The sequence below is a fragment of the Pelagerythrobacter rhizovicinus genome (genome assembly GCF_004135625.1).
GTDB classification, from domain to species: Bacteria; Pseudomonadota; Alphaproteobacteria; order Sphingomonadales; family Sphingomonadaceae; genus Pelagerythrobacter; species Pelagerythrobacter rhizovicinus.
The window spans coordinates 219,642-329,695 of sequence record NZ_SDPV01000001.1; the positions used below are offsets into that span (position 1 = coordinate 219,642).

Annotated in this window: 115 protein-coding genes, 2 tRNA genes and 1 pseudogene (2 of these 118 cut by a window edge); 58 read left to right on the top strand and 60 right to left on the bottom strand. The window is 65.7% G+C overall.

Annotation, left to right across the window (positions count from 1 at the left end; all coding sequences use genetic code 11):
- The 8 genes from ETX26_RS01155 to ETX26_RS01190 all read left to right on the top strand — a co-directional run.
- On the top strand, positions 1–1,029 hold the 3' portion of the coding sequence (locus ETX26_RS01155) for an amidohydrolase family protein (RefSeq protein WP_129522885.1). It extends 165 nt beyond the left edge of the window; the window shows 1,029 of its 1,194 coding nt (coding positions 166–1,194); its start codon lies beyond the left edge, outside the window; the stop codon is at positions 1,027–1,029.
- 75 nt (positions 1,030–1,104) lie between these two features.
- Positions 1,105–2,010 (top strand): LysR family transcriptional regulator, encoded by a 906-nt coding sequence (locus tag ETX26_RS01160; protein ID WP_129522886.1) that lies wholly within the window; start codon positions 1,105–1,107, stop codon positions 2,008–2,010.
- A 177-nt stretch (positions 2,011–2,187) separates the two neighbouring features.
- Positions 2,188–3,174, top strand: a complete 987-nt coding sequence (locus ETX26_RS01165) for a Rieske 2Fe-2S domain-containing protein (RefSeq protein ID WP_129522887.1) — start codon at positions 2,188–2,190, stop codon at positions 3,172–3,174.
- A gap of 61 nt (positions 3,175–3,235) precedes the next feature.
- Positions 3,236–4,036, top strand: coding sequence for an acetoacetate decarboxylase family protein (locus ETX26_RS01170; protein WP_129522888.1), 801 nt, complete (start codon positions 3,236–3,238; stop codon positions 4,034–4,036).
- Positions 4,036–4,905 (top strand): SDR family NAD(P)-dependent oxidoreductase, encoded by an 870-nt coding sequence (locus tag ETX26_RS01175; protein WP_129522889.1) that lies wholly within the window; start codon positions 4,036–4,038, stop codon positions 4,903–4,905. Before ETX26_RS01170 ends, ETX26_RS01175 begins: the two co-directional genes overlap by 1 nt.
- Positions 4,899–6,248, top strand: coding sequence for an MFS transporter (locus tag ETX26_RS01180; RefSeq protein WP_129522890.1), 1,350 nt, complete (start codon positions 4,899–4,901; stop codon positions 6,246–6,248). The genes ETX26_RS01175 and ETX26_RS01180 overlap by 7 nt, the downstream gene beginning before the upstream one ends.
- 108 nt (positions 6,249–6,356) lie before the next feature.
- Positions 6,357–7,106 carry a cytochrome c oxidase assembly protein gene (locus ETX26_RS01185; protein WP_129522891.1) on the top strand — a complete coding sequence of 250 codons (750 nt, stop codon included), beginning with the start codon at positions 6,357–6,359 and terminating at the stop codon, positions 7,104–7,106.
- The gene (locus tag ETX26_RS01190) at positions 7,103–7,774 is read left to right on the top strand and encodes a cytochrome b (RefSeq protein ID WP_129522892.1); all 672 of its coding nucleotides are present in this window, start codon (positions 7,103–7,105) and stop codon (positions 7,772–7,774) included. The genes ETX26_RS01185 and ETX26_RS01190 overlap by 4 nt, the downstream gene beginning before the upstream one ends.
- A gap of 22 nt (positions 7,775–7,796) precedes the next feature.
- On the opposite strand, the pseudogene ETX26_RS14570 reads toward ETX26_RS01190, so the two are convergent.
- Positions 7,797–8,363, bottom strand: a pseudogene (locus ETX26_RS14570) (c-type cytochrome); the annotation flags it as partial.
- Between the two features lie 95 nt (positions 8,364–8,458).
- On the opposite strand from ETX26_RS14570, the gene ETX26_RS01200 reads away from it, so the two are divergent.
- From ETX26_RS01200 to ETX26_RS01215, 4 genes are read left to right on the top strand one after another with little or no spacing between them, the layout of a single operon-like run.
- On the top strand, positions 8,459–8,809 hold the full coding sequence (locus ETX26_RS01200) for a c-type cytochrome (protein WP_225425447.1): 351 nt from the start codon (positions 8,459–8,461) through the stop codon (positions 8,807–8,809).
- The gene (locus tag ETX26_RS01205) at positions 8,802–9,836 is read left to right on the top strand and encodes a cytochrome c oxidase subunit II (protein WP_129522895.1); all 1,035 of its coding nucleotides are present in this window, start codon (positions 8,802–8,804) and stop codon (positions 9,834–9,836) included. Before ETX26_RS01200 ends, ETX26_RS01205 begins: the two co-directional genes overlap by 8 nt.
- The gene (locus tag ETX26_RS01210) at positions 9,833–12,379 is read left to right on the top strand and encodes a cbb3-type cytochrome c oxidase subunit I (protein ID WP_129522896.1); all 2,547 of its coding nucleotides are present in this window, start codon (positions 9,833–9,835) and stop codon (positions 12,377–12,379) included. Before ETX26_RS01205 ends, ETX26_RS01210 begins: the two co-directional genes overlap by 4 nt.
- Complete coding sequence (locus ETX26_RS01215) at positions 12,376–12,654, top strand: hypothetical protein (RefSeq protein WP_129522897.1); 279 nt, start codon at positions 12,376–12,378, stop codon at positions 12,652–12,654. Before ETX26_RS01210 ends, ETX26_RS01215 begins: the two co-directional genes overlap by 4 nt.
- Positions 12,655–12,705: 51 nt before the next feature.
- Here ETX26_RS01215 and ETX26_RS01220 read toward each other — a convergent pair whose 3' ends face one another.
- From ETX26_RS01220 to ETX26_RS01255, 8 genes are all read right to left on the bottom strand, one after another.
- Positions 12,706–13,575 carry a glucose 1-dehydrogenase gene (locus ETX26_RS01220; RefSeq protein ID WP_129522898.1) on the bottom strand — a complete coding sequence of 290 codons (870 nt, stop codon included), beginning with the start codon at positions 13,573–13,575 and terminating at the stop codon, positions 12,706–12,708.
- 201 nt (positions 13,576–13,776) lie between these two features.
- Positions 13,777–14,226, bottom strand: a complete 450-nt coding sequence (locus tag ETX26_RS01225) for a DUF421 domain-containing protein (protein ID WP_129522899.1) — start codon at positions 14,224–14,226, stop codon at positions 13,777–13,779.
- A gap of 9 nt (positions 14,227–14,235) precedes the next feature.
- A complete protein-coding gene (locus ETX26_RS01230) occupies positions 14,236–14,736 on the bottom strand; it encodes a hypothetical protein (protein ID WP_129522900.1) in 501 nt (166 codons plus the stop codon).
- Between the two features lie 26 nt (positions 14,737–14,762).
- A complete protein-coding gene (locus ETX26_RS01235) occupies positions 14,763–15,260 on the bottom strand; it encodes a hemerythrin domain-containing protein (protein WP_129524087.1) in 498 nt (165 codons plus the stop codon).
- A gap of 162 nt (positions 15,261–15,422) precedes the next feature.
- Positions 15,423–16,310: a DMT family transporter gene (locus tag ETX26_RS01240; protein ID WP_129522901.1), complete on the bottom strand. Its 888-nt coding sequence runs from the start codon at positions 16,308–16,310 to the stop codon at positions 15,423–15,425.
- Positions 16,310–17,959, bottom strand: a complete 1,650-nt coding sequence (locus tag ETX26_RS01245) for an alpha-amylase family protein (RefSeq protein ID WP_129522902.1) — start codon at positions 17,957–17,959, stop codon at positions 16,310–16,312. The genes ETX26_RS01240 and ETX26_RS01245 overlap by 1 nt, the downstream gene beginning before the upstream one ends.
- Positions 17,952–18,956 (bottom strand): TIGR03885 family FMN-dependent LLM class oxidoreductase, encoded by a 1,005-nt coding sequence (locus ETX26_RS01250; RefSeq protein ID WP_129522903.1) that lies wholly within the window; start codon positions 18,954–18,956, stop codon positions 17,952–17,954. The genes ETX26_RS01245 and ETX26_RS01250 overlap by 8 nt, the downstream gene beginning before the upstream one ends.
- 8 nt (positions 18,957–18,964) lie before the next feature.
- Positions 18,965–21,376, bottom strand: a complete 2,412-nt coding sequence (locus ETX26_RS01255) for a membrane-bound PQQ-dependent dehydrogenase, glucose/quinate/shikimate family (protein WP_129522904.1) — start codon at positions 21,374–21,376, stop codon at positions 18,965–18,967.
- 245 nt (positions 21,377–21,621) lie between these two features.
- Here ETX26_RS01255 and ETX26_RS01260 point away from each other — a divergent pair, with 245 nt between their 5' ends.
- Positions 21,622–22,140, top strand: coding sequence for a copper chaperone PCu(A)C (locus ETX26_RS01260; RefSeq protein WP_129522905.1), 519 nt, complete (start codon positions 21,622–21,624; stop codon positions 22,138–22,140).
- Here ETX26_RS01260 and ETX26_RS01265 read toward each other — a convergent pair.
- A complete protein-coding gene (locus tag ETX26_RS01265; protein ID WP_129522906.1) occupies positions 22,137–22,880 on the bottom strand; it encodes a Crp/Fnr family transcriptional regulator in 744 nt (247 codons plus the stop codon). The genes ETX26_RS01260 and ETX26_RS01265 overlap by 4 nt on opposite strands.
- 300 nt (positions 22,881–23,180) lie before the next feature.
- On the opposite strand from ETX26_RS01265, the gene ETX26_RS01270 reads away from it, so the two are divergent.
- Both ETX26_RS01270 and ETX26_RS01275 read left to right on the top strand, forming a co-directional pair.
- Positions 23,181–23,753, top strand: coding sequence for a hemerythrin domain-containing protein (locus ETX26_RS01270; protein WP_129522907.1), 573 nt, complete (start codon positions 23,181–23,183; stop codon positions 23,751–23,753).
- Positions 23,754–23,766: 13 nt separating this feature from the next.
- Positions 23,767–24,069 carry a hypothetical protein gene (locus tag ETX26_RS01275; protein ID WP_129522908.1) on the top strand — a complete coding sequence of 101 codons (303 nt, stop codon included), beginning with the start codon at positions 23,767–23,769 and terminating at the stop codon, positions 24,067–24,069.
- A 56-nt stretch (positions 24,070–24,125) separates the two neighbouring features.
- Here ETX26_RS01275 and ETX26_RS01280 read toward each other — a convergent pair whose 3' ends face one another.
- The 7 genes from ETX26_RS01280 to ETX26_RS01310 are packed head-to-tail and all read right to left on the bottom strand — an operon-like array spanning position 24,126 to position 31,730.
- Positions 24,126–25,166: a UDP-glucuronic acid decarboxylase family protein gene (locus tag ETX26_RS01280; protein ID WP_129522909.1), complete on the bottom strand. Its 1,041-nt coding sequence runs from the start codon at positions 25,164–25,166 to the stop codon at positions 24,126–24,128.
- Positions 25,163–26,248 carry a CgeB family protein gene (locus tag ETX26_RS01285; protein ID WP_129522910.1) on the bottom strand — a complete coding sequence of 362 codons (1,086 nt, stop codon included), beginning with the start codon at positions 26,246–26,248 and terminating at the stop codon, positions 25,163–25,165. The genes ETX26_RS01280 and ETX26_RS01285 overlap by 4 nt, the downstream gene beginning before the upstream one ends.
- Positions 26,245–27,336: a CgeB family protein gene (locus ETX26_RS01290; RefSeq protein ID WP_129522911.1), complete on the bottom strand. Its 1,092-nt coding sequence runs from the start codon at positions 27,334–27,336 to the stop codon at positions 26,245–26,247. Before ETX26_RS01290 ends, ETX26_RS01285 begins: the two co-directional genes overlap by 4 nt.
- A complete protein-coding gene (locus ETX26_RS01295; protein WP_129522912.1) occupies positions 27,333–28,445 on the bottom strand; it encodes a CgeB family protein in 1,113 nt (370 codons plus the stop codon). The genes ETX26_RS01290 and ETX26_RS01295 overlap by 4 nt, the downstream gene beginning before the upstream one ends.
- Positions 28,442–29,548: a glycosyltransferase family 4 protein gene (locus tag ETX26_RS01300; protein WP_225425448.1), complete on the bottom strand. Its 1,107-nt coding sequence runs from the start codon at positions 29,546–29,548 to the stop codon at positions 28,442–28,444. Before ETX26_RS01300 ends, ETX26_RS01295 begins: the two co-directional genes overlap by 4 nt.
- Positions 29,545–30,627 (bottom strand): SDR family NAD(P)-dependent oxidoreductase, encoded by a 1,083-nt coding sequence (locus tag ETX26_RS01305; protein WP_129522913.1) that lies wholly within the window; start codon positions 30,625–30,627, stop codon positions 29,545–29,547. Before ETX26_RS01305 ends, ETX26_RS01300 begins: the two co-directional genes overlap by 4 nt.
- Entirely contained in the window at positions 30,624–31,730 is a 1,107-nt protein-coding gene (locus ETX26_RS01310) for an SDR family NAD(P)-dependent oxidoreductase (RefSeq protein ID WP_129522914.1), read from the bottom strand. Before ETX26_RS01310 ends, ETX26_RS01305 begins: the two co-directional genes overlap by 4 nt.
- Positions 31,731–31,948: 218 nt before the next feature.
- Here ETX26_RS01310 and ETX26_RS01315 point away from each other — a divergent pair, with 218 nt between their 5' ends.
- The 6 genes from ETX26_RS01315 to ETX26_RS01340 are packed head-to-tail and all read left to right on the top strand — an operon-like array spanning position 31,949 to position 37,383.
- Complete coding sequence (locus tag ETX26_RS01315) at positions 31,949–32,554, top strand: histidine phosphatase family protein (protein WP_129522915.1); 606 nt, start codon at positions 31,949–31,951, stop codon at positions 32,552–32,554.
- A 53-nt stretch (positions 32,555–32,607) separates the two neighbouring features.
- Entirely contained in the window at positions 32,608–33,369 is a 762-nt protein-coding gene (locus ETX26_RS01320) for a TIGR04290 family methyltransferase (RefSeq protein WP_263853348.1), read from the top strand.
- A complete protein-coding gene (locus ETX26_RS01325) occupies positions 33,362–34,321 on the top strand; it encodes a beta-xylosidase (RefSeq protein ID WP_165271673.1) in 960 nt (319 codons plus the stop codon). Before ETX26_RS01320 ends, ETX26_RS01325 begins: the two co-directional genes overlap by 8 nt.
- Positions 34,308–35,426 (top strand): inositol-3-phosphate synthase, encoded by a 1,119-nt coding sequence (locus tag ETX26_RS01330; protein ID WP_129522918.1) that lies wholly within the window; start codon positions 34,308–34,310, stop codon positions 35,424–35,426. The genes ETX26_RS01325 and ETX26_RS01330 overlap by 14 nt, the downstream gene beginning before the upstream one ends.
- A complete protein-coding gene (locus ETX26_RS01335) occupies positions 35,423–36,394 on the top strand; it encodes an MDR/zinc-dependent alcohol dehydrogenase-like family protein (protein ID WP_129522919.1) in 972 nt (323 codons plus the stop codon). The genes ETX26_RS01330 and ETX26_RS01335 overlap by 4 nt, the downstream gene beginning before the upstream one ends.
- A gap of 2 nt (positions 36,395–36,396) precedes the next feature.
- Positions 36,397–37,383, top strand: a complete 987-nt coding sequence (locus tag ETX26_RS01340; protein WP_129522920.1) for a Gfo/Idh/MocA family protein — start codon at positions 36,397–36,399, stop codon at positions 37,381–37,383.
- 131 nt (positions 37,384–37,514) lie between these two features.
- Here ETX26_RS01340 and ETX26_RS01345 read toward each other — a convergent pair whose 3' ends face one another.
- The 7 genes from ETX26_RS01345 to ETX26_RS01375 all read right to left on the bottom strand — a co-directional run bounded on the left by ETX26_RS01345 (position 37,515) and on the right by ETX26_RS01375 (position 42,685).
- On the bottom strand, positions 37,515–37,778 hold the full coding sequence (locus tag ETX26_RS01345; RefSeq protein WP_129522921.1) for a hypothetical protein: 264 nt from the start codon (positions 37,776–37,778) through the stop codon (positions 37,515–37,517).
- Positions 37,779–37,796: 18 nt separating this feature from the next.
- Positions 37,797–38,213, bottom strand: coding sequence for a CBS domain-containing protein (locus tag ETX26_RS01350; protein ID WP_129522922.1), 417 nt, complete (start codon positions 38,211–38,213; stop codon positions 37,797–37,799).
- 147 nt (positions 38,214–38,360) lie between these two features.
- Complete coding sequence (locus ETX26_RS01355) at positions 38,361–39,548, bottom strand: zinc-dependent alcohol dehydrogenase (RefSeq protein WP_129522923.1); 1,188 nt, start codon at positions 39,546–39,548, stop codon at positions 38,361–38,363.
- Entirely contained in the window at positions 39,548–40,204 is a 657-nt protein-coding gene (locus ETX26_RS01360; protein ID WP_129522924.1) for an SRPBCC family protein, read from the bottom strand. The genes ETX26_RS01355 and ETX26_RS01360 overlap by 1 nt, the downstream gene beginning before the upstream one ends.
- A 180-nt stretch (positions 40,205–40,384) precedes the next feature.
- On the bottom strand, positions 40,385–41,095 hold the full coding sequence (locus ETX26_RS01365) for a Crp/Fnr family transcriptional regulator (protein WP_129522925.1): 711 nt from the start codon (positions 41,093–41,095) through the stop codon (positions 40,385–40,387).
- Positions 41,089–41,463 (bottom strand): response regulator, encoded by a 375-nt coding sequence (locus ETX26_RS01370; RefSeq protein WP_129522926.1) that lies wholly within the window; start codon positions 41,461–41,463, stop codon positions 41,089–41,091. Before ETX26_RS01370 ends, ETX26_RS01365 begins: the two co-directional genes overlap by 7 nt.
- On the bottom strand, positions 41,456–42,685 hold the full coding sequence (locus tag ETX26_RS01375; RefSeq protein ID WP_165271674.1) for a sensor histidine kinase: 1,230 nt from the start codon (positions 42,683–42,685) through the stop codon (positions 41,456–41,458). Before ETX26_RS01375 ends, ETX26_RS01370 begins: the two co-directional genes overlap by 8 nt.
- Before the next feature lie 227 nt (positions 42,686–42,912).
- On the opposite strand from ETX26_RS01375, the gene ETX26_RS01380 reads away from it, so the two are divergent.
- Positions 42,913–43,530 carry a response regulator transcription factor gene (locus tag ETX26_RS01380; RefSeq protein WP_129522928.1) on the top strand — a complete coding sequence of 206 codons (618 nt, stop codon included), beginning with the start codon at positions 42,913–42,915 and terminating at the stop codon, positions 43,528–43,530.
- 75 nt (positions 43,531–43,605) lie between these two features.
- Here ETX26_RS01380 and ETX26_RS01385 read toward each other — a convergent pair whose 3' ends face one another.
- The 3 genes from ETX26_RS01385 to ETX26_RS01395 are packed head-to-tail and all read right to left on the bottom strand — an operon-like array spanning position 43,606 to position 46,937.
- On the bottom strand, positions 43,606–44,775 hold the full coding sequence (locus ETX26_RS01385) for an acyl-CoA dehydrogenase family protein (protein WP_129522929.1): 1,170 nt from the start codon (positions 44,773–44,775) through the stop codon (positions 43,606–43,608).
- A gap of 13 nt (positions 44,776–44,788) precedes the next feature.
- Positions 44,789–45,658, bottom strand: a complete 870-nt coding sequence (locus tag ETX26_RS01390; RefSeq protein ID WP_129522930.1) for an alpha/beta fold hydrolase — start codon at positions 45,656–45,658, stop codon at positions 44,789–44,791.
- A 10-nt stretch (positions 45,659–45,668) separates the two neighbouring features.
- The gene (locus ETX26_RS01395; protein ID WP_129522931.1) at positions 45,669–46,937 is read right to left on the bottom strand and encodes an acetyl-CoA C-acetyltransferase; all 1,269 of its coding nucleotides are present in this window, start codon (positions 46,935–46,937) and stop codon (positions 45,669–45,671) included.
- A gap of 104 nt (positions 46,938–47,041) precedes the next feature.
- Between ETX26_RS01395 and ETX26_RS01400 the strand changes: the two genes are divergently transcribed.
- The 3 genes from ETX26_RS01400 to ETX26_RS01410 are packed head-to-tail and all read left to right on the top strand — an operon-like array spanning position 47,042 to position 50,144.
- The gene (locus ETX26_RS01400) at positions 47,042–47,803 is read left to right on the top strand and encodes a crotonase/enoyl-CoA hydratase family protein (RefSeq protein ID WP_129522932.1); all 762 of its coding nucleotides are present in this window, start codon (positions 47,042–47,044) and stop codon (positions 47,801–47,803) included.
- Positions 47,803–48,954, top strand: coding sequence for a CaiB/BaiF CoA transferase family protein (locus tag ETX26_RS01405; protein ID WP_129522933.1), 1,152 nt, complete (start codon positions 47,803–47,805; stop codon positions 48,952–48,954). The genes ETX26_RS01400 and ETX26_RS01405 overlap by 1 nt, the downstream gene beginning before the upstream one ends.
- Positions 48,955–48,980: 26 nt before the next feature.
- Positions 48,981–50,144, top strand: a complete 1,164-nt coding sequence (locus tag ETX26_RS01410) for an acyl-CoA dehydrogenase family protein (protein WP_129522934.1) — start codon at positions 48,981–48,983, stop codon at positions 50,142–50,144.
- 13 nt (positions 50,145–50,157) lie between these two features.
- Here ETX26_RS01410 and ribB read toward each other — a convergent pair whose 3' ends face one another.
- Positions 50,158–51,453: a 3,4-dihydroxy-2-butanone-4-phosphate synthase gene (ribB, locus tag ETX26_RS01415; protein WP_129522935.1), complete on the bottom strand. Its 1,296-nt coding sequence runs from the start codon at positions 51,451–51,453 to the stop codon at positions 50,158–50,160.
- 66 nt (positions 51,454–51,519) lie between these two features.
- The gene (locus ETX26_RS01420; protein ID WP_129522936.1) at positions 51,520–52,281 is read right to left on the bottom strand and encodes a Crp/Fnr family transcriptional regulator; all 762 of its coding nucleotides are present in this window, start codon (positions 52,279–52,281) and stop codon (positions 51,520–51,522) included.
- A 96-nt stretch (positions 52,282–52,377) separates the two neighbouring features.
- Here ETX26_RS01420 and ETX26_RS01425 point away from each other — a divergent pair, with 96 nt between their 5' ends.
- Positions 52,378–53,073, top strand: a complete 696-nt coding sequence (locus ETX26_RS01425; RefSeq protein WP_129522937.1) for a response regulator transcription factor — start codon at positions 52,378–52,380, stop codon at positions 53,071–53,073.
- A gap of 53 nt (positions 53,074–53,126) precedes the next feature.
- Here ETX26_RS01425 and ETX26_RS01430 read toward each other — a convergent pair whose 3' ends face one another.
- Together ETX26_RS01430 and ETX26_RS01435 are read right to left on the bottom strand one after the other, a co-directional pair.
- Entirely contained in the window at positions 53,127–55,802 is a 2,676-nt protein-coding gene (locus tag ETX26_RS01430; RefSeq protein ID WP_129522938.1) for a TonB-dependent receptor domain-containing protein, read from the bottom strand.
- A gap of 104 nt (positions 55,803–55,906) precedes the next feature.
- Positions 55,907–57,478 (bottom strand): hypothetical protein, encoded by a 1,572-nt coding sequence (locus tag ETX26_RS01435; protein ID WP_129522939.1) that lies wholly within the window; start codon positions 57,476–57,478, stop codon positions 55,907–55,909.
- A gap of 274 nt (positions 57,479–57,752) precedes the next feature.
- Between ETX26_RS01435 and ETX26_RS01440 the strand changes: the two genes are divergently transcribed.
- The 10 genes from ETX26_RS01440 to ETX26_RS01485 all read left to right on the top strand — a co-directional run bounded on the left by ETX26_RS01440 (position 57,753) and on the right by ETX26_RS01485 (position 69,208).
- Complete coding sequence (locus tag ETX26_RS01440) at positions 57,753–58,112, top strand: hypothetical protein (RefSeq protein ID WP_129522940.1); 360 nt, start codon at positions 57,753–57,755, stop codon at positions 58,110–58,112.
- A gap of 160 nt (positions 58,113–58,272) precedes the next feature.
- Positions 58,273–58,896, top strand: coding sequence for a lytic transglycosylase domain-containing protein (locus ETX26_RS01445; RefSeq protein ID WP_225425449.1), 624 nt, complete (start codon positions 58,273–58,275; stop codon positions 58,894–58,896).
- 4 nt (positions 58,897–58,900) lie between these two features.
- Entirely contained in the window at positions 58,901–59,203 is a 303-nt protein-coding gene (locus tag ETX26_RS01450; protein ID WP_129522941.1) for a TrbC/VirB2 family protein, read from the top strand.
- A gap of 1 nt (position 59,204) precedes the next feature.
- A complete protein-coding gene (locus tag ETX26_RS01455) occupies positions 59,205–59,489 on the top strand; it encodes a type IV secretion system protein VirB3 (RefSeq protein ID WP_119514376.1) in 285 nt (94 codons plus the stop codon).
- Positions 59,490–59,514: 25 nt separating this feature from the next.
- Positions 59,515–61,944 (top strand): VirB4 family type IV secretion/conjugal transfer ATPase, encoded by a 2,430-nt coding sequence (locus ETX26_RS01460; RefSeq protein WP_129522942.1) that lies wholly within the window; start codon positions 59,515–59,517, stop codon positions 61,942–61,944.
- Complete coding sequence (locus tag ETX26_RS01465) at positions 61,941–63,110, top strand: type IV secretion system protein (RefSeq protein ID WP_129522943.1); 1,170 nt, start codon at positions 61,941–61,943, stop codon at positions 63,108–63,110. Before ETX26_RS01460 ends, ETX26_RS01465 begins: the two co-directional genes overlap by 4 nt.
- Entirely contained in the window at positions 63,107–63,880 is a 774-nt protein-coding gene (locus ETX26_RS01470; RefSeq protein ID WP_129522944.1) for a TrbG/VirB9 family P-type conjugative transfer protein, read from the top strand. The genes ETX26_RS01465 and ETX26_RS01470 overlap by 4 nt, the downstream gene beginning before the upstream one ends.
- Entirely contained in the window at positions 63,880–65,010 is a 1,131-nt protein-coding gene (locus tag ETX26_RS01475; protein WP_225425571.1) for a TrbI/VirB10 family protein, read from the top strand. The genes ETX26_RS01470 and ETX26_RS01475 overlap by 1 nt, the downstream gene beginning before the upstream one ends.
- A gap of 11 nt (positions 65,011–65,021) precedes the next feature.
- Complete coding sequence (gene virB11 / locus ETX26_RS01480; RefSeq protein ID WP_129522945.1) at positions 65,022–66,026, top strand: P-type DNA transfer ATPase VirB11; 1,005 nt, start codon at positions 65,022–65,024, stop codon at positions 66,024–66,026.
- A gap of 260 nt (positions 66,027–66,286) precedes the next feature.
- Complete coding sequence (locus ETX26_RS01485) at positions 66,287–69,208, top strand: TonB-dependent receptor (RefSeq protein ID WP_129522946.1); 2,922 nt, start codon at positions 66,287–66,289, stop codon at positions 69,206–69,208.
- 57 nt (positions 69,209–69,265) lie between these two features.
- Here ETX26_RS01485 and ETX26_RS01490 read toward each other — a convergent pair whose 3' ends face one another.
- Positions 69,266–70,012 (bottom strand): queuosine precursor transporter, encoded by a 747-nt coding sequence (locus ETX26_RS01490; protein WP_129522947.1) that lies wholly within the window; start codon positions 70,010–70,012, stop codon positions 69,266–69,268.
- A 57-nt stretch (positions 70,013–70,069) separates the two neighbouring features.
- Between ETX26_RS01490 and ETX26_RS01495 the strand changes: the two genes are divergently transcribed.
- Both ETX26_RS01495 and ETX26_RS01500 read left to right on the top strand, forming a co-directional pair.
- Positions 70,070–70,146 (top strand) — tRNA-Arg (locus tag ETX26_RS01495).
- 265 nt (positions 70,147–70,411) lie between these two features.
- Entirely contained in the window at positions 70,412–72,154 is a 1,743-nt protein-coding gene (locus ETX26_RS01500; RefSeq protein WP_129522948.1) for a DEAD/DEAH box helicase, read from the top strand.
- Positions 72,155–72,175: 21 nt separating this feature from the next.
- On the opposite strand, the gene ETX26_RS01505 is transcribed toward ETX26_RS01500, so the two are convergent.
- From ETX26_RS01505 to leuC, 11 genes are all read right to left on the bottom strand, one after another.
- On the bottom strand, positions 72,176–72,949 hold the full coding sequence (locus ETX26_RS01505; protein WP_404825251.1) for an NUDIX hydrolase: 774 nt from the start codon (positions 72,947–72,949) through the stop codon (positions 72,176–72,178).
- 278 nt (positions 72,950–73,227) lie between these two features.
- Positions 73,228–73,554 (bottom strand): Grx4 family monothiol glutaredoxin, encoded by a 327-nt coding sequence (grxD, locus tag ETX26_RS01510; protein WP_129522950.1) that lies wholly within the window; start codon positions 73,552–73,554, stop codon positions 73,228–73,230.
- 38 nt (positions 73,555–73,592) lie between these two features.
- Positions 73,593–73,826, bottom strand: coding sequence for a BolA family protein (locus ETX26_RS01515; RefSeq protein WP_119514366.1), 234 nt, complete (start codon positions 73,824–73,826; stop codon positions 73,593–73,595).
- 22 nt (positions 73,827–73,848) lie between these two features.
- Positions 73,849–74,172, bottom strand: a complete 324-nt coding sequence (locus tag ETX26_RS01520) for a DUF1476 domain-containing protein (RefSeq protein ID WP_129522951.1) — start codon at positions 74,170–74,172, stop codon at positions 73,849–73,851.
- 86 nt (positions 74,173–74,258) lie between these two features.
- Positions 74,259–75,257 (bottom strand): NADPH:quinone oxidoreductase family protein, encoded by a 999-nt coding sequence (locus ETX26_RS01525; RefSeq protein ID WP_129522952.1) that lies wholly within the window; start codon positions 75,255–75,257, stop codon positions 74,259–74,261.
- The gene (leuD, locus tag ETX26_RS01530) at positions 75,254–75,856 is read right to left on the bottom strand and encodes a 3-isopropylmalate dehydratase small subunit (protein WP_129522953.1); all 603 of its coding nucleotides are present in this window, start codon (positions 75,854–75,856) and stop codon (positions 75,254–75,256) included. The genes ETX26_RS01525 and leuD overlap by 4 nt, the downstream gene beginning before the upstream one ends.
- Complete coding sequence (locus tag ETX26_RS01535; RefSeq protein ID WP_129522954.1) at positions 75,856–76,026, bottom strand: isopropylmalate isomerase; 171 nt, start codon at positions 76,024–76,026, stop codon at positions 75,856–75,858. The genes leuD and ETX26_RS01535 overlap by 1 nt, the downstream gene beginning before the upstream one ends.
- Before the next feature lie 39 nt (positions 76,027–76,065).
- Entirely contained in the window at positions 76,066–76,554 is a 489-nt protein-coding gene (locus ETX26_RS01540; RefSeq protein WP_225425450.1) for a DNA-deoxyinosine glycosylase, read from the bottom strand.
- A 2-nt stretch (positions 76,555–76,556) separates the two neighbouring features.
- Entirely contained in the window at positions 76,557–77,378 is an 822-nt protein-coding gene (locus ETX26_RS01545) for an N-acyl homoserine lactonase family protein (protein ID WP_129522956.1), read from the bottom strand.
- Positions 77,379–77,432: 54 nt separating this feature from the next.
- Positions 77,433–77,837: a GFA family protein gene (locus ETX26_RS01550; RefSeq protein WP_191984674.1), complete on the bottom strand. Its 405-nt coding sequence runs from the start codon at positions 77,835–77,837 to the stop codon at positions 77,433–77,435.
- Positions 77,834–79,264 (bottom strand): 3-isopropylmalate dehydratase large subunit, encoded by a 1,431-nt coding sequence (gene leuC / locus ETX26_RS01555; protein ID WP_129522957.1) that lies wholly within the window; start codon positions 79,262–79,264, stop codon positions 77,834–77,836. The genes ETX26_RS01550 and leuC overlap by 4 nt, the downstream gene beginning before the upstream one ends.
- Before the next feature lie 138 nt (positions 79,265–79,402).
- Between leuC and ETX26_RS01560 the strand changes: the two genes are divergently transcribed.
- Together ETX26_RS01560 and ETX26_RS01565 are read left to right on the top strand one after the other, a co-directional pair.
- Entirely contained in the window at positions 79,403–79,804 is a 402-nt protein-coding gene (locus tag ETX26_RS01560; RefSeq protein WP_129522958.1) for an acyl-CoA thioesterase, read from the top strand.
- 18 nt (positions 79,805–79,822) lie between these two features.
- Positions 79,823–80,356 (top strand): sterol desaturase family protein, encoded by a 534-nt coding sequence (locus ETX26_RS01565; protein WP_129522959.1) that lies wholly within the window; start codon positions 79,823–79,825, stop codon positions 80,354–80,356.
- A gap of 3 nt (positions 80,357–80,359) precedes the next feature.
- Here the strand turns inward: ETX26_RS01565 and ETX26_RS01570 are convergent, their stop codons facing one another.
- The 12 genes from ETX26_RS01570 to ETX26_RS14225 all read right to left on the bottom strand — a co-directional run bounded on the left by ETX26_RS01570 (position 80,360) and on the right by ETX26_RS14225 (position 85,547).
- On the bottom strand, positions 80,360–81,145 hold the full coding sequence (locus ETX26_RS01570; RefSeq protein ID WP_129522960.1) for a hypothetical protein: 786 nt from the start codon (positions 81,143–81,145) through the stop codon (positions 80,360–80,362).
- 126 nt (positions 81,146–81,271) lie between these two features.
- Entirely contained in the window at positions 81,272–81,619 is a 348-nt protein-coding gene (locus tag ETX26_RS01575; RefSeq protein WP_129522961.1) for a YbaN family protein, read from the bottom strand.
- Position 81,620: 1 nt separating this feature from the next.
- A complete protein-coding gene (locus ETX26_RS01580; protein ID WP_129522962.1) occupies positions 81,621–82,028 on the bottom strand; it encodes a SufE family protein in 408 nt (135 codons plus the stop codon).
- Positions 82,029–82,233: 205 nt separating this feature from the next.
- Complete coding sequence (locus tag ETX26_RS01585; RefSeq protein WP_129522963.1) at positions 82,234–82,476, bottom strand: hypothetical protein; 243 nt, start codon at positions 82,474–82,476, stop codon at positions 82,234–82,236.
- Positions 82,477–82,518: 42 nt separating this feature from the next.
- Positions 82,519–82,779: a hypothetical protein gene (locus ETX26_RS01590; RefSeq protein WP_129522964.1), complete on the bottom strand. Its 261-nt coding sequence runs from the start codon at positions 82,777–82,779 to the stop codon at positions 82,519–82,521.
- The gene (locus ETX26_RS01595) at positions 82,776–83,114 is read right to left on the bottom strand and encodes a hypothetical protein (RefSeq protein WP_129522965.1); all 339 of its coding nucleotides are present in this window, start codon (positions 83,112–83,114) and stop codon (positions 82,776–82,778) included. Before ETX26_RS01595 ends, ETX26_RS01590 begins: the two co-directional genes overlap by 4 nt.
- On the bottom strand, positions 83,114–83,455 hold the full coding sequence (locus ETX26_RS01600; protein ID WP_129522966.1) for a hypothetical protein: 342 nt from the start codon (positions 83,453–83,455) through the stop codon (positions 83,114–83,116). Before ETX26_RS01600 ends, ETX26_RS01595 begins: the two co-directional genes overlap by 1 nt.
- Positions 83,455–83,769, bottom strand: coding sequence for a hypothetical protein (locus tag ETX26_RS01605; protein ID WP_129522967.1), 315 nt, complete (start codon positions 83,767–83,769; stop codon positions 83,455–83,457). The genes ETX26_RS01600 and ETX26_RS01605 overlap by 1 nt, the downstream gene beginning before the upstream one ends.
- Before the next feature lie 22 nt (positions 83,770–83,791).
- Complete coding sequence (gene pspC, locus ETX26_RS01610) at positions 83,792–84,169, bottom strand: envelope stress response membrane protein PspC (protein WP_129522968.1); 378 nt, start codon at positions 84,167–84,169, stop codon at positions 83,792–83,794.
- Positions 84,166–84,462 carry an envelope stress response membrane protein PspB gene (pspB, locus tag ETX26_RS01615; protein ID WP_129522969.1) on the bottom strand — a complete coding sequence of 99 codons (297 nt, stop codon included), beginning with the start codon at positions 84,460–84,462 and terminating at the stop codon, positions 84,166–84,168. Before pspB ends, pspC begins: the two co-directional genes overlap by 4 nt.
- A gap of 3 nt (positions 84,463–84,465) precedes the next feature.
- The gene (gene pspA / locus ETX26_RS01620; protein WP_404825252.1) at positions 84,466–85,398 is read right to left on the bottom strand and encodes a phage shock protein PspA; all 933 of its coding nucleotides are present in this window, start codon (positions 85,396–85,398) and stop codon (positions 84,466–84,468) included.
- Entirely contained in the window at positions 85,395–85,547 is a 153-nt protein-coding gene (locus ETX26_RS14225; protein WP_165271675.1) for a hypothetical protein, read from the bottom strand. Before ETX26_RS14225 ends, pspA begins: the two co-directional genes overlap by 4 nt.
- Positions 85,548–85,702: 155 nt before the next feature.
- On the opposite strand from ETX26_RS14225, the gene pspF reads away from it, so the two are divergent.
- Positions 85,703–86,743 (top strand): phage shock protein operon transcriptional activator, encoded by a 1,041-nt coding sequence (gene pspF, locus ETX26_RS01625; protein WP_129522970.1) that lies wholly within the window; start codon positions 85,703–85,705, stop codon positions 86,741–86,743.
- Between the two features lie 22 nt (positions 86,744–86,765).
- Here pspF and rnk read toward each other — a convergent pair whose 3' ends face one another.
- Positions 86,766–87,170 (bottom strand): nucleoside diphosphate kinase regulator, encoded by a 405-nt coding sequence (rnk, locus tag ETX26_RS01630; protein ID WP_129522971.1) that lies wholly within the window; start codon positions 87,168–87,170, stop codon positions 86,766–86,768.
- A 372-nt stretch (positions 87,171–87,542) separates the two neighbouring features.
- On the opposite strand from rnk, the gene rimP reads away from it, so the two are divergent.
- The 5 genes from rimP (at position 87,543) to rbfA (ending at position 93,558) form a co-directional block, all read left to right on the top strand.
- Entirely contained in the window at positions 87,543–88,130 is a 588-nt protein-coding gene (gene rimP, locus ETX26_RS01635) for a ribosome maturation protein RimP (RefSeq protein ID WP_129522972.1), read from the top strand.
- The gene (gene nusA / locus ETX26_RS01640) at positions 88,130–89,794 is read left to right on the top strand and encodes a transcription termination factor NusA (RefSeq protein ID WP_129522973.1); all 1,665 of its coding nucleotides are present in this window, start codon (positions 88,130–88,132) and stop codon (positions 89,792–89,794) included. The genes rimP and nusA overlap by 1 nt, the downstream gene beginning before the upstream one ends.
- Complete coding sequence (locus tag ETX26_RS01645) at positions 89,775–90,530, top strand: DUF448 domain-containing protein (RefSeq protein WP_129522974.1); 756 nt, start codon at positions 89,775–89,777, stop codon at positions 90,528–90,530. Before nusA ends, ETX26_RS01645 begins: the two co-directional genes overlap by 20 nt.
- Positions 90,531–90,538: 8 nt before the next feature.
- Positions 90,539–93,064, top strand: a complete 2,526-nt coding sequence (gene infB, locus ETX26_RS01650; protein ID WP_129522975.1) for a translation initiation factor IF-2 — start codon at positions 90,539–90,541, stop codon at positions 93,062–93,064.
- A 98-nt stretch (positions 93,065–93,162) separates the two neighbouring features.
- Complete coding sequence (gene rbfA, locus ETX26_RS01655; RefSeq protein WP_129524092.1) at positions 93,163–93,558, top strand: 30S ribosome-binding factor RbfA; 396 nt, start codon at positions 93,163–93,165, stop codon at positions 93,556–93,558.
- Positions 93,559–93,568: 10 nt separating this feature from the next.
- Here the strand turns inward: rbfA and ETX26_RS01660 are convergent, their stop codons facing one another.
- Complete coding sequence (locus ETX26_RS01660; protein ID WP_129522976.1) at positions 93,569–95,176, bottom strand: AbgT family transporter; 1,608 nt, start codon at positions 95,174–95,176, stop codon at positions 93,569–93,571.
- Between the two features lie 135 nt (positions 95,177–95,311).
- Here ETX26_RS01660 and ETX26_RS01665 point away from each other — a divergent pair, with 135 nt between their 5' ends.
- The 7 genes from ETX26_RS01665 (at position 95,312) to ETX26_RS01695 (ending at position 102,279) form a co-directional block, all read left to right on the top strand.
- The gene (locus ETX26_RS01665) at positions 95,312–96,238 is read left to right on the top strand and encodes a bifunctional helix-turn-helix transcriptional regulator/GNAT family N-acetyltransferase (protein WP_225425451.1); all 927 of its coding nucleotides are present in this window, start codon (positions 95,312–95,314) and stop codon (positions 96,236–96,238) included.
- A 53-nt stretch (positions 96,239–96,291) separates the two neighbouring features.
- The gene (locus ETX26_RS01670; protein ID WP_129522977.1) at positions 96,292–96,876 is read left to right on the top strand and encodes a thymidine kinase; all 585 of its coding nucleotides are present in this window, start codon (positions 96,292–96,294) and stop codon (positions 96,874–96,876) included.
- Between the two features lie 68 nt (positions 96,877–96,944).
- Positions 96,945–97,628 (top strand): site-2 protease family protein, encoded by a 684-nt coding sequence (locus ETX26_RS01675; protein WP_129522978.1) that lies wholly within the window; start codon positions 96,945–96,947, stop codon positions 97,626–97,628.
- A gap of 1 nt (position 97,629) precedes the next feature.
- On the top strand, positions 97,630–98,616 hold the full coding sequence (truB, locus tag ETX26_RS01680; RefSeq protein ID WP_129524094.1) for a tRNA pseudouridine(55) synthase TruB: 987 nt from the start codon (positions 97,630–97,632) through the stop codon (positions 98,614–98,616).
- Positions 98,617–98,621: 5 nt separating this feature from the next.
- On the top strand, positions 98,622–98,891 hold the full coding sequence (rpsO, locus tag ETX26_RS01685; RefSeq protein ID WP_119514334.1) for a 30S ribosomal protein S15: 270 nt from the start codon (positions 98,622–98,624) through the stop codon (positions 98,889–98,891).
- A gap of 261 nt (positions 98,892–99,152) precedes the next feature.
- Entirely contained in the window at positions 99,153–101,453 is a 2,301-nt protein-coding gene (pnp, locus tag ETX26_RS01690; protein WP_129522979.1) for a polyribonucleotide nucleotidyltransferase, read from the top strand.
- A 142-nt stretch (positions 101,454–101,595) separates the two neighbouring features.
- On the top strand, positions 101,596–102,279 hold the full coding sequence (locus tag ETX26_RS01695; RefSeq protein ID WP_129522980.1) for a spermidine synthase: 684 nt from the start codon (positions 101,596–101,598) through the stop codon (positions 102,277–102,279).
- A 4-nt stretch (positions 102,280–102,283) separates the two neighbouring features.
- Here ETX26_RS01695 and ETX26_RS01700 read toward each other — a convergent pair whose 3' ends face one another.
- The gene (locus ETX26_RS01700; RefSeq protein ID WP_129522981.1) at positions 102,284–102,808 is read right to left on the bottom strand and encodes a DUF1993 domain-containing protein; all 525 of its coding nucleotides are present in this window, start codon (positions 102,806–102,808) and stop codon (positions 102,284–102,286) included.
- An 87-nt stretch (positions 102,809–102,895) separates the two neighbouring features.
- On the bottom strand, positions 102,896–103,588 hold the full coding sequence (locus ETX26_RS01705) for a GcrA family cell cycle regulator (protein ID WP_129522982.1): 693 nt from the start codon (positions 103,586–103,588) through the stop codon (positions 102,896–102,898).
- Positions 103,589–103,662: 74 nt separating this feature from the next.
- Between ETX26_RS01705 and ETX26_RS01710 the strand changes: the two genes are divergently transcribed.
- Positions 103,663–104,565 carry an ABC transporter permease gene (locus ETX26_RS01710; protein WP_129522983.1) on the top strand — a complete coding sequence of 301 codons (903 nt, stop codon included), beginning with the start codon at positions 103,663–103,665 and terminating at the stop codon, positions 104,563–104,565.
- 14 nt (positions 104,566–104,579) lie between these two features.
- On the opposite strand, the gene hspQ is transcribed toward ETX26_RS01710, so the two are convergent.
- On the bottom strand, positions 104,580–104,960 hold the full coding sequence (gene hspQ / locus ETX26_RS01715; protein WP_129522984.1) for a heat shock protein HspQ: 381 nt from the start codon (positions 104,958–104,960) through the stop codon (positions 104,580–104,582).
- A gap of 162 nt (positions 104,961–105,122) precedes the next feature.
- On the opposite strand from hspQ, the gene ETX26_RS01720 reads away from it, so the two are divergent.
- From ETX26_RS01720 to ETX26_RS01735, 4 genes are all read left to right on the top strand, one after another.
- A tRNA-Ser gene (locus tag ETX26_RS01720) sits at positions 105,123–105,212 on the top strand.
- Between the two features lie 692 nt (positions 105,213–105,904).
- On the top strand, positions 105,905–107,275 hold the full coding sequence (locus ETX26_RS01725; protein ID WP_129522985.1) for a TolC family outer membrane protein: 1,371 nt from the start codon (positions 105,905–105,907) through the stop codon (positions 107,273–107,275).
- Between the two features lie 55 nt (positions 107,276–107,330).
- Positions 107,331–109,466, top strand: a complete 2,136-nt coding sequence (locus tag ETX26_RS01730) for a type I secretion system permease/ATPase (protein ID WP_129522986.1) — start codon at positions 107,331–107,333, stop codon at positions 109,464–109,466.
- Positions 109,463–110,054, top strand: partial view of an HlyD family type I secretion periplasmic adaptor subunit gene (locus tag ETX26_RS01735; RefSeq protein ID WP_129522987.1) — the 5' end (the start) only. It continues 854 nt past the right edge of the window; the window shows 592 of its 1,446 coding nt (coding positions 1–592); the start codon lies at positions 109,463–109,465; its stop codon lies off the right edge, out of view. The genes ETX26_RS01730 and ETX26_RS01735 overlap by 4 nt, the downstream gene beginning before the upstream one ends.

Below are 110,054 nucleotides of genomic sequence, written 5' to 3' on the forward strand. Positions count from 1 at the left end.
AACAACAAGTGGCGCGCGAAGGTCGGCGACGGGCTCGAAGGCGCATGGGACGGCACGATCCGCAATCGCATTCTCGATGGCGACGGCGTTGCGGCCGAGGTCCTGTTCCCCGACGGCATCACGGAGCGCAACGCGCCGCCGTTCGGCGCCGACATCGGCCTGCGCCCCAGCGCCGATCGGGCCGAACTCCAGTGGGCCGGCGCTCGCGCGCATAACCGCTGGCTGGCCGAATTCTGCCAGGACGACCCGCATCGCCGCATCGGCCTCGCCGTCATCCCCGCGCTCTACGATCTCGACGAGACCATGAAGGAGATCCGCTGGGCGGCCGAGAACGGCCTGAAGGGCGTGTTCTTCCCCTCATTCACCGAGGGCTATGACATGTACAACCACACCAAGTATCACAAGGTGTGGGCGATGCTGGAGGAGATGAACCTCCCGCTGCACTTCCACTCGGGCGCCTCGCCGGCCTACGACACCACCCAGCCGGGCTGGATCGGCACCTATCTGTGCGAATTCGCCTTCTGGATGACCCGTCCGCTCTGGGGCATGACCTTCGGCGGCGTGTTCGAGGAGTATCCGAAGCTCAAGGTCTGCTTCACCGAGGCCGGCGGCGAGTTCTGGTTCCCCTGGATCATGCAGCTCATGGATATCCGCGCTTCGGCCAAGCACACGAGCGGCAAGCTCGGCGACTACTACGCCAATATGAGCATGAAGCCGAGCGAGTACTTCGCCCGCAACGTGTGGGTCGGCTGCTCCGCGTTGCCGGACGAGGAAACGACCCAGTCGTACTACGACATCGGCATCGACCGGATCCTCTGGGGCACGGACTATCCGCATCCGGAGGGCACCTGGCCGAACACCGCGGAAAAGATGTTCGCCAGCCTCGGCGGCCTGCCCGACGACGATATCCAGAAGATGCTCGGGACCAACGCACTCGAGGTCTACGATCTCGACGAGAAGGCGCTGTGGGACATCGCCGCGAAGATCGGCCCGCGGCGCGAATCGTTCATCAAGGAAGCGGCCGAGTAAGCCAAGCTGGCCACCAAGTCCGGACCGATTGTTTTCCCGGGCGGCGATGCTAAGCGTCGCCGCACGGGAGAACGCATGTCTAACTGGCGCGGCATCGAGGAATTTCTGGCGGTGGTACGCCACGGCAGCTTCACCGCTGCCGGCGAGAAGCTCGGCGTCTCCAAATCCTTCGTCAGCAAGACCGTGCAGGAACTGGAGCAGCGCCTGGGCGTGCAGCTTCTCGTGCGCACCACTCGCCGGCTGTCGCTGACGGGCGCGGGCAAGAGCTTCTACACCGAATGCTCCGAGCTGCAGGACCGGCTCGAGCAAGTGGAGCGCCGGGTCGCGCGCTACAGCTCCGAGCCCGTCGGGCGCCTGCGCGTCGGCCTCAGCGACATCTTCGGTTCCGACTTCATGTCGATGATGCTGGCCGAATTCAGCCGCGAGAACCCGGCCGTCGTCATCGAGGCGATCGCCTATCTCGACGAGAACGAGATCTCGCAGGAGCAGTACGACGTCGTCATCCGCTACGGCAATCTGCCGAGCTCGAACCTCCGCGCGCGCATGTTCGGGTACCTTTCGTACTGCCTCTGCGCCTCGCCCGACTATGTCGAGCGCAAGGGGTGGCCCTCCAAGCCCGCCGACCTGCGCAACCACGACTGCCTGACCGACCTCACCGCGACGATGCGGTTCAACGACGATGTCGAGGTCAAGGTTTCCCCGCGCTGGCGCAGCAACAGCGGCATCTCGCTGCGCAGCGCGGTGCGGCAAGGGATCGGCATAGCCAGCCTGCCGATCACCATCATGCGGCAGGGACTGGCCGATGGCACGGTGCTCGCGCTCGAGGAAGAATGGGCCTATTTCGACCGCGAGTGCTGGGTCGTCTACTCGCCGGGGATCATGGCCGCCTCCACCCGCGCATTCATCGACTTCCTCGTGCGCTACGTGAACCGAGAGAAGGTTCGTCCCTCGCTCGCGGCCAAGCTGGCGGCGCGCTACTGATCGATTCCGCGCGATTGTTCGCCCACATGCACGAAGAGTGCGCGACCGAAGCCTTCCACACCGGAACCCAGCGGTTATTCTGCCTTCAACGAAGAGACGGGTGAGTGCGTCCCACGGGCGCACAGCACCGGACAAGAGAGAGGATAAGTGATCGTGCCCCAGGTGGATCGTTTCCCCATGCCCATCCCATTCGGCTGGTTCTGCGTGGGCTATTCGTCGGACCTCAAGGTGGGCGACGTGAAGCCGCTCCACTATTTCGGCCGCGATCTCGTCCTGTTCCGCAACGAGGAGGGCGAGGCGGGGCTGCTCGACGCCTATTGTCCGCACTTGGGTGCGCACCTCGGGCACGGCGGAACGGTCGAAGGGGATTCGATCCGCTGCCCGTTCCATGCGTGGCAATTCCGGCCCGACGGGTTCTGCTCGAAGATTCCCTATGCCAAGGCCTTTCCGCCAAAGGCCAAGCGCGAGCCGCTGGCGAAGCCTTATCCGGTTTCCGAGAAGTCCGGCGTCATCTGGGCCTGGTATCACCCTGACGATGTGGCGCCGGAGTTCGACGTCCTCGACTATCCCGAGTTCGTCGATCCGGAATGGGCCGAGCCCACCAAGCGGGAATGGCGCTTCGCGAGCAATCCGCAGGAGATCGCCGAAAACGGGGTGGATGTCGCCCACTTCGCCTACGTCCATTCGATGGATGCCGTGCCCGAGGGCGAGACCACCTATGACGGCGTTCGCCGCCGCTCGGTCGCGCGCGGGCACCGCACGATCCCGCTCCCCTCGGGCGAGATGAAGCAGGTCCCCTATTCGGTCGAGACAGTGCAGAACGGCGCGGGGCAGAAGTTCACCCGGCTCAAGGGTCTGGTCGAACTGAGCCTGCTGGTTCTCGCCACCCCGGTCGAGGCGGACGATGTCGAGCTGCGCTTCTGCTTCACCCATCCCAAGGTCGAGCCCGGCTCGATGGAGGAAAAGGCGATCCAGGAAGCGATCGCCAATACCTGCGGACAGAAGGGCGTCGAAGGCGACATTCCGATCTGGGAGCACAAGATCCATCGCGCGCAGCCTTACTTGTGCGATGGCGACGGCCCGATCCTGCGTTTCCGCCGGTATTTCGAGCAGTTCTATGCCGAAGGTCCGGAAGGCGGCCGGCTGAGCGTCGCCGCCGAATAGGCGCGGTGCCGCCAGGCATCGCCGCAAATTGTCGAAAAGAACGAACGAGAGGAGAAGTCTTATGTCCAGGCTCCGCTATGTCGAGGGTCCGAGCGATAACCGTGGGGCCGGCATGCTGCGCAACACCGTCTACGGCATCCGCGCGACCTACGAGACAGACCGCGAGGTGATCGATGCCCTGCTGCCGCGCCCGCTCGAAGCGCTCGAGCGGCCGGAGATCTGGCTTCAGATGGTCCACGTCGCCATGCACCGGAGCGAGGACGAGACCATCGAGATCGGCGCGCTCACCGCGACCGTTCCCTGCACGTATGAGGGTGCCCCGGGCGCCTACTGCTTCCACATGGCGATGGAGGGCGAGAGCGTCGTCACCTCCGGCCGTGAACGCTATGGCGAACCGAAGAAGATCGCCGAGACCCATTTCGAGCGTGACGGCGACCGCATTCGCGCCACCTGCACGCGCCACGGCATCCCCTATTTCGAGATCGAAGGCACGATCGGCGACAAGATCGACGAGCCGCTCGAGTTCGAGGAGCACATCTTCTGCTACAAGGGGCTGCCCTCGATCACCACGCCGGGCGAGTTCGACGGGGACGTGTTCCTCACCCGCCTGAACTGGCAGCGCAAGTACACCGACCGCCGCGCGATGAACGGTACGATCACGCTGCGTGAATCGCCGTGGGACCCGCTCGCCGACATTCCGGTCCGCAAGCTCGTCGACATGCAGTACGTCGAAGGCGGCACGGCAACCGGTGGTCAGCTTCTGCGCAAGGTTCCGGGCGAGTGGATCGCGCCGCACTGGGTCGGCCGGATGGACGAGCCGCGCAACGCCGGCATCGAACTCGGCCAGCGAAAGGCGGCCTGATGCAGGATTTCTCGGGCCGCGTAGCGGTCGTTACCGGCGGGGCCAGCGGCGTCGGAAAGTGTATCTGCACCCAGCTTGCGGAGCAGGGCGCGCATGTCGTGATCGTCGACATCGACCCCAAGCGGATCGAGGCGACGCGCAGCGCGATCGAGAGTGCCGGCAGCGGTCGGGTGCTCGGCATCGCATGCGACATCACCCGTGAAGAAGATGTTCGCGCGCTGGCGGCGAAAGTCTTCGCTGAGTTTCCGACCGTCCACCTGCTGTTCAACAACGCAGGGGTCGGTCTGGGCGAGGCGGCCAAGAAGATGTGGGACATCCCCATGAGCGATTGGCGCTGGGGGCTCGACGTCAACGTCCTCGGCGTCGTGCACGGGATCGCTGCCTTCGTCCCGCGGATGCTCGCGGCGGGGGAGGAGGGGGTGGTGATCAACACCTCCTCCACCAACGGCGGGCTCCGTTCGCTGCCCAACACGCCGATCTACGCGGCGACCAAGGCGGCGGTCACGAGCATATCCGAAGTGCTGCACCAGCAGTTGCTGCGCGAGGGCGGCAAGCTGCGGGCCGCGATCCTGTTCCCCGGGCCGCACACGGTGAACACGGGCATTCTCGCTTCGGGTGAAGTCCGCCCTGCGCAATACGTCGACAACGAAGATCAGAAGAAGGTCGCTTACCGCACGATGGACGATTTGCTGAAGACCACGGGCTTGCAGATGAAGCTGACCGAGCCGGAGGAAGTCGCCGAATTCGCCCTCGCGGGTGTCAAGTCGGGGCGATTCTGGCTGATTCCCGAGAACCCGGACGGCGACAGGATGATCGCGACCCGCACCGAGCAGATCCTGGCCCGCCAGGACCCGCCCTCCGCATGGTAACCGCGTCGCCTGCCATGGTGGCAGAGGAGAACGCCGCCCCGCGCCGGGGCGGCGCTTTCCGTTGGCTTGTCGTCGCGATCCTGTTCGTGGGTTATTGCTTCAGCGCGATCGACGCCCGCGTGCTGACATTGATGGTCGAGCCGATCCAGAACGACCTCGGCCTTACGGACTTCGAGATGGGGCTGCTGCAGGGCTTCGCCTTCTCGATCCTCTATTCCATGGCGGCGCTCCCCATCGGCCGCTACGTCGATCGCGCGAAGCGTCGTTCGATGCTGATCTTCTGGGGCGTGCTGTTCTGGTCGCTGATGACGGCGATGTGCGGCTTCGCCAGTAGCTTCGTCGGCCTATTCATTGCGCGCGTCGGAGTGGGCGTGGGCGAAGCGACGCTCAGCCCGACCGCCTACTCGCTGATCAGCGACTACTTCGAACGCAAGCGGCGGGCGCTGGCGATCAGCTTCTATGCGATCGGCTATCCGATCGGTGGGGGGCTGGCGCTCCTGATCGGCGGCTGGCTGATTACCCATTTCACGAAGCAGGGCGGCCTTATTCTGCCGCTCCTCGGCGACTTCGAGCCATGGCAGGCGGTGTTCCTGTGCGTCGCCGCTCCCGGTATCCTGGTCGCGGCGGCAATGCTCCTGATTCGGGAGCCGCCGCGCCAGGAACTGGCGAAGGAGTTGGCGCAGCGCAGCACGCTGCGCGAGGGCTTCGACTATGTGATGCAGCGCAAGGTGCTGTTCGGCTCGCTGATCGGCTCGCTGGGGCTGATCGCGCTGCTGGCGATCGGTACGGCACTGTGGTTCCCGACGTTCCTGATCCGGACTTATGCGATGAGCCCGGGCGAAGTGGGCATGTACTACGGTGGCGTCATGCTCGTGTGTGGCACCATCGGGACCTTGTTCGGCGGATGGCTGTCCGGTCGGCTGATGCATTCAGGGCGGGCCGATGCGAATATGCGCATCGTGTTGTTCTCGACGCTGCTCAAGGGCTTTCCGCTGATCCTGGCCCCTCTGATGCCCACGGCTACGCTCGCGCTCGCGATGATGGGGCTGGGGACGCTGATCGGGCAGGCCTCGCAAGGGGTGATGCTCGCCGCGATCCAGGACGTGACGCCGAACCAGCTCCGGGGCCAGGTCACGGCCATCGCGCTGCTGGCGGTCAACCTGCTCGGGATGGGGCTGGGCGCCAGCGTCATCGCGGCGATCACGGACTTCGGTTTCGGCGATCAGGGTGCGCTGCGATATTCGATCGCGATCACCGGGGCCGTGACCCTGCCGCTGATCCTTGTCATGCTGGTCGCGGCGCTGCCGCACTACCGCCGGGCGGTGGAACAGCTCTCGAGCTGACCGCCCGGCCGCCGGCAAGGGCAATCCCGAACCGCGTCCCAAGGTTTCGCGAAACCACCCGCGGCGCCCGACGTTGAGAGACGTATGAGGCGCGGCGGGTGATCCTTGATGGCTGGCAGGGCACAGTTCTGGTTGACTTATTGCGGTTCCGCGCCCGAACCGGCCGAACTCGCCGCGCGCTGGAATTGGGACCCCTGGCTGCTTGCCGCGATTGCGGTAGCGTCGGCGACCCATGTGCTGCTCGCACCGCGGGATCGGACACGCGATGCCGCTTTTGCCGGCCTCGTATTGGCAATGCTGGTGCTCTTCGTTTCGCCGTTCTGCTCCCTGGGCGCGGCACTGTTCACGGCTCGAGTGGTTCATCATCTGGTGCTCGTGTTCGTCCTGGCGCCTCTGCTGGTCGTGTTGTGGGGCGAAGCCCTGCTGCGCGTACGCGGTTCGCTGGCGGTGTGGACTGCCGTTCAGGCGCTGGTGTTCTGGGCATGGCATGTCCCGACGCTCTACGCCGCAGCCCTTTCGCATGACGGTCTGTTCTGGACGATGCAGTTGTCGATCGCGCTTTCCTCCGCCGTCTGGTGGGCAAAGCTCGCGCGCGCGCCCGTGGCGGGGAGCGTCGCGGCCCTGCTGGCAGCGATGGTGCTCATGGGGCTGCTGGGTGCACTGCTGACTTTCGCTCCGCACGCGATCTACGAGCCGCATCTGCTGACGACCCGGCCCTGGGGGCTCTCCGCACTGGAAGATCAGCAGATCGGCGGCGTGGTAATGTGGGCGCCGGGCTCGCTGGTCTATCTGGTGGCGGCGATGGCGATCCTCTTCCGGCGCCTTTTCGGCAACCAGCCAGCCGAGCCGGTGCGGTGAGGGAAACACTCGCCGAATGGGCCGAAGACCACCGCAGCCGCGGCCGCTACACCCCGGTGGGGGTCGCGTTCCACTGGATCATGGCGGCCGTCGTCATATACCAGCTCGTGTTCGGCTGGATGATGCAGCGCTACCCCGTCGGCGCCGATAAGCTCGACGCGTATCGCCTGCACAGTGAAGTCGGGCTGACGCTGCTGTTGCTGGGGGCGCTCCGGCTGCTCTGGCGGCTGATGGTGCCCGGCCCGATCAACGCGGCGGACCGGATGGGTTGGAAGACCACGGTGGCGCATGGGATGCACGCCCTCTTCTATGCCTTGTTCGTGATCTTACCCCTCACGGGATGGATCATGTGGTCGTCCATCGATCCCCCGATGCCGCTAAGTCTGGCAGGGATCGTCGAGGTTCCGCCGATGCCGTTTGCCGACCTCACGCCCGAATGGCGGACGTGGCTGCTCGATTCGGCCGAGGATGCCCATGTGGCCGGCGTGGTCCTGCTGACACTGCTGGTTCCGGCGCACGCCGTCGCTGCGATCAAGCACCACTTCTGGGATCGGGACGACGTTCTCGAAGGGATGCTGCCCGAGGTTCCCGACGACCAGGTGCATCCGGCAGGGCCGAAACACACGCCGCCACAGCTCGAAGCTCCCGCTCGTGCAACAGGCGACTGACCTCGCCCATCGCCCCTTGGGGATCGCCGTAGCGCCTGCCGCTGCGCCAGGCACGCAACTGGCTCTCGTTGTAAGCCGCGGTCTGCCACGCGAGCGGCGGCCCGCCGGAACCCGCGCCTGCCAGATCGCCGCCGTGGCACGTAGTGCAAGCCGGCAGGTTGCGGGAAGCATCGCCGGAGAAGACGAGTTGCCGAGCATGCGGCGTGCAGTCCGCCGCATGAGTGCCCGGCGCGCCTGGCGCTGCCATGTCCGCGTAGTGGTTAGCCACGGCGAGACGGTTATCCCACGACAGCCGGGCGGCGATCGCCTCCATCGCGGCGTGTCTGCGCTGCCCAACGTCGTAGAGCTCGAGCTGGCGCACGAAGTAACCCGGATCGAGGCCGGCCAGGCGCGGCACAAGCTTGCCGTCGCCTTCTCCGTCAAGGCCGTGGCAGGCGATGCACGCATTGGCCGCACCGGCATCGCCGCCCGACAGCGCGATCAGTTCGCCGCTCTGCTCGAAGGGGCCGGTGACGGGCGCGGTGTCGGTACAGCCCGTGGCGAGCGTCACCGCGACAGTAGCGAACATGGCGTCTTTCACTCTCCCCATCGTGGGCAGGAACCGGCGCCCGGCATGAACGGTTCCCCATTCTGATGGGGGAGCGCGATGCAACGTTCAGATCTCGTACTTTGCGGCAGGTCGGGGTGGCGATCTTGCTGACGGTGGCCGCATGCAAGCCGCCGCCCGATGACCGCGTCTCGCCATCCGCAGATGCGGTCGAGCGAGGGAAGGCGGTGATAGAGCGAGTATCGTGTGGCTCCTGCCATGTCATTCCGGGGGTTGACTGGCCGCGCGGTCGAGCGGGACCTTCGCTGGAAGGGTTCGACGATGCCGGCTTGCTTGCCGGCGCTTTGCCCAACACGCCGGCGAACCTCGCCGCCTTCGTCCGCGATGCGCCCGCCGCCAAGCCGGGCTCGACCATGCCGGCTATGCCGATCACCGCGGCCGAAGCGCAGGACGTGGCCGCCTATCTCTACGGGATGAAGGATGAGTAAGGGGCAGGCATCCGGCATAATGGAGGCGCTGTGGGGATGGCCGCCGCCGGTGCTCGACCCGGCCGGTCCCTATGCGAGCAGCGTGACCACGCTTGCCTGGGGCTTGCTGATCATGGGTCTGGCGGTGACCGGGGTCGTGATCGCGGCGCTCTACGTGGCGATCAAGGGGCCGGAACGCTGGCGAAGGAAGCTGGGCGGCGAAAAGGCGGTGTGGATCGGCGGGATTGCCTTCCCCGCGGTGGTGCTCACCGGTCTGCTCGTCTGGGGCCTTGCGCTTACCACGTCGTTGACCGAGCCCATCACGGGGCGCGAGGCACGCGTGCGGATCACCGGCGAAATGTGGTGGTTCCGCGTCGAATATCTCGATTCGGCCGGCCGCGTGATCGTGCGCGACGCGAACGAACTGCACCTGCCGCTGGACCGCCCCGTCGTGCTTGAACTGCGCTCCGCCGACGTGATCCACAGTTTCTGGGTGCCGCACCTTTCAGGCAAGAAAGACATGGTCCCGGGACGCATCAATCTGCTGCGGGTGGAAGCGAGCCGAACCGGAAGGTTCGGCGGGGTCTGCGCCGAATACTGCGGCGGGCCGCACGCCCTGATGGGGTTCGTGACGGAAGTTCACGAGGAGGCCGACTACGACCGCTGGCTCGCGGCGCGCGCCGCACGGCAGGCGCAACCCGTCGCCGCCGGCGCGATCCCCGGGCGCCCCGGCGAAGTCGTGCGCGACCCTGCAGAGCCGCAGCGCTACGATCCGGCGCGCGGATGGGCGCTGTTCCGCGATACCGGCTGCGCCGCCTGCCATCGCATCGCGGGGACAGAGGCGAACGGCCTCGCCGGCCCCGACCTCACCCACGTCGGTACCCGGCTGAGCCTCGGCGCCGGCATCCTGCCCAACCACCGCGGCACGATGATGGGCTGGGTCGCCGACAGCCAGTCGATCAAGCCCGGTAATCGCATGCCCAGCTACGACCGGCTCTCGGCCGAGGAACTCGGCCATATCGCCGCTTTCCTGGAAGCCCAGAAGTGAGCGAAACCGGATTCGATCATGCGCTCTACGACCGCTTTCCCACCACCGGCCCGCGCCCGGAGGGCGAGTTGGAGAAGCTGCAGAAGGCCTGGCGCGTTCCTCGGGGTTGGGGCCTGCTGACGGAAGTCAACAACAACTACGTCGGCTTCTGGTACGTGGCGGTCGCTTTCCTGTTCTTCATCCTCGCCGGGATTCTCGCGCTGGTCATGCGGGTGCAGCTGGCGGCACCGCTACAGGATATCGTGCCGATGGAGACCTACAACCAGGTCTTCACCATGCACGGCACGGTGATGATGTTCCTCTTCGCCGTGCCGATGGTCGAGGCGATCGGCGTGCTGCTGCTGCCGCAGATGCTGGGCGCGCGCGACCTGCCGTTTCCGCGCCTGTCCGCCTTCGCCTTCTGGGCCTATGCGATCGGCGGGATTTCGTTCTTCTTCTCGCTGTTCGTCGGCCTCGCCCCTGATGGGGGCTGGTTCATGTATCCGCCGCTCACCTCGATCGCGTTCTCCCCGGGGATAAATGCCGACTTCTGGCTGCTCGGGATCGGCTTCATCGAGATCTCGGCCATTGCTGGCGCGATCGAGATCATCGTCGGCGTGCTGCGCACGCGTGCGCCCGGCATGACTCTCGACCGGATGCCGATGTTCGCCTGGGCGATGCTGGTCTTCGCCTTCATGATCATTCTCGCGTTTCCCTCGGTGATCTTGTGCACCCTGCTGCTGGAGCTCGAGCGGGCGTTCAACTGGCCGTTCTTCGATCCCACGCGCGGCGGCGATCCACTGCTATGGCAGCACCTGTTCTGGTTCTTCGGGCATCCGGAGGTCTACATCATCTTCCTGCCTGCGGCCGGGCTGATGAGTATGATGGCCACCACCGTCGTGCGGAAGGAGCTTGTCGGTTACCGGCTCAACGCCCTGGCACTCGTCGCCACGGGCTTCATCAGCTTCGGTGTCTGGGCGCATCATATGTTCGCGACCGGTATGCCGCGCGTCGCGACCGGCTATTTCTCGGCGGCATCCATGGCGGTCAGCCTGCCGGCGGGCATTCAGGTGTTCTGCTGGATCGCGACGCTCGCCAGCGGGCGCATCCGATGGAACACCGTGTCGCTGTTCGTGATCGGCAGCGTGCTCGTCTTCACCATGGGCGGCCTCACCGGGGTGATGGTGGCGATGGTCCCCTTCGACTGGCAGGCGCACGACACCTACTTCATCGTCGCGCACCTCCATTACGTGCTGATCGGCGGGATGGTGTTTCCGATGTTCGCCGCATTCTACCACTGGGCCGGCGTGACGAGCCGGAATGCGCTGTCCGAACGGGTCGGGAAGTGGGTCTTCGCATTGATGTTCGCGGGCATTCACATCGCGTTCCTGCCGATGCATCTCACAGGTCTGATGGGGATGCCGCGGCGCGTCTACACCTATCTGCCCGACAGGGGTTTCGACCTGCTCAACCTCATCTCGACCATCGGTGCGTTCGTGTTCGCGGCCGGGGTCGCGCTGTTCGTATTCGATCTCGCGCGGCGCTTCCGCTTCTCGGTGGATAAGGGCGTCGGCAACGTCTACGACGCGGGTACGATCGAGTGGTTGCCGACGGGTCTCTACTCGGTCCGGTCCATTCCGATGATCCGCAGCCGCCAACCGCTGTGGCACAACCCGGATTTCTGCCGTGACGTGAAGGAAGGGCGCTACTTCCTGCCCGGCACGGTAACAGGTCTGCGCGAAACCATCATCACCTCGCCGGCGAACGCAGAGCCGGAGTATCTTGAGATCATGCCGGGTCCATCGCCGTGGCCCGTCGCTGCTGCGGTCTTCACGGCAGGCTTCTTCCTGTCGCTGACGGTGCAGGCCTACGTCTTTGGTTTCACTTGCGGGGCGGTGGCCATCTTCGCGACGCTGCGCTGGCTGTGGGAGACAGACCGCCCGGTCCGGAAGCGGATTGCCGACATCGGTGCCGGAATCGAGGTGCCGATCCAGATCGCGGGACCCCGAAGTCATGGCTGGTGGGCGTTGAACGCCTTGATGGCGGTGCTCGGCACGATGGGGGTGATGGCGGGATTCGCCTATCTCTATCTCTACGGAATTCATCCCGATGTTTGGATTGCCGCTCCGCCGCTGCTGACTACCGGCGCCGTCCTTGCTCTCCTCCTGCTGGCGTTGTTCGCCGCCTGGGGCGCGCGGCGCGTGCTTGCTCGACACGAGGAAGGGACGTTCGCGGGTCAGATGCCGTGGCTGTTGGCGGCGGCGAGTTCGGCGCTGGCAGCGGCCGCCTGCTGGCTCGACGTGACCACCTGGACCGCCGCGGGGCTCGCACCGGCGAACAGCGGCCAGGGCGCAACCGTGTTCGCCATGGTCGTGTTGCAGGGCGGGGCGGTCGCGGTGGGGGCGATCATGGCCGGTTATCTGGGGCTGCGTAGCGGGCGAGGCCTGCTCAGGCCGCCGTTCAACACCACGATGGATATCGTCTCGCGCTTTCTCGGTTTCGGAGCCCTGCAGGGCCTCGCATTCGCTGTTCTGACGCGGCTTGTACCGGGGCTGACAGGATGAGCCGGTTCGACAACTGTATCGACTGGTTTGCTGCCGTCGCCGCGCTCGCGATCTGGACTGCGCAGTTCATGGCCAAGTGGGCTGCGAGTGTGATCTTTCCGGACGCCGCGCCCGGTCGGATCATCGGGCTTCTCCTCTCGCTTGCGGGCCTTGCCGCACTCGTCTGGCTGTGGCGTTGGCGCCGCGTTCGTTCGCTGTGGACGACCGCCGGGCTGGCGATCGCCATCGCAGCGCTCGCAACCGCCTTCGATACGCTCCCGGCGCTGTTCGGCTGAAGCGCGGCAAGCAGTCCCGGCGCTGTTTCGAACAGCAGGCCGGGAAGTGCTCTAGAGGATGGGCTTGCCGCCGGTGACCCCGACGGTGGCGCCCGAGACATAGCTCGCCTCGTCCGCCGCGAGCATCACGTAGACGGGTGCCAATTCGGCAGGCTGGGCGGGCCGGCCGAGAGGCGTGTCCTTGCCGAAGTTCTTCACCTGCTCGATCGGCATCGTCGAGGGGATCAGCGGCGTCCAGACGGGCCCGGGCGCCACGCAGTTCACCCGGATCTTGTTCTCGCCGAGCAACTGGGCGAGGCCGCCGGTGAAATTCTGGATGGCGCCTTTGGTGGTTGCATAGGCGAGCAGGGTCGGCCGCGGCATGTCCGCATTGATCGAGGTCGTGTTAATGATCGATCCGCCTTCGCCCATGTGCGGCAGCACCGCCTTCACCAGATAGAACATCGCGTGGACGTTGACCGCGAAGGTCTTCTCCCATTCCTCGTCGGGAATGTCCTCCACCTTTTCGTAAGTCATCTGATGGGCGGCGTTGTTGACGACGACATCGATGCGCCCGAACAGTTCGGCGGCCTTGTCCGCGATCGTCCGGCAGTGATCGGCCGAGCCGATGTCGCCGGGCACGAGCACCGCTTTGCGGCCTGCCTCCTCGACCCAGCGCGCGGTCTCCTTCGCGTCCTCGTCCTCGTTGAGATAGGAGATCAGGACATCCGCGCCTTCGCGCGCGAAAGCGATCGCGACCGCCCGCCCGATGCCGCTATCGCCGCCGGTGATGATCGTCTTCTTGCCGGCGAGACGCCCGGAACCGCGATAGCTGTGCTCCCCGTGATCGGGCCGTGGGTCCATGGCGTCGGTCGTGCCGGGCACCTGCTGTTGCTGTGCGGGCAGAGGAGGCCGTGGCGCCTGGGATGCGGTTTCGTTCATGAACTACTCCTCGGGAAAATGGCTTGCGCGCGCGCGCCGTTTCACTTCGAACGGGCCGCCCCGCCGCTCGTTCCGGGAGAGATGATCAGCCATCCGAGGTCGCGCGCGCTCCATCTTCAACGAAATGGACCGGGCTGTCCGGCGTGCAGGAACAGCACGGCAGGGCGCGGGAGCAAATCGATCCGCCACCAGGCGGGCCTGTCACCCGCTGGAGCGCGGGATGATCGTGATGCCGGCGTCGTTCTCGAGGACGGCATGCTTGACCTGGTCGAGCCGCTCGAGCCCGTGCTGAGCACGAGCGGCCACCATGACGTCCGCCGTATCCATGCGGGTCTTCCTCAGGGCCCGCTCGTCGATCTTGCCGTCATGAATCAGGAATGTCGGCCGGCCGTCGATTACCTTCGATACCGCGGGCGACCATCGCTTGACGTACGAAAGACCGATATCGAGCAGAAACAGCGTGACGATCAGGATCGCCGCATTGGTGATCGAGAAGTCGTCGCCCAGCAGGGCCTGCTGCGTCGTCTCGGCGACAATCAGGAGCAGCACGAAATCGAACGGCGTAGCTTGCGCCATCGTGCGCCGACCGGACACGCGGATGATCACCAGCAACAGGAGATAGAGTGCGATGCCTCTGATTACGCTGTCCATGCACCCCTCCTATGGCAAGACCACGATGGGAAGTTCGCCGGTCGTTTCGCCGTTCACCGCGAAGCGACCGATGTGCGTGGGGAGCGACGGCCGGCTGGCACGAATGGAGAAGACGATGCTTCGCTTGCCCGGGCCGGGCGAAGATTCGAACTGATAGCGATGCCCGTTCGGTGTGGCGCTGACAGATGATGGCTGCGGCGCGATCGACTCGATCGCGAACATCTCTGCGAACTCGTTCGGGACCGTAATCTCGATATCGCCCGTGGTGTCTTGCGGAACCCTGACAGCGAGATTGTCGGCGGCCGCCCACCGTGAAACGCGCGGAACGTCCAGCTCCGCCGCCCCGGCGGTCGCCTGCTGCCGCGAAAGCACGCCGCCGCTACCGGTAAGGCCCAGAGCAGCGACCAGCAGCAGGGCGAGCATGATCAGCCATGAGACCCGGCTGATCGCCCAGTGCCGCTCCTGAAGCGGGCGGTCTGCATCGACGTCGACGGATGAATCGGAAGACATCTCCGGGTGCCCCAAGCCGGGGGCACTCAGAGAGTCGCGACCTTGGCCGGCGGCAAACCGCTCGTTTCCGCCTGGGCCTTGAGCTCCTTCTTGCGGGCCAGCAACTGCTCGCCCAACGCGTCGAGATCGACGTCGCTGGCGCGGGCTTGCTGAAACATGTTCCCCTGCATCTTCTCTTCTTCGCGCACGTGATGCTCGATCTGTTCCTTCAGCACCAAAACCTTGGCGTCGTAGAACTCTTCATCGGGGCTGCCCGCGGCGATATCGTTGACGAGCACCTTGGCGCCGTCGTGCTCGACGTAGGCTTCCTTGAGCAGGCTCTCCTCGATCTTGCCCTCAAGGGCCGGATAGAAGATCTCCTCCTCGATCATCGTGTGGATCTTGAGTTCGTTGCAGATCTTTTCCGCGATGCTCCTTTTGCGCTCGATCCCCGATGCTTTCTCGTACTGGCCGAACAGATCCTCGACCTTGCGATGATCGGCTTCGAGAATGTGGGTTGCATCCGTATCAGTCTGTGTCGCCATCTGCTTGCTCCTCTGCAGAGCAGACGCTTCTGAAGGCCGCGGCGTTCCTTCCACGGCGGTCGCGGGCCGTGAGCCGTTGCTGAGCTGCGACCACGCGTGACAAGTATACGCAGATCAGTTCCGCTATCGGGATGCGGCGGCCAGTCGCGACAAGCGGCTCGCTCAGGCCCGCCCTCGGAAGAGCAAGTCCTTCGGCAGGCGCTTGCTCGGACGCAGAACGATGACCAATACGCCCAGGATAGCCACTGCGGCTCCGACCAGAAGTTCGACCGTCAGAGGCTCCTGCACCAGCAGAGCGCCGAGCGCGACCGTCAGCAGCGGGTTCATCAGTGTCAGCGGCGCGATGACGTTCACATCGTGCCTGCTCAGGAGCCAGAAATAGACGGTGTGGGCACCGACCGAGACGACCAGGGCGGAGAAGAGCAGAACGGCGACGAAGTTCCACCCAGCGGAGGCCGTAGCGGCAATCTGGCCCGATTCGGTGATCGCCGACAGCGGCAGCAGCAGGATCATCCCTGAAAGGCCCGACCACGCCTGCAATCGCATCGGCGAGATCGACAGCTTCTTGAGCAGGACGCTGCCGAGCGCGCCCGCCAACGCCGATATCGCCACAACCAGGAGACCGAGCGAGGCGGAAAGCCTCCCCTGGCCCACGAGTACGATCCCGATCCCGACGAGCGCCAGAAGGATTCCCAGAGCTCGTCGCCAGCGCACCCGCTCGCCGAGCAGCGCGATGGCGAAGAGAACCGCCGCGGGCGCGCTGGCGAGGCTTACGATTGCAGCGGAAGAGGCAGTTGCGGTTCGCAGCCCGATGAAGAGCAAGGCGAAGGACGCGCCGCCGAGAAGGAGCGCTACGAGAACCGTCCGGCCAAGGGGAGCGGGAAGCGGGCGCAACCAGGGCAGGAGGACGATCGCCACGAGAGCGGAGCGGATGCCGGCAAAGAAGACCGGCGGAATCTCGAACGGCCCCACGGCAAATTTGCTCACCACCACGTTCAGCGCCCAAACGAGACAGACGCCGACGAGGATCAGAAAATCGCGGAGGGGCATCAGGCTCCGACGGGCCGCTCGAATCTCGCCCAGCGACAGCCGTAGGGCTCGAGTTCGAAGTCCTGTTGCCTTTCGACTGCGCTGCCGAGGGCTTCTGGCTGTGAGGCGAATATGACGCGCCCTATGCCACTCGGCGCCGAGGAAAGGTCGATCTCGGCGCGTGCCTTTCTATCCGCGAGGTTGTGAAGCGTCAGCAGTGTGTGCCGTCCATGTTCATAGGCGATGGCGACGACCGCCGGATGGCCGGTATCGAGATCCTGGGGCGCGGCACTGCCGATTTCCCGGCACCGGCGCCGCAAGCCCGAGAGGTCGCGGATCCAGTTCAGGAGGGAGCCGGCATCGACGTCCTGCAGGGCAACGTTGACCTTCTTGAAGCCGAAGGGGCCCTCGCCCACCGGCTGGCGAACCGGTTCGGCGGGCGTAAATCCGGCACCGGGCGCATCCGACCATTGCATTGGCGTGCGGACGGCAGTTCGACCGGGGAGCGAGAGGTCTTCGCCCATGCCGATCTCGTCTCCGTAGATGATCGCGGGCGAGCCGGGCAGTGCGAACAGAAGGCTGTAGGCCAGCTTCAGGCGTTTCAGATCGCCGCCAAGCATGGGGGCGAGGCGGCGGCGGATGCCCCGGCCATAGATCTGCATATCCTCGTCCGGCGCGAAGGCGGCGAAGACTTCCTCCCGCTGCTCGCGCGAAAGTCGTTCGAGGTCGAGTTCGTCGTGGTTGCGCAGGAAGTTGATCCAATGGCAGTCGCGCGGAATCTTCGGCAGCAGCTCGAGCGCAAAGCGCACCGGCTCCGCCTCCTGCCGCGCCAGCGCAAGGAACAGATAGTTGGTCATCAGGAAGTTCAGCAGCGCATGCAGTTCGTCGTCATCTCCGAAGAACGACGCAATCTCGTCCGGATTCTCGTCCGCCTCGCCGATCAGCATCGCGCCGACGGCGGTGGTGTCGACGAAGGAACGGAGCTGCCGCAGCACCTCGTGCCCTGCCTCCAGCGGTGCGTCGCCAGGGCCCTTCGGCTCGATCATGTGCGACGCGGCATCCACGCGAAAGCCGCTCGCCCCACACGTGAGCCAGAAGCGCAGGATGCGATCGATCTCCTCGCGCAGTGTCTGGTTGGTGTGGTTGAGATCTGGCTGAAAGCTGTAGAAACGGTGATAGTACCACTTCCCGCTCACTTCGTCCTTTGCCCAGACGCTGTCCTCCACGCCGGGGAAGATCGGTCCATTTCCCGGCACGGGCGGCACCGGTTCGTCGGACCAGACATAGAAATCGTGCTCCTCGCTTTCGGGATCGTTCCGCGCCTTTTCGAACCAGGGATGTTCGTCGGACGTATGGTTCAGCACGAGGTCGAGGACCACACGAATGCCGCGCTGATTGGCGCATGTTATGAACTCGATCAGCTCGCCGAAATCCCCGATATCGGGATCGATGGCGTAGTAGTCCGAGACGTCGTAGCCGTTGTCCCGGCCGGGCGTGCGGAAGAAAGGCATCAGCCACACGCAATTGACTCCGAGACCCTCTATGTAATCGAGCCGCTCGATCAGGCCGCGAAAGTCGCCGATCCCGTCGCCGTTGCTGTCCTGGAACAGGCCCACGTCGACGCCATAGATGATCGCGTCCTTGTACCAGATGTTCCGAGGGTCAGACATTCGTTGGTTCCCGTAAGTTGTCGCAGGGGTTCTGGGGCAGCCGGGGCAACACCTCCTCACCGAAGGTGGCGAGGAACGCGCGCTGATTGTCGCCGACGTTGTGGAGGTAGATCTCGTCGAAACCCAGATCTGCGGCTTCGACGATCGCGGAGACGAAGTGCTCGGGCTCGGATGCCATGATCACGTGGCCTTCGAGATCCTCGGGGCCGAGATCGCGTGTCGCCTCCTCGAAATCCTCGGGACTCGCACAGTTCTCCGCCACCTGGGGTTCCACGACATTGAACCTCCAGTTGCGCCATGCGAGATCACGCGCTTCCCCTTCGGTCGGCGCCCACGACAGGTGCATCTGCAGGATCAGCCGCTTGCCCGCGCCTCCGCCACGACGAAACGCGGCGACCACTTCCCCCAACTGCTCGCGCGGCATGTTCACGGTAATGAGGCCGTCGGCCCATGCGCCCAACCACTGCGCCGTTTCGGGACCGAGTGCAGCGCCGACGAGGAGCGGATGCGGCTGGGCCGGCCGGGTGTAGAGGTGCGCTTCCCGAACGGGAATAGGACGTTCGCTGGAAACCGTCTCCCCGTTCCACAGCGCGCGGATGATCCGCGCACCCTCTTCCAGGCGGCTGTTGCGTTCGGCCTTGGGCGGCCAGCCTTGGCCTACCACGCTTTCGTTCAGCGCCTCTCCGCTGCCGAGCCCGAGCCAGGCGAGCCGGCCCGGGAAGAGGCGCGCAAGCGTCGCCCCGGCTTGCGCGACGATCGCCGGATGGTAGCGCCAGCCGCCCGGAACAGCCAGCGTCCCGAACGGCACACTTGTGGCTTCCATTGCTGCCCCGAGCCAGACCCAGGCGAAGCCCGACTGGCCCTGCAGCTCGCTCCACGGCTTGAAGTGGTCCGACGACATCACGGCGCCGAAACCCGCCCGCTCTGCTTCCCGAGCCAGTACGCGGAGGTCCTCCGGAGCGAACTGTTCGTGCGAGGCGTGATACCCGATCAGCACGTCGGCACCTAGTCGGCCGGCAGCGCGTAGGCGATCAGTTCGTCTCCGATCGGCGTCTCCATGAAGTGGTGGCCGCCCGCCATGATGGCAACGTATTGCCGGCCGTTCGCCTCGTAGGTGATCGGCGTCGCCTGGCCGCCTGCGGGCAGCACATCCTGCCATAGCGTCTCTCCGGTACGCATGTCGATCGCACGGAACAGGTTGTCGGTCGTCGCTGCGATGAAGATCAATCCGCCCGCAGTGACTACGCTGCCGCCGTTGTTCGGCGTACCGATCTCGAACGGCATCATCGAGGGGATGCCGAAGGGCCCATTGCGCCGGGCGGAGCCGAGCGGCCGATCCCAGATCGTCTCCCCGGTGCGCAGATCGATCGCGCGAATGCCGCCGTAGGGCGGTTCCTTGCACAGCAGGCCGGTAAACGGCAGGCGCCAGCCCGCGTTGACGTCGATCGCATAAGGTGCGCCAGCCTGCGGGTCGCCGGCGCCTTCCGCGCCGCCACCCATGTCACCGCCCCGCGCCTCCCCGCGGGGTGCCCAGCCCATCTCGTCGGCCTCTGCGCGCGGGACAAGGCGATTGTAGTTCGGCATGTCGTTGTAGTTGGCGATGATGACTCCGCGTTGCGGGTCGATCGCGATACCGCCCCAGTCGGAACCGCCGTTGTAGCCCGGATACTGGACCCAGCGCTGGTCAGCGGTCGGCGGGGTATACATTCCCTTGTAGCTCGCGCGGCGGAACTGAATGCGGCACACCATCTGATCGATGGGCGACATCCCCCACATGTCGCGTTCGTGCAGTTCCGGACGTGCGAGCGTGTGGAACAGTGAGAAAGGCTGTGTCGGCGCCCGTTCCGCGGGCTCGACGCCCCCCTGCGGCACTGGCCGCTCCTCCACCGCAGTCAGCAGACTGCCGTTGCGGCGATCGAGAACATAAATGTCGCCCTGCTTGCTGGCGAGGACGACGGCAGGTACGCCGCCCGGGAGATCGATGAGCGTCGGTTGCGAGCCGAGGTCATAGTCCCACACGTCCTTGTGAACGGTCTGGAAGTGCCAGGCAGGACGGCCCGTCTCGGCGTCAAGCGCGACCAGCGAGGTTGCGTATTCGTTCTCCGCCGGCAGGCGATCACCGCTCCAGTAGTCTCCTGCGGCGTTGCCCATCGGCAGATAGACGAGACCAAGTTCTTCGTCCGCCGACGCCATGGTCCACATGTTGGGTGTTCCGCGGGTGTAGGTGCCCCCTCCCTCCGGACGCCCTTGACGGTCCGGCACGACCATGTCCCATGCCCAGGCGAGTTCGCCCGTAACGGCGTCGAAGGCCTGAATGACGCCCGAGGGCGCGTTGAGTTTCTGCCCGTCGAGGACCTGGTGCCCGGTGACGATGTTCCCGCGCACAATCACTGGCGGGGAAGTGATCGAGACCATGCCCGGCACGACCTGCCCCATTCCGGGCGTGATGGAGACGGAACCGTTGGTCCCGAATTCCTCGCACGGCTGGCCCGTCTCCGCATCGACGGCCACCAGGCGCGCGTCGAGCGTGCCCTCGATGATGCGCCGCGCGCATGGCGCGTCGGCCTCGGCCCCGGAAACTTCGTGGTAGGCGACTCCGCGGCAGGCGGCGGTATAGGGAATCCACTCGTCGGGAACCTGCGGGTCGTAGCGCCAGCGCTCGTCTCCGGTCGCGGGATCGAGCGCGATCAGGATGTTCTTCGCCGAGCAGAGATAGAGTGTGTCGCCGACCTTGAGTGGTGTCGTTTCGGCGCCATAGCTGTTGTGATCAAGATCCTCGGGAAGGTCCCGCGTATGCGCGACCCATGCGCGCTCGAGCCGGCCCACGTTTGCCGGCGTGATCTGCGCAAGGCGCGAATAGCGTTGGGCGCCTTGTGTTCCGCCATACGCGATCCAGTCTCCGTTTGGCGCAGGGAATCCGTCGTCTCCGGCGTAGTTCGCCGCGGGCAGATCGCGAACCGGCGTGGACGGTCCGGCTCGTGAGACGAGATACGTGCCGACCGCCATGAAAACGAGGAAAGCGGCAGCAAGGACAAGGGACCCCGTCCACCCGAACGGTCGCCTTCGCATCAGCGGAACAATCAGCAGCACGAGAACCATCAGCACCGCCGGGCCGGCGATCCGCGGCACGAGCGCCCAGACATTGGCGCCGCTTTCCCAGAAGGCCCAGATCACAGTGCCGGTGAAGATTGCGGCGTAGAGCCAGACGCCGATGAGGTTGCGGAACGCGATCAGGGCGCCGCTCGCAATGAGGGCGACGCCTGCGAGCAGATAGTACGCCGAACCTCCCAGCGCCAGGAGCCAGATGCCCCCGGCCGTGAGGGCAAGGCCTATCAGGCCCAGAAGGATGCCGAGCGCCAGGGCGCCCCATCGACTCCGCGGCTCGTCCGTCGAAGTACTCTCGTTCCTGTGTTCCATGGAATGCTTCCCCGATCGAACGCGTGGAGGGCCGGCACGGAACGTGCCCGCTGGAAAAATGGCTTCGCCCAAGCGAGGGTTCCCCGCAGCACAGGAAAAGAACCTGACATATGTTACTTTAACCCGTTGCGGTGCGGTTTTCGGGGAACGTCGCACCGCCATTTCCGGTTGATCTCGTGCAACGGACCGAACGGGCCCGAGCGGATAACGGCGAGACGCGCCAGAAGCGATGGAGAAGGCAGCAGATGAGTCGACGTGTCTGGATCGGCGTACTTGTCGCGATAGCGGCGGTCGCCGTCGGGTGGATGCTCCTCCAACCCATGAACAGGCAGGACGAGGGCGCCTATCCCCCGCCCGATGCGGACTTCGGTTCGACAGTGACCGTAAGCAATGCCCGCCTCGTCTTGCCGGGCACGGCGGGCAATCCGGCAATGCTCCTTCTCGACATCGCCAACCGCGGTGACCGCAACCTTTACCTGTCGGAAATCGTCGTGGAGCACGGCGGCCGCGCGGAGTTGACCGACTTTTCGCATCCCGCTCCGAAGCTGCTCGACAGTATTGAGATTCCGCCGGGCGAAACCGTTCGTTTCGAGGGCGGAAGCGAGCGCACCATTCTTACGGATTACAATGCGAATGTTGTCCCTGGAGCCGAGGTGACGGTCGAGCTCACCTTCGGCAACGGGGAATCGCTGTCGCTGCCCGCCACCGTCGAAGCCTCGCTGCCGGAAGCCGGGGGGACTGACGGCGCTGCGGGCGACAGCTAACGGTCGTGCAATGTTCGAAGCGCGAGCTCGCCTGTGCCGTAAAGGTACGATCCGTCGAACTCGCCCAACCGACGGATCAGTTCCTCGTCTAGAATTTCCATGCGACCCTCTCCGCAGGGCCTCAGCGCGCCGCGTTCGCGCAGAGTGCGAAAGCTGCGGTTGGCGTGGACCGGCGTTATGCCGCATGCTTCCGCGTAATCGCGCTGTAGCAGCGGGATGGGCAGGACGCTGCCGTCGTAGAGCCCGACGAGGCGCAGGCGCTCGATCAGCTCGGCTATCAGATGTGCGATGCGTCCCTCGGCGTTGAGGCGACCGAGGCCGAAGATCCACTCGCGGTGCATGGCTGCGTCGAGCAGCGTCGAAAACCAGAGCGCCCGGCCGAGATGCGGATATGAATCGATCAGTTCGGTGATCTTGCGGTGGGAGATCTGCGCCAGGATCGCTCCGGTGAGCGAACCGACATCGTGGTCCAGCCGCTTCATCGCGTAGCCGTGAAGGTCGACGAAGTCGCCGGGGATGTTGACCCCGACCAGCTGACGCTCGCCTCGCCGGTCGTCGATGTGGCGCAGCATAGTTCCCTGGACGAGATAATAGCTGTGCTGGATCAACTGGCCGCGCTCCACCAGCGTCACGCGCGGACGAATCTCGATCGTCCTCGCGACTGCGTTCTCGAGTGCGCTCCGCTCTTCCTCGTTCAGATCATGGCGAAGGCGGCCCTTGAGAAACAGTTCGGTGAGCAATTGCGGCCTCTCTCGTCGGGTGAAGGGCGGGGATAAGCACAGGTTAACCGGGAGGCGTATCACCTATGTTAGCTACTTGATGGATTTATAGTTTTCCTCTCTCCGCCTCGCAGGCCGGTATAACATACGCGCCGGATCGCCGAAACATTCGTACACGGAACGGCCGACGGGCCCATCCACAACCTGTTCGGCACCGCGCTAACCTATGTGATTGAGACTTCGTCGCTTTCTTGGAACAAACCGGCGCATTCGTGCGCTCTGTCTGGTGCTCGGTCACGAGCGCTCGAAGGAGAGTTCGAAATGTCGCTGCTCGATCGCATTGCCGCCACTGTTACCCCTACTGCCTCGGACCAGGATCGTGCCGAGGCGCGACGCCGGGTCGAGGAGCTCGCCGCGAACGAGCCATGGGTGCGAACGATAGTCGATCAGCACAAGCAGATCGAAAGGCGCTTCGGCGAGGCGCGAGCCGCTGCGGACGCCCACACCGCTGCGCAGGCTGTCGAGGAACTCGCCACGCTCCTGACCGGACATGCCAATGCGGAGGAGGCCGCGCTCTATCCCGAAGTGGTGGAGTACAGCGGCAAGACGCACGGAGCCATGGCCTACGAAGAGCATGCCATGACCAAGGTGCAGCTTGCGAAGCTCCGGAATCTGAACCCTCGGAGCGAGGAGTGGCGCGAGAAGCTGGAGCATGTGGAAAGTGCGGTCCAGCAGCACATCTATCAAGAGGAAGACAGCTGGTTGCCGGATCTCGTCGAGAACCTGCCCGCCGAGCGCAAGGACCTGCTGACGCGCCGCTATCAAGAGGAGTTCGGGCGGTACTGCGGCAACGGATCCATGGGGGCTCAGCAAGGACTTCCCGAAGGCCTCTAGAGGGAGCGCGAACATGGCCGACGATGCCAAGAAGCCGACCCAGGCGGTCCCGGACGCGGACCAGAATCGCAAGAGTCGTGCGCCCGACGGGGTCAGCAGCCAGGCGCACCGCGACGCCACTGGTGGTAGCGACGATGCCGCACCATACCCAAGCCCCCATTCGGCCAAGCCGGAGGACGAGCGGGAAGACGTTGCCGACGGCTGGCTTTCGCACGGCGGCCAGTCCTCGAACGCGTACCACGGCACAGGTCGGCTCGGCGAGCAAAAGACCGCGCCCGATGGCAATCCCAACGCCGGAGCCGGCAAGGACCAATAGCACTTGGCGCGTAGGCGCGCGGGTACTCTAGTCCCGCGCCTCCACCGCTGCGACGGTCACAGGGCCTGTTGCCCGCCAACCGCCGCCAGCCCGGCTGCAGGTGAGCGCTCGGCGTTGCGCGCCCGATTGCTGCGCAGTTCACGCTCGAACCAGGCGACCGTCGCAGCGAGGCCGCTCGAAAGCGGCGTTCCGGGACACCAGCCGAGGCGGTCCGTCGCTCGTGCGATATCGGGTCGCCGCTTCTTCGGGTCGTCGACCGGCAGCGGTCGCGACACTGTGGGGAGGGGACTGCCGATCACCGCCTCGAGCGTGTCGATGAGCTCGGCAATGGTCAGCTCGGTCGGATTCCCGATATTGACCGGCCCAAGATCCCGATCCCCGCTTTCCATCAGGCGGAGCAGCCCGTCCACGGTGTCGCTCACGTAGCAGAAGCTGCGCGTCTGCTCTCCGTTGCCGTAGATGGTGAGGGGCTTTCCCGCGAGCGCCTGGCAGATGAAGTTCGAGATGACGCGCCCGTCGTCCATCCGCATGTTCGGGCCATAGGTGTTGAAGATCCGCGCGACCCGAACGTCTGCACGCCCGCTGCGGGCAAAGTCGAACGCCATCGTCTCGGCCGCCCGCTTGCCTTCGTCGTAACATGCGCGTGGTCCCGTGCAGCTCACGTTTCCGCGATAGTTCTCGGTTTGCGGATGGACGTGCGGATCGCCGTAGACCTCGCTGGTCGAGGTGAGGAGAAAGCGTGCTCCTGAGTCCTCCGCCAGGTGCAGCAGCCGGTTTGTGCCCATCACGCAGGTCAGGATCGTATGCTCCGGGTCAGCCTGATAGAGGTCGGGGGATGCGGCACAGGCCAGATTGTATATCCGCGAGATCCGATCGGTCTGCCCCAGAATCTGCCGGGGCAGGGGCCGGGTGATGTCGGCTTCGACGAAGCGAAAGCGGCTGTAGGCCTCCAGTTCGAGAAGATTCTCACGGCGCGCGGTCTGGAGATTGTCGAGGCAGAGGACATTCTTTCCTTGCTCCAACAGCGCTTGGCACAGGTGCGAGCCGATAAAGCCGGCGCCGCCTGCGACGAGTATGAGTTCGCCTCCTGTTGTCATTGCGCGATCAACCTTTCCGATTGGCGTTGCTGTGAGTGGTAGGCGACATCCCGCAGATCGCGCTCGAGCTGTCGAGCGCGCGCAGTGCCACTGTGTTCCTGAACGATCCGCACGTGTGCGGCCCGTCCGAGAGGCTCGGGATCGGCGTCGAGCGCGGCGAGAACGTCGTTGGCACTGTCGGCCAGCAGGATCGCCTGTCCCGGCGTGAGAATGTCCTCGATCCCCGGCCACCGGTCCGAAATGACTGCGGTGCTGCAGGCGCCCGCCTCGAACAGCCGGATCGAGGGAGACCAGCCGGCCGCAATCATGTCGGCGCGCGTGACGTTGAGAGTGAAGCGTGATGCGGAATAGAAAGCCGGGTGATCGCGGGGCGCGACATGCTCGAGGCGCTCGACATTGTCCGGCCAGTCGATCGACGAGGGGTATTGGGCACCGGCCACTGCAAACCTTCTATCGGGGCGCATGCGTGCCGTTTCGAGCAGCAGCCTTTCGAGCGTCGGCTGGCGATCGGCGCTGTAGGTGCCGAGGTAGCTCAGGTCCCAGCGCTGCGGAACGTTGACCTTGCGATACCGCGCCACGTCGGCCGAGCAGTGGAGCGGCCGTGCGCGCTGCGCTCCGAAGTCGCGTTCGATCCGGTCCAGGACGGGGCCGCCCGTGAACGAGAAATAGACGTCATATCGCGCGATCTGGTCTATTCTCAGAAACTCGCATCGCCCTCGTTCGAGCTGCGCCAGTGTGACCGGCGTATCGATATCGTAGAAGCAGGTCGCACCGTGTGCATGGTGCAGGACCCAGTCTCCCACGGCGGGGCCGTCGGGCACGTAGGAGCCGACCATTACCGCGTCCGCGCCGGAAACTTCGGCGCGCCAACGTTCCAGTTCGCCGACGCTGTCGTAATACTCCAGCCGGCAGAAATCGGGATCGGCCAAGTCGCGATGGTCGGCATACCAGGGCTTGCTGCGTTCGAGGAAAAGCACCTCATGCCCCCGCTCGGCCATGCCGGACAGAAGCGCGCGATAGGTCGTCGCGTGGCCGTTTCCCCACGAGGAGGAAAGGCTGAGTCCCAGGACGACGAGCTTCATGCCGCTTTCTCCCTCTTGGCTTCGCGCATGGCCTTGAAAGTCCGATCCACTTCCGCCGCGCGCCTGTCGTAAGTGTGATCGCCCAGCACTCGCGCGAGGGCTGCTTTGCCGATCGCCCTGGCCCTGTCCGGGGTCAGAGCTTCGATGTGCTCTGCAACGTCCTTACCGTCGCGGGCGACGAGAACTTCCCGTTCCGGCTCCAGGAACATTTCGATCCCTTCCCAGGCGTCCGTGATCAGGCAGGCTCCGGCGCCCGCCGCCTCGAAGACCCGCGTGGCGGGCGAGAAGCCGACTTCCGCCATCGAGTCCCGGGCGACGTTGAGCACTGCCGTGGGCGTGCAGTTGAAAGCGTTGTGCAGTGCGGTCCCGACATGGCCCATGCGCTCGATGTTGGCCGGCATGGGCTTGTCATCCCATCCGTTGCCGCCGAGGATGAAGCGCCGCTGCGGAAGTGAGGTCGCCGGCCGAAGGAAGAACTCCTCGATACGCCCCTCGCGATCAGGCAACCGGTTGGCCAGCAGCGACAGGTCGGCCGCGAACGCCGGGACCGGTGCCACCGGATGATGCGTCGCAGGATCGAGCGCGTTGTACACCGGGACGCACCGTGCGGCGCCCAGCGCACTGTAGGCGGCGACCACGGGCGGCCCGCCTCCATAGGTGAACACCGCGTCCAACCGCGGCAGCGCACGGCGCACGGGATGGACGCTGTCCGCTCCCATTTCGCCGAGCGTCGCGGCGGCGTCGACGTCCCAGAAGCAGCAAAGTGCATCGGGATGCGCGTGGTCGAGCACACCTTCCAGCAATTCGGGGTCGTAGACGCCAACCCCGCTCGCCTTGATCACGATGTCGGCATTTGCCGCTTCCTCCAGAACCGAGGCCAGCCCACCCGCGTTGGCGGGCCAGACGACGCTGCGTGCCCACTCCGGCGGCTCGATGTCGCGATGGCTTTGACGGTCGAACGCATCCGGTTCGTAGAACACGATGTCGTAGCCGCGCTTGGCCAGCGCGTGGAGCAATCCGCGGTAGTATGTCGCCGCGCCGTTCCACCACGAAGACAGCAGGCTCGATCCATAGAAGGCGATCTTCATGCGGTTTTCCTCAACCCGTCTGGCTGCGAGAGTTCGCCGACGATCGTCAGCAGTTCGTCTGCCCGATGAGCGCAGGTGTGCTGCGCATGGATGGTCGCGAGCCCGCTTTCCGCCAGCTCGGCGCGCATGTCCGCATCCTGCGCAAGCGTCCGAAGATGCGCGGACATCTGCCTACCGTTTTCCGCGATCAGGTAGTCCGCGCCAGGGCGGAAGAGCTGCTCGGCATCCTCCCACGGCGCGCAGACGAGTGGAATTCCGCACGCGAGCGCCTCGAAAACGCGGATCGTCGGGATGCCAGGAAGGACCTTCGCGTAGTAGCGCCGCGGCACGTGGAGCGTGGCAGCGTGACGTGCGAATATCTCCGGTGCCAGGGGGTTCGGTGCCCAGCCGCGCAGGTGCGCACCGTAGCGGGCAACGGTCCGCACGGCGTCGTCGGGATAGCGCACGCCGTAGATCGCGAGATCGAGGTGGGCGGCGCGCGCCGGCGCCAGCAGAAACTCGGTGAGTTCCTCGCTTCTCTCGCCATCGCCCCAGTTGCCGATCCAGACGAGGCCCTCGCGTTCCTGCTCATGGTCGGGTGGGCGAAAGCGGCGAACGTCGGCGGCCTCGTGCCACGTCCAAACGCGCGAACCCCACCCCCAGGCGCGATAGACCTCGGAAAGCGCTTCCCCGAAGGCGAGCACGCCATCGTATCCGGAAAGATCGTAGGTGCGCATCTCCTCGGGCGCGCTGACCGCCCGGTGGTGCGTGTCGTGGAACAGCAGGAGGAATGGCGCGCCGCGTTTGCGCTGCATGCCCAGGCCCGCGACGAGATCCGGCTCGTTCCACTCGTGAACGATCACCAGGTCGGCCCCGTCCGTCATCCGTGCGAGGTCGTCGGCCTCGCTATAGCAATACGTTTGGAGATCGGGATACTTCACCTGAAATGGAGCCAGGCCCGAGGGGCCGTGGTCCCGCAGCAGATTCTGCCGGCTCCAGCCCGTTTCGGGTTCAAAGGCGATGGTGTCGTGCCCACGCCGGCGCAATTCGTCGAGAACGCCGCGCAGAAAATGGGCATTGCCGTGGTTCCAGCAGGATACGAGCGAGTGGGTGAAGTAGACGATCTTCATGCCGCGCGCCCCTGTTCGAGAAGCGAGCCGTAGAGAGCCGCTGTTGCTGCGGCCGAGGCTTGCGGCGTGTAGCGCGCAGCCCGCTCTCGTGCCGCTTCACCGAGGCGTGCCCGCTCGCCACGATCTTCTGCCAGACGGTCGATCGCGTCGGCGAATCCCTCGGCATCGGCATGGGAGATGAAAATCGCGGCCCCGCCCCACAGCTCGCGAAAAGTCGGGATATCGGACAGGACGAGCGGACAACCGGCCATTGCCGCTTCGAGCACGGCAAGACCGAAAGGCTCGAAAATCGCCGCCGAAGCGAAAATCGGCCGTTTCGCCAGGAGGGTCGCGAGCTCGTGCTCGTCCAGCTTGCCGCAAAGCTGCAGGTGATGCAGCGGTATGCGCTTGCCACTCGGGCTTTCGCTAGCGCCGGCGGCCAGCATCGGGGTCGCGGCCGATGCAGCCGCGCGGTCGAGCACGGCCATGTTCTTCCCTTCGTCCCACAGCCGGCCGACGGTGAGTGCGAAGAGATGCTCGCCGCTCCCGCGACCTGTCGGGGGCAGCGGATAACGTCCATTGTGGATGGCACGCGGTGTCCGGGGAAGCTCGTAGGTTTCCCGTAGAATCTCCGCGAAGGCCGCACTGGGGGCCACCGTCACCTCGGCGGAGAGCAGGCCCTTGCGGGTCAGATCGCGGTGCCAGGTCAGCGCAGGATCGAGTTCATCGCCGCGGACCGTTTCCCACCAGGTGGTGATGCAGCCATGGGCAACGGCCACGACCGGGACCGGAAAGCGCGCGGCGCCGGCGAGTATCGGGGAATTGCAGTGGACCACGTCCGCCCCGATCTCGCGAGCGAGCTCTGCGAGCTTGCGCGCGGCGCAACGCACCGGCTCGGGACTGCGGGTGAGCCAGTCGAGCGGCAAGCCGGTATCGAGAAGATCGACGCCGGCGACGCCCTCAACCTTGCGGCGCTGTTCCACGCTGGGGGAGGGGCCCATCACCGCCAGCGTGACGTGTGCCCCATGGTCGGAAAGCGCTCGCACGAGATCGGTCGCGTACTGCCAGACTCCGCCGACCGCATCGGCGGTCATCAGCACGTGCGGGGTGCTATGCCGCGTCAAAGCGCGGCTACCTTCTGCGACGAAAGCTCGATCGCCGATGCCGCGAATTCGCGTTCGGATGCGAGCCAATCGGAGAGCGCTCTCAGGCCTTTCCGCCAGTCGGTGCGGGGGGGCAACTGGAGCGCAGTGTCGATCGCGCGTGTATCCGCGACAAACCAACGCTGATCTCCCGCGCGCCAGCCTTCGACCTCGAAGTGCGGCTTGCTGTCCAGGATTACCCCAATCTCGTCGAGCACAGCCCGAAGGCTCACCGCGTTCGTCGGGCCGCCGCCCCAGTTGAACGCGCGGCCGGAGATTGCGTCGATCCGGTCCAGCGCGGCAAGGTACATGTCGCACGTGTCATCGACCGTGCAGACGTCGCGGACCTGCCAGCCATCCCCGAACAGGGTGATCGGCCGTCCCTCCATCGCGCTGATGAGGAAGTGCGCGACCCAGCCCTGATCCTCCGTGCCGAGCTGCCGCTCGCCGTAAATGCAGCTCATACGGATCACCGCGGTGCGCATTCCGAAGCTCCGGGAATAGTCGAGCACGTACTGATCCGCCGCACCCTTCGAACACCCGTAGGGCGTGTGAAAGTCGAGGGGGCGCGTTTCATCCAGGCCGAACTGCGCCAGCTGCGCATCGGCCGGTTCGTATCCGTTCGTACCGGGCCCGAACTGCAAATCCGGGAGATTGCCATAGACTTTGTTGGTGGATGCGAAAATCAGCGGAACGCCTCCATCGGTGGTCCGCAGCGCCTCGAGTAGGTTGAACGTCCCGCGAAGGTTCGCGTCGAAATCCGCGCGCGGATCGTCGAGGCTGGTGGTTACTGCGACTTGCGCGGCGAAATGGAAGGCGCCGTGGACTTCGCGCGCCGCACGCGAGGCGGTTTCCTCGTCGCGCAGGTCGCTTGTCACCGGCTCGATCCGTTCGCCGTGTCGCTCGGTCAGCCATTGCAGGTTCGTCTCCACGCCTGGCCGCGCGAGTGAGTCGAGAATGCGAACGCGGTATCCGCGCTCCGCGAGCCGGTCGGCAAGGTTGCAGCCGATGAAGCCGGCCCCGCCGGTCACGAGGATCGTCTGGGCGGCGGGCGGCATCATGCCACCAGACCTCTCAGCGCGAGCTCCTCTCGTGCGGTCGCCACGCGATCATGCGCGGTTTGCTGCGATACCCACTCGGCCAGTTCTTCGAGGCCGGCGTCGAAATCTTCGCGCGCCTCGAAGCCGAGGACCTCGCGGGCGAGCGTGGTGTCGCAGTAGCAATGGCGGATATCGCCGCTGCGCGCCTCTCCGGTGACCGTCGGAGCGATCTCCGGCCGTCCCATGGCGTCCGCCAGTGCAGTGGCGACATCGCGAATGGATCGATCGACGCCCGAGCCGATGTTGAACGTTCTCCCGGCGGCTTCGGGTGCGAAGAGCGCATCGGCAAAGGCGCGCGCCACGTCCCGCACGTGGACGAAGTCGCGGCGCTGCTCGCCGTCCTCGAAGATGAGCGGCGGCTGATCGTTCAGCAGGCGGGCCGAGAAGATCGCGAGAACGCCCGTGTAGGGGTTCGACAACGCCTGGCCGGGGCCGAATACGTTGAACAGCCGCAGACAGGTGCTCTCGATACCGTAGGCTTGCGCGACGATATGTGTCGACTGTTCCTGAACGTACTTGTTCAACGCATAGATCGACGACAGCTGCGGACGCTTCCATTCGGGCGTCGGCGCGGGGGTGAGTGGCCGGCCCTGCCCGTCGACCGGATTCCAGCGTTCCCCACCTTCCCTGCGAAGATCGCGCGACGCATCCTCGACGACTGCGCCGTTGACGTCGCGATAGAGCCCTTCGCCATAGATGCTCATCGAAGAAGCCGTGACGATCCGTCTTACAGGGCGGTCGATCAGCCGCTCGAGCAGCACGGCCGTTCCCACGTCGTTGGTCGAGGTGTAACGCTCGATCTCGTACATGGACTGGCCGACGCCGACTTCGGCCGCGAGATGGATCGCGCAGTCCACGCCGTCGAGCGCACGCGAAACCGCATCGGGATTGCGAATGTCCGCATGAATGAACTCTGCATCACCGCTGATTGCGGGCCGGGAAACATGGACCTGTTCAAGCAGAGCATCGAGAATTCGGACCCGGTGGCCCCGTTCGGCAAGTTCACGGGCGACGGCACGCCCGATGAAGCCGGCTCCACCGGTAATTAAAACTGTCTCATGCATTTAAAAGAATCCAAGTATATCTAGCGAAATAACCTATGTTATCTGCCCTTATATCCTATGTTATAGGAGTTCGACTCATCGTGCAAAGAACGAATGAAGCTGCAGCTTGTTTGTTCCAAGTGATATATTTTCATCTCGTCCGGTTTATTGGTCGGTTCATCGCGACCGTGGAGCGCAATGGTTGCTTCTATAAAGCTGCCTGCCGAAGTGGATCGGCGATGACGGCCAAGATTCTACTCATCCGGCATGCGACTCATTCGGACCTGGGCAGCAGGCTTTCCGGTCGATCGCGCGGAGGATCGCTCTCGGCGGTCGGGTACACCCAGGCACACGCAATCGCGCGCTATCTGGCTGAAGGGCGGCTGGACCGGATCGAGACCAGCCCCGTCACCCGAGCCCGTGAAACCGCGGCCATCCTGTCATCGCGAACGGGCCTGCCGGTGACCGTGGCGCCGGCTCTCGACGAGATCGACTTCGGCGAATGGGAAGGACGGGCCTTTGCCGAGCTCGAAGACGATCCGCGCTGGCGTGACTGGAATGCCGCCCGCTCCGTTGCGACGGCGCCGGATGGCGAAAGCATGGCCTCGGTCCAGTCGCGCGCCTTGGCGCACATTGCAGACACTGCGAAGTCGACCCGGGGCACGGCCATTGCGATGGTCACCCACTGCGACGTCATCCGTGCCGTCGTTGCCGGCGTTCTGGGGCTGTCGCTCGACAATCTACTGCGTTTCTCGGTCGACCCGGCCTCGGTCACACGGCTCGAGGTCGGGACCTGGGGCGCCAAGGTTTGCAGCATCAACGAGGCGGTTCCATGCATCAGCTAGGCGCATCCAGGGTGGGGTCGGTCAATGATCGCGCCGGGTATTTGAAGCGGCGGGTGACCGAACTGGGCCCGTGGTTTCAGAACATCGACCTAGGCGATGGCGTGCGCACGGCCGAGGATCATTTCCTGGGCGATTACCCGGCCTTCAAGTATCGCCGCTTCGCGGAGGTTCTCCCTTCGGACATGAGCGGGATGTCCGTACTCGACCTAGGGTGCAACGCGGGCTTCTACGCCATCGAGATGAAGCGCCGGGGGGCCGATCGCGTACTGGGCGTCGACAGCGACGAGAGGTATTTGGCGCAGGCCGAGTTCGTGGCGGAGGCGCTCGGCATCGACGGCATCGAGTATCGCAAGCTCAGCGTTTACGACGTCGGCCGGCTAGGCGAACGGTTCGACCTCGTGCTGTTCATGGGCCTTCTCTATCATCTGAGGCATCCCTTGCTCGCGCTCGACCTGATCCGCGAGCACGTCGCGGGCGACCTGATGCTGTTCCAAACGATGCAGCAGGGGACCGACGCCGTTCTCCAGGTGCCGAGCGATCACCCCTTTCACGTGCCCGGCACGTCCCGTCCGCCCGACTACTTCGACAATCCCGCTTATCCGAGGCTCCATTTCATCGAGCATTCGTTTGCGGGAGACTGGACGAACTGGTGGGCGCCCAATGCCGCGTGCAGCGAGGCAATGCTGCGGGCGGCGGGCTTCTCGATCGAGGCGCATCCGGAACCGGAGGTCTATCTCTGCCGGATCGCCGATGTGCCTTACGCGCAACGCGGCCCCGTGGCCGTCTATCCAGCAAGGGGAGCGGGCAGTGATTGAAGCGGCGATGATCTGGAACGAGCCCAACAATAAGTCGCACTGGAATCTGGACCTCGATCCCGATTGGTCGATCTACGCCGACACCGCCATTCGTGCCGGGCAGGCAATCGCGGCAATCAACCCGCAGCTGACGCGAGTGCTCGGCGGCATGTCTCCGATCGATCCGGCATGGCTCCGGCGCATGCGCGATCTGGGTGTGCTCGACCATGTCGATGTCGTCGCGGTTCACGGCTTCCCGCTCGACTGGAATCTCTGGCCGATCCACGCCTGGCCGGAGAAGATTGCCGAGATCGAACGCGAGGTGCCCGACATGCCCATTTGGGCGACCGAGGTAGGGGTGGGCAGCTTCGGAGCCGAAGAGGTGCAGATCTTCGGCTTGAAGACGACCGCGAAGCTGCTGCTCGACCGGGTGCCCAATGTCTACTGGTATTCGCTGTTCGACCTGCCGCACAGTTGGGGTGCGGAAACGCGCCACCGTGAAGCGGAAGGGTCGAGTTACTACCGTCACTTCTACATGGGTCTGATCCGCGAAGACGGAACGCCCAAGCCTGCACTCGAATACTATGCCCGCCACGCCGACAAGATGGGCCTGATGCAGTGGTTCCATTTCGAGGATCCGAGGCTCGACGATGCAGTAGCGTGGATGCGGCAATTGGGGGTGCGCAAGCTGCGAACCGGCCTTTCGTGGGCGGACAGCTTCCGCCCCGGATGGGAAGACTGGTTCGACCGGATGATGGAGTCGTTGGCCGGCTTCGAGTTGCTGGTCACCTTCTGTTTCACGCCCGAGCATCTGGGGGTGGAGGCACATCACACCAGCTGCGCCCGCGATCCGCAGGAATTCGCGGATTTCTGTGCCCGCATGGTGGAACGCTACGCGCCACCGGAACCGTCGCGTGACGCTCGCCATTTCATCCCAGAGGCGACAAGAGAGGCTGCACATGCAAATTCCTGAATCGGCGGACATCAAGGTCGCACTGGTCGGTGTGGGGAACTGCGCCAGCTCGCTGGTGCAGGGGCTGTCTCACTACCGCGCGGGCGCCAATGATTTCACCGGGCTCATGCACCGCGAGATCGGCGGCTATGGCCCCGAGGATATCCACGTCGTTGCAGCATGGGACGTCGACGAGCGAAAGGTCGGCCGGGACGTGTCCGAAGCCATCTTCGCGAAGCCGAACTGCACCACGGTGTTCTGCGAGCGTGTGCCCGAATGTGGCACGAAGGTTCGCATGGGACGCGTGCTCGATGGCGTGGCCTCGCACATGACCGAACAACCTGCGGACCGCGGATTCAGCGTCGCCACGGCGCCCGAGGCCACCAAGAGCGAAGTCGTGGACGCGCTGCTCGAAACCGAGGCCGATGTGCTGATGAACTATCTCCCGGTGGGGTCGCAGCGGGCAAGCGAGTTCTACGCCGAGTGCGCGCTTGAGGCGGGCGTGGCTTTCGTCAACAACATTCCTGTGTTCATTGCTAGCGATGCCGGCTGGGCGGGGCGTTTCCGCACGGCAGGCATCCCGGTGATCGGAGACGACATCAAGGCGCAGCTCGGCGCCACGATAGTGCACCGCGTGCTGACCGACCTGTTCCACAAGCGCGGCGTCAAGCTGGAGCGGACCTATCAGCTCAACACCGGCGGCAACACCGACTTTCTCAACATGCTCGAACGCTCGCGGCTTGCGTCCAAGAAGGTTTCGAAGACGGAAGCGGTTCAGTCGGTCGCCGCCCAGCGGATCGCGGACGAGAATATCCACGTCGGTCCTTCCGACTACGTCGCCTGGCAGAACGACAACAAGGTCTGCTTCCTACGCATGGAGGGTCGGCTGTTTGGCGGGGTGCCTATGAACCTCGAACTGCGGCTCTCCGTCGAGGACAGTCCGAACTCCGCGGGTGTTGCCATCGACCTCATTCGCTGCGCGAAGGTTGCGAGCGATCGCGGTCTCGCCGGCCCGGTGATCCCGGCGGCCGCCTATTTCTGCAAGCATCCGCCCAGGCAGATGCCGGACGATGCGGCGTGGTCGGAGCTGGAAGCCTTTATCGGCGCCGAGAACGCCGCGGCATGAGTGCAGCTACCGCGATCCGGGCAGCGGTCGTCCGCGCGCCCGGTGATACGATTGTCGAAATGGTGTCGATACCCGAACCGGGACCGGGTGAGGTTCGCGTACGGCTCGAGGGCTGCGGGGTATGTGCATCGAACCTCGGCCCTTGGTCGGGGCCCGAATGGCAGCAGTTCCCGCTGGAGCCGGGTGAACTCGGGCACGAAGGCTGGGGCGTGGTCGATGCGGTCGGCGCAGGTGTGGAGAACGTGCGCACCGGCGATCGTGTCGCGACGCTGTCCCACCGGTCCTACCGGGAAATGGATGTCGCCTGCGCCGACGCGCTGGTGCGGCTCCCCCCGACCCTGGACGGCAAGCCTTTTCCAGGCGAGCCGCTCGGCTGCGCCTTCAATATCTTCGAACGGAGCGACATCCATCCGGACCAGACGGTGGCAATCATCGGCATCGGCTTTCTCGGAGCGATGCTCACCCGTCTCGCTAGCGCGCGAGGGGCGAAGGTCGTCGCCATCTCCCGCCGGCAGGAATCGCTGCAACTTGCCGCGGAGATGGGCGCGGAGACAACATTGCAAGCCGGGGATGACGCGGCGATCGCGGGAAGGGTGCACGAGTTGACCGAAGGGCGGATGTGTCCACGCGTCATCGAATGCGTCGGCGATCAGCGGACGCTGACTCTGGCCGGCGAGCTCGTGGGCACCGGCGGTCGGCTGATCATCGCGGGTTACCACCAGGACGGTCCGCGGCAGGTCGACATGCAGGCCTGGAACTGGAAGGGGATCGACGTCGTGAACGCGCACGAGCGCGACCTGGACAGGCAGAAGGCCGGTATCGAACAGGCGATCGAGGCGGTTGCGGACGGGGCAGTCCCAGTGGAGCGGCTCTTCACCCACTGCTACTCGATCGAGCAGCTCGGCGAGGCTCTCGACGCCACGCGCGACAAGCCGCACGGCTTCGTCAAGGCGTTGATCGTCTTCTGACCATGCGGCCGCGGGTCGGATTCCTGGGCACGGGCTGGATCGGCCGTCATCGGATGGAGGCGCTGATCGCCGCTGGCGCGGTCGAGGCGGCGGCCTTCGTGGAACCCGACGATGATGCCGCCAGCGCGACGCAAGCCGCCGCCCCCGGCGCGACGCGGATGCCCGACGTCGATACGTTGCTGGAGGCGGAACTCGATGGTCTCGTCATCGCCACGCCCAGCGCAATGCACGCTCCGCAGGCGATCGCCGCGCTGGAGCGAGGGATGGCGGTGTTCTGCCAGAAGCCGCTTGCCCGCAACGCGGAGGAGACGGGGGCGGTCATAGAAGCGGCGCGGCACGCGGACCGCTTGCTGGCGGTCGATTTCTCCTACCGCTTCACCCGGGCGGTCGAGGCGATTGCGCCGATCGTCCGTTCGGGCGAGCTCGGGCACCTCTTCGGAGCCGAACTGGTTTTTCACAACGCCTATGGGCCGGACAAGGCGTGGTTCCGTAACCGTGCACTCTCCGGCGGGGGATGCGTCATCGATCTCGGCATCCACTTGGTCGACCTGCTTCTCTGGATGTTCGATTTTCCTGAGGTGCGGACGGTGGAATCGCACCTCTTCGCGCACGGCGAACGGCTTGCGCCTTCGCCCGACGCGGTCGAGGATTATGCGACCGTCACACTTCGGCTCGCCGGTGGCGCGTTTGCCCGGCTGGACTGCTCGTGGAACCATCACGCCGGCTGCGACGCCGACATACGCTTCGCGGTGTTCGGCACCGAAGGTTCGGTCGCGGTGGAGAATGTCGGCGGCAGCTTCTACGACTTCGCGGCATACCGCCGCACGGGAACCCAGGCCCGAACGCTTGTCGATCCCCTGGACGACTGGGGCGGAAGGGCGGCGGTCGCCTGGGCGCACCGTCTGGCCAGAGACCGCAGCTTCGACCGGCGCTGCGAGGAGGCGCTCGCAGTCGCGGAAGTGGTCGACCGCATCTATCGCGGCGAATGAGATGGCCCGCTCGCGTCGATCGGGAAATCTGCCCGGCGCGCAGATCGTGAGAGGAGCGTTCGGCGCGCCGGGCGACTGCTCCTGACGAGAAGCAGTGCTTCGACTCCTAGCCCGCGCTTGCCCGGGGCTCGCTAAACTGAATCAGAAAGAACGCTATCCGTCTCGCGTGCGCCGCGGCTGATCCGGTCGGCCTGATCGACTATCCAGAGTCCATCGGCATTGGCGGTGCGGCGCAGCGTTGCGATATGGGTTCCGCCATGTGACAGCTCGGCGCAGCGGCCGGGGCGCTCATTAGCCAGATGCGGGAGCGCGTCGGCAGGACTTCTCCCCTCGAACTCGACATACTTCGCGGCGCCGAGATGGTCGTTCCGGAAAGTCAGGCGATAGGTGATCATTCGTGCTCCCGTCGCGCGTCAGGCCGCGATCACGTCGATGTGGCTGCCGACCTCCGCCGCGCTGGCGGAGTGCGCCCGGCGGATCTGCTCGGCGGTGATCATACCGATCACACGGTCGCGGGCGTCGATCAACGGCACCGTATCGACCTGCGCTTCGATCATCGCCAGCAGAACGCTTTGCGGATCGTCGTCCGTGCGACAGGACAGCGCCGGAGCGGTCATGAAGTCGCGGACCCGGGTAAGCCAGCCGTCCAGGCCTTCGGCGACCATCCGGATAACGATGTCACGGTCGCTGATCGTGCCGACGAACCTGCCGTCCTGCGTCACCGGGAGAATCCTGGCGCCGGTGGCCCGCATCATCCGTGCCGCAGCTTCGAGCGTGTCAAGGTGCCTGAGACACGGCGTGTCCCCTAAACCGGCCGGGGAAGGTCTCATCGGATGCTCCTCTCGATTTGAGAGAGGTATTTGAAACCTCTACAGAAACTGTGCACTAAACTGCTTTAAGCGAACTGAGAAAATCGGATGAGCGGTGGCTGCTGAGCGGCGGTTCGCTGCCGGGTTCCAGCTTTCCCAACTTGCGGCTCATTGCTGCGCTTCCATGCCGGGCTTCAGGACCACCTTCGTCCAGGTGTTCTGCTCGTCATGGAAACAGCGATAGCCGCGCGGCGCCTCTTCGAGGGGGAGCGTGTGGCTGATGAGGAAGGTCGTGTCGACGACGCCTTCTTCGATCATCGCCAGGAGACGATCGGTATATCGCTGCACGTGCGTCTGGCCGGCCCGAACCTGTATGCCCTTTTCCATCAATGCGCCGAGGGGAAACTTGTCGGTCATCCCGCCATAGACGCCGGGTACGGATAGCCGGCCGCCGGGCCTCACGGCGAGCAGCGCCTGCTTGGATGCGCTAGCCCGGTCGATGCCGATACCGACTTTCTGCTTCACTACGTCGATGATGTTGTCGATGGCAAAGCCGTGCGCTTCCATCCCCACCGCATCGATCGCCGCGTCGATGCCGATGCCGCCCGTCATTTCCAGCAGTGCCTCGCGCACGTGGCTTTCGCGGAAGTTTATGGTCTCGGCGCCGAGCTTATGGGCGAGTTCCAGCCGGTGCGGGTAATGATCGATCCCGATGACGCGCGCGGCACCCATTGCAAGCGCCGCCTGGATCGCGAACAGCCCGACCGGTCCGCAGCCCCACACGGCGACGGTGTCGTCCGGCTGGATCTCGGCGTTTTCCGCGGCCATCCAGCCGGTGGGGAGGATGTCGGAGAGGAACAGGACCTTCTCGTCCTCGAGATGATCCGGCACGACGACCGGGCCGACGTCGGAGAACGGCACGCGGACATATTCCGCCTGGCCTCCGGAGTACCCGCCGGTCAGATGGGAATATCCGAACAGGCCCGCCATCGGATGGCCATAGAGTGCTGCCGAGGCATCCTGCTTCTCGACCGGATTGGAGTTTTCGCACGCCGAATACTGTTCGACCCTGCAGTGGAAACAACCGCCGCAGCTGATGGTGAACGGCACCACCACCCGCTGACCCTTGCGCAGGGTGCTGGCCGGACCGGTCTCAACCACCTCGCCCATGAACTCGTGGCCGAGGATATCGCCCGCCATGAGGCCGGGGATCACACCGTCGTAGAGGTGCAGGTCCGATCCGCAGATCGCGGTGCTCGTCACTTTGACGATCGCGTCGCGCGGATTGACGATCTCTGGATCATCGACGGTTTCGACCCGGACGTCCTTGGTGCCGTGCCATGTCAGCGCTCGCATCAGGCATTCTCCATCTTGGCCGCGCGCGTCGCATCGTTACGGCGGGCCGACGTGGCGATCTCGCCGGTCTCCATCAGCATCTTGAATCGCTTGAGGTCGTGGCGCGCCTGGACTTCGGGTTCGCGCCGGAAGAGCTTGGCCACGGCGCGGCCGGCTTCTCCCATCGGCGGGGCGTAAGCGATGATCAGCCCGACGCGAGTGCCCCGTTCGCCCGGCGCATCCTCGAACGTTACCCGGCCTTCGGTATCGATGTCCGATCCTTCGACCGAACGCCACGCAATGAGTTCGCCGTCCACCTCGCGCGCAATCCGCGTCTCGACCTCGACGGACTGCCCCGCGGGCGCGCGGATAGTCCAGACCCAGTGGCCCGGCGCGCCGGCGGCCGAGACGTCGGTGAGATTTTCCATGAACCGCGGAAGGTTCGTGAAGTCGCGCCAGAAGGCGAAGAGCTCGGCGCGGGGCCTGGCAATCGTCACGCTTCGCCCCACGACTTCGTAGCGACCGAAATCCCGCCGTGCGGTGAAGCCGGGGGCATCGTCGGCGGGGTGATCGCGGCGCCTGCGCCTGTTCTGCTGCTTTGCCGCGAGGGCGATTGCGCCCGCCGCCAGTGCAATACCCGCGGCGAGGGCGCCGTGAGATCGTCCGTGTGAAGTCATCGCGTCATTTCCCCGTTGTTCCCTCTGGTTCAACGAAGTCGCGCGGTTTCGTTTCACAGTGTTCGCAACTTCGTCCCGTTCGCGGCACGTCCTGTCCAAATCGCTGAAAACGAACGCCAATTCATAACATGGATTAAGCTATCACAGGCCTGCCGGAGCCGTGCCTTTTCGCCGCGGCGGCTAGAGCCTGTTGGATCTTCGTCCGAGGCTTCGCGCCAGACCGATCGGATCGTGCAGCGTCACCTTCCCACTGCGCCAGGAGAGGTCGCCGCTTCTGCGGCAGGCTTGCAGGGTCCGGTTCAGGTGGACCGGGGTGAGCCCCAATGCATCGGCGAAGCATTCCTGCGTCAGCGGCATGGCGAAGGTGTTGCCTTCGGCTTCTCCCGATCGCTGGAGCCTCTCGAGCAGTTCGAGCAGAAGGTCGCACACACGTTCGCGCGCATCCATGCGCCCGAGGCGGGTGATGTTATCGATCAGCTGAAGACGCTGCGCGAGCCGCTCCCTTTCGTAAGCCTCGAACAGACCGGAGCCCGGTTGCGCCTCCGGCGCGGCACACAGGACGATGTCGTCCAGAGCGACTTGCGAGGTAAGCGCGCGCTCCTGACAACTCCAGTTCCGGCCGAAGAGCTCGCCCGCGAGAGTGAAGCCGGCAATCTGGCGGCGGCCGTCGGGGAGGATGCGCTGCTGCGCGACCCATCCGCGCAACAGCAACGTCGGTTTCGCCGGCTCGGCTCCTTCGCGAACGATTTCGGTCCGCGCGGGGAGGAAGTGCGCGTCGGCAGCCGCCTGCTCGATCTTGTGCAAGTCGTGTTCGGTCAACCGGGCGAGTGAGCCGAGGCGGCGCACGGCTGCCTGCTCCGGCCGCGAGACGGCGTAAGTGCGCTTCAGCATCGACCATCCTTCATCATGCTGTGAAGGACGGAAACCAGTTCCTCGTCGCCGGTCGGCTTCGTCAGCCGTGGCTGCGAGACGTACGGCTCCGGCAGGTGCCAGCCGTCGTATCCGGTGACGAACAGGACCGGCACATTCTCACCGATCAGGCGATCGGCCAGCCGGTAGGATGTTTTCGAGCCCAGTTCGATGTCGAGGATTGCCGCGTCCGGCGCATGCGTCCCGAGCGTGTCATTGGCTTCGGCGACGCTCCCCACCGGACCGATGACGATCATGCCGTCGCGCTGCAGCACGCGCGCCATATCGGCCGCGATAAAGTAGTCGTCCTCGACCACCAGAATCCGCTTGCCCTTCAGCAGGTCACGCATCGGGTGCCTCCGCTCCGGCCGAGGCTCCGCTTGTGCCAAGCGGGGTCGAGATGCAGCAGCGCACGCCGCCGCGGCCGATATCCAGCCGTGTTTCGGCGCCCAGACGGTAAGGGAGCGCCTTCTCGATCAACTCTTTTCCGAATCCGTCTCGCTGTCCCACCACAGACACGATTGGTACTCCTGTTTCGATCCAACTTAGGTTCAGGATCCGGCGCGCGCGCCCATCCATGTTAACTGTCCAGCGTATTTCCAGCGCCGCGCCCGGGATCTTGAACGCTCCGAACTTGATTGCGTTCATCGTCAGCTCGTGAATGGCGAGACCGATGTTCTCCGCGGCGGTGGCGTCGATGTGGACCTGGGGGCCGCCGATCGTGAGGGCGGAACCGTCGCTCTGACCCACGCTGAGGAGCTCGTCCCGGATCATCACTTCGAGGTCCACCAGCCCGGACGGGTTCTGTGCGACGATCACCTGCGTCCGTGCCAGCGCATCGAGCCGGCCCTTGAAGTGCATGGCAGCTTCCTGGATGTCGGAACTCGTTTCGACGGTGCGCGAGAACACGTATCTCACGATCGAGAGCATGTTGCGCACCCGGTGCTGCAGCTCGGCAACGAGCACCTGGTGCCGCTCGATCGAACGGTGGATGGTCTGGGCTCCATAGCGGGCCTGCTCTTCGTGCAGGGCCGGGCCCAGTCGGTGAGCGGCGCTTGCGAACCCTGATAGCGAGCTCATCAGGCGCAGATCTTCGCTATCGAATTCGCGCTGCTCGTCGTGGGAAAGCAACCAGATGATGCCGACGGGGTCGGCGCCGTCGTGGAAGGGTACGAGCAGGGCCTCGTGAACCGGTGCACCGCTGCCCGTTTCGGTCTCCGTGGGCGGGGGCTGCTCGATCAACAGTGGCCGGTTCTGCGCAATTGCCCGGTCGCATGGCTCGGCGTCGAAGCCCGGCGTCTCGTCGCAGTCGTGCCAAGCTCCCGCAAGCGCGATCTCGCGGAGCCTGCGCGAGCCGTCGCTACCGGCGAGAACGCTGATGCCTGCTGAATCAGCCAAGTCCGAACCCACGAGCAGATCGCAGATCTCCTGCGCGAGCCGGTCCGGCTTCCTGGCGAGCATCGATGCGAGTGCAGCGAGCAACTCGGCTTCCAGCTTGTAGTCCGGCGGCCGAGAGGAGCGGTACTTCAGCGACTCGATCGTTCGATCAGCACCGAGGCCCGCGGGCTTCATACTCGGCGTCATGAAAAGCGAATGACGATCGAAGAACGAAGTTCCCTCCCCGGCGCTCGAAGCAGGGTTCGGGACCGGGAACTCGCTGGAATGGGGCTGTGCGGTCTGGCCGCCGGACGAGCCGTCTGCCAGCCCAGGAGGTCGCAGATACCCAACAATTATTGGGGCTTGCGCCGTGGACGGCATCGGAGGCAGATCATGGTTTGCCTCGCAGAGCGGATGCGGCGATGATCACCAAGCACAGAATTCTCATCGTCGACGATCATCCGATCACGCAGAGCGGGCTCCGCCTGCTGTTCTCGAAATTCGACCGCTATGAAGTCGTGGAGGCGCTCGATCGGGGTGCGACCGCCAGCGCGTTCATCAAGTCGCAGCCGGTCGACATCGTCATCCTCGATCTCAACATGCCCGACGTTCGGGGCGTGAACATCCTCGCGGAGATCGTCGGTTCGCACGACATGACCGTGATAATTCTCACCGGCGAAAGTCAGTTCCGCGAGATCGACTACGCGCTCAAGCTCGGTGCGCGCGGAGCTGTGAGCAAGGCCGACCCGCCGGATGAGATCATCGCCGCTTGCGATGCAGCGCTCGCGGGCGAGGTCTATCTTTCGCCGGAGATCGGCCGGGGTCTCAGTCGGCTGGCGGAATCCCCCGTCGCGCTGTCGTCTCGTCAGATGGCGATCCTGCACTATCTGGCGCAGGGAGAAAGCAACAAGGAAATCTCCTATCGCCTGTCGATCGCGCAGCCGACCGTCTCGTTCCACATCGCCGAACTACGGCGCAAGCTCGACGTTTCGAACAACCGCAAGATCGGTGCGCGGGTGACGGCGCGGTTCGTCTTCTGACGATCTGAACCCTAGACGGCGGAAGGGCCGGGGCGGCAGTGCCGCTCCGGCCTTTTTCGTGCGCTGCCTAGCCGGTCAGTAGCTGCGCGGCATGCCGAGGACGTGCTCGGCGAGGTAGGAGAGGATCAGGTTGGTCGAGATTGGCGCCACCTGATAGAGGCGCGTCTCGCGGAACTTGCGCTCCACGTCGTACTCTTCCGCGAAGCCGAACCCGCCGTGCGTCTGGATGCAGGCATTGCCCGCCTCGACCGAGGCGTCGGCGGCGAGCATCTTGGCCATGTTCGCTTCCGCGCCCATCGGCTTGCCCGCTTCGTAGAGCCGCGCCGCCTCGCGCACCATCAGCTCGGCCGCGCGCATGTTGGCGTAGGCGCGGGCGATCGGGAAGGATACGCCCTGGTTGGCGCCGATCGGACGGCCGAAGACCTGCCGCTCCTTCGCATAGTCGCTCGCCCTGGCGAGGAACCACTTGGCATCGCCGACGCATTCGGCGGCGATCAGCGTCCGCTCCGCATTCATGCCCGAAAGGATGTAGCGGAAGCCCTTGCCTTCCTCGCCCACCAGCGCACTCGCCGGAATGCGCATGTTGTCGAAGAACACCTCGGTCGTCGCGTGGTTCATCATCGTGCGGATCGGCCGGATCGTCAGCGACTTGCCCGCGACCTCGCGCATGTCGACGATGAAGGTGGAAAGGCCATCGGTCTTCTTCGCCACCTGCTCGCGCGGGGTCGTGCGCGCGAGCAGCAGCATCAGGTCCGAGTGCTCGGCGCGGCTGGTCCAGATCTTCTGTCCGTTGACGACGTATTCGTCCCCCTCGCGCACGGCCGTGGTGCGCAGCGCGGTCGTGTCGGTGCCGCTGGTCGGCTCGGTGACGCCGAAGGCCTGGAGGCGCAGCTCGCCGCTGGCAATCCGGGGCAGGTATTCGCGCTTCTGTTCCTCAGACCCGTGCCGCAGGATCGTGCCCATGATGTACATCTGCGCGTGGCAGGCGCCGCCGTTGCACCCTTCCGCCTGGATCGTCTCGAGGATCGCTGCCGCCGCGGACAGGCCGAGGCCGGAGCCGCCGTATTCCTCGGGGATCAGGACCGAGAGATAGCCCGCCTCGGTCAGCGCGCGCACGAACGCGGTTGGATATTCGCGCGCCGCGTCGAGCTTGCGCCAGTATTCGCCGGGAAACTGCGCACAGAGCCGCCGCACGCCTTCGCGGATCTCGGGAAAGTCCTCGGTATCGTAAGGGCTGAGATTCATGATGCTCCGCCGCTCAGAGGAATTCGCGCAGTTCCGCCAGGAAGTCGTCGAAGCGGTCGTGGTGCACCCAGTGGCCGGCGTTGTCGTAATCGGTCACGGTGGCGGTGCGGAAATGTGCGAGGCGGCCGTCCTTCGCCGGGTTCGATGCCCAACTGTCGTTGCCGTAGATCAGCCGCGTCGGGCACTCGATCCGGTTCCACAGCGCTTCCATCTGGCGATAGGTCATGTCCTCCGGCGGCCAGGCGTGGACGTGCGGGTCGAACTTCCAGCTGAACGTGCCGTCCTCATTGCGCATCACCGCGTGCTGGGTGAGATGGAGGGCCTGCTCCGCCGAAAGGTAGCTGTTCGCCTCGTGCATGCGGCTCAGCGCATCCTCGAACGTGGCATAGCGGCGCGGCTGGCGGGCGGCCGCCTCGCGCTTCTTCTCGAAGTAGTCGCCCCAGATCTTCTCCGGCCCCATTGCCTCGCGCTCGGCCTGCCGTTCGGGCGAGGAGCCGAGCCCTTCGATCGCCACGAGCTTGCGCACTTTGTCCGGATAGAGGCCGGTGAAGCGCAGCGCCACGTTGCCGCCCAGCGAGTGCGCCACGATCGTGACCGGCGCCAGATCGTTGAGCAGCACGAGCTGCAGCAGATCGAAGACGTAGCCCATGACCTGATAGTGGCCGGTGCGGCTCCACCCACTGTCGCCGTGGCCGCGCAGATCGGGGCAGATCACGTGCCAGTCGCCCCGCAGCGCCTTCGCCGTCCAGTCCCAGCTCCGGCAGTGGTCGCGCCCGCCGTGCAGCAGGATCAGCGGCGGCGCCTCCGGGTTGCCCCAGTCGGCGTAATGCAGCTTGGTGCGCTGCGAGATATAGCTGCGGGAGACGGGGCCGAGCAGGTCCATGTGCGCCCCCTCAGTCGACGAAGTCTTCGACGCGTTCGATCACGATCGCGGGCGCCATGCCGCCTGCTGCACACATCGTCACCAGCGCATAGCGCCCGCCGGTGCGTTCGAGCTCGTCGAGCGCGGTGCCGATCAGGATCGATCCGGTCGCGCCGATCGGGTGCCCCAGTGCGATCGCGCCGCCGTTGACGTTCACCTTGTCCTCGGGAAGGTCGAGATCGCGGATGAACTTCGCCGCGACGACGGCGAAGGCTTCGTTGATCTCCCACAGGTCGATGTCGTCCTTGGTCAGGCCGGCCTTCGCGAGCACTTTCTTCGCCGCCGGAACCGGGGCGTTGAGCATCAGCGTCGGGTCGTCGCCCTGATTGGCGGTGGCGACGATCCGCGCGCGCGGCTTCAGTCCGTGGCTCTGCGTATAGTCCTTGCTCGCCAGCAGCACCGCGGCCGCGCCGTCGACCACGCCGGAGCTGTTGCCTGCATGGTGGAAGTGCTTGATCTCGAGGTCGGGGTACTTCTGCGTGACCAGCCCGGCAAACGTCGTGCCCTTGTCGTCGAGCGGCGTGTTGGCGATCTTCGCGAAGCTGGGCTGAAGCTCCGCAAGCCCTTCCTCCGTCGTCTGCGGACGCGGGAATTCCTCGCGCTCGAGCACGACATTGCCCTGATCGTCCACCACCGTGACAAGCGACTTGTCGAACCGGCCTTCCTCGATCGCGCGCGCGGCGTTCTTCTGGCTGCGCAGCGCGAGCGCGTCGAGTTCCTCGCGGGTGAAGCCCTCGATCGTCGCGATCGCGTCGCCGCACACGCCCTGGTGGCTCTGCGGGTGGACCTGGCGCAGCCGCTCGTTGCCCGAACCCATGCCCAGCGGCATGATCCCCGCCTGCATTTCCTCCTGCGTGGAGGAGGCGGTATAGCTCATCATCTCGGTTCCGCCGGCGACGACGAGATCGGCCATGCCGCTCATCACCTGCGCCGCGGCGAGGTTCACGCTGGTAATCCCGCCGCCGCAGAAGCGGTCGAGCGTCATGCCCGAACTCGTGATGTCGTAGCCGGCGTCGAGCGCCGCCATCCGGCCCAGGTCGCCGCCCTGCTTGCCCTTCTGCGTGCTGGTCGACCAGATCACGTCGTCGACGTCTTTCGTGTCGAGCGAATTGCGCTCCGCAATGGCCTTGAGCACCGTCGCGGCGAGGTGCTGCGGGTGCATGTGCGCGAGCGCGCCCTTGCCCACCTTGCCGATACCCCGCGGGGTCCGCACCGCGTCGATGATGTAGGCCTCGCCCATTGCAGCAATCCTTCCGTTCGTTTTCCGTAAATCAGTTGACGCATGCGTAAAGCTTGGCCAGCAAGGGCACAAGAACAGTTTCGATAAGAAATGGAGTGGATGGGATGAGCGAGGAGCTGCTGACAGAGGTGCGCGACGGCGTGCTGATCGTCACGATCAACCGCCCCGAAGCGAAGAACGCCATGAACAAGGCGGCGGCCGAGGGGATCGCGGCGGCGATGGACCGGCTTGACGCGGAAGACGATCTGCGGGTCGGCATCCTCACCGGGGCGGGCGGCACGTTCTGCTCGGGGATGGACCTCAAGGGCTTCCTGCGCGGCGAATCGCCGATGATCGAAGGGCGCGGTTTCGGGGGCGTGGTCCAGGCGCCGCCGAAGAAGCCGCTGATCGCCGCGGTCGAAGGCTATGCGTTGGCCGGCGGGCTCGAGCTGATGATCGCCTGCGACCTGGTCGTGGCGAGCAGCCAGTCGAAGTTCGGCATTCCCGAAGTGAAGCGCGGTCTCGTCGCGGGGGCGGGAGGCGTGATGATGCTGCCCGACCAGATTCCGGAGCGGATCGCGATGGAACTGGCGCTGACCGGCGATTTCATCGACGCCGCGCGCGCCTATGAGCTCGGCCTGATAAACCGCGTGGTCGAAGGCTCCGCGCTCGACGGCGCGCTCGAACTGGCGGGCCGGATCGCGGAGAACGGCCCGCTCGCGGTGCGCCTGTCCAAGCAGATCATCCGCGAATCGCGCGCCTGGCCGGTGGACGAGCGCTACGACCGGCAGGGGCCGATGATCGGGCAGGTCTTCGTCAGTGAGGACGCGCGCGAGGGCGCGGCCGCCTTCGCCGAGAAGCGCAAGCCGAACTGGAAGGGCAGGTAATGGCCGGAGGGCCGCTCGCCGGACTGCGCATCGTCGAATTCGCCGGGATCGGACCGGGGCCGTTCTGCGGCATGATGCTCGCCGACCACGGCGCCGAAGTGATCCGCGTCGACCGCGCGGTCGGCGGGCGCGGCGGGTCTCAGCCGGTGGCGACGGGCGACGTGCTGGCGCGCGGGCGCAAGTCGATCGCGCTGAACCTCAAGACGGCCGAAGGCGTGGCGCTCGCGCGCAAGCTCTGTGCGAGTGCGGACGGGATCATCGAGGGGTTCCGCCCGGGCGTGATGGAGCGGCTCGGGCTTGGCCCCGACGTGCTGCTGCAGGACTATCCGAGGCTCGTCTATGGCCGCATGACCGGGTGGGGTCAGACCGGCCCCTATGCTCCCTACGCCGGGCACGACATCAACTACATCGCGCTCGCCGGCGCCCTGGCGCACTACGGCCGCGCGGGCGGCAAGCCGACCCCGCCGATCAACATGGTCGGCGATTTCGGCGGCGGCGGAATGATGCTCGCCTTCGGCATGGTCTCCGCGCTGCTCAACGTCGCCCGCGGCGGGGAAGGGCAGGTGATCGACGCCGCGATGACCGACGGCACCGCGGTGCTCATGGCGATGATCCACGGCATGAAGAACATGGGCGTGTGGTCGGAAGATCTCGGCGCCAACATGCTCGATACCGGCGCGCACTTCTACGACACCTACGAGACCCGCGACGGCAAGTTCGTCTCCATCGGCAGCATCGAGCCGCAGTTCTACGCCGAACTGCGCCGTCTCCTCGGGCTGGAGGACGACCGCGACTTCGACGCCCAGCACGACCGCGCGAAGTGGGGCATGCTCAAGGACAAGCTCGCCGCGCTGTTCAGGACCAGGACCCGCGACGAATGGGACGCGCTGCTGGAACACACCGACGTCTGCTACGCCCCGGTCCTGACCATGAGCGAGGCCGCAAACCATCCACACAATCTGGCGCGCGAAACGTTCGTCGAAGTGGGCGGCGACGTGCAGCCTGCGCCGGCGCCGCGCTATTCCGTGACCGCCCCGGACAAACCCCAATCGGCCCCGATGCCTGGCGACGACAGCGACGCGATCCTCGCCGCGCTGGGCATCGACGCAAACGAGATAGCCGCCCTGCGCCAAGCGGGCACGGTCACCTGACAGAACAACCGGAGAGGAACACTTTCATGCCCGTTATCGACGTCCCCGACCCAGAGTTCATGCAGGACGAGGAGATCGCCGTTTTCAGGGATGCGGTCGGCAAGTTCTTCGAGCAGCACGCGCCGGAGAAACGGGTCGAGAAGTGGCGCGAAAACGGCATGGTCGAGCGCGAGTTCTGGACCGAAGCGGGCGCCGCGGGCCTGCTCGGCATGACCGTGCCGACCGAATACGGCGGCCATGGCGGCGATTTCCGGCACGATCTGGTCGTGCTCGACCAGCAGGCGGAGAAGGGCGTCGACGGCTTCGCCAGCTCGCTCCACAACGTCATTATCCTCCCGTACATCGTTCGCCATGGCACCGAGGAGCAGAAGCAGCGCTGGCTGCCGCGGCTCGTCTCAGGCGAGCTGATCTCGGCAATCGCGATGACCGAGCCGGGCGTCGGCTCCGACCTGCAGAGCGTCGCCACCACGGCGGTGAAGGACGGTAACGGCTACCGTCTCAACGGAGCCAAGACCTTCATCTCCAGCGGTCAGCTCGCCAATTTCATTGTCGTCGTCGCCAAGACGAACCCGAACGAGCGCGCCAAGGGCATTAGCCTGATGTGCCTCGAGACGGAGGGGGCGGAAGGCTTCCGGCGGGGCAAGAAACTCGACAAGATCGGCATGGACGCCGCCGACACCAGCGAGTTGTTTTTCGACGACGTCTTCATCCCCGCCGAGAACGTGCTCGGCGGCCAGGAAGGGCGCGGCTTCTACCAGCTCATGGGCGAGCTGCCGCAGGAGCGGCTGGTAATCGCAGTCGGCGCGATGAGCACTATCGAGAAGGCGCTCGACACGACGGTCGAATACGTCAAGCAGCGCAAGGCCTTCGGGCAGACGATCTGGGATTTCCAGAATACCCAGTTCGTGCTCGCCGACCTCAAGGCGCGCGGCACCGCGGCCAAGGTCTTCCTCAACGACTGCATCGCCAAGCTGCTCAAGGGCGAGCTCGACGTGACCACCGCTTCGATCGCCAAGTACTGGCTGACGGAGCTGCAGGGGGAGGTCGTCGACAAGTGTCTCCAGCTTCACGGCGGCTGGGGCTACATCAACGAGTATCCGATCGCGAAGATGTACCGCGACAGCCGGGTGACGCGGATCTTCGGCGGTTCGAACGAGATCATGAAGATGCTGATCGCCCGCTCCATGTAAGCGGGCGGGCCGGTCAGTCTTCGAACGGACGATTGCCGACGATCGACAGGCCGTAGCCTTCGAGCGCCACCAGCGAGTGGTGCGAGTTGCTCAGCAGCTCCATGTCGTGGACGCCCAGTTCGGCGAGGATCTGCGCGCCCACCCCGTAGTCGCGGAATTCCTCGATATCCTGCTCGATCGGCTCGCCGCGGTGCAGGCGGGTGATGGCCGTCATGTCCTTGCCCGCCGACTTGTTGATCACCACGATCACGCCGGCGCCTTCCGCGGCGATGATCTCCATCGACTTCTGCAGCAGGCCGCCACGCGGAGAATCCTCGCCGAAAATGTCGGCGAACGGGTTGAGCAGGTGCATGCGCACGAGCGTCGGCTTGCCCGGCTCGATCCGGCCGAGCACGAGAGCCAGCGTGTCGTCGCCGGTCGCCTTGTTGTGGAAGCTGATCGCGTTCCACGCCCCGCCGAAGCGGCTGGCGAAGCGGGTCTCGGCCCGCTTCTCGACCATATGATCGTGCTTGCGGCGGTAGGCGATGAGATCCCGGATCGTGCCGACCTTTAGATCGTGCCGACGGGCAAAGGCGATAAGATCGTCGAGCCGCGCCATCGTCCCATCGTCGTTCATGATCTCGCAGATCACGCCCGAAGGATTGAGGCCGGCGAGCCGCGAGATGTCGACCGCCGCTTCGGTATGTCCGGCGCGGACCAGCACACCGCCGTCGCGCGCGACGAGCGGGAAGACGTGCCCAGGCGTGACAATGTCGTCCGGCCCGTGCGAAGCATCGATGGCAACGCTGATCGTGCGCGCGCGGTCGCCCGCGCTGATTCCGGTCGTAACCCCCTCGCGCGCCTCGATGGAGGTTGTGAAGGCGGTTTCATGCCGCGTGCGATTGTTGCGGCTCATCGGTTCCAGGCGAAGCTGGTCGCAGCGCGCCTTGGTCATCGACAGGCAGATGAGGCCCTTGCCATGCGTCGCCATGAAATTGATTGCAGCGGGGGTGGCCATCTGGGCGGGGATCACCAGATCCCCTTCGTTCTCGCGGTCCTCGTCGTCGACCAGCACGAACATGCGCCCGTTTCGCGCTTCGTCGATGATCTCTTCGATAGTGGCGAGCACCGGGCGGTCGTCGTTCGCCCTGAGGAATGCGGCGAGCTTCTCAAGGGTGTCCGCAGTCGGATTCCAGCCCCCTTCGCCGCAGTCGCGCAGGGTGTTGGCGTGAAGGCCCGCCGCGCGTGCAATGCCGGCCTTGGACATCTTGCCGGAGTCCACGAGAGCGTGAATTTTCTGCTTGATGGCTGTAGTGCTGAGATCGGTCATGCTGCCAGCTTATACAGCAGAATGTGATTTCACAAGCCCTTAATCACATCATAATGTGATGCTGCTCTACTTATTGAGCTCGTCTCCGATGTGGAGGGCCCCTTCGCCGTAGAGATATGTGGGGTCGAAGTCACCATATTCCTCGAGCCGGCGGCGATCCTCGAAGCTGAGAGTGCCCCGTCGGAAGTCCGCCAAACCGATCCTGCGCAATTCGCCGATCGCGCGGTTCATGTGCACGGCAGTTGTCCCGCACATGTCGGCGAGATCGGTCTGCGTCAGCGGTGTATGAAAACCGGTGGGACGCGCGAGACCTACCATGTCCAGACGGTGCCAGATCTCCGCCAGCAGATGAGCGGCGCGGCGGTTGGCCTTGAGCTGCCCGAACTTCAGCAACCACTGACGGTGGACCGCGGCGTCGAGAAGGGTCGAGAACCAGAGCACACGAGCAAGATGCGGCTCCGTTCTCGTAAGCTCGGAGAGGCGTTCGTGAGCGACCGTGCCGACGGTCGCCGATCCGATCGTGACCACGTCGTGGTCGAGCCGCTTCAAGGCATAGGCATGAAGGTCGACAAAGTCCCCCGCCACCTGCAGCCCCATGATGTGGCGCCGATCGTGCTCGTGGATCGCCCGCGCGATGAAGCCGTCGATCAGCATCGTGCTGCGCCCGCACAGTTCGCCGCGGGCAAGAATGCAATGGCCGTCATCAAGGGTGCGGACGTCAACCACGGAGTCCTCGAGGATAGCTTTCTCGCGTTCGGACATTGCGTGGCGCAAACGCCCCCGCAGGAAGCGCCCGGTCAACGGGTAGCGCTCGAGTTCAGCCGTCATCGTTATCGACTACGCCCCGCTGCTGGCGTGGTTCCGCTCCCCCCAATCCGACATTCCGCTGTCACCAACCCGTCACAAGCGCGGGGCAATCCCGACATGACAAGGGGACTTGCCGCCGTGGACGCGATCAACATCTTCCTGACAGACAGACTGGCCGAGACGCTGGAAGGCTTCGAGCAGGCAGGGACGCGTTTCACCTTCGCGCGTCTCTATCCGGACGGGCCGCGGCAACTCGTGGACGGGCCGATCTGGGCCTTCGTCGACTGGGTCATGGATGATCTAGCGGGGCTCGAAATGTGCCGCCGCCTTCGCGCCGATCCCCGCACCGCGTCCGCGCACGTGACGATGGTCCTGGAGAGCGACGACGTGGATGATCGCCGGCGCGCCCTTCGCGCCGGTGCGGACGACTACATGGTCGGGCCGCTGGACCGTACCGCGGTGCTTGACCGGGTGCTCGCGCTCCATTCGCATCAGCGCAAGCGGCATTCGGCCCAGAGAATCGAGCTGGGCGCGCTGACGATCGACCTTGCAGCCCAGCAGGCGCGCTGGAGTGGAAAGCCGGTCGCATTGCGGCCGAACGAGCTTCGTCTGCTGCGCTACTTTGCCGAGAACCCGAACCAGGTCCTGTCACGGAGCGAGCTCATCGTCGGTCTCGGAAAGGTGGACCCTCCGATCGACGAGCGCACGGTCGATGTGTGGATCGGACGCTTGCGCCGCGCACTCAGGAGCGCTGGAGCGGACAGCGTGTTGCGCACCGTCCGCTCGCTTGGCTACGTTCTCGACGCCCCCTGAAAAAATTGGGCCGCCCGAGGGCGGCCCGCTAGTTGGGTGGACGGGAGGGTCCTTCAGAATTCGGTCGAAAGCGACAGAGCAAAGCTCTGCCCGACTTCGTAGCTGTTAATCTCGATCCGGTTGGTGCCGTTCGACTGGTATTCGAAGTGATCGCGACCGAAGATGTTGCGCGCCTCCAGCTTCAATTCGACCGGAAGCCGGAACAGGTCCAGTTCCTGTCGGTAGACGAAGTCCACGCGCAGGCCCGGATCCTCGACGATGTCGGGAAGGGAGGCCGTGCCGCGCGCGGTCACTCGCTCGCTAGCGTAGGAAAAGAGCATGGTGAACTGCTGGAGACGATCGACATCCTCCAGCCCCAGCTGGACATTGACCAGGTGATCGGACTGTCCAGTCAGGGGAACGCCATCGCGGAAATAGTTGGTCGCGGGCCGTTCGCCGCCAGGGAAGATCAGCGTCGTATCGTCGGGTCCGACCTCGATTTTCGAATCGGTGTAAGTGTAGTTGGCGACAGTGACGATACGTTTGGTCTCGAACCAGCCGCCCCAGTCGAACAAGTCATAGTTGTGCTGGAACTCCAGCTCCGCCCCGTGCAGCTTCGCGCTGGGGGCGTTGGCGAAGCTCGCGATCTGGACGTTGTCGGAGAAGGACGAATAGATTTCTATGGGGTTGTCGATATCCTTATAGAAGCCAGCGAGCGACACCCGATTTCCCTGTCCGAAATAATATTCGAGGCGCGCTTCGTAGTTCGTCAGTTCGCTGTCGACCAGGAACGGGTTGCCGTTGTACTGGCGGCCGGTTTCCGGATCGTAGTAGGTCTGGAAGATCAACTCGCGGAATTGCGGCCGGGCGATCGTTTTCGACCCGTTGATGCGGGCCTGGAGAGAATCGGTGATCTCCCAGGTGATCGTCCCCGCGGGAAGGTAGTAATCGTTCTTGAGCAGTGTCGAACTGCCTGAATTGGTCGGGGTGGCGAAGACCTCGACCGGATTCACGCTCTGCTTGGCGTCTTCGTAGCGCACGCCCAGATCGATGGTTAGGCCTTCGACCGGATTGATGCGCGACTGAAGATAGCCCGCGTGAATCTCCAGCGCTGCGGCGAAGGCAGGATCGGATTGTGTGGTTTCGATCAGGCCGATGTCGTAATAATCGATTATCGCATCGCCGAGCAGCAGATCGGGACGCAGTGTGCCCACCGCATCCTCGAATCCGGAATCGGCATCGAACAGGAATTCGCGCCGTTCCGAATAGCGGTCGGTATCGGTGTAGGCATAGCCCGCAGTGAGCCGGAGCCAGTCGGTCAGGGCGTACCCGATATCGATCCCGCCGTACCACAGCTCTTCCTTGAGATGCGAGAAGGCGACCGAGCCGCTGCCGCGCTGGCGGTCGAGCACATTGACGAAGAGATCACCCAGCGGATCGTTCTCGTTATTGGTGCGGACGTAAGTGAAGCTGTATTCATAAGGCGCCTCGCGGCGGGTCTGTGCGTATCCGCCGCGCAGATCGATATCGAATGCGCCGAATTCCAGCTCTGCAACCAGTTGGCTGTCTACGAGCTGCCGCTCATACCAGCTGGTATCCTGGACGAATTCGGTATCGCCATCGAGAAGATCCTCACCGAGCGCGTGGCGCGTCTGCTTCAGCGTGTCCCGGATATAAAGATTGGTCCACCGAAAGCGGTGGTCGCCGACTTCAAGGCCGAAGCCAAGCAACCCGTTCACCAGAATACGGTTGTCGGTAACGAACTTGCGGAAATCGGTTCCGAGATCGAGATCCGTGCTGATCGGACTCTGCGAAATGATCGAGCGGTTGCGCCACTTGTTGCTGATGCCGGCCGTCGCGATCACGCCGAACCGGCCGTCGCCGAAGGCCGGGAAGGACGTGCCTGCGGTCAGGCTGCCGGACCAGTTTACCGGCAGTTCCTCGACCTTCTGCGTCACCAGGAGGTTGGGATTGCCGAGTTGCTTCGCGATCGCTTGCTGGTTGACCTCGACATCGCTCATCCGCAGGCCGCTCGCGAAAAATTCGCGCAGCGCGGGCGGGGCATTGCGGGTTCCGTCGTCGAATCCGAACCAGTCGAAATCGGACCCGTAGTAGTCGTTTCCGGTCGAGAAAGTGGTTTGTTCGTCGCCGCTTATGCCGGCGCTGATCTCGAAGAAGCTTTCGTCCGGAATGGCACGGGTCGTCAGATTGATCACGCCGCCGCCGAACTCGCCGGGAAAGTTGGCCGAATATGTCTTCTGCACGAGGCTGGACGCGACCACGTCGGTCGGGAAGATGTCGAGCGGGACCACGCGGCTCAAGGGCTGCGGGCTGGGGAGCGGCAGGCCGTTCAGCAGTGCGAGCGAATAACGATCGCCCAGCCCGCGAACGTAGACGAACCCTTGACCCTGGACCGACAGGCCAGTGACCCTGCCCAGAGCACCCGCGATGTCGCCTTCACCGGTGCGCGCGATCTGCTCGCTTGTGAGTACCGAAACGACCTGGGTCGAACTGCGCGTCACATCGCGTGTGCGGCGGCCGGTGACGATGATCTCGCCCCCGCCGCCGGGAATGGAGACCTCCGCTTCCTCTTCGGGAGCGGCCACGCTCTCGTCGCCTTGTGGCTGCTGGGTGCTGCCTTCCGCATCTGCTCCGGATTCGCCGGCCGTGCCTTGTGCCAGGGCGACGCCGGGAATGGTGAGTGCGGTGGTGAGCAGAAGCAGCCCCGCCAACTGCTTGCCAGTGGACATCGTGGGTGACCCCCTATCGTCTAGACGTCTGAAAACCGTTAGGTCCAAAAGTGCAGGGAGGCGGCCCGCCGGCAAGCGGAGCGCCTCCCCGGATTATCGTCCGATCAGTAGACCGGCAGCGAGGTGCAATCGCTGACCGCGCTGTCGAAAATCACCGCCGCTGAATTGCAGGTCCAGCCGGCGTACCACGTGTCGGCGTCGTTGCGCACCGCACCGATGTAGTTCGCATTGTCGAAGAAGCTCGACAGGACGGTCGGATCGAAGGCCGTCACGCCGCTCTCGTTGGCGCCGTTGATGAAGGTCATCGACAGCGTCGAGGTGAAGTTCGAGTTGTTGTTCGAACCACCATCAAAGAGCGCCTGGGTTTCGGCTGCGGTCACGTCGCCGCCATCCCGGAACGGGGCGCCACAGTCCATGACGAACGATTCGAACCGGACCGGTCCGACATCGTCGAGCGCGGCATTCGCAGCGCGGATCGTTTCCTCATCGTCGATGCGCAGGCAGGGCGTGCCCTGCGATGCGTCGACCAGCACGCTGTTCGCGATCGTGTAGTCGGCACCGCCGCGAATGCGGATCGCCTGATCGTTGGTGCGGCGCTGGATGAAGGTTGCGTTGACGACCTGCGTGTTCTGGCGCGGGGTCGAGTCGGTGAACACATTGCTCGAATCGGCTTCGATTATGCCATCGCCGACCTCGTCGCGTTGCACGGCAATCACATATTGCAGGTTCGCCTTTACACCGGTGTCGGTGTCAAGGGAGTCGTCTTCCGCCCCGACCACGATCAGGTTCTTCATGTTGACGAAGCCGCCGAAGAACTCGACGCCGTCATCGGAGCTGTTGTAGCTCATGATGTGGCTCAGTTCGGTGCCCGTGCCGGTGCCGCCGGTGGTCAGCGACTGGAGTTCGTTGTTGCCGGAAAGGACGAAGCCCGAATAGCGGATCTGGACGTAGCGCATCGTGCCCGAACTGTCGTTTTCTGTAGCGCCACCGAAGAACGCGGGCTGAGCCGCACCTTCCACCTGGCGTTCGCAGTCGACTGTGCCGGGTGTCGCGCCGTCTGCGGCGCAATCGGTCACCGGAGCGCGTCCGGCAAGGACGACGCCGCCCCATTGCCCGGACGAATTGGCGTTGTTGCTGCCGAGTACGTTGTGGCGGCTGGTGAAGATGATCGGGCGCTCCGCGGTGCCGACCGCGTTGATCTGGTTGCCGCGATTCACCATCAGGAACGCCGCCCCGTTGCCGAACAATTGCACGCCGGGTTCGATCGTCAACGTAACGTTGGTGTCGGTCGCCCCGTCGGAGCCATCGGGAGCCGGGCCACCGTCGGAACCGACGTCGACGCGCCCGTCGAGCTGATAGAGCACGCCTGCGACATAAGGCAGGGTGGACGACGCGTTGAAGCGGGCAGGCAGGGAGCAAACGCGGTATTCGCCCGTCGGGCCGGAGATGGTGCCGACATTCGTAAGACCTTGCGGATCCGCGATCGTCGGGCAATCGTCAGCCGGCGATACCGTGCCCGGCGGCGGCGGCGGCGGGGGAGGCGGCGGCGGAGGCGTTGCGGGCGGATTGATGATCACATTGCCGCCCGTGCCGGGCGAACTGATTTCGTCGGCGCCGCAGCCGGCCAGAATGACCAGGCCACAGCCGAGCACGATGGATCGTTGAAGCGTTTTCACAGCGAGCGGTCCCCTCAAAAAACCCGAAGAATCGTTGATGCGAAATCGAGTTCGCGACTCGCGAGGTAGGACCGTGTCGTGACAGTTTCTTTGCAGGAAATACTATTAGTTATATGACTATATTGTGACAAAAAATAGACATATAAGGCAAATCGATTCGAGAGTATGCCAGAGAACAGATTGTTACATGATAATGACAGTGTTTCATTTTTGTTGCGATAAGTGCAGACGTATGCGAAATTTCTCTCTGTAGCGAAGCTTTGGGAGAGAAAAGATGGATATCCTGACCGGAGTTGCAGTGCTCGCGCTGTCTCAAGGCAGCGTCGCGATGGACGTCGCTTCCAACGAATTGATTGCGCAGCGCAACGAAGCTGCAATCGAACGGATCGAGGCGAATGACCGGCTTGAGCGCGATGACCCCGCCCGCCTCATCAACCTTGGAATTGCGCACGCGCGCGAGGGGCGCGTGGAGGAAGCGCGCCAGATGTTCCGAGAAGTCGCGACCAGCGACGCGGCGGTGCGGCTGGAGCTTGCCGGGGGCGAATGGATCGACTCCCGGGACTTGGCGCGGCGGGCCCTGCGTATGCTCGATCGTGGCGAGTTCGGCGGCCGTAGTCGGGTGACCATGCGCTGACAAACGGCGGCGCCGTCCGGGCGTCGCTCCGCCCCGAATCCTCGGATTGTCTGGTTCCGCGTCGCTGTCGAGCGAATTGCCTCGTCCCGTCGGACTACGTCCAACTTGCTGTCACCGCCTTGTCATGTAGGGTGCGCAAGGAGATCGGACGGAGGGTTCGATGATTCTCACGAGGTCGCCATGGCTTGCGCTTCTGGCGGGCATGGCCTGGATGGCGGCGCCTGCACGGGCGGACGTCATGGAAATCCGCGCCGATGGAGCACACTGGATCGCGGGCGCGCAGGCGTCGGCGCCTGTTGCGTCCGAATTCGCCGTCACGATCGAACTTCCGGCAGAATACGGCGTACCGATGCAAGCCGTCGCCATTCCAGATCGACATGCTTCGGCAGTGCCCCACGCTTATGCCGCCAAGGTGCAGGAGCTCGCCCGCCGGTTCGACCTCAGTCCTGCACTGATCGAAGCACTGGTGTGGCAGGAGAGCCGCTGGCGGCCCAGCGCGGTTTCGCCGGTCGGCGCGCGCGGGCTGGCACAGCTGATGCCCGGGACCGCGCGCGAGCTCGGCGTCGATCCGGACGACCCGTTCGCCAATCTCGAAGGCGGCGCGCGCTATCTGCGCGCGCAGCTGGACCGGTTCGGCGGCGACCTTGAGAAGGCGCTCGCCGCCTATAACGCCGGTCCGGCGCGGGTCGAGCGGGCGGGGGGAGTGCCCGAGATTCGCGAAACGAAGACTTATGTCGCGGCTATCATGGGCCGCCTTTCCAATCATTCCCGTGAGGTTCAGTAAACACATGCGTTCGATTGTTCGTCTTTCGGCCCTGGCCGTTCTTTTTGCTCCGACCGCTGCCTATGCGCAGGCCGTCGCCGATCCACAGGGATCGGGCCCGATCGTTGCTGCACTCGGCTGGTTGCAAGGAACGCTGCTGGGCAATGTCGCGACAGCCGTTGCGGTGATGGCGGTCGCGGCGGTCGGGTTTCTGATGCTGACGGGCCGCATGAACTGGCGCTTCGGTGCGACGGTCATCATCGGCTGCTTCATCCTGTTCGGTGCCGCTTCGATCGTCGCGGGCATCCAGCAGGCGGCGGGGGGCTGAGGTGGACCAGCTCGTCCGTCACCCCGTGCACCGCGCGCTTACCCGGCCGCAGATGTTCGCGGGGGTGACGTACAACTTCTTCATCATCAATGCGGCCGTGACGACCGAGCTGTTCCTGATCACGGGCAGCTTCCTCGCGCTGCCCGCCGCTCTGGTCATTCACGGCATCGGCTATTTCGCGTGCCTGCGCGAGCCGCGCGTGTTCGACCTGTGGATCACCAAGGTTTCGAAGTGTCCGCGGGTCAAGAACTGGAAGCGCTGGGGCTGCAACAGTTACGCGGCGTGACGGGCCTGGAAGGGGTCAAAGGGTTATGAGCAAATGGATCGGAGCCGCTGCCTGGAGCGCGAGGGAAGCTCGCGCCGGCGATCGGCTGCCCTATGCCGGCCTGATCGACGCGAGCACCATGCTGCTGCGCGATGGATCGGTCATGGCCGCGATCCAGGTGCCAGGCCTGCTGTTCGAGACGGAGGACAGCGATGCGCTGAACGCGCACGCCGCTACGCGCGAGGTCATGCTGCGCTCCACGCTCGATGCACGCTTCGTGATGTATCACCACGTCATCCGGCGCCGGGTTGAGGTGGAGCTCGAGGCGGAATTCGACGATCCGCTGAGCCGGCACATCGACGCACGATGGAAGGAGCGGCTCGGTGCGGGCGCGCTGTTCGTCAACGACCAGTTTGTCACGCTGATTCGGCGGCCCGCCAGGGGGAAGGCCGGGCTCGCCGAACGCGCGGCGCGCCTGTGGAACCGCCGTGGGCGCAAGGAAATCGAAGCCGATCCGAAGGACATTCGCTCGCTCAAGGCAGCGGTGACAGGGCTCGTCGCCGCGCTCCAGCCTTACGGCGCCGCGGTTCTCGGCGACTACGATGGACCGCGCGGCAAGACGAACAACGAGCTGCTGGAGCTTCTCTCAGCCCTCTACAACGGGGAAATGCGCCCTGTGCGCCGGCCGCACGAGGACAGCGACGTCGGCCATATGCTGCCCTATCGCCGGGCGAGCTTCGGGCTCGACGCGATGGAACTGCGCGGCTCGGGCGAACCCGATTTCGCCACGCTGTTGAGTCTAAAGGACTATCCCGACGCAACCTCCCCCGGTCTGCTCGATGGCCTGCTGCGGCTGCCGTACGAGATGGTCGTTTCCGAAAGCTACGCCCCCGCCGAGCGGCAGACCGCGCGCGAGCGGATGGATCTGGCGCTGCGCCGCCTGCGCTCCGCCGACGAGGAGGCTGCCGCCGAGCGCGCCGACATGCTCGCCGCCCGCGACGCGCTCGGCAATGGAGCGGTCGGCTTCGGCGATCACCACCTCACCGTGCTGGTGCGCGAGCGCGATCTCGGTCGGCTCGACGAGGCGACTGCCGCCTGCGCCGCCGCACTGGCCGACACCGGCGCGATCGCGGTGCGTGAGGACACTAATCTGGAGCCGGCCTTCTGGGCGCAGTTCCCCGGCAACGAGCAATACATCGTACGCCGCGCGATGATCTCCTCGGCCAATATGGCGAGCTTCGGCAGCCTCCATGGCATGGCGCTGGGGCAGGCGCAGGGCAACCACTGGGGTGAGGCGGTCACGCTGCTGCAGACGACCAGCTCGACCCCGTTCTTCTTCAATTTCCACACCGGCGACTTGGGCAACTTTTCGGTGATCGGCCCGTCGGGTTCGGGCAAGACGGTGGTGATGAACTTCCTCGCCGCGCAGGCACAGAAGTTCAAACCACGCACGATCCTGTTCGACAAGGATCGCGGCGCCGAGCTGTTCGTGCGCGGGATTGGCGGGCGCTACGACCGGATCAGCGCGGGCGAACCGACCGGCTTCAACCCGCTCGCGCTGCCCGACACGGCGGCGAACCGCGCCTTCCTGCGCGACTGGCTCGGCGTGCTGCTCAACGCCGAAGGGCCGGAGGAACTGGCGACCGTCAGCCAGGCGGTCGACGCCGCTTATGCGAACGACGGTTCGCTCCGCCGCCTGCGGCATTTCAAGGAACTGCTCTCGGGTGCCCGGCGCCCGGAGGCGGGCGATCTGGCCGACCGCCTTTCCGCCTGGATCGGACAGGGCGAGCATGGCTGGTTGTTCGACAATGCCGAAGACCGGCTCGACCTGTCGAACCGCGTGCTCGGCTTCGACATGACCGCGCTGCTGGAGAACCCCAAGCTGCGCACGCCGGTCATGATGTACCTGTTCCACCGGATCGAGGAACGGCTCGATGGTCAGCCGACGATGATCCTGATCGACGAGGGCTGGAAGGCGCTCGACGATGCGGTCTTCGCCGCGCGTATCCGCGACTGGCTGAAGACGCTGCGCAAGCGCAACGCGCTGGTCGGCTTCGCCACCCAGAGCGCGCGCGATGCGCTCGAAAGCCGCATTTCCACCGCGCTGGTCGAGCAGACCGCGACGATGGTATTCATGCCTAACTCACGCGCGCGACCGGAGGATTACTGCGACGGCTTCGGCCTGACCGCGCACGAATTGGCCGTCATCCGCAGTTTGCCTGCGCACAGCCGCTGTTTCCTCGTCCGGCAACCCGATGCGAGCGTGGTGGTGCGCCTCGACCTCTCCAATGCGCCCGAGGTGCTGACCATTCTGTCGGGCCGCGAAAGCTCGGTTCGTCGGCTCGATCTGCTCCGCGCTGCGGTCGGCGACAATCCGGCCGAATGGTATCCCGCTCTCACCGGCCACGGTTGGCCGGCAGCTCTCAATGACGAAGGGGAGGGCGACGTCGTGCCCTTCCGACAGGCCGCGGAATGAGCGCGGCCTGTCAGACCGACGCCGCCGAAGTCGGCAACGGCGTCGCCGCGGCGCTGCGGGCGGTCGACTGCACGGCAGGCGAATTCACCGCGCAGGCCTTCGGCCGTCTCTTCGCTCCCGGCGGTGCGCTCACTCCGGTGCTGACCATAGCGCTGACGCTGTTCGTCGCCTTCTTCGCGATCTCTCTCCTGCTGGGCCGTTCGAGCATCGGGGTCCGCTCGGTAACCCCGCGCATGATCACGCTCGGTCTGGTGGTTACGTTTGCGACGAGTTGGGTGGCTTACCAGAGCGTAGTCTGGAATCTGGCTCTCGGCGCGCCCGATTGGCTCGCGACCGTCCTTGGCGGAACCGACGGCTCCGCGACGCAGATCTTCGCCCAGAAAATAGACGTCGTCTTCCTTGCGGTGCAGGAGGCCACCAAGGGGCAGGAGGACATCGGTGCGTTCTCGCCGGCCGGCATCCTGTGGCTCGGCGCGATGTTGTTCCTGCTCGGGACTGTGGGCGTGCTTGTGACCGCGCGGATCGGGCTTGCCGTGCTTGTGGCACTGGGTCCGATCTTCGTCGTCATGGCGCTGTTCAGCGGGACGCGGGGACTCTTCACCGGTTGGCTCAAGGGCGTGGTCCTGCTCGCGCTGACGCCGCTTTTTGCGGTGCTCGGCGGCGGCGTCATGCTGGAACTTGCGGTCCCCATCCTCGCTGCACTCTCGGCGACGCCGGGCATGGTCGATCCGCAGGCGGCGGTGGCTTTCTTCATGATCGGGGCGGTGCATGTCGCCCTGATGGTGATGGCGCTCAAGGTAGCGGGCACGATGGTGGCCGGTTGGCGTGTGTTCGGGCTGGCGCGAAACGACGAAGAACGCCGGTCCGAGCGCGATCGAGTCCCCGCGCCGCCGGCTGCACAAACCGCCGCCGCGGCTACGCAGAATCTGACATCCCCGTCAGGGGCGGCGCAGCGCCGCATCGCGGTGAGCGCGGTTACGTCGGCCACGGCCGCAAACGACGTGGACCCCGGGGCGCAAGGTTCCACGCGCCGCGAAACCCGCATTGTCTCGGCTGCGCAGGACGGTTCGCAAGTACAGCCCCTCAGTTCCTCGACCTCGCGTACCAGCGGCATCGGCAGCCGCTTTCGTGCGCCGCAGAAACGCATATCGGAGACGTTGAAATGAACCGCGTGGCATTCCCCGCGCTCGCTCTCGCGTTCGTCGCGACCCCTGCTGCCGCAGACGACCCCCGCCTGGTGGAACGGCTGTACGATCCGGCCCAGGTGGTCAGGATCGAAGGCCGCACCAAAGTCCAGGCGACGATCCAGTTCGGCGAGGACGAGGCGATCGAGAATGTCGCAATCGGCGATTCGGAGGCCTGGCAGGTGACCCCGAACAAGCGCGCCGATCTTTTGTTCGTGAAGCCGCTCGCGCCTACAGCGGCGACCAACATGACGGTCGTGACCAACAAGCGCACCTACCTCTTCGATCTCGTTGCGAGTCCGCGCGCGAAGCCGCTCTACGTTCTGCAGTTCACCTATCCGGAAGAAGCGGAAGAGGACGAGCCGTCGCTAGCCCAGGCGCCGAACCCGGTCGAAGTGGCCGCGGCGAGCGATCCGTACGCGGTGGTCGATCCGGCCCAACTTAACTTCGCATGGGCTGCCCAGGGCGACGCGGCGCTGTTGCCGACGCGCACTTATGACGATGGCGATGCGACCTTCCTTACCTGGCCCGCGGGGCGCCCCGTGCCGGCAATCCTGATCACGGACCGGGAAGGGACCGAAGGGCCCGTCAACTTCACCGTCCGCGGCGACACGATCGTGGTCGACGGCGTGCCGCGCGAGATCGTTCTTCGTTCAGGAGAAGATAGCGCCATCCTCACCAATACGGGGCCCGAACGGCCGTCCGCGACGCGTGGCCAACCCGCGCTCGCTCAGGCAGTGGAGAAACAATGATGCGCCTCGCCATGCGCCTGCCCTCCCGCAAGGACGGAGATCCTTCGAACGACGTCGATCCGCGCGAGCGGGAAACGGCAGAGGTCATCGATCTCGCAAGTCGCAACGCCTTTCCCGCCGTGACCCAGCGCAAGGGCAAATCGGATACGCTCGGCCTCGTGGCCGGCGTGGCGATCGTTGCGCTGCTCGGTGCAGCGACCTTCATCGGAATGGATTCGACGCGGCTCGGCGAGGTGGACGGCGTGGGGAACCAGCAAGCTCCACAAGCGCCGGTGCAGCAGACCGCGTCGCAAGCCGCGCCCCCGGCCAACGTGCCGGCGCCCGTTGCGGAACGCTCGGTGCAGGCCGATCCCGCTCCGGCGCCGGTCCTTGCCGCCGACCCCGGTGCCTCGCCGGCGCCGATGGGCAACCCATATGCGAGCCCGACCGTCGTATTCGACGCGAGCGCAGCAGCAGCGGCGCCCGCGGGCGTTGCTGTCCCTGCCGGCGCGGAGGGGGCGTCCACCGCCGCCGGCAGTTCGGCTTCGGACTTCGCGAGCCGCATCGGAGGCGTCGGTGGTGCGCCTGCCCAGGCCAAGGCGATGGTCAATCCGCAGACCACCGTCACTCAGGGCACACTCATTCCCGCCGTCCTGGAAACCGCGATCAACACCGATGTTCCGGGCTATGTCCGTGCCGTAGTGAGCCAGGACGTGCGTAGCTTCGACGGCACACGCGTGCTCGTGCCACGCAGTAGTCGCCTCATCGGGCAGTACCAGTCGGGCCTTCAGGGAGGACAGAAGCGCGCCTATGTGATCTGGACGCGGCTGATCCGGCCGGACGGCGCTTCGGTCAATCTCGGCTCTCCCGCGATCGGGTTCGACGGCACCACCGGTCTGGCCGGCGAGGTCGACAGCCACTTCTTCAGGCGCTTCGGTTCGGCGATGCTGCTATCCGTCATCGGCGGGCTTTCAGCCATCGGCAGCGGCGGCGCGTCGGTCGTACTTGGTGGCGCCGGGCAGTCGGCCGCAGGCGTGGCCGCGCAGCAGGACAGCCAGATCGGTCCGACGGTACGCGTCCGCCAGGGCGAACCGATCCGCGTATTCACTGCCCGCGACCTCGACTTCTCGCAAGTCGCAGCCGTCAGGTAGGGGCGAGATCGATGGCGGCCGATATCCGATCGCTGAAGGCCGATACGGACGAGGAACGCAGCGTCTATCTCGACGCCTATCTCGCACCATTTCGCGAATGGCTCGACCGCGACACCGTGACCGAGATCCTCGTCAATCGCCCCGGCGAGGTGTGGATCGAGGATGCCGCCGCGCCCGGCATGCAGCGAATTGAAACCCCACACATCGACGACACATTGATCCAGCGCCTCGCCGAACAGGTCGCGCGCGTCAGCCATCAGGGCATCAATCGCGAGCACCCGCTGCTCGGCGCTACGCTGCCCGTCAGGGAATGGGGCGGCGCGCGTGTCCAGTTCTGCGGGCCGCCTGCCGCACGACGTCACTGGGCGATGGCGATCCGCCGTCACCGACGGCTCGACCTGCCGCTCGACGCTTACGATACCGGCCCGCTCGCGCCGCCGAAGCAGCCGCCGATGCCCGACGCTCAGGCCGAGCCGATCGCATTCCTGCGCGAGGCGATCCGTCAACGGAGCACGATCCTGATCTCCGGCGGTACGAGCACCGGCAAGACGACCTTCCTCAACGCCATGCTCGGCGAGATCCCGCGCCACGAGCGCGTGGTGCTGGTGGAGGACACGCCCGAACTGCGCTTACCGGGCGAGAACGGTGTGGGCCTGGTCGCCGTCAAGGGCGAGCTGGGCGAAGCCAAGGTGACCGCCAACGAGCTGCTCCAGGCCGCGCTGCGCCTGCGGCCCGACCGCATCGTGCTCGGCGAACTGCGCGGCGCGGAGAGCGTCAGCTTCCTGCGCGCGATCAACACGGGCCACCCGGGCAGTTTCTCGACGATCCACGCCAACTCGCTGCACGGCGCTCTCGAGCAGCTGGCGCTGATGGTGATGCAGACCGGCATCGGACTCACCCGGTCCGACACGATCGCTTATGCCGCTTCGGTGATCGACGTGATCGTGCAACTGGGCCGCAGTGCGGACGGCAAACGCGGCATCACGCAGATCGCGAAGACCTCCTCGCTGCTGTGATTCCCGCGTGATTTCCGGCTCAAGTTAGTCTCGCGCGGGCAACAACTGCGAATAAATCGTACACCGAGCTGTCTCTGTCGGAAACGCGATTGACGTAGGGGAATGCTGCGTTCTCCGCACCTTCGAGTGCAATCGTATTCAGAAATTTCCGGGTTGTCGGTGCCTGCGATCGGGCAACCCTATTGCCAGCAGCGCTTATTCTGCACTACTTTCCTTGCGGTTTAAGTCGCATCAGACGACTGGACACGAGGAGAGGACGAATGAGGGTGAAGGCTACCCTGCTCGTCGGCATTTGCGCCGGCGGGCTCGCATTTCCCGTTCACGCGCAGGACACCGACCCGGATGAGCCGGCGGCCGCCACGAGCGGCGGTCCGGTCATCGTCGTGACCGCCCAGCGCCAGAACCAGAGTCTCCAGGAGGTCCCGATCGCGGTCAGCGCGTTCACCTCCGAAGCGCTTGAGGCGCAGCAGATCGAGAACGCGAGCGACCTGCAGCTGACCTTGCCCAACGTTTCGTTCACCAAGAGCAACTTCACCGGATCGAGCTTCACCATCCGCGGCATCGGCGATCTGTGCGTCGGCGTAAGCTGCGACAGTGCGACGGCGATCCACACGAATGGCGCCCCGCTGTTCGGTACACGCCTGTTCGAGACCGAATATTTCGATCTCGAGCGGGTCGAGGTGCTGCGCGGCCCGCAGGGCACCCTGTTCGGCCGCAACGCGACTTCGGGCGTGGTCAACGTAGTGACCGCCAAGCCCGATCTTTCGGGTATCGGCGCCGCGGCCGAGCTGGAATACGGCAACTACGACAGCATCAAGGCGAAGGGCATGATCAACCTGCCCATCGGCGACGTGCTCGGCGTACGTATCGCCGGCTTCTATCTCAATCGCGACGGCTATACCCGCAACCTCTACGACGACAGCCGGATCGACGACCGCGACATGTATGCGGTCCGCGGCAGCCTGCGGTTCGAACCGGGGCCGGACACCACGATCGACCTGATCGGGTACTATTTCCGTGAGAACGACCACCGTCTGCGTATCCAGAAGCAGGCCTGTCAACGCGATCCCACCGGCGTTCTGGGCTGCCTCAACCAGCGGCTCGATTTCGACAAGACGAACGCGGATTCCACGCTCGCGTCCGTGCTGAGTTCGCGGGAGCTTTTCGCGATCCAGGGCATCCCGGCTGCTCTCGGACTCGGCAGCATCTACGCCGACGACGGCGACGGATACTCGAATTTCGACGAGCCGAACGACGTACGGGAGGTCCGGACTGCCTTCACTCCTGAGTATTTCGCCGACGAACTGCAACTGCAGGCCCGCCTGGAGCAGCGTTTCGGCGACCTCAACCTTTCCATCGGCGGGATCTATCAGGAAACCTCGGTCGACTCCCGTCAGGACTACAACCTGGGCGTGCTCGACCGTTCGGGTTACGCGACCGCGCTTAATACATTGGCGATCCTGGCGCAGAATGGCACCGGCGCGCCCGGGTCGAATGCCTACTTCGCGCCCATCGCGGGGGCATTGATCCCGAGCGGGCCTTCGGGTGAACTGTGCACCTCCGACAACCGTCAGGGCAGTCAGGGCGCTTATGAAGGACATGCGCTCTGCGCGGACGTGCCGCTGGCGTTCGACCGTTCGAACGGCGATCAGAAATCATGGTCGGCGGAAGCCATATTGAGCAGCGATTTCGACGGGCCGTTCAACTTCCTGCTCGGGGGGATCTATGCGAACAGCAGGGTCCTCGAGAACAGCTACTACGTGAACTCGTTCGGTCTCGACTACGCGACCGGCATTCTTGGCACCTTCTCCGCGCTGTTTGCGGAAGACGAAGAAGGCGATCCGGCCCCGTTGCTGCCTTCGTATCTCGCAACGTCGATGTACCGCAACAACACGCGAGACTTCGAACTCGACAGCTACGGTATCTTCGGTGAGGTCTACTTCGACATCAGCGACCGACTGAAGTTCACCGGTGGGCTGCGCTACAACAACGACAAGAAGTCGATAGCCGCCCGCACCTCGCTCGCGAGCTTTCTCAACCCGTTCAGCAACGATGGCGACCCGTTCGATTCACCCTACGTCGGCTCGTATGATGCCGATCCGGGCACGGACGGCAATCAGATCATCCAGGAGCGGTCGGTCTCGTTCGACGAGATTACCGGACGCGCGGTGCTCGATTTCCAGGCGACGCCGGACAATCTGTTTTATGCGTCCTACTCTCGGGGTTACAAGTCGGGCGGCATAAATCCCCCGCTGTCACCTGTGTTCGATGTGGACGAGAGTTTCGGCCCCGAATCCATCGATGCGTTCGAGATCGGGACGAAGAACACCTTCGCCAACGGCGCCCTGCAACTCAACGCGACCGCCTTCTACTACAAGTACAAGGACTTGCAGCTCAGCCGTATCGTTGCCCGCACCTCGGTCAACGACTCGATCGATGCCAACATATGGGGTGTCGAGATAGAGGGGATCATACGCCCGAGCCCGCGGTGGCTGATCAACGCGACCTTCAGCTATCTCAACGCCGAGGTGGCAGGCGATCAGTTCTTCTCGAACCCGCGCGATCCAGGCGGCGGCGATCCCGACGCAGTAATCATCAAGGATATCTCGAACGGCTCGTTGTGCGCCGTCACCGGCCCTGCGCCGGGCGCCGCGGCGGCGTTCGTAACGACCGTCAACACCAGCCTGGGCCTGCGTGGCCCCGAGGCCTTCCCGTCCGATAGCGGAATCGCCTCGAGCGGAGCGTTCAGCATCTGCGAAGTTCTCCAGGACAACGCGCCGACGGGTTTCTCCGTGCTCAGTCCCGGTGTCGAGGTAAACATCAAGGGCAACAAGCTCCCGCAGGCACCGGAGATGAAGGCTTCGGTCGGCGTGCAGTACACGGCCGAGTTCGACAACGGCATGACGCTCGTGCCACGTTTCGACGTCGCCATGACCGGCGAGCAGTACGGCAATGTCTTCAACGGCAACGTCAACCGGATCAAGCCTTTCGTGCAGGCGAACGCGCAGCTCCAGCTCAACGGCCCGGACGAGCGCTGGTATGTGCGCGGCTTCATCCAGAATATCTTCGACAGCTCCTCGATTACCGGCCTTTACGTGACCGATGCCAGTTCGGGGAACTTCACCAACATCTTCACGCTCGATCCGCGTCGCTACGGCATCGCGGTCGGTGCCAGGTTCTGACCGCAACGACGGTTGGGGGAGAGGGGAGGGGCCGGACCTTTGTGTCCGGCCCCTTTTTTATGCCCCTCGGTCGGCGCTGGCGAAGGGGGAGAAGTCGGTAGCGGTGTCGTAGATGTCGATCCCCTCCCGGCGTTTCAGCGCGCCGACGACGAGATAGGTCACCGGCGTCAGCAGCGCTTCCCATGCGGTCTTGATCAGCCATTGCGACAGCACGACCTGCCACAGCAGTTCGACAGGCCATCCCGCCAGGCCCCAGAATGCGAGCGGATAGAAGATCAGGCTGTCGAGGCCCTGCCCGACCACTGTCGAGCCGATCGTCCGTGCCCACAGCGCTTTCCCGGCCGTCCACACCTTCATCTTGGCGAGCACGAAGCTGTTCGCGAACTCACCGGCCCAGAACGCCACCATCGATGCGATCACGATGCGCCACGAGTTGCCGAACACGAATTCGTAAGCGTCCTGTCCGGGCCATCCGGCGGCTGGCGGCAGCGCAACGACGACCCATGCCATCAGCGCCATGAAGGCGAGCGCTGCAAATCCCGTCCAGATCACGCGCCGGGCTCGGGCATAGCCGTAGACCTCCGTCAGCACGTCGCCGATGATGTAGCTGATCGGGAAGAACAGCACGCCCGCACCGAACGACCACTCTGCCCCGCCCGGCAGTGTCACGTATGAGGGCTTGGACGCTCCGATGATGTTCGACAGCAGCAGGATTGCGACGAACGCCGCCATGACCAGATCGTAGTAACGAAAGGCCGGCCGCGGGCCTCGCCCGGTTTCGATGCGCTGCGGTGTCTCGTCCATGGCGCTGCCTATCGCGATTTGCGCCTCCGGAAAAGCGCGCTATGGCGCATGGCGTGCGCGCCCGTAGCTCATCTGGATAGAGCGCGAGACTTCTAATCTTGAGGCAGCAGGTTCGAGTCCTGCCGGGCGCGCCACCTCTTCCTCAAAGCTCTCAATTTCGGGTCCTCACGTTCGTGATCTCGTCGGCACCGACGGTCGGTCCGAGGGGCCGATCGGCGGGTATGAAATCAGGGGAAGCCAAACGGATGCCGGTCGTGTATGGAGCCCCCGTCGCCCGTGAGCGGCTGGCCGGCGAAGCGGCCGTATTTTTTCCATGACCGAGGCCGAAGGAACCGCTTGCCGCGGCCACTCCTGCGCTCCGCCGTCCCCTATGGCGGCCCTCGTCCGTTAGTGAGCATCATGACTTTTTCCACTCTCCCGCCAATGCTTGGCGAAGCACTCGCCGAGCGCGGCTATGCCGCGCTGACCGCCGTCCAGACGGCCGTTCTCGCACCCGAGGCCGCTGGACGCGACCTCATCGTCTCGGCCCAGACCGGCTCGGGCAAGACCGTCGCCTTCGGTCTTGCCATGGCCCGCGACCTGCTCGACGACTTCGGGGCGTCGACTCAGTCGCCTCTCTCGCTCGTGATCGCGCCGACGCGCGAACTGGCTCTGCAGGTCAGTCGCGAGCTGGCCTGGCTCTACGCCAAGGCCGGCGCTCGCATCGCGACCTGCGTTGGCGGCATGGACGCTTCGAAGGAGCGGCGCGCGCTGCGGGCCAGCCCGCATGTCGTCGTCGGAACGCCTGGCCGACTGCGCGACCACCTCGAGCGAGGTGCGCTCGACCTGTCGGGCCTCAAGGAAGTGGTGCTCGACGAAGCGGACGAGATGCTCGACATGGGCTTCCGCGAGGATCTCGAGGAAATCCTCGATGCGACTCCGGCGGAGCGGCGCACGCTGCTGTTCTCGGCGACGATGCCGAAATCGATCGTTGCGCTGGCCGAACGCTATCAGCGAGACGCTCTGCGGATATCGACCGCGGGCGACGATCGCGGCCATGGCGATATCGCGTTCCAGGTGGTCACGGTTTCCCCCGCGGAAGTCGAGGCGGCGGCGGTCAATCTGCTGCGTTTCCACGAGGCGGAGACGGCCATTCTCTTCTGCGCCACCCGCGATAATGTCCGCCGGCTTCACGCCACGCTGCAGGAGCGGGGCTTCGCCGTCGTCGCACTGTCGGGTGAGCACTCGCAGTCGGAGCGCAACCAGGCGCTCCAGGCCCTGCGCGACCGCCGCGCGCGCGTCTGCGTCGCGACCGACGTGGCGGCGCGCGGGATCGATCTGCCGAACCTCAGTCTCGTCGTCCATGTCGACCTTCCGCGCGACGCGGAGACGCTCCAGCACCGCTCGGGCCGGACCGGCCGCGCGGGGAAGAAGGGCACCGCGGTGCTGATCGTGCCGTTTCCGCGGCGCAGGCGCGTGGAATCGATGCTGCGCGGCGCCAGGATCAAGGCCGACTGGATCGATGCTCCGACCCCGGATGCGATCCGCACGCGGGACCGCGAGCGTCTGCTCGCGGAGCTCCTGCAGCCGGCCGAGTTCGACGGCGAGGATCGCGCGCTGGCCCAGCGCCTGCTTGCCGAACGCTCGCCGGAGGATATCGCAGCCGCTCTGGTGCGCGCGCATCGCGCCGCGATGCCGCAGCCGGAGGAGATGCTGGAGAACACACCCGAGGCGCGCCGTGCCGCGCAGCAGGACCGGCATCGCCCCGGTTTCGAGGACACCGTCTGGTTCCGCATGGATATCGGGCGCCGGCAGAACGCCGACCCGCGCTGGATCCTGCCGTTGCTATGCCGCCGCGGCCACATCACCCGCAACGAGGTGGGGGCGATTCGCATCGGCGCCAACGAAACCCATTTCCAGATACCGCGCGCCATTGCCGAGAAGTTCGGTGCCGCGCTCCAACGCACGGCACGGGACGAGAGCGAGGATGAGGTCGTGCGGATCGAGCCTTCGGAAGGCCCGCGTCAGGCTGCTCATGCCAACCGGGGCGTCAAGCCCAACAAGTTTTCGCACAAGGTCGGCCGGAAGTCAGGGCCGGGCGCTCCGAAAGGGCGACCGGGCGCGAAGCACAAGCCTCGTGGACGTAAGGAGCGGAACCGATGACGATGCCACCCGGCGCACTCGCTAGCCGCGGCTGAGACCCCGCAGGCGTTCGCGGGTGATGGGGTAGCCGGCATCGTCGGGAATGCAGATCCAGCCTTCGCCGTCGTGCTCCTCGAAGAAAGGGACGATCGTGCGCGGAGGATGGGCGGCGCAGTCGCTCAGGGCGGCGTCGAAGTCGTCGAATTGTGCCAGGCGTTCCAGGTTGCGGCGGGTCGGGAAGATCACGCTGATCTCGCCGCGATCGGCAGCGTCGAGGGCGTCGCGTGCGGTGATCCAGAACAGGCGCGTGTTCTCCGTCGCGTCGACCGCGATGTCGACGGCGCCGGTGCCGAGGCCCGTGAGATAGAAGCGCGTGTCGAATACGCGCGGCAGGCGCTCGTTCTTGGGGAACCAGCGGGCGAAGGGGACGATCGCCTCGAGATCGAGCGACCAGTCCATCGCCTCGAGCACGGGCGCCAGGGCGTCCTTCTCGTGGAGCATCCGGCGCGCTTCGGCCGCGCGCTCCGCGTCGATCTTGCCCACGACTCCGACCGCGAGTCCGGTTTCCTCCAATGTCTCGCGGATCGCGGTGATGCGGTGGGCGGCTTCGTCCGCATTCTTAATTCCCTTCAGGCGCCTGGCGAGATCTCGATCCGCCTGGTCGACCCTGCCGCCCGGAAACACCGCCGCGCCGCCCGCGAAAGCCATCGATCTCGCGCGGGTGACCATCAGCAGTTCAGGTGGGCCGCCCCGAGGACCATGGCGGAAGATTACGAGAGTGGCGGCAGGGATGCCGTCTGCGGGCGTATCGCTCATCGCCATGATTGTGGGACCACCTCGGCGAGATGCCAAGCGTGAATTAAATGTCGGGATTTCTGACACTCGCCCCGCAGGGTTAATGCCTTTTCACCTTTGCCTGCCGCGCATTCGCGCGATTCCGGCGAACTGGCACGGGGGATGCATCGCAGGCCGCACCCACAATGGTCTTCGAACGAGGCGGCGCCACCCCCCAGTCTCCGGCGCCGTCTCCCCGCAAGCGAAAGGGCCCGCCCGAGAAATCGGACGGGCCCTTTCTGCATCCGCCAGGCGGAACGTCAGGCCTTGGCGACCTGCTTTTCGGTGAGAAGTTCCTGAAGTTCGCCGGCTTCGAACATCTCCATCATGATGTCGCTGCCGCCGACGAATTCGCCCTTCACGTAGAGCTGCGGAATGGTCGGCCAGTCGGAGAAGGCCTTGATCCCCTGCCGGACCTCCATGTCCTGCAGCACGTCCACGCTCTCGTAAGAGACGCCGCAGTGCTCGAGGATCGCCACCGCACGGCTGGAAAAGCCGCACTGCGGGAACAGCGGCGTGCCTTTCATGAAGAGGACCACATCGTTCTCGCCGACGATGCCGGAAATGCGTTCATTGGTATCGGACATTGGAAAAACTTCCGCTCAGGTAATTCAAGTCGTGGGAGTCAGGTGGGCGCTTGCGTGGTCAGTTGCAAGGCGTGGAGCACGCCGCCCATCTTCCCGCCGAGGGCCTCGTAGACCATCTTGTGCTGCTGCACCCGGCTCTTTCCGGCGAAGGCGGGAGAGACGACGTGCGCCGCATAGTGATCCCCGTCGCCGGCGAGATCGCGGATCTCGACTTCGGCGTCGGGCAGGGCGGACTTGATCATCCCTTCGATTTCGGCGGCGCTCATCGGCATGGCTGGTTCCTCAATGCGCCGATCAGCTCTCGCTCATCAACTGGCGCTTGGCCTCGACGGCTTTCTCGTCGAGCTTGGTGCGAATGTCGGCTTCGCTGACGTCGCATTCGGCGGCGGTGAGGTCGCCGAGCAGCTTACGGATCACGTCCTCATCGCCCGCTTCCTCGAAATCGGCCTGGACGACCGCCTTCTTGTAAGCATCGGCTTCCTCGGCGGTGAGGCCCATCAGGCCCGCGGCCCATTCGCCCAGCAGGCGGTTGCGCCGTGCCGCAACGCGGAACGCGGTTTCCCCGTCCATCGCAAACTTGGCTTCTTCCGCGCGCTCGCGATCCTTGAAATCGGTCATGGAGTCCTCTCGGGTTGGTTCGGTCGCCGAAATAGGCCGCCGCCGCCGCCCGGGCAAGCGCGCAGTGACCGGGCCGGTCCCGGCCCTCAGTCCATCGTCACCACGAGCTTGCCGACCGCCTGCCTGTTCTCCAGCTTGGCGATCGCCTCCCCGCCGCGTTCGAGCGGGAACGTCTCGGAGATCAGCGGGTCGATCCGGCCGGTCTTCAGCAGGTCGAACAGCTCGTCCACCTGAGCGCGGAACCGCTCGGGCTCGCGCGCGGTGAAGGCTCCCCAGAACACACCGCAGATGTCGCACGACTTCAGCAGCGTGAGGTTGAGCGGCATCTTCGCGATGCCCGCCGGGAAGCCGACCACCAGGAAGCGTCCCTCCCACGCGATCGCGCGCAGGGCCGGCTCCGAATACTGACCGCCGACGACGTCGTAGACGATGTTCGCGCCCTCGGGACCGCAGGCGGCCTTGAACGCGTTCGCCAGTTCCTTGCTGGCCGCCTTGTCCATCTCGCCCTTGGGATAGACGACCACCTCGTCCGCCCCGGCCTTGCGGGCGACTTCGCCCTTCTCCTCGCTGGAGACGGCGGCGATCACCCGCGCGCCGTAGGCCTTGCCGAGCTCGACCGCCGAGAGCCCGACCCCGCCCGCCGCGCCGAGCACGAGCAGCACGTCGCCTTCCTTGATGTGGCCGCGATCCTTGAGGCCGTGGATCGTCGTGCCGTAGGTCATCATCAGCGAGGCGGCCTTTTCGAACGGCACGCCTTCGGGCACTGCGAACATGCGCGCGGCCGGCACGCAGACTTTCTCCGCCAGGCCGCCGTTGCCGATGCCGGCAAGAACGCGGTCGCCGACCTGCCAGCCCTCGACGCCTTCGCCGACCGCCTCGATCACGCCGGCGATCTCGCCGCCGGGCGCGTAGGGCCGCTCAGGCTTGAACTGGTAGAGGTCGCGGATCATCAGCGTGTCGGGGAAGTTGATCGCGCAGGCCTTCACGTCGACCAGCACCTGCCCCTTGGCCGGCTGCGGCACCTCCACTTCATCGAGCGTGAGTGTGTCGGGTCCGCCGACGGCGTGGGTGCGCAGGGCTTTCATGCAGCTCTCTCCATAGGTTTTGCCAGCCAGGGCAGTTCCTGCGCCTGGCGCTTCTCGTAATCTGCGATTGCCGTGTCACGGGTAAGCGTGAGCCCGACTTCGTCGAGGCCTTCCAGCAGGCAGTGCTTGCGAAACGGATCGATCTCGAAAGTGAAGCGATCCTGGAAGCGCGTGGTGACGGTCTGGTTCTCGAGATCGATCGAGACCGGGTGCTCGCGCGCGACTTCGAGCAGGCGGTCGACCTGATCCTGCGGCAGGGCCACGGTCAGGATGCCGTTCTTGAACGCGTTGCCGCTGAAGATGTCCGAGAAACTGGGCGCGATCACCGCGCGGATGCCGAGGTCGAGGATCGCCCAGGCCGCATGCTCGCGGCTCGAGCCGCAGCCGAAGTTGTCCCCCGCGATCAGGATCGGCGCACCCGCGAATTCCGGATCGTCGAATACGTTGCCGGGCTGTGCGCGCACGGTCTCGAACGCGCCGCGGCCGAGGCCTTCGCGCGTCACCGTCTTGAGCCAGTGGGCGGGAATGATCACGTCGGTGTCGACGTTCTTGGCGCCGAACGGGATCGCGCGGCCTTCGACGGTCGAGACCGGCTCCATCAATCGGTCTCGGGCTTTTCGCCCGAGGGGATCGGTCCGGGCTGGGTCGGCTTGTTCTTGGGCTTGCGCTTGGAAGCGTAAAGCAGTGCGGCCGCGATAGCCGCCGATCCGATCGCCGCGCCCGCCAGCGCCGCCTTCCCGCCGAGCGATGTGGGGAGTTTCTTGGTCATGCCGCTCTCATGCGAGGCCTGCGGATTCTTGGCAAGGGGTCAGGCGAGGAAATCGGCTAGGCGCGCCCAAAGGCGCTCTTTCTCCGCCAGCGGCATGGCGGCGTAGGCGGGGGAGGAGGAGGGCAGGTCGATCAGCGCCAGATCGCTGCCGGCGAGCTGTGGCCGGCCGATCGCGGCGCTCTTGCGGCCGTTGAAGGCGACGGCGCGCAGATCGGGCAGCGTGGCGACGAGCTCGCCAAGCGGCGCGTGCTCCGCCTCGCGGATAGCCGCGTCGCCGCTGCCGGTGCGCTCGGCCGACGCCACCGTGTCCCACAGCGCGATCCGGTGCGTCATAAGGGTTTCGAGCCGATCGTCATAGTCGAGCCCCACCAGATCCACGCCGATCGCGCGGCCGACGAGGTGCCAGAACCGGTTCTGCGGATGCGCGTAATACCGCCGCGCGGCGAGCGAGGCTTCGCCCGGCAGGCTGCCGAGGATCAGCACCCGCGCATCGGGCGCGGCGACCGCGGCGAAGGCGGACTTGCGCACGGTCAGTGGGCGGCCTTCGGAAACGCGGGCAGCTTGGCGACGTCGGCCGGTTCGTGCTGGATGATCACCTTCGCGCCCAGGTTCTTCGCCATCTTCTTGAAGCGGTCGAACGACGCGAGCGTATCGGCCCGGCCGGTGTTGTAGGTGGGCACTCCTTCACGTTCGTAATTCGCAGTGAAATGCGCAAGGTCGCCGGTGAGGAGCACCGGTCCGCTCTCCGGCAGACGGACGAGCAGCGAATGATGCCCCGGCGTGTGACCTGGTGTGGCGAGGATTTTCACGCTGCGGTCGCCGAACACGTCCTTGTCGCCGGCGAATGCCTCGACCTTCGCCTTGCCCGACACCCAGGCGGGAAAGTGCGCGGGATTGGCGTTGCCGAGCGGCGGATCGTGCGTGATCGCCTGCCAGTCCTCCTTGCCGATCAGCAGGGTCGCCTGCGGGAAATCCTTCGCCTGGCCGGTGTGGTCGTAGTGGTAATGGCTGATGCCGACGAACTCGATGTCCGCGGGGGCGATGCCGAGCTGCGCCAACTGGTCGACCAGAGTGCGGTCGAGAAAGAAGCCTCCGTCGGGATCTCCGCTGGTGGCCGGGTCGATGCCCGTGTCCCAGATCATCAGCCGCTCGCCGTGCCGGATGAGATAGCACGATCCGACGATGGCCTTCTTCATACCGTCCGCGCCGCCGGTGTCGTCGAACGAGTCGAGCGGCCAGGGTTCGGTCGCGCGCCCGCAGTCGAGACGGGTGAGGCTTACGTCGGGCGCGGGTTCGGCAGCAGTTGCGATGATTGAGGTGCAGGCGAGTGCGACGGCCAGAATGCGTTTCATCGGCTTGTTTCTCCCTGCCCCTGGTTGTGGCGTGCAGGGCGCTGGGGTCAAGCGTCAGAAGGCCTTGCCGTCGCCGATGTGACCGGTGCCCGTCTCGATGAACTCGTCATCCTCGTCGAATACGCAGCGGCCGTCCTGATAGCTCACCGCGACGCCGTCCAGCTCGTCCTGCACGAACAGGCGCGTGTTGACGCCGATACGGTCCAGCGGGTGCGCGCCGCTGGCGGTATAGTGCGTGGTCGCGCCGCAGCGCGGGCAGAAATGGAGCACGAGCCAGGGGTCGTCGAGGTCCTCGCGCGAATAGCCTGCGACGTCGCCGTCGACCTTCACCTCGGCCGGATCGAAATAGCCCCATGCCGCGCCCGAACTGCGGCACAGGCGGCAATTGCAGATGCCGATCCCGTCCGGCGTGCCGGGTATTTCGATCCGCACGCGGCGGCAGAGGCAGTGCCCGATCACGTCAGCTCGCGCACGTCCGTCAGGCGGCCGGTTACCGCGGCGGCGGCGGCCATGGCGGGGCTCATCAGGTGGGTGCGGGCACCGGGGCCCTGCCGGCCGACGAAGTTGCGGTTGCTGGTCGAGGCGCAGCGCTCGCCCGCCGGGACCTTGTCCGGGTTCATCGCGAGGCAGGCTGAGCAGCCCGGCTCGCGCCATTCGAAGCCGGCGTCGGTGAAGACCGTGTCCAGCCCCTCGGCCTCGGCCTGGTGCTTTACCAGCCCCGATCCCGGGACGACGATCGCCCACCGCACGCCCTCGGCCTTGTGCCGGCCGCGCAGGACCGCGGCGGCGGCGCGCAAGTCCTCGATCCGGCTGTTGGTGCAGCTGCCGATGAAGACGTTCTCGATCGCCACGTCGGCGAGGCGCTGGCCGGGCTCGAGGCCCATATAGGCCAGGCTCTTGCGCGCGGCTTCCTGCTTGGAGGGGGCGGCAAAGCTTTCCGGGGCGGGGATGGTGCCGCCGATCGGGGCCACATCCTCCGGGCTGGTGCCCCAGGTGACGGTCGGCGCGACTTCGCGGGCGTCGATCACCACCGATTTGTCGAACACGGCGCCCTCGTCGGTCCGCAGCGTGCGCCACCAGGCGACGGCGCGGTCCCACTCCTCGCCCTTGGGGGCATAGGGGCGGCCTTTCAGGTATTCGAAGGTGACATCGTCCGGCGCGATCAGGCCGGCGCGAGCGCCGCCCTCGATGCTCATGTTGCAGACGGTGAGGCGGCCTTCGACGCTCATCTGCTCGAACACGCGGCCGCGGTATTCGATCACGTGGCCGGTGCCGCCGGCGGTGCCGATCACGCCGATCACGTGCAGGATCAGGTCCTTGGGGGTGATCCCGGGGCCGAGATCGCCCTCGACGCGGACCTCCATCGTCTTCGAGCGCGTGAGCAGCAGGGTCTGCGTGGCGAGCACGTGCTCAACCTCGCTGGTGCCGATGCCGAAGGCGAGCGCGCCGATCCCGCCGTGCGCGGCGGTGTGGCTGTCGCCGCAGACGATCGTCGCGCCGGGGAGGGAGAAGCCCTGCTCGGGCCCGACGACGTGGACGATGCCCTGCTCAGGTGCGGTCGCGCCGATGTAACGGATGCCGAAATCGGGCGCGTTGCGCTCGAGTGCGGCGAGCTGGGCGGCGCTCTGCGGGTCGGCGATCGGGATCGCGTTGCCGGCCGCGTCGAGCCGCGCCGTGGTCGGCAGGTTGTGGTCGGGCACGGCGAGCGTGAGGTCCGGGCGGCGGACGGTGCGGCCGGTGGTGCGCAGCGCCTCGAATGCCTGCGGGCTGGTGACTTCGTGGACCAGGTGGCGGTCGATGAAGATCAGGCTGGTGCCGTCGTCGCGGGTCTCGACGACGTGCGCGTCCCAGATCTTTTCATAGAGCGTGCGGGGGGCGTTGGGCATGATTGCCGGGCTATGCCCGCATCTGGCGCCCGACAAGATGGGAAAACTTGAGCGCGCTCAAGGATCGCCGTGGCGCGCGCGGCGTTTTACCCTGAGATTTGCAATGCAATTGCAACGGAAATCTGATAGCTTACACCCATGTCAGCAAGGTCATTCGCATTTCCGATCAAGGTCCAGCCCGCCGATATCGATTTCATGGGGCACGTGAACAACGCGCGCTATCTCGGCTGGGTGCAGGACGCGGTGCTCGCGCACTGGCGCAAGCTCGCCCCGTCGGACGAGGTGGCGAGCAAGGCCTGGGTCGCGCTCAAGCACGAGATCACCTACCGCAAGCCCGCCTTCCTCGAGGACGACGTGATCGCGCGCACCGTGCTGGAAAGCATCAAGGGCGCGCGGGCGTTCTACTCCACCGTGATCCACCGCGGGGAGGAAGTGCTGGCCGAAGTGAAATCGAGCTGGTGCTGCATCGACGCCGAGACCCTGCGCCCGGCGCGGATCGGCGAGGACATCTCGCGGTTCTTCTTTCCCAAGGACGACTAGGATATAACCGCGCTCGTCATGAGCGTGATCGTGCCTGCCCTGATCGTCCCAACCCTGATCGTCCTCGCGACCGTGGTCGCGATGGAGGGGGTCGCCTGGGCGAGCCACAAGTACGTCATGCACGGGTTCGGCTGGGCCTGGCACCGCGATCATCACGAGCCGCACGGCAAGGTGCTGGAGAAGAACGACCGCTTTGCCCTCGTTGGCGCGGCGCTGAGCATCGCGATGTTCGCGCTCGGCAGCCCGATGGTCATGGGCAAGGGCGCGTGGTGGCCGGGCACGTGGATCGGGCTGGGCGTGCTGATCTACGGCGTGATCTACACGCTGGTGCACGACGGGCTGGTCCACCAGCGCTATTTCCGGTGGGTGCCGAAGCGCGGCTATGCCCGGCGGCTGGTCCAGGCGCACAAGCTCCACCACGCGACCGTCGGCAAGGAGGGCGGGGTCAGCTTCGGCTTCGTCTTCGCCCGCGATCCGGTCAGGCTGAAGGCGGAGCTGAAACGCCAGCGCGAGGCTGGGCGGGCGGCGCTGCGCGAGAGCGCCCGGGCCTGAGCCTCAGTCCAGCCGCACGCCGAGGCTGACGCCAGCGCCGATGTCCGTCGGACCATTCACCCCCGCGGAACCGTATACGCCGAGCGACAGCCCGCTCCCCAGCGCGGTGTTGACCCCGCCGAAGACCCGCTGCTGATCGTCCACCAGTCCGCTGGCGTTCTCCTCGTAGCTGTAGCCCAAGTGAGCCGAGGCCGACCTGCCGAGGCGAACCGCGGCGCCGGCATGGCCGGCAAGCGTGTCCTCCAGATCGTATTCGGCCGGATCGCCGACTTTGGTATAGCTCATCCCCGCGAACGGCGTCACCGCTCCGACCGTCTTGGAAAGATCGGCGCCGACCCGGTAATCGGTCTTGCCGGTGCCGAGGCCCTTCTCGGTCGAGGCGGTCGGAAGCTTCATCCCGCCGTTCAGCGAGGCGTTCAGGCCGCGGATCGGAAGCTGGTAGGCCGCATCGACCCGCACGTCGCCGATCCCCTCGCGCGTGCTGACTTCGGGCGGTCCGGCCGGGTCGGCGAGGATGGGGAGGCCGAGCGGACCGCTTGGCACCACCACGTCTCCCGGCGCCTTGACGCGCATGTAGGGGACCTGCGCGGTAACGCGCACGCGCCCGGCCGTCACTTGTGCGGCGATGGGAATCGAGAACTTCTCGACCTTGCGCCCGTCGTTCAGCTCGATCTCCTGGAATTCCGCGCCGGTGAAGAATTCCACCGCGGTGTTGCCCCCTTCGGAACTGGCCTCGGGTTTCACCTCCTCGCGCTGCTGTGCGGGGAGCGGCGCGGCGAGGAGGAGCAAGGGGAGGGGCAGCAGGCAAGCGCGAAGGTTAGGCAAGATCATCGTCTCCGATCGGCAGAACAGGTTCCGATCGGACAACGGATGGCGGCCGCGGTTTAATCCGCCCGGGTGCGCCGCGCCGCCGCTTTATTCGTTGCGGGTGGCGATCCAGCCGCCCGCGATGACGAGGACCGCGATCGAGATCCAGTACCAGGGATGGCCGAGCGTGTACCAGGTGAACACCGCGCCGACCGTCATCGCGCCGATCGCCATCGTCTTCGCCCGGCGGGATATCGCGCGCCGTTCGCGCCAGTCGCGCACTTGTGGGCCCCAGTGCGGATGGTCGAGGATGCGCTGCTCCCACTCGGGATTGCTGCGCGCGAAGCAATAGACCGCCAGCAGCAGGAACGGCACCGTGGGCATGATCGGCAGGAACGCGCCGACCGCCCCGAGCCCGACCGCGAGGACGCCGCCCGCCAGGAAGAGGCGGCGCATGTCAGCCGGCCGCGATCCGCGCGGCGTGATCCTTCACCAGCGCGATCATGTTGGGCACGCCCTGCGTGCGGTTCGAGCTGAGCTGGTTCTTGAGATCGAACGGCGCGAGCGCCGCCGTGACGTCCATTGCGGCGACTTCGTCTGCCGGCTTGTCCTGCACCGCGGCAATCACCAGCGCGACGATCCCCTTGGTGATCGCGGCATTGCTGTCGGCGAGGAAGTGCAGGCGTCCCGCATCGCTTGTGGGGTAGACCCAGACCGCGGCGGAGCAGCCGCGCACCAGCGTGGCGTCGGTCTTGAGCGCGTCGGGCATGGGGTCGAGTTCGCGGCCCAGCTCGATCAGCAGGCGATAGCGTTCGTCCCCTTCGAGGAACTCGTATTCTTCGCGGATGTCGTCGAGGGTGCGCATGACGGGGCAGTTAGGGGGGCGAGGGCGAAAACGAAAGCCCTGGCAGCGGAGCGTTGTTGGGGGAGGGGAGTGGACTCCCGTTTTCTCCGTCATCCCAGCGAAAGCTGGGATCGCTGGCCGCAAGGCGAAGCATACTGAGAGCGACCCCAGCTTTCGCTGGGGTGACGGCGATTTTACCTCAGCTTCGCTGACTTCGTTCGATGGCCTACAGGTCCACTCCGCTGGCGATCGCTTCGAGCCTGCGGATGCGTTCTTTCAGATCGGCAATCTCGATCCGTGCGCCGCCCATTTGCGCACCACCCTCGATCTCGCGCACGGGCCGCGCCCCGACCCGGTCGAGCTCGCGCTCCTTGAGAGTCAGCCAGCCCTGCCAGCCGCGCAGGGCGGCGAGCGCAACGATGCCGATGGCGACGAGCGCTGCGGCGGCGAGGATGATCTGTTCGCTCATGTGCAATGCTCCTTTCCCTGCGTGCCCGATCGCTCGGCCGCTCTACTTGTCTCTCAGTCGTTCGATCTCGTCGGCGATCGCCTTCGCCTCGCGCCCGTCCACGGTGATCTGTTCGAGCACCTTGATCCGTTCGCGCAGTTCCTCGATCTCGCGCCGGGCTTCGGGGTCCGGCGGCGAGGCGGCAATTGCGTCGCCGTCCGCGCTTCTGCGCCGCTTCCACCGGCGCTGGTCGCGGCGCGAGGTGACGATTTGCACGAATCCCCAGATGGCCACGATCACGACCATTGCCGTCCAGAAGCTCATTGCACCTTGTCCTTGTCTTGACGCAGCCGGTCGATCTCGTGGGTCAGGTGATAGCCGCTGTCGGTAACGATCTTCTCGACGCTGCTCATGCGGTCCTTTAGCGATCCGATCTCGGCCCGCAGTTCGGCGTTTTCCTGGGTGAGGAGCCTGATGCGCTCGGCCGCCTGACCGTCGGTGCTGGGCTTGAGCGACTGGCCCCACATTCCTTCGAGCGGATAACCGTTCTTGATCTTCATCCGCGTGGTGTGGACGGAGGCGAGAATGCCTGCCGCGCCGAGGATGAAGGCGGCAAGGATGATCCACCCGAGGTAGGGGAGAATGTCGGCGAATTCCATCAGAAGCGCTCCTCGCGCTGGACATTGAGCGGAACGCCCGCGTCGTCGGGTCTGGGCCGTTCGCGCAGCGCCTCGATCTCCTCGCGGAGCGAGTAGCCGCGATCGGTAACGATCTTTTCGAGCACGATCATGCGGTCCTGCATCGCGTCGAGCTTGTCGTGCAGCGCGCGGTTCTCTTCGCGAAGGCGCTTGGTTTCGGCGCTGTCCGTTGGCTCGGTCATGCCGCCCCATTCGTTCTCGAGCGAGTAGCCGTGCTTGGCTCGTATCCAGTTGTTGATCAGCCAGCCGCCGGTACTGACGGCGATGATCGCGATGACGAATGCGGGGCCGCCCCAGTCCATCACACGCGCTCCTTGCGAGCGGTGTCGAGCGGAACGCCGGCGCCTTCGCCTTCCACCCGGCGCTGGTCGCGCAGGGCCTCGATCTGGGTTGCGATGTCGTAGCCGCGATCGGTGATGATCCGTTCGAGGACACGCACGCGATCTTCCAGGTCGGTGATGTGGCTTGCGTATTGCGCGGCTTTCTCCGCGGTGGCTTCGGCGGTGGACTTGACATTCATTTCCGCCAGCTTCTGCTGATGTCTGGTCCAGATGGCGACGATCGGGATCATCAGTGCGACGATCGGGATCATTACGCCGATGGTTGCGGGGTCCATCGTGCTTCTCCCTGAAATGCTCTCAGCGCAGCCGCTCGATCTCGGCGGTCAGGCGTGGGTTGCTCGAAACGTAGTAAGTCTCGACTTCGGCCAGGCGGCGGTCGATGTCGCGCATCCGGGCGCGGATCTCGCGCGCGGTGCGCTTCGGGCTCTGCCGTACGCGTTGCCAGTATTGCTGTTCCTCCCGGTCGACGTAGAGGTGCGGCGGCTTCTTGTTCAGCAGCAGGCCGGCGATGAAGTAGAACGGTATGGTGCCGCCGCCGGCCACGAAGGTCAGCCCGATGAACCCGAGCCGGATCCAGAGCGCGTTGACCCCGGTATAGTCGGCGATCCCGGCGCAGACGCCCATCAGCTTGGCGTTGTGCTTGTCGCGGTAAAGCGTGGTGCGCGGGCTGTTCACTGGTGGGCTCCCTTCTTCTCGGCGAGCATACGGTCGAGCTCGCGCAGCTTTTCGTTGTCGATCTCGCGGTCGTGCATCAGCCGCGCGGGCTTGAAGTCCGGGTGGTCGGAAGCCACCAGCCGCTCGACCGTGTCCATCCGCTCGTCGAGCCGCTTGGCGAGGCTGTAGAGCTCTTCGAGCAGGGCCTCGTCGTCGGTGGTGATCGTGGCAGAGGTTTTCCACTTCGTGACGTAGTGGAAAATGATCCACGGAAGCGCGATGAAGATCGCGACGATTGCCAGTACTCCTTCCATGGATCAGTCCCCCTTGTTTGCGGCGTCGCCCTTGCCGAGCGCCCGCTTCATCGCTTCCAGTTCCTCATCGACCCGGTCCGAGTCCTCGAGCGAGGCGATTTCGTCGGCCAGCGAGAGCTGGCCGCTGCCGTCGGACAGCGAGAGTGCGTCGGCGCGCCCTTCGGCGTAATCGACGCGGCGTTCGAGTTGGTCGAAGCGCGCCAGCGCCTCGTCGGTACGCTCGGTACTCATCAGCGTGCGCAGCTTGACCCGGTTCTCGGCGCTTTCGAGGCGTGCGGCGATCGCGGTCTGGCGGCTGCGGGCCTCGCGCAGGCGCTGCTGCAGCTTGGCGATGTCCTGCTCGTAGGCGCGCAGCGCGTCGTCGAGCACCGCGATTTCCTGCTTGAGCTGCTCGCCCATGTCGGCGGCCTTCTTCTTCTCAACCAGCGCGGCGCGGGCGAGGTCCTCGCGATCCTTGCTGAGCGCAAGCTGGGCCTTCTCGCCCCAGTCGGCCTGGAGCCGGTCGAGCTTGACCGTATGGCGATGCATCTCCTTCTGGTCGGCAATGGTGCGCGCGGCGCTCGCGCGGACCTCGACCAGCGTCTCCTCCATCTCGAGGATGATCATGCGGATCATCTTGGCCGGGTCGTCGGCCTTGTCGAGCATGTCGTTGAAGTTCGCGGCGATGATGTCGCGGGTACGGCTGAAAATTCCCATCAGGGGCACTCCGTTGAAATTGAACTCGCTCGACCAGCCGCCGCCGGCCCGCGCATGCGACTTGCCCTGCGTCGGCCTTCCCTGTGTCGGGGTGGGGCTGGTGCGCAGGCGCTCGACTTCCTCGTCGAGTCGCGAGGGGCGGCGATGGGCCGGAGCGCCGTCGGCGCGTTTTCCTGCGCCGCGGGACTGGGGGGGCTCGCGCTCCGGCCCAAGGGGGTCGAGATCGGTCGGCTTGGTCACGCCAGCTCGACCTGTTGGCAGGCGACCGTCGCGGCCATGGCCGGGGTGGCATGCATCTGGCCGCTCAGCGCCACGAACAGGGCCATCGCGGCGACGCTGGCGATGGCGGCCTGTCCCAGCTTGGTCTGAAAGAAGCGGCGGTCGTACATGGTGTGGGTCCTCCCGGAACTCGATTACGCCCTCCTTTGAGCAAGGGGTGTGCCAAAACATAAAAAATGCCAGATTTCAGCTGCTTGCTAAGTGCTGCTGAACCTCGTGTTGGTTTGTGTTGCCAACTATCGGCGAATTTCACTATAGATTGGCCATGGATCGTGAAAACCAGTTCATCGGCCAATCGAGCGCCTTTCTCGACGCGGTGGAGCGCGCGAGCCGCGCAGCTCCGATGCGCCGCCCCGTGCTGGTGATCGGGGAGCGGGGGACCGGCAAGGAACTGATCGCCGAGCGCCTCCACCGCCTCTCGACCCGCTGGGACGAGCCGCTCGTGATCATGAACTGCGCCGCGCTGCCCGAAACACTGATCGAGGCGGAGCTGTTCGGCCACGAGGCCGGAGCGTTCACCGGTGCTACCAGAGCGCGCGCGGGAAGGTTCGAGGAAGCCGACAAAGGGACGCTTTTCCTCGATGAACTGGGCACGCTGTCGATGGCGGCGCAGGAGCGGCTGCTGCGCGCGGTCGAATACGGCGAGGTGACGCGCATCGGATCGAGCCGCCCGATCCGGGTCGACGTGCGGATCGTCGCCGCGACCAATGACGATCTGCCGGCGCTTGCCGAACGCGGGCAGTTCCGCGCCGACCTGCTCGACCGGCTGAGCTTCGAAGTCATCACGCTGCCGCCGCTGCGCGTGCGCGAGGGCGACGTCGAGGTGCTCGCCGAGCACTTCGGCCGCCGCATGGCCGCGGAACTGCACTGGGAAGGCTGGCCCGGCTTCGCCGACCACGTCGCCCGCCAGCTCGAGGAGCATTCCTGGCCCGGCAACGTGCGCGAGCTGCGCAACGTGGTCGAGCGGGCGGTCTATCGCTGGGACAGCTGGCGCGATCCGATCGGTCACGTGCAGTTCGATCCGTTCGATTCGCCGTGGAAGCCGTACGAGCCCGCCACCCGCCGGGCCGAGCGCGGGGCCGGGCAAGGCACCTCCGGCTCGCCTGCCGCGCCCACGCAGGATCTCGATGCGATCGACGACCTGCGCGCCGAGGTCGAGGCGCACGAACGGCGGATCGTCGAACATGCGCTGGGCAGGCACCGCTGGAACCAGCGCCAGACGGCGAGGGCGCTCGGCCTGACCTACGATCAGCTGCGCCATTGCATCAGGAAGCATGGCCTAGCCGAGCGGAACGACGCGGATTAAGCGGGCCCGGGCCCGGCGGCGCTTAGCCCGGTCGGCTGACGTTCTCGATCGTCAGCAACCGTTCCTCGCCGCTGCGGTCCGGCCAGCTTATCGACTGCCCCACGCGCAGGCCGATCAGCCCGGCGCCGACGGGGGCGAGAATCGAAAGCCGTCCTTCGGCGATATCCGCATCCTTCGGGTAGACGAGCGTGACCGTTCGCCGTTCGCCCGTCTTCTCGACGACGAACTCGACCGTCGATCCCATGGTCACCACGTCGCCGGGCACCTCTTCGGCGGGCAGGGTCTCGGCCCGATCGATCTCCTCCAGCAGCATGCGGCTGACGTTGGGATGGCGGGTGCGGATGCCGAAGGCGAGATCGGCGAGCGCATCGGCTTCGCTTTCGACGAGAGTGATGGGAGGCCGCTGCGCTGCCTGCTGGACGTTCATGGATCGAATCTTTCGAGGAAGGTGCGAAAAAACGCGCGTTGGCGCGTCAGAAGGCGGACTGCTCGCCCCGGGAACGGGGCGTGCGCGCACCGGACCCGGGGCTAGATGCCCGCGAGAAGCTGTCCCCCGTGATGTCGAAAGTACGCCCTCGTCATCGCGCGAAGCTGTCACCTTGGCGGTCCGGTGTCAAATGGAAGCGGCGCCCGGCCGGAGCGGTGAGTCGAATGCAGTTGCAAATGGTGCGGGCCGAGTCTATCTGCCCATCAATCCCGACATTGTCGCGACACTGGAGGGGCTGGCGCCGCAAGGGGCCGGCCAAGGCGCCGTTGAGCAACCTGCCTGTCGCATCCGTCGTGTAGACATGGAGACCGAATGGCCGATCTGGCGCGCCTGACCGAGATTATCGAGCCCGAAGCGAAAGCGCTCGGCTTCGATCTCGTGCGCGTGAAGATGATCGCCTCGGAAGCCGGAGACGGCGGGCAGGCGCTGCAGGTCATGGCAGAGGATCCGGCCACCGGGCAACTCGTGCTCGACCAGTGCGCCGCGCTCTCTCGCCGCATCTCCGACCGGATCGATGAGCTCGAGGAACAGGGCACGGTGCTGGTCGAAGGCGCCTACCACCTCGAAGTCAGCTCCCCCGGGATCGACCGGCCGCTCACCCGGCCCAAGGATTTCGAGAACTGGGTGGGGCACGAGGCCAAGTTCGCGCTTGCCGAGAAGATCGACGGGCTGCGCAACCTGCGCGGGCCGCTCGGCGGTTTCGAGGACGGCAAGGCCGTGATCGAAGACCGCAAGGCGGGACGCATCGCGGTGCCGCTCGATGCAATCCATTCGGCGAAGCTCGTCCTGACCGACGAGCTTATCGCCGCGACCAGACCGCTCGACGCTGCCGGAGCTGACGAAGTGATTGGCGGTGCCGAAGAAATCGACGAAGTCACAGAAGAGAAGGCTGACGACTGATGGCCAGTGCAATTTCCGCCAACAAGGCCGAGCTGCTCGCGATTGCGAATGCAGTCGCCTCCGAGAAGATGATCGACAAGGCGATCGTCATCGAGGCGATGGAAGAGGCGATCCAGAAGAGCGCACGCAACCGCTACGGCGCCGAGAACGACATTCGCGCCAAGCTCGACCCGCAGACCGGCGACTTGCGCCTGTGGCGCGTGGTCGAAGTGGTCGAGGAGGTCGAGGACTACTTCAAGCAGATCGATCTCGAGGCGGCGAAGAAGCTCGACGCCGAGGCGAAGCTGGGTGACTTCATCGTCGATCCGCTGCCGCCGGTCGACCTCGGCCGCATCGACGCGCAGAGCGCCAAGCAGGTGATCTTCCAGAAGGTCCGCGACGCGGAGCGCGAGCGCCAGTACGAGGAATTCAAGGACCGCGCGGGCGAAGTGATCACCGGCGTGATCAAGTCGGTCGAATTCGGCCACGTGATCGTCAACCTCGGCCGCGCCGAGGGTGTCATCCGCCGCGACCAGCAGATCCCGCGCGAGGCCGCCCGCGTCGGCGAGCGCGTGCGCGCGCTGATCACCAAGGTGGAGCGCAACAACCGCGGGCAGCAGATCTTCCTCAGCCGCGCGCATCCCGAGTTCATGAAGAAGCTGTTCGCGCAGGAAGTGCCCGAGATCTACGACGGCATCATCGAGATCAAGGCCGCTGCCCGCGATCCCGGCAGCCGTGCCAAGATCGGCGTGATCAGCCGCGACAGCTCGATCGACCCGGTCGGCGCCTGCGTCGGCATGAAGGGCAGCCGCGTCCAGGCCGTGGTGCAGGAACTGCAGGGCGAGAAGATCGACATCATTCCCTGGAGTGAGGACACGGCGACGTTCGTGGTCAACGCGCTCCAGCCCGCCACGGTCAGCCGCGTCGTGCTCGACGAGGACGAGGGGCGGATCGAAGTCGTCGTGCCCGACGACCAGCTCAGCCTCGCAATCGGCCGCCGCGGCCAGAACGTGCGCCTCGCCAGCCAGCTCACCGGTCATCAGATCGACATCATGACCGAGGAAGAGGCGAGCGAGAAGCGGCAGAAGGAATTCGCCGAACGCTCCAAGATGTTCGAGGAAGAGCTCGACGTCGACGAGACGCTGTCGCAGCTTCTCGTCGCCGAAGGCTTCGCCGAGCTCGACGAAGTGGCCTATGTTGAGCTCGACGAGCTGGCCTCGATCGAAGGCTTCGACGAGGAGCTCGCCGAAGAGCTGCAGAGCCGCGCGCTCGAAGCGATCGAGCGGCACGAGGAAGCGGCGCGCACCGAGCGCCGCGAACTCGGCGTCGACGATGCCCTGGCCGAAATCCCGCACCTGACCGAGCAGATGCTGGTCACGCTGGGCAAAGCCGGCATCAAGACGCTCGACGACCTGGCCGACCTCGCCACCGACGAGCTGATCGCCAAGAAGCGCGAAGCCCCACGCCGCCGCAACAACGCCGATGGTCCGCCGACCCGGCGCCCCGCGGCCCGCGAGCAGGACAAGGGCGGCGTGCTTGGCGAATACGGCCTGAGCGAAGAGCAGGGCAACGAGATCATCATGGCCGCGCGTGCGCACTGGTTTGAAGATGAGGAACCGGCTCCGGCGCCCGCCGCCGAGGAAGCCGTCACCGAGGAGGCCGCCGATGCGGACTCCGAACAATGAGCGCCTGACGTCCGACATCGCTGACGCCGCCGGCGCGGGGAAATCCGCGCCAGAGCGGCGATGCATCCTCTCCGGGGAGCATGGCGCGCGTGACGCGTTGATCCGGCTGGCGATCTCGCCTGACGGTCTGGTGCTGCCCGATCCGCTCGCCAAGGCTCCCGGCCGGGGCGCCTGGATCGGCGTCACCCGCGGCGTACTGGAAGAGGCAATGGCGAAAGGCCGGCTGCGCGGAGCGCTGTCACGCGCGTTCAAGGGCGCGCCGCTGACGGTGCCGGAGGACTTGCCGCAGAAGGTCGACGATGCGCTGGTGCGCGTGCTGCTCGACCGGCTGGGACTCGAAATGCGCGCCGGAAAGCTTATCTTGGGGTCCGACCGGATCGCCGAGCACGCGCGCAGCGGGCGCGTGGCTCTGCTGCTTCACGCCGCCGATGCAAGCGAGGACGGGACGAGGAAGCTCGACCAGGCCTGGCGTGTCGGGCGCGAGGCCGAAGGGACCGGCGAGAGGGGCATCCGCTTGCCACTGGACCGGGCGGCGCTGTCTGTGGCATTGGGCCGCGACAATGTCGTCCACTTGGCGCTGGCCGGTGATGCTGCGGCCGAGCGGATCCGAGCGATCCTCGCGCGCCTGCTGCATTTCAGGGGCCTTGCGGCTGCCGACGATGACGGTGAACCGGCCTCCGGTTCGCCGCGATCCCCGGTCCCGACCGGGGACAAGCTGATTGATTTGAAGGATTGACGAGTTTTATGAGCGATAGTGACAACCAGCGCCCCCGCAAACCGCTCGGCCTGAAAAGGTCGGTGGACGCGGGCGAGGTCAAGCAGACCTTCAGCCACGGCCGCACCAACAAGGTTGCGGTCGAGGTGAAGCGCCGCCGCAAGCTCGTCAAGCCGGGCGAAGCGGCGCCGCCTCCCCCCCCTCCGCCGCCACCGCCTCCGCCGCCGCCGGCGCCGGAGCCAGTCGCGAAGAAGCCCGCGCCGAAGAAGGCGCCTGCGGGCGAGACCCCGCAGGAACGCGTCGCGCGCCTTCAGCGCGAGGCCGAGGAAGAGCGTCTGCGCCTCGCCGAAGAGGCGCGCCGCCGCGAGGAGGAAGCTGCCCGCCAGGCCGCCGAGGACGAGAAGCGCCGGGCCGAGGAGAACCGCAAGGCCGCCGAAGAGGCGGAGAAGCGCGCTGCCGAGGAGGCCGCCGCTCCGGAACCGGAAGAGGCAGAACCGGCCGCTGAAGTTGCGGTCGAGACCAAGGCCAAGACTGCACCCACGGCAGGCGCGGCGGCCCCTGCGCCGCGTCGCTTTACGCCCGTGGCGCGGCCGGAGCCGAAGAAGCCCGAAAAGAAGAAGAAGGAAGAGAAGCGCGGCGGCGGCGCCGCTGAGCGGACGGACAAGCGCCGTTCGGGCAAGCTGACCGTCACCAAGGCGCTCAACGAAGACGAGGGGCGCCGTGCGCGTTCGCTCGCCGCGCTCAAGCGTGCGCGCGAGAAGGAACGTCGCCTCCACGGCGGGCCGTCCAAACCGCGTGAGAAGCAGGTGCGCGACGTCGTCGTGCCCGAGGCGATTACCGTCCAGGAACTTGCCAACCGCATGGCGGAGAAGGGCGCCGACCTGGTGAAGGCGCTATTCAACATGGGCATGATGGTCACCGTCAATCAGACGATCGACCAGGACACGGCCGAACTGCTGGTCGAGGAATTTGGCCACAACATCAAGCGTGTCAGCGAGAGCGACGTCGACATCGACACCACGGTGGACGTCGATCCCGAAGAAGCGCTCAAGCCGCGTCCGCCGGTGGTCACGATCATGGGCCACGTCGATCACGGCAAGACCTCGCTGCTCGACGCGCTGCGTGGCACGAACGTGGTGAAGGGCGAGGCCGGCGGCATCACGCAGCACATCGGCAGCTATCAGGTAAAGACCAAGAGCGGCGACAGGATCACCTTCCTCGATACGCCGGGTCACGCCGCGTTCACCGAAATGCGCGCGCGCGGTGCGAACGTGACCGATATCGTCGTGCTCGTGGTCGCCGCAGACGATGGGATCATGCCGCAGACCATCGAGGCCATCAACCATACCAAGGCCGCTGGCGTGCCGATGATCGTCGCGATCAACAAGGTCGACAAGGAAGACGCCAATCCCCAGCGGATCCGCGAGCGCCTTCTCGAACACGAGGTGATCGTGGAGGAGATGTCGGGTGATGTGCAGGATGTCGAAATCTCGGCCCTGAAGAGAACCGGTCTCGACGACCTCCTCGAGAAGATCGCGCTTCAGGCGGAGCTGCTGGAGCTCAAGGCGAACCCCGACCGCGCGGCTGAGGCGACGGTGATCGAGGCGCAGCTCGACAAGGGCCGCGGCCCGGTCGCGACAGTGCTCGTTACGCGCGGAACGCTCAAGCGTGGCGACACTTTCGTCGTCGGCACCGAGAGCGGGCGCGTGCGGGCGCTGGTGGACGACCAGGGCAAGCAGATCAAGGAAGCCGGTCCCTCGATGCCGGTCGAGGTCCTCGGCCTCGGCGGCGTGCCCATGGCGGGCGACCAGCTGACCGTGGTCGAGAACGAGCAGCGTGCCCGCGAGGTCGCCCAATACCGTCAGGAGAAGGCGACCGCCAAGCGCACCGCGCTGGCGCCGACAAACTTCGACACGATGTTCAGCAATCTCCAGTCGAACGTCATCGAATTCCCGGTGGTGGTGAAGGCGGACGTGCAGGGCAGTGTGGAGGCAATCAACTCGGCGCTGCACAACCTCTCGAACGATCTCATCAAGGTCCGCGTGCTTCACGCGGGCGTGGGCGCGATCACCGAAAGCGACGTGCAACTCGCGGCCGCCTCGAAGGCGCCGATCCTCGGCTTCAACGTGCGTCCGAATGCCAAGGCGCGCCAGCTCGTCGAGCGCGAGAAAGTGCGGATGATGTACTACGACGTCATCTATCACCTGACCGAGGAGATCGCGAAGGAGATGGCGGGCGAGCTCGGACCCGAGCGGATCGAGCATGTGGTCGGCCGTGCCGAGGTCAAGCAGGTGTTCCCCGCGGGCAAGAAGGACAAGGCCGCCGGCCTCCTCGTGCTCGAAGGCGTCATCCGCAAGGGCCTCCACGCGCGCCTCACGCGCGAGGACGTCATCGTCTCGGCCACTACGATCGCCTCGCTGCGGCGCTTCAAGGACGACGTGGACGAAGTCCGCGCCGGTCTGGAATGCGGCGTGGTGCTCAGCGACACGAACGACATCAAGCCGGGCGACCACCTCGAGGTGTTCGAAGTTGAGGAGCGCGAGCGGACGCTTTAAGGAAGGACCGTTGTGGCCCTGATCCGGTCGGCGGAGGTGGCTGATTTTTATCGGCCATTTGGCGAGTTCGATTCTCGCCCGTGGGTCCGGTGACCATGATGGCGAGAAACACCTCCACCCCCGAACAGCAGTCGGTTCGCGTCCTCAAGGTGGGCGAACGGGTGCGGCATATCCTGTCGGAATTGCTCGCGCGCGGCGAGGTGCATGACGAAGTGCTGACGGCGCATTCGGTGAGCGTCACCGAAGTGCGGATGACCCCGGACCTGCGCAACGCCAATGCCTACGTGAAACCGCTGCTCGGCGAGGACGAGGACGTGGTGCTCAAGGCGCTGCGCACCAACACCGCGTTCTTCCAGCGCGAGGTCGCCAAGCGCCTCGGCCTCAAGTTCGCGCCCAGGCTGCAGTTCAAGCCCGACGAGAGCTTCGACGAAGCCGAGCGGATCGAGCGGCTGCTGAACGATCCCAAAGTGGCGAGGGACCTGGGCGAGGACTGATCGGAGGCGGCTACTCCGCCACGGCGGGGGCGGTCGGCTGAACCGTCGTCGGCGGGTCCATGAACACGCCGGCGCCCGGGCCGAGCGGGAGATCGAGCATGACCCAGCCGATCGTCATCGCAAGGCCTGCCAGCAGCAAGCCGATCGAATAGGGCAGCATGGTCGCGGCGAGGCTGCCGAGGCCGAAGTCCTTCTGCCAGCGTTGGCAGAAGATCAGGATCAGCGGGAAGTAGACCATCAGCGGGGTGATGATGTTGGTCGCCCCGTCGCCCACGCGGTAGGCGGCGGTCGCCATTTCGGGAGTGATGCCCAGCAACATGAGCATCGGCACCAGCACCGGCGCGAGCAGCGCCCACTTGGCGCTCGCCGAGCCGACGAAGATATTGAGCAGCGCCGAGACGGCGACGATCGCCGCGAGCAGCGCCCACGCAGGCAGGCCCGAATTGCCGAGGAAGTCGGCGCCGTTGACCGCGAGGATCAGTCCGAGGTTCGACCATGCGAACATCGCGACGAAATGCGCGGCGGCGAAAGCGAGAACGAGATAGTAGGCGAGATCCTCCATCGCGCCGGCCATCATCTTTACCAGCCCGCGGTGGTCGTCGATCGTGCCTGCCGCCGCGCCGTAGGCCCAGCCGGCCAGCAGGAACAGCAGGAAGAACCCGGCAACGAGGCTCTGGTAGAACGGCGTCAGCCGTGCCTCCGGCGTCGCGCCCTCGTCGATCAGCGGCGTGCCGGGGCCGAACGTAAAGGCAAGCCAGAGCGCGACCACAGCCAGTACGGCCAGACCGGCACGCTTCAGGCCCTTGCGCTCTCCGTCGGTCAGGGCGCGGTCGCTCTGCTCCTCCAGGCCATCGCGCCCGGCCATTCCCGGATTCCAGGTGCCGAGCCTCGGCTCGATCATCCGGTCCGTGACGTACCAGATCACCGGCAGGAAAATCACCGTCATCGCCGCGATGAAGTACCAGTTGCCCGCGATGTTGGCGGTAAAGTCGCCGAACACGGTTTCGACTGCGGCTTCCGTTATCCCGAACAGCAAGGCGTCGAGCTGCCCGGGCAGCAGGTTGGCCGAGAAGCCGCCGGATACGCCGGCGAACGCCGCCGCGATGCCCGCAACCGGATGACGGCCGGCGGCATGGAAGATGATCCCGGCGAGCGGGATGAGCACGACATAGGCCGCGTCGGCGGCCAGGTTGCCCATCATGCCCACGAGACACACGATCGGGGTCAGCAGAACCTTGGGCGCGTTGCGCACGCCCGCGCGCATGGCGGTGCCGAACAATCCCGCGCGCTCGGCGACGCCGGCGCCGAGCATCACCACCAGGACATACCCCAGCGGATGGAAGTGCGTGAAGGTCGCGGGCATTTCGACCCACAGGCGCTGGATGTTCTCCGCCGAGAGCAGACTGGTCGCGGCTATGACCTGCGCCTGTCCCGTCGCCTCGTCGATTTCGGTGGGATGCAGTACCGACCAGCCGAGCAGGCTGCCGACGACGGACACTGCGACGAGAACGGCGATCAGCCAGAAGAACAGGAAGACGGGATCGGGCAGCCTGTTGCCGGTCCGCTCGATCCAGCCGAGAATACCCTTCTGCACCCGGCCTTCTGCCGCTTCCACCACGCCTTGTTCCTCTCCACAGTTGCTCGTGCGCGGGAGCTAGCATCGCCAGTGGTTGCTGTCGCCCCGCTTAACCCACTCCTCCACGACCCGGTCACAATATTTGACATCGGCAACTATATCTGTGAATCGGTAGCCGTGGAAACCGACTCCGCCCTTGTGATCGATCGGGTCGTCCAGCGCCTGCGGGCGTTCAACCGCGACTTCTCGCAACTGATGGGGCTGCTCGGGCCGCGCTACATGGGCAGCGGCCTGTCGGTGGTGGAAGCGAGGGTTCTTTACGAGATCGTCCACCGGGAACCCGCGCTGGCCCGTGATATCGCCGCCGCGCTGCGGCTCGATCCCGGGTATCTCAGCCGCATCGTCGGCCGCCTGCTCAAACGGGGGCTCGTGGAACGCGGGCGGGGAGAGGATGCGCGCGAGCGGCCGCTTTCGCTGACGTGCACGGGGAAGTCGGCCTACGACCGGCTCGACCGGACGACTGCCGCGCAGACTGCCCGCCTGATTGCGCCGCTGGGCGAGGACGGCGCGCGCCGCCTTGCCGCGCTGCTCGAAGAGGCTGGCGCGCTGCTGTTCGGCTCGAAACCCGGCGAATGGTCGCTTCGCACGTTCCGCCCCGGTGACATGGGCCTGATCACCGCGCGGCAGTCGATCCTCTACCACGAAACCTATGGCTGGGGGCGCGGCATGGAGGCGCTGATCGGCGAGATCACCGCGGCGTTCCTGCGCGACTTCAAGCCCGAGCGCGAGCAGTGCTGGATTGCGGAGCGCGGGGGGCGAATGCTGGGCTCGGTATTTCTCGTCGAGGACGACACCGAGACCGCCCGTCTCCGCCTGCTCTACGTCGAGCCGGAGGCGCGCGGGATAGGCGTCGGGCAGGCGCTGGTGAAGCAGTGCACGGCGTTTGCGCGCGAGACAGGCTACCGCCGGATCGTGCTCTGGACTCACGCAGTTCTCGAAAGCGCCCGGCGGATCTACGCCGCCGAAGGCTACCGGATCGAGACCCATACCCACGACGATTTCGGCAAGCCGGAATTGAGCGAGAGCTGGCTGCTGGAACTGTGAGCAATCGCGGCGCTGCGATTGGCAGCCGCCCGCCGGATGCCTAGCCAGCGGACATGGCCAAGCTCTATTTCTACTATGCCAGCATGAACGCGGGGAAATCGACCACGCTGCTGCAGGCCGATTTCAACTACCGCGAGCGCGGCATGCACACGATGCTGTGGACCGCCGCGCTCGACGACCGGGGAGGGCATCAGGCGATCGAGAGCCGCATCGGCCTTGGCGCCGATGCGCAGCGCTATGACGCCGAGACCGACCTGTGGCAGCGCGTCACGTCCGCGCACAAGGCGGAGCCGCTCGGCTGCGTGCTGGTCGACGAAGCGCAGTTCCTGACCAGGGCGCAGGTCTGGCAATGCGCGCGCCTGGCGGACGAGGCGAATATCCCGGTGCTCTGCTACGGCCTGCGGACCGACTTCCAGGGCGAGCTCTTTCCCGGATCGGCCGTGCTGCTGGGCATCGCCGACGCGCTGATCGAGCTCAAGGCCGTATGCCACTGCGGCCGCAAGGCTACGATGAACCTGCGGGTCGATGCCGGCGGCGCGGCCGTCAGACACGGCGCGCAGACCGAGATCGGCGGCAACGATCGCTACGTCGCCCTGTGCCGCCGGCACTTCTCGGAAGCGCTCGGCTCCGCTCCCTGATCCGCTGATCCCTCTTTATCCGATATGAGCAGGATGTTTTCCGGCTCGGGAACGACTATCTACCCGCCATGACGGAAACCCTCATCCTTGCCGCGATCCTGATCCCCTGCCTGGTGATCGCGATCGTGTTTCACGAAGTCGCTCATGGATGGACCGCGCTGGCGCTCGGCGATCCGACGGCGAAGGAGCAGCGGCGGCTGTCGCTCAACCCGATCCGCCATGTCGATCCGATCGGCACGCTGATCGTTCCGGGCGCACTGGCGCTGTTCGGAGGGCCGGTGTTCGGCTGGGCCAAGCCGGTGCCGGTGCGCAAGAACCGGCTCGACAATCCGCGTTACGGCATGATGGCCGTGGCGGCAGCCGGTCCGGGGACCAATCTCGTCCTCGCAGGTGTCGGGGCCATCGTGCTCGGGCTCGTCGGCACCACGCTGACGCTGCCGCCCAGTGGCGGGGTGGAATGGGTGCTGACCGGGCTCAACTATTTCATCGTCATCAACATCTTCCTCGCGCTGTTCAATCTCCTGCCGATCCCGCCTTTCGACGGCTCGCACATCGTCGAGGGGCTGCTTCCGCGGTCGATGGCGGCGCAATACGCGCGGCTGCAGCAGATCGGCATGTTCCTGCTGATCGCGCTGATCGCGATCACCTGGGCCTTCCCCGACAGCGGAATCATTGAGAACGTCGTCTGGCCGCCGGTCGAATGGCTGCGCGAGAAGTATCTGGCCTTGGCGCTCTGGGTCGCGGGAGGCTGATATTCCACACGGCTGGCTGATCCTCGACAAGCCGCGCGGCCTCGGCTCGACCCGGGCGGTCGGCGCGGTCAAGCGCAATCTGCGCGAAGGTGGCTATCCTAAGATGAAGGTGGGTCACGGCGGCACGCTCGATCCGCTGGCGGAGGGCGTGCTGCCGATCGCGCTGGGCGAGGCGACCAAGCTCGCCGGGCGAATGCTCGATGCGAGCAAGGTCTACGAGTTCACCGTGCAGTTCGGCGAGGAGACAGACACGCTAGATACCGAAGGCGAGGTTGTCGCCCGTTCCGATCACCGTCCACCGATCGCTGCGATCGAGGCGGTTCTGGAGCATTTCACCGGGGAGATCGAACAGGTCCCGCCGGTCTACTCCGCGGTGAAGATTGACGGCAGGCGTGCCTATGATCGTGCACGGGCGGGCGAGGACGTCGCGATGACGACGCGCCGGGTAACGGTGCATGATCTTCATGCCCTTCGCGAACGCGACGGGAATGGAGCCGGGCTGGAGTCGTCGTTCGCGACGAGCGACGGGCGCCCCGATCCGTTCGATCCCACAGCCCCGCTCGAACTGGCCGACAGTGTCACGCTCGTCGCGCATGTCAGCAAGGGCACGTACATCCGTAGCCTGGCAAGAGACGTTGCACGCGCCCTCGGAACCGTCGGCCACGTCACCTATCTCAGGCGCATCAAGGCCGGTCCCTTCGGGCAGGATCGGGCGATTTCGCTGGACAAGCTCAACGAAATCGGTAAGGGCGCGCGCCTTGAAGACCACCTCCTGCCGCTCGAGGCTGGGCTGGACGGTATCCCGGCCCATCAACTCGATCCGGAAAGCGCGCAGGCGGTCCGACAGGGCCGGGTCCTTTCCGGAATGCCCCATCCCGACGGGCTCCTCCTTGCGAAAGCCGGCAGTGTTCCGGTGGCGCTGATGGAAGTGACGGCGGGGACGGCGAAAGTCGTCAGGGGTTTCAACATCCCCGATACCGCGGAGTGAAAAGAATGTCGGTTACTGCCGAAAAGAAGCAGGAAATCATCAAGGACAATGCCCGCGCGAACAACGACACGGGCAGCCCGGAAGTCCAGGTCGCGATCCTCACCGAGCGTATTCGCAACCTGACCGAGCACTTCAAGGGCCACCACAAGGACAATCACTCGCGCCGCGGCCTGCTGACCATGGTCAACAAGCGCCGCAGCCTGCTCGCCTATCTCAAGAAGACGGATGTCGAGCGGTACAACAGTCTGATCCAGAAGCTGGGTCTGCGCAAATAAGAGTTTCGGAAACGGCCCCGCTGCGGGCCGTTTCTTGTATTCGTGAGTCCCCGCGAAGGCGGGGACCTCGTGCCACCGGCGCTCCGCCAACTGCCTGAGGCCCCCGCCTTCGCGGGGGCTCGCGAAAAATGGGCTTTCCTTCGCAATCCGGCGGAGGGGCCTTGGGGCACGGAGAAAGGCCCCGCACCGGACCGGGACGGTATCCCCGGCACAGAGGCCCCGCCCTGCAATAGGGCACGGCGGGTTCACGAAGGAAAATCAATGTTCGACACGAAAACCGTATCGCTGGAGTGGGGCGGAAAGACCCTCACTCTGGAAACCGGGCGTATTGCCCGTCAGGCCGATGGCGCCGTGCTGGCGACCTACGGCGAGACCGTGGTGCTGTGCGCCGTCACCGCCGCCAAGTCGGTCAAGGAAGGGCAGGACTTCTTCCCGCTCACCGTCCACTACCAGGAAAAGTTTTCCGCCGCCGGGCGCATCCCGGGCGGCTTCTTCAAGCGCGAAGGCCGTGCGACCGAGAAGGAAACGCTCACCTCCCGCCTGATCGACCGCCCTGTGCGGCCGCTCTTCCCGGAAGGGTTCTACAACGAGATCAACGTCATCGCGCAGGTCCTCTCCTATGACGGTGAGACCGAGCCCGATATCCTCGCGATGGTCGCGGCCAGCGCTGCACTGACCATTTCCGGCGTGCCCTTCATGGGCCCGATCGGCGCTGCACGCGTCGGCTTCGTCGATGGCGAATATGTGCTCAACCCGCGCCAGGACAAGGCGCTGGAAGACGGCCGCCTCGACCTCGTCGTCGCCGCGACGCAGGACGCGGTGATGATGGTCGAATCCGAAGCCAAGGAGCTGACCGAGGAAGAGATGCTCGGCGCGGTGATGTTCGCGCACGAGGAATCGAAGAAGGTCATCGGCGCGATCATCGAACTGGCCGAACAGGCCGCAAAGGAGCCGTGGGAGCTGCCTGCGTCCGACGATCATTCGGAAATGAAGGCCGCGATCAAGGCGATGATCGGCGACGACATCGCCAAGGCCTACAAGATGACCAGCAAGGCAGACCGCCGCGACACGATCGATGCGGCGCGCGAGAAGGTGAAGGCGCACTACTCGTCCGACGAGTTCGACGGGCAGCAGCTGATGACCGCGATCAAGCTGACCAAGAAGCTCGAAGCGGAAATCGTGCGCGGTGCGATCCTCAAGGAAGGCACCCGCATCGACGGCCGCAAGGTCGATCAGGTCCGCCCGATCGAGGCGATGGTCGGCCTGCTGCCGCGCACCCACGGCTCGGCGCTGTTCACTCGCGGCGAGACGCAGGCGATCTGCACCACCACGCTCGGCACCAAGGATGCCGAGCAGATGATCGACGGGCTCGAAGGCCTGTCGTACAACCACTTCATGCTGCACTATAACTTCCCGCCCTATTCGGTCGGTGAAGTGGGCCGCTTCGGCTTCACCAGCCGCCGCGAGACCGGTCACGGCAAGCTCGCCTGGCGCGCGCTGCACCCGGTCCTGCCCAAGCACGAGGACTTCCCCTACACGATCCGCATCCTCAGCGACATCACCGAGTCCAATGGCTCGAGCTCGATGGCGACGGTCTGCGGCGGGTGCCTCTCGATGATGGACGCCGGCGTTCCGATCGAACGCCCGGTCTCCGGCATCGCAATGGGCCTGATCCTCGAAGGCGAGGAGTTCACCGTGCTTAGCGACATCCTCGGCGACGAGGATCACCTCGGCGACATGGACTTCAAGGTCGCCGGCACCGAAGCGGGCATCACCTCGCTGCAGATGGACATCAAGGTCGCCGGCATCACGCAGGAGATCATGACCAAGGCGCTGGCGCAGGCCAAGGAAGGCCGTGCGCACATCCTGGGCGAGATGACCAAGGCGCTCGGTTCCGCACGCACAGACGTGTCCAAGCACGCGCCGCGCATCGAGACCATGCAGATCGACAAGTCGAAGATCCGCGACGTCATCGGCACGGGCGGCAAGGTGATCCGCGAGATCGTCGCCGAAACCGGTGCCAAGGTCGACATCGACGACGAGGGCGTGATCAAGATTTCGTCCAGCGATCTCTCGCAGATCGAAGCGGCGAAGAAGTGGATCGCCGGGATCGTCGAGGAGGCGGAAGTCGGCAAGATCTACGACGGCAAGGTCGTCAACATCGTCGACTTCGGCGCGTTCGTGAACTTCATGGGCGGCAAGGACGGGCTCGTCCACGTGTCCGAGATGAAGAACGAGCGGGTCGAAAAGCCGACCGACGTCGTGTCGGAAGGTCAGGAAGTGAAGGTCAAGGTCCTCGAGATCGATCAGCGCGGCAAAGTCCGCCTGTCGATGCGCGTGGTCGACCAGGAAACCGGCGAGGAGCTGGAGGATACCCGTCCTCCGCGCGAACCGCGCGGCGACCGCGAAGGCGGCCGTGGCGGACGCGGCGGCGATCGTCGCGGCCGGGGCGGCGGCGGACGTGACCGCGATCGCGGCTCCCGGGGCGATCGTGGCGGCCGTGACCGCGGCGGCGACGAGGGCGGTGGCGAAGCCCACGTCCCCGACTTCCTGAAGGACTGAAGTAGCCCGTGTCCCCGCGAAGGCGGGGACCTCAGGCCACTGGCGCCTTGCTGATGGCCGGAGGCTCCCGCCTTCGCGGGAGCTCGCACAAGAAGAGGGGCCGCGAGCATATCGCGGCCCCTTCCGTTTATGGAGACCGCCGATGCTGCCGCGCGAAACCCTCGCCACCGCCCGCGTTCCCGGAGGCGACACGCTGACGCTCGTCAGCCATGGCCGCGACTTCGTGATCATGCTCGGCCGGGACGAGCTGATGGGCACCCGTATGCGGTTCTCCGAAGAGCAGCTTGCGGAACTCACGCTCGCCCGGCTTGTCGCGTCCCGGCCGCGGGTGCTGATCGGCGGCTATGGCATGGGGTTCACCTACCGCGCCGCGCTCGCGCATCTGCCGGAAGGCGGCCGGGTGGTCGTCGCCGAGGTGGTGCCGGAAATTCTCGAATGGGCGCAGGGGCCGCTGGCGGAGCTGACCGGCGAAACGCTCGCCGATCCGCGCGGCGAAGTCGTGATCGCCGACGTCGCTGCCCTGATCGACGACGCGGTGGACGGCACGAGCGAACGCTACGACGCGATCCTGCTCGACGTCGACAACGGCCCCGATGGCATCGTTCGCGACGGCAACGAGCGGCTCTACGGCCGCGGAGGGCTGACGCGGGCGCGCGACGCGCTCAATCCCGGCGGCGTGCTGGCGGTGTGGTCCGCGGCGCCCGACCCGCGCTTCACCCGTCGGCTGAAGGACGCCGGGTTCACGGTGGAGGAGCGGACCGTCCGCGCCCGCCCGAACAACAAGGGCCCGCGCCACACGATCTGGTTCGCGCGGCGGAGCGCCTGACCGCTCAGTCGCGGTTGATCCGCAACTTCCCCATGAAGTCGCGCTTGGCCAGTGGCAGGCCCTTCATCCGCAGGATGTCGTAGGCGGTGGCCGCGTGGAAATAGAAGTTGGGCTGGCTGAAGCTGAGCAGGAACTCCTCGGCGGTGAAGTCCAGCGCCCGTTCGCCGAACGCGAACCGCATCGGGCGGCCTAGCCAGCCTTCCATTTCGTCCTCCTGCACCGCTTCGAGCGCGTGGACTGCCTCGTCGAGCCTGGCCCGCATCGCGTCGAAGGTCGCCGGCGGCTGGCTCATGTCGGGCGAGAATACGCCCGCGCGCACGCCTTCGATCGCGCCCTGCGTGTGCACGGCGACGCTCTTCACTTGATAGTCGAAGGCGAGCATGTCGTCCGCCAGACGCGCGCCGACGAGCGCGTCATGGCCGCAGCCCTGCTCACCGCACCAGTTTTCGGCCTTGTCGACGAGCTTCCGGGTGGCGCCGAGCATCTGCAAGGCGCTCGGAACGAACGCGGCGTGAAGCGAAAGCGGCATCGGGCGATCTCCTTGTGGTCGGATGTGCGACCGCAACTAATCGCCTTGCCGGATTCGAGCCAGCGCCGTTCGCGCCGGGGCCGCCGGTCAGCGGACGCGCGGACCGCCGAACGGCAGCGGGGGAGGGGGTCTGCGCGCGCCGCGCGGAAGCTGCGCCTGGTAAGCCCGGCCGCAATGCTCGACGCAATAGGGGAAGCCCGGGTTCACCGGACCGCCGCAGAAGTGGAAGTCCGGCTCGCCCGGATGGCCCATCGGCCAGCGGCAGACCTTGTCGTTCAGGTCGAGCAGGCTGGTCTTGTCGGCAATCTCCGGGCTCGGCTTGGCCGGCACCAGGCGGCGCGGCGGGGCCGGCGGGATCGGCGCCTGCTGGTCGCCGGGGCCCTGGCGCAGGAAGCCGCCGGGGCCGACCGAAACGATCTTGGGCAGGTTGGAACTCGGGTTCGGCAGCGGCTGCGACGAAGACGGCGCGGCAGACGCGCGCTCTCCGCCGCCCGTCTGGCGCGGCGGTGCGGGCGGCGCTGCAGGCTCGGGCGCCTTGGCCGCTGCGGGGCGCGGCGCAGGCTTGCGCGGAGCGGGCGAAGGGGCAGCCGCCTTCTTCTCCACCTTCTTCGGCTCGTTCGCCTTCACCGGCGACGGGCGCGACTTGAGGCCGAGGCGGTGCGCCTTGCCGATCACCGCATTGCGGCTCACGCCGCCGAGTTCGTCGGCGATCTGGCTGGCGGTGGCGCCGCCTTCCCACATCTTCTTCAGCGTGGCGATCCGTTCGTCGGTCCAGCTCATTCGGTTTCCATTCGCAATAAAATCTATCGGGGCGCGACTTGCCAGCGACGGCGCGGAGCACTAGTCGCGCCACAATGGCCGATCAAGCCCGCACACCCGCCGGTTCGCCCCTCGAAACAGGCTCGATCCCCGTTGACGAAAATGCCGGCGACATGAGCCGGTTTCCGCCGCGCGGCGTGCCCGTGTTCGACGGGATCAACCGCATCGGTTTGTGGAGCCTCTATATGAAGGAGGTTCGGCGATTTCTCAAGGTGCAGACGCAGACTGTGTGGGCGCCGGCCGTCACCACGCTGCTGTTTCTGGTGATCTTCGCGGTCGCGCTGGGCCGCTCGGGCCGCGAAGTGCTCGGCGTGCCCTTCGCCACCTTCGTCGCGCCCGGGCTGATCGTCATGGGCATGATGCAGAATGCCTTCGCCAATTCCAGCTTCACGCTGCTCGGCGGCAAGATCCAGGGCACGATCATCGACGTGCTGATGCCGCCGCTCTCGGAAGGCGAGCTGATGGCGGGCATCGTCGGCGCCGCGGTGACGCGCGCAATCATGGTCGGACTCGCGGTGGCGCTGGCCATGGCGTTCTATCCGGGCGTCAGCCTGGCGATGGCGCATGTCTGGGCGGTGGTCTGGTTCGGCCTGATGGGCGCGGTGATGCTCTCGCTCATGGGGCTGTTGACCTCGATCTGGGCCGAGAAGTTCGATCACAATGCGGCGATCACCAATTTCGTCGTCGCCCCGCTGGCGCTGCTTTCGGGCACGTTCTACGTGATCCACAACCTCGCTCCGGTGTTCCAGGCGATCAGCCGCGCGAACCCGTTCTTCTACGTGATCTCGGGCTTCCGCTACGGCTTTCTGGGGCGGAGCGACATCGGCAACACGGACGCCGCGCTGGTGAAGAGCGCGATCGGCCTCGGCCTGTTCAACCTCGCCCTCGCGTACTTCTGCTACCGCGTGCTGAAATCGGGCTGGAAGCTCAAGGACTGAGCCGGCGTCGGCGCTCAATGCGTGAGCGAACGGCGCATCCGATAGCGGCCGTTGCGGAATTCCTCGAACAGTTCTGGCACGTTCGGGTGGTCGACCGGTCCCCCGTCGGAATCGGGCAGCAGGTTCTGCTGGCTGACATAGGCGACGTAGGACGAATCCTCGTTCTCGGCGAGCAGGTGGTAGAACGGCTGATCCCGGCGCGGACGCATGTCCTGTGGGATCGCCTCGTACCACTCCTCGCTGTTCGAGAAGACCGGGTCGATATCGAAGATGACCCCGCGGAAATCGAACATGCGGTGACGCACCACGTCACCGATCCCGAACCGGGCGGTGGCATGACGCGGCATCTCGATGAAGCGACCCGCCTGGGCGGAGAAGAACTGCGAACGTTCCATTACAGCGGGAAATATAGGGCGTCGCCTGCGCCAGACAAGCGCAGTACGCCCGTCATCCCCAGTCACGTCGAACAAGGGGCTTGGCAAGGCGGCGGACCTCGGCTAACCGCCGCCCTCCCGAACGCCCCGGGGCGCCCCCGCGCCCCATGCGCTTTCTCGTGCGGAGAGGTGCCGGAGTGGTCGAACGGGACGGTCTCGAAAACCGTTGTGCCCTTACGGGTACCGTGGGTTCGAATCCCACCCTCTCCGCCACTTTGCCCTCCTTCCCGATTGGCAACGAGAGGCGCGAGTTGATGAGCGTATGGGGCCGGTTTGCGGTGCTGCGTGATGCTCTAGCTAATGCTTCGTCCAATGGGCTTTCAATTCCGCGAGCCTTCCGAAATGCTGCGAAAGCGGGGCTTTCTTGAAGTGCCCGGGCCTAAAGCTCTTCTGGAGCTATCAGGGGCTTAGGTGGTCGCCCAGCGGACAAGGGGGTGAGGAGCAAGGCTAACCGGTCGGCGCCGGGCGAAGCGTCCGCTGTCATCGCGGCGTGCTGCCGAGCGATGTCGCCTGCCAGACTGTACCAGGCCAAAATGCTCGCTGATAACTTCCGGATAACTCCCGAAATTTAAACAAGTTTCACAGTTTGGTAAGTTTTTGTTAACCATTTGACCGCCATTTGCTTCGAGTAGGGTTGGGGCACTTTTCCGACCAAACTGATCTCAGGCCGCTTTGTACTGTCGCGGAACGGCCTGTCTCTTGAAATCGACTGGGGCCTCCGGAGCTGCGGCTCCGGAGGAGAGCCGGAACGCGTGCCACATCTGCACTCGCGCCGGCGCGTTGACTGGATCTCGAAGGGGGGAAGACGTCTCGTGATTGACGGGTACAAAAGCGGCCAGCGCAGCACGGTCCGGGCACGCTGGAAGAGAACGCAAGGGGCACTCGTCAGGTGTGCGATCGGCTCAATGACGCTGCTGGCGTCGGGTGTCGCCGCGCAGCAGATTGCACCGGCAAGCCCTGTGGCTTCGGTCGAGGAGGCGGTGGAGCGCGCCATCAACAATCAGCCCGAAGTTCAGGCCAGGTGGGAGGCGTTTCTTGCTTCCAACGATGATCGCCGGGCGGTGAAAGGCGGCTATCTCCCCTCGATCGACGTCAACGGCGAATTCGGCGCGGCCACGCGGGAGTTCGACGATCGCGACTGGTTCACGCGTGACTATGTGGAGCTGTCGATCACTCAGATGCTGTTCGACGGATTCCTCGTGCGCAGCCAACTCGAAGAGGCGGACCAGAACCGCCTCGCCCGCTATTACGAACTGCTTGGCGAGGTGCAGGACAAGGCGCTCGCGGCGATCGAGGCTTACGAGGACGTGCGCCAGTACCGCGCGACCTTGGCGCTTGCGCAAGAGAATCTCGCGACGCACGAACAGATCCTCGCCCTTATCAGCGAACGGGCCGAATCCGGCGTCAGCAATCAGGCGGACTTGCAGCAGGCGGCGGGGCGCGTCGCGCTCGCGCAGGCCAACATGCTGACGGAGCAGGCCAATCTCCACGACGTGACGGCCCGCTTCCAACGCATCGTCGGCGGAACGCCGGCTGCGGCACTGCAGGATTACCCGGTCGCTTCAGCGAGCGTGCCGGCGGACTTCTCCACTGTGATCAGCGAAGCAGTGCAGAACCATCCGAGCCTCTACGCGGCGAACGCCACGATCCAGGCGGCCGAGGCGGCGGTCGACGAGAGCCAGGCGGCCTATTACCCGCGCGTCACGGTGGGCGCGCGCGGCGGAACCTACCGCAACACCAGCAGCTTCGATTCGCAGTTCGATCCCCATGGTCGCGGGCAAGAGGCCTTCGTCGGCCTGAACCTGACCTACAACCTCTTCCGCGGTGGTGCGGACAAGGCGCGGACCGATGCTGCCGAGCGGCGCCTGAACCAGAGCGAGGAACTGCTCCGCAAGGCCTGTGTCGACCTGCGGCAGACCGCGTCCATCGCCTGGAACGACATTGCCAACCTGAACGCCCGTCTCGTTGCGCTGGAAGCGCACCGCGCCGGGTCCGCCAAGGTGGCCGAGGCTTACGAACAGCAGTTCTACATCGGCCGCCGCACGCTGCTCGACGTGCTCGATGCGAAAAACGAGGCGTTCCAGTCCGAGCGGTCGCATGTCCAGGCGCAGCACGAGCTGAACAAGGCCTATTACCGGACGCTTCATTCGATGGGCACCCTGCTGGATGTCCTGGGGCAGTCCCGCGAGGGGATGCCCGCGATCAGTGAGTTCGACGACGATGCGCAGCCGCCGGCGGCGATCGACTGCGGCGGTTACATCGCTCCTGCGAGCTAGCCCGCCGCCGCCGGGTTCGTCCCTTGCGGCTCCGATTGGGGAGTTGAAGTAAGTCATGGAGTATCGCGGCAGAGACGATCTGGCGGCCTGTCTGCTGCTGATTGCCGGCCAGAACGGTGTCGCCACCACGCGCGATGCGCTGGTTGCCGGCCTGCCGATCGACCATGCCCTGACGCCCGCGCTGTTCCCGCGCGCGGCCGAGCGGGTGGGCCTGAGCGCCCGCCTGAGCGAAGTTCCGCTGCGCAAGCTCAATCCCATGCTTCTGCCCGCGATCGTGCTGCTTCGCGGCGAGAAGGCCTGCGTCGTCTATTCGATCGACACAGAAGCCGAGACCGTGTCGGTCGTGCTGCCCGAGCTTGGCTCGGCTGACGAGCGCATCCGGGTTTCCCTTGCGGATCTCGAGCGGCGCTATCTCGGCCAGGCGATCTACTGCCGCGCGACCTACCGCCCGGACGACCGCGTCGGCAAGGCACCGGAGGCGGAAGAAGGCCACTGGTTCTGGAGCGTGATCGCCGGCAATCGCCGTCTCTACCGCGACGTTCTGCTGGCGGCGCTGTTCGTCAATCTCTTCGCGATGGCGATGCCGCTGTTCGTGATGAACGTCTACGATCGCGTGGTCCCGAACCAGGCGACCGACACCTTGTGGGTACTGGCCGCCGGCATCCTGATCGTCCTGATCGGCGATCTCGTGCTGCGCCACATGCGCAGCTGGTTCGTCGATGCTGCGGCCGCGCGCGCCGATACGCAACTTTCCGGGCGGATCATGGAGCGCGTGCTCGGCATGCGGCTCGAGCAGCGGCCGGCGTCGGTCGGGAGCTATGCCACCAGCGTCCAGTCGTTCGAGTCCGTGCGCAGCTTCATCGGCTCGATGACCGTGCTGACGCTGATCGACCTTCCCTTCTTTCTGCTGTTCGCGCTGATCATCGGGGTGATTTCCTTCTGGATGGTGCTGCCGCTGATCGTCGGCACGGCGATCGCGCTGCTTTACGCGCTCTCGGTCGCCTCCCGGCTGAGCGCGATCTCCGACGACGTCAGCGCGGCGGGTGCGCAGCGCAACGCGGCGCTCGTCGAAGGGCTCTTCGCGCTCGAGACGCTTAAGGCCTTCGGCGCGACCGGGCGCATCCAGAAGACCTGGGAGCAGGCAACCGAGTACCTGTCCGCGCAAGTCGCCCGGCAGCGGCTGCTGGGCGGATCGGTCGGTAACGTGACCGCGCTGATCCAGCAGACGGTCGGGTGTGCCCTGATCATCGTTGGCGTCTATCTGGTCATCAACGGCGACGTCACGCAGGGCGGGATGATCGCTGCCTACATGCTTTCCTCGCGTGCGATGGCGCCGATCGCGCAGACCGCGTCGCTGATGACTTCGTTCTACCAGGCGCGGACCTCGCTCGCGCAGCTCGACGAGACCGTGGCCCAGCCGCAGGAGCGGCCACGCGGCAAGACCTGGATCAGCCGGCCCGTCATCAATGGCGATATCGCCTTCCGCAATGTGACGTTCGGCTATGCCGGTGCCCAGGCGGACGCGCTCAAGAGCGTGAGCTTCCATATCCGCGCCGGCGAGAAAGTCGGTATCATCGGCCGCGTCGGGTCCGGCAAGAGCACGATCGGCAAGCTGCTGCTGGGGCTCTACCAGCCCGGCGACGGGATGATCATGGTCGACGGCCTCCACACCGGGCAGATCGATCCCGACGAGTTGCGGCGGCGCATCGGCTATATCCCGCAGGAACCTGTGTTGTTGCACGGCAGTGTACTCGACAACATCATGCTTGGTGCCGGACAGGCCGATCGCGAGCGGACTCTGGCAACGGCCATGGAGGTTGCCGGGCTGACGCAGATGCTCGGCGCGAACGCCGAAGGTCTCGAACTGCCGGTCGGCGAAGGCGGCAACCGTCTGTCCGGGGGCCAGCGCCAGGCGATCGCGATCGCCCGCGCCGTGGCCATGAATGCGAACATCCTCGTGCTGGACGAGCCCACCAGCGCCATGGACGGACGGCTCGAGGCGCATGTCACCAGGGCGCTCGCCGATTACGCCAGGGACCGCACCATGCTGCTCATCACCCACAAGCCGGGCATGCTCGAGCTCGTCGACCGCCTGATCGTGGTCGACGGCGGCACGATCGTGGCCGACGGTCCCAAGGCCGCGGTTCTCGAGAGCCTCAATGGCGGACAGATCCAGAGGGCCGCGGTATGACCGGCGCTGAAGACACGCGCCGCCCGATCGAAGCGCGGCTTTTCAGCTGGCTCGACGGCGCGACCGCCAAGGTTCGCGCCGGCACCTGGCTGGACACCATGTTCAAGCCGTTCTGGTCCGGCCAGGCGCGCGACCTGCGCGACTGGGAGTCGAGCGCGCGCTATGCGATCGACCGGCAGCAGATCGTCCGGGCGCGCGGCATCCTCTACGGGGTGGTCGCGATCTTCGCGATCCTGCTCGTCTGGTCCGCTTTCGCGACCGTGGACGAGGTCACCCGCGGCGAAGGCAAGGTGATCCCGTCGCAGCAGCTCCAGATCGTGCAGTCGGTCGACGGCGGGGTGGTCGAAGAGATATTCGTCCAGGAAGGGCAGAAGGTCGAGAAGGGCCAGATGCTCGTACGGATCGACCCGACCCGCTTCGCGGCGACCCTGGGCGAGGAGAAGGCGCGGGCTTTCGCGCTGCGGGCGAAGATCGAGCGGCTGAATGCCCTGGTAAATGGCACCGCCTATGAACCGGAGGAGCCGGCAGGCGAAGGGCAGGCGGGAGCGAGCGCGGCGCTGATTCTGGCGCAGGAGCGGCAGTATTTCT

What these genes read in the sequence shown, in the direction of transcription:
- ETX26_RS01310 (WP_129522914.1), bottom strand. Translation starts at nt 31,730, where the DNA reads ATGCATGAGACAGTTTTAATTACCGGTGGAGCCGGCTTCATCGGGCGT.
- ETX26_RS01345 (WP_129522921.1), bottom strand. Translation starts at nt 37,778, where the DNA reads ATGATCACCTATCGCCTGACTTTCCGGAACGACCATCTCGGCGCCGCG.
- leuC (WP_129522957.1), bottom strand. Translation starts at nt 79,264, where the DNA reads ATGCCCAACGCCCCCCGCACGCTCTATGAAAAGATCTGGGACGCGCAC.
- ETX26_RS01205 (WP_129522895.1), top strand. Translation starts at nt 8,802, where the DNA reads ATGAGTAAGGGGCAGGCATCCGGCATAATGGAGGCGCTGTGGGGATGG.
- ETX26_RS01280 (WP_129522909.1), bottom strand. Translation starts at nt 25,166, where the DNA reads ATGACAACAGGAGGCGAACTCATACTCGTCGCAGGCGGCGCCGGCTTT.
- rimP (WP_129522972.1), top strand. Translation starts at nt 87,543, where the DNA reads ATGGCCGATCTGGCGCGCCTGACCGAGATTATCGAGCCCGAAGCGAAA.
- hspQ (WP_129522984.1), bottom strand. Translation starts at nt 104,960, where the DNA reads ATGGAACGTTCGCAGTTCTTCTCCGCCCAGGCGGGTCGCTTCATCGAG.
- ETX26_RS01260 (WP_129522905.1), top strand. Translation starts at nt 21,622, where the DNA reads ATGAGTCGACGTGTCTGGATCGGCGTACTTGTCGCGATAGCGGCGGTC.
- ETX26_RS01730 (WP_129522986.1), top strand. Translation starts at nt 107,331, where the DNA reads ATGGAGTATCGCGGCAGAGACGATCTGGCGGCCTGTCTGCTGCTGATT.
- ETX26_RS01525 (WP_129522952.1), bottom strand. Translation starts at nt 75,257, where the DNA reads ATGAAAGCCCTGCGCACCCACGCCGTCGGCGGACCCGACACACTCACG.
- ETX26_RS01390 (WP_129522930.1), bottom strand. Translation starts at nt 45,658, where the DNA reads ATGGACCTGCTCGGCCCCGTCTCCCGCAGCTATATCTCGCAGCGCACC.
- pnp (WP_129522979.1), top strand. Translation starts at nt 99,153, where the DNA reads ATGTTCGACACGAAAACCGTATCGCTGGAGTGGGGCGGAAAGACCCTC.
- ETX26_RS01430 (WP_129522938.1), bottom strand. Translation starts at nt 55,802, where the DNA reads ATGTCCACTGGCAAGCAGTTGGCGGGGCTGCTTCTGCTCACCACCGCA.
- ETX26_RS01535 (WP_129522954.1), bottom strand. Translation starts at nt 76,026, where the DNA reads ATGACCAAGAAACTCCCCACATCGCTCGGCGGGAAGGCGGCGCTGGCG.
- ETX26_RS01360 (WP_129522924.1), bottom strand. Translation starts at nt 40,204, where the DNA reads ATGACTTCACACGGACGATCTCACGGCGCCCTCGCCGCGGGTATTGCA.
- virB11 (WP_129522945.1), top strand. Translation starts at nt 65,022, where the DNA reads ATGGCGGCCGATATCCGATCGCTGAAGGCCGATACGGACGAGGAACGC.
- rbfA (WP_129524092.1), top strand. Translation starts at nt 93,163, where the DNA reads ATGGCGAGAAACACCTCCACCCCCGAACAGCAGTCGGTTCGCGTCCTC.
- pspF (WP_129522970.1), top strand. Translation starts at nt 85,703, where the DNA reads ATGGATCGTGAAAACCAGTTCATCGGCCAATCGAGCGCCTTTCTCGAC.
- ETX26_RS01475 (WP_225425571.1), top strand. Translation starts at nt 63,880, where the DNA reads ATGCGCCTCGCCATGCGCCTGCCCTCCCGCAAGGACGGAGATCCTTCG.
- ETX26_RS01365 (WP_129522925.1), bottom strand. Translation starts at nt 41,095, where the DNA reads ATGCTGAAGCGCACTTACGCCGTCTCGCGGCCGGAGCAGGCAGCCGTG.
- infB (WP_129522975.1), top strand. Translation starts at nt 90,539, where the DNA reads ATGAGCGATAGTGACAACCAGCGCCCCCGCAAACCGCTCGGCCTGAAA.
- ETX26_RS01395 (WP_129522931.1), bottom strand. Translation starts at nt 46,937, where the DNA reads ATGGGCGAGGCCTACATCATCGACGCGGTGCGGACCCCGCGGGGTATC.
- ETX26_RS01370 (WP_129522926.1), bottom strand. Translation starts at nt 41,463, where the DNA reads ATGCGTGACCTGCTGAAGGGCAAGCGGATTCTGGTGGTCGAGGACGAC.
- ETX26_RS01465 (WP_129522943.1), top strand. Translation starts at nt 61,941, where the DNA reads ATGAGCGCGGCCTGTCAGACCGACGCCGCCGAAGTCGGCAACGGCGTC.
- ETX26_RS01275 (WP_129522908.1), top strand. Translation starts at nt 23,767, where the DNA reads ATGGCCGACGATGCCAAGAAGCCGACCCAGGCGGTCCCGGACGCGGAC.
- ETX26_RS01335 (WP_129522919.1), top strand. Translation starts at nt 35,423, where the DNA reads ATGAGTGCAGCTACCGCGATCCGGGCAGCGGTCGTCCGCGCGCCCGGT.
- ETX26_RS01580 (WP_129522962.1), bottom strand. Translation starts at nt 82,028, where the DNA reads ATGCGCACCCTCGACGACATCCGCGAAGAATACGAGTTCCTCGAAGGG.
- ETX26_RS01315 (WP_129522915.1), top strand. Translation starts at nt 31,949, where the DNA reads ATGACGGCCAAGATTCTACTCATCCGGCATGCGACTCATTCGGACCTG.
- ETX26_RS01440 (WP_129522940.1), top strand. Translation starts at nt 57,753, where the DNA reads ATGGATATCCTGACCGGAGTTGCAGTGCTCGCGCTGTCTCAAGGCAGC.
- ETX26_RS01590 (WP_129522964.1), bottom strand. Translation starts at nt 82,779, where the DNA reads ATGAGCTTCTGGACGGCAATGGTCGTGATCGTGGCCATCTGGGGATTC.
- ETX26_RS01710 (WP_129522983.1), top strand. Translation starts at nt 103,663, where the DNA reads ATGGCCGATCAAGCCCGCACACCCGCCGGTTCGCCCCTCGAAACAGGC.
- ETX26_RS01385 (WP_129522929.1), bottom strand. Translation starts at nt 44,775, where the DNA reads ATGAATCTCAGCCCTTACGATACCGAGGACTTTCCCGAGATCCGCGAA.
- ETX26_RS01270 (WP_129522907.1), top strand. Translation starts at nt 23,181, where the DNA reads ATGTCGCTGCTCGATCGCATTGCCGCCACTGTTACCCCTACTGCCTCG.
- ETX26_RS01460 (WP_129522942.1), top strand. Translation starts at nt 59,515, where the DNA reads ATGAGCAAATGGATCGGAGCCGCTGCCTGGAGCGCGAGGGAAGCTCGC.
- pspB (WP_129522969.1), bottom strand. Translation starts at nt 84,462, where the DNA reads ATGGAAGGAGTACTGGCAATCGTCGCGATCTTCATCGCGCTTCCGTGG.
- ETX26_RS01220 (WP_129522898.1), bottom strand. Translation starts at nt 13,575, where the DNA reads ATGAACGAAACCGCATCCCAGGCGCCACGGCCTCCTCTGCCCGCACAG.
- ETX26_RS01340 (WP_129522920.1), top strand. Translation starts at nt 36,397, where the DNA reads ATGCGGCCGCGGGTCGGATTCCTGGGCACGGGCTGGATCGGCCGTCAT.
- leuD (WP_129522953.1), bottom strand. Translation starts at nt 75,856, where the DNA reads ATGGAGCCGGTCTCGACCGTCGAAGGCCGCGCGATCCCGTTCGGCGCC.
- ETX26_RS01240 (WP_129522901.1), bottom strand. Translation starts at nt 16,310, where the DNA reads ATGCCCCTCCGCGATTTTCTGATCCTCGTCGGCGTCTGTCTCGTTTGG.
- ETX26_RS01255 (WP_129522904.1), bottom strand. Translation starts at nt 21,376, where the DNA reads ATGGAACACAGGAACGAGAGTACTTCGACGGACGAGCCGCGGAGTCGA.
- ETX26_RS01425 (WP_129522937.1), top strand. Translation starts at nt 52,378, where the DNA reads ATGACAAGGGGACTTGCCGCCGTGGACGCGATCAACATCTTCCTGACA.
- ETX26_RS01725 (WP_129522985.1), top strand. Translation starts at nt 105,905, where the DNA reads ATGACGCTGCTGGCGTCGGGTGTCGCCGCGCAGCAGATTGCACCGGCA.
- ETX26_RS01705 (WP_129522982.1), bottom strand. Translation starts at nt 103,588, where the DNA reads ATGAGCTGGACCGACGAACGGATCGCCACGCTGAAGAAGATGTGGGAA.
- ETX26_RS01700 (WP_129522981.1), bottom strand. Translation starts at nt 102,808, where the DNA reads ATGCCGCTTTCGCTTCACGCCGCGTTCGTTCCGAGCGCCTTGCAGATG.
- ETX26_RS01645 (WP_129522974.1), top strand. Translation starts at nt 89,775, where the DNA reads ATGCGGACTCCGAACAATGAGCGCCTGACGTCCGACATCGCTGACGCC.
- ETX26_RS01545 (WP_129522956.1), bottom strand. Translation starts at nt 77,378, where the DNA reads ATGAAACGCATTCTGGCCGTCGCACTCGCCTGCACCTCAATCATCGCA.
- ETX26_RS01515 (WP_119514366.1), bottom strand. Translation starts at nt 73,826, where the DNA reads ATGCCGATGAGCGCCGCCGAAATCGAAGGGATGATCAAGTCCGCCCTG.
- ETX26_RS01400 (WP_129522932.1), top strand. Translation starts at nt 47,042, where the DNA reads ATGAGCGAGGAGCTGCTGACAGAGGTGCGCGACGGCGTGCTGATCGTC.
- nusA (WP_129522973.1), top strand. Translation starts at nt 88,130, where the DNA reads ATGGCCAGTGCAATTTCCGCCAACAAGGCCGAGCTGCTCGCGATTGCG.
- ETX26_RS01380 (WP_129522928.1), top strand. Translation starts at nt 42,913, where the DNA reads ATGATCACCAAGCACAGAATTCTCATCGTCGACGATCATCCGATCACG.
- ETX26_RS01185 (WP_129522891.1), top strand. Translation starts at nt 6,357, where the DNA reads ATGGCTGGCAGGGCACAGTTCTGGTTGACTTATTGCGGTTCCGCGCCC.
- ETX26_RS01420 (WP_129522936.1), bottom strand. Translation starts at nt 52,281, where the DNA reads ATGACGGCTGAACTCGAGCGCTACCCGTTGACCGGGCGCTTCCTGCGG.
- ETX26_RS01670 (WP_129522977.1), top strand. Translation starts at nt 96,292, where the DNA reads ATGGCCAAGCTCTATTTCTACTATGCCAGCATGAACGCGGGGAAATCG.
- ETX26_RS01505 (WP_404825251.1), bottom strand. Translation starts at nt 72,949, where the DNA reads ATGAGCGATACGCCCGCAGACGGCATCCCTGCCGCCACTCTCGTAATC.
- rnk (WP_129522971.1), bottom strand. Translation starts at nt 87,170, where the DNA reads ATGAACGTCCAGCAGGCAGCGCAGCGGCCTCCCATCACTCTCGTCGAA.
- grxD (WP_129522950.1), bottom strand. Translation starts at nt 73,554, where the DNA reads ATGTCCGATACCAATGAACGCATTTCCGGCATCGTCGGCGAGAACGAT.
- ETX26_RS01375 (WP_165271674.1), bottom strand. Translation starts at nt 42,685, where the DNA reads ATGAAGCCCGCGGGCCTCGGTGCTGATCGAACGATCGAGTCGCTGAAG.
- ETX26_RS01160 (WP_129522886.1), top strand. Translation starts at nt 1,105, where the DNA reads ATGTCTAACTGGCGCGGCATCGAGGAATTTCTGGCGGTGGTACGCCAC.
- ETX26_RS14225 (WP_165271675.1), bottom strand. Translation starts at nt 85,547, where the DNA reads ATGTACGACCGCCGCTTCTTTCAGACCAAGCTGGGACAGGCCGCCATC.
- ETX26_RS01450 (WP_129522941.1), top strand. Translation starts at nt 58,901, where the DNA reads ATGCGTTCGATTGTTCGTCTTTCGGCCCTGGCCGTTCTTTTTGCTCCG.
- ETX26_RS01520 (WP_129522951.1), bottom strand. Translation starts at nt 74,172, where the DNA reads ATGACCGATTTCAAGGATCGCGAGCGCGCGGAAGAAGCCAAGTTTGCG.
- ETX26_RS01675 (WP_129522978.1), top strand. Translation starts at nt 96,945, where the DNA reads ATGACGGAAACCCTCATCCTTGCCGCGATCCTGATCCCCTGCCTGGTG.
- ETX26_RS01485 (WP_129522946.1), top strand. Translation starts at nt 66,287, where the DNA reads ATGAGGGTGAAGGCTACCCTGCTCGTCGGCATTTGCGCCGGCGGGCTC.
- ETX26_RS01235 (WP_129524087.1), bottom strand. Translation starts at nt 15,260, where the DNA reads ATGGCGACACAGACTGATACGGATGCAACCCACATTCTCGAAGCCGAT.
- ETX26_RS01445 (WP_225425449.1), top strand. Translation starts at nt 58,273, where the DNA reads ATGATTCTCACGAGGTCGCCATGGCTTGCGCTTCTGGCGGGCATGGCC.
- ETX26_RS01215 (WP_129522897.1), top strand. Translation starts at nt 12,376, where the DNA reads ATGAGCCGGTTCGACAACTGTATCGACTGGTTTGCTGCCGTCGCCGCG.
- ETX26_RS01500 (WP_129522948.1), top strand. Translation starts at nt 70,412, where the DNA reads ATGACTTTTTCCACTCTCCCGCCAATGCTTGGCGAAGCACTCGCCGAG.
- ETX26_RS01405 (WP_129522933.1), top strand. Translation starts at nt 47,803, where the DNA reads ATGGCCGGAGGGCCGCTCGCCGGACTGCGCATCGTCGAATTCGCCGGG.
- ETX26_RS01180 (WP_129522890.1), top strand. Translation starts at nt 4,899, where the DNA reads ATGGTAACCGCGTCGCCTGCCATGGTGGCAGAGGAGAACGCCGCCCCG.
- ETX26_RS01350 (WP_129522922.1), bottom strand. Translation starts at nt 38,213, where the DNA reads ATGAGACCTTCCCCGGCCGGTTTAGGGGACACGCCGTGTCTCAGGCAC.
- rpsO (WP_119514334.1), top strand. Translation starts at nt 98,622, where the DNA reads ATGTCGGTTACTGCCGAAAAGAAGCAGGAAATCATCAAGGACAATGCC.
- ETX26_RS01470 (WP_129522944.1), top strand. Translation starts at nt 63,107, where the DNA reads ATGAACCGCGTGGCATTCCCCGCGCTCGCTCTCGCGTTCGTCGCGACC.
- ETX26_RS01285 (WP_129522910.1), bottom strand. Translation starts at nt 26,248, where the DNA reads ATGAAGCTCGTCGTCCTGGGACTCAGCCTTTCCTCCTCGTGGGGAAAC.
- ETX26_RS01355 (WP_129522923.1), bottom strand. Translation starts at nt 39,548, where the DNA reads ATGCGAGCGCTGACATGGCACGGCACCAAGGACGTCCGGGTCGAAACC.
- ETX26_RS01560 (WP_129522958.1), top strand. Translation starts at nt 79,403, where the DNA reads ATGTCAGCAAGGTCATTCGCATTTCCGATCAAGGTCCAGCCCGCCGAT.
- ETX26_RS01230 (WP_129522900.1), bottom strand. Translation starts at nt 14,736, where the DNA reads ATGTCTTCCGATTCATCCGTCGACGTCGATGCAGACCGCCCGCTTCAG.
- ETX26_RS01175 (WP_129522889.1), top strand. Translation starts at nt 4,036, where the DNA reads ATGCAGGATTTCTCGGGCCGCGTAGCGGTCGTTACCGGCGGGGCCAGC.
- ETX26_RS01225 (WP_129522899.1), bottom strand. Translation starts at nt 14,226, where the DNA reads ATGGACAGCGTAATCAGAGGCATCGCACTCTATCTCCTGTTGCTGGTG.
- ribB (WP_129522935.1), bottom strand. Translation starts at nt 51,453, where the DNA reads ATGACCGATCTCAGCACTACAGCCATCAAGCAGAAAATTCACGCTCTC.
- ETX26_RS01165 (WP_129522887.1), top strand. Translation starts at nt 2,188, where the DNA reads ATGCCCATCCCATTCGGCTGGTTCTGCGTGGGCTATTCGTCGGACCTC.
- ETX26_RS01490 (WP_129522947.1), bottom strand. Translation starts at nt 70,012, where the DNA reads ATGGACGAGACACCGCAGCGCATCGAAACCGGGCGAGGCCCGCGGCCG.
- ETX26_RS01305 (WP_129522913.1), bottom strand. Translation starts at nt 30,627, where the DNA reads ATGATGCCGCCCGCCGCCCAGACGATCCTCGTGACCGGCGGGGCCGGC.
- ETX26_RS01565 (WP_129522959.1), top strand. Translation starts at nt 79,823, where the DNA reads ATGAGCGTGATCGTGCCTGCCCTGATCGTCCCAACCCTGATCGTCCTC.
- ETX26_RS01595 (WP_129522965.1), bottom strand. Translation starts at nt 83,114, where the DNA reads ATGGAATTCGCCGACATTCTCCCCTACCTCGGGTGGATCATCCTTGCC.
- ETX26_RS01575 (WP_129522961.1), bottom strand. Translation starts at nt 81,619, where the DNA reads ATGCGCCGCCTCTTCCTGGCGGGCGGCGTCCTCGCGGTCGGGCTCGGG.
- ETX26_RS01410 (WP_129522934.1), top strand. Translation starts at nt 48,981, where the DNA reads ATGCCCGTTATCGACGTCCCCGACCCAGAGTTCATGCAGGACGAGGAG.
- ETX26_RS01245 (WP_129522902.1), bottom strand. Translation starts at nt 17,959, where the DNA reads ATGTCTGACCCTCGGAACATCTGGTACAAGGACGCGATCATCTATGGC.
- ETX26_RS01585 (WP_129522963.1), bottom strand. Translation starts at nt 82,476, where the DNA reads ATGAGCGAACAGATCATCCTCGCCGCCGCAGCGCTCGTCGCCATCGGC.
- ETX26_RS01695 (WP_129522980.1), top strand. Translation starts at nt 101,596, where the DNA reads ATGCTGCCGCGCGAAACCCTCGCCACCGCCCGCGTTCCCGGAGGCGAC.
- ETX26_RS01600 (WP_129522966.1), bottom strand. Translation starts at nt 83,455, where the DNA reads ATGGACTGGGGCGGCCCCGCATTCGTCATCGCGATCATCGCCGTCAGT.
- ETX26_RS01330 (WP_129522918.1), top strand. Translation starts at nt 34,308, where the DNA reads ATGCAAATTCCTGAATCGGCGGACATCAAGGTCGCACTGGTCGGTGTG.
- ETX26_RS01170 (WP_129522888.1), top strand. Translation starts at nt 3,236, where the DNA reads ATGTCCAGGCTCCGCTATGTCGAGGGTCCGAGCGATAACCGTGGGGCC.
- ETX26_RS01295 (WP_129522912.1), bottom strand. Translation starts at nt 28,445, where the DNA reads ATGAAGATCGTCTACTTCACCCACTCGCTCGTATCCTGCTGGAACCAC.
- ETX26_RS01290 (WP_129522911.1), bottom strand. Translation starts at nt 27,336, where the DNA reads ATGAAGATCGCCTTCTATGGATCGAGCCTGCTGTCTTCGTGGTGGAAC.
- ETX26_RS01605 (WP_129522967.1), bottom strand. Translation starts at nt 83,769, where the DNA reads ATGGACCCCGCAACCATCGGCGTAATGATCCCGATCGTCGCACTGATG.